This window comes from Lysinibacillus sp. FW12, assembly GCF_050817245.1.
Lineage (GTDB): Bacteria > Bacillota > Bacilli > Bacillales_A > Planococcaceae > Lysinibacillus > Lysinibacillus irui.
The window spans coordinates 3,458,234-3,573,576 of the sequence record NZ_CP139094.1 but is presented as its reverse complement, the minus strand read 5'-3'; the positions used below and the strand labels follow the sequence as shown (position 1 = coordinate 3,573,576).

The following is a 115,343-nucleotide window of genomic DNA, read 5'->3' as shown; positions in this document are numbered from 1 at the left end:
TTGACCATCAAAATGTATGGCAGCGTACGAAATTAGCACTTGTTGCTGTTTCTTCGTCTAAAGAAGCAGCTGAACGCGAAATTAATCACGCGCTCCACTATTTAGAGTCAAATCCGTCATGGGAACAGCTTAATGTGTGGCGAGATTATTTATAAGTAGTAATAGGTAGTTGTCCAAGCTTACGAAAGCATGGTACACACAACTATCTGTACATCGAAATAGAGGTGACAAATATGTCTCTACGTTCAAACCGTGTTGCTGAGCAAATGAAAAAGGAGCTCGGTGATATTCTTGGTCGTAAAATAAAAGATCCGCGTGTTGGTTTTGTTACGGTTACAGGTGTTGAAGTAACAGGTGATTTACAGCAAGCGACAATTTATATTACATCTTTAGGCAATGAACGTGAACGAGAGGACACGCTTAAAGCGTTAGTAAAAGCTTCGGGCTTTATTCGCTCTGAAATCGGGTCACGCATTCGTTTACGACGTACACCAGAATTAATCTTCGAATTTGATTCATCGATTGAATATGGTAACCGTATTGATACATTGCTAAGAGATTTACACAAAGAATAAGTTGAAAAAGTCTGCCACATGCATGTTTATGCAGGCAGACTTTTTATCTTCATACTGTAAAAAATGATAGCAGTGAGGATGCACTGCGAAATGAATGAAGGCAATTGGGAGGAGCTATATGAACGGTATTTTACCGCTTTGGAAAGAAAGAGGCATGACAAGCCATGATTGTGTCTTTAAATTACGCAAAATTTTGCGGACAAAAAAAGTTGGACATACAGGTACACTGGATCCAGGTGTTGAAGGTGTGCTACCAATTTGTATTGGTCAAGCAACTCGAATTGCAGAATATTTAACTGATGCAGGAAAGACCTATGAAGCTATCATATCGATAGGTCGTACAACGACAACGGAAGATGCTGAAGGCGAAACGGTTGAACAAGATCAGACAGTGAAAACATTTTCTCGTAAGCAATTACTAGAGGTTCTAGCTTCATTAACAGGTGTTATTGAACAAACACCACCCATGTTTTCAGCAGTAAAAGTAAATGGGAAGCGCCTCTATGAATATGCTCGAAAAGGCGAAACGGTTGAAAGACCAACTCGTCAAGTAACCATTTATGATTTAGAGCTTCTTGACGAGGTAGAACTATATAAGGGACAAGAAATAACATTTCCTGTCCGAATCGCGTGTAGTAAAGGGACTTATATTCGTACATTAGCTGTGCAAATTGGTGAAGCGCTAGGCTATCCAGCACATATGAAGGAGCTTGTAAGAACGGCCTCTGGTACCTTTACACGTGACAACTGTTTTACATTAGCACAAGTTGCAGAGCTAATGGATGCAGAGCAAGTAACTACCTGTATTTTACCTGTCGAGTATGCATTAGCAGACTATCCATATATTGAGATTACTGCCGCCAATGAAAAAGAAATTTTCAATGGACAAGTGCTTCCAGCAGATGCATTATTAAAGAGTCATGATAAAATTGTGTTTGGAATCAATGGAAAGGCAGTTGCGGTTTATCAGGCTCACCCTACGAAGGATGGTTTGATGAAGCCACACAAGATGTTTCCGACGATAGAGTAGGAGGATTTTTCAATGGAGGTCATTCATTTAAAATACCCACATCAATTACAGCAACGAGAAAGCATGCAGGCATATTCACTAGCGCTTGGTTTTTTCGATGGTGTACATAGAGGGCATCAAGCAGTGATCAAGGCAGCTAAGGAAGAGGGGGACAAACGTCAAATTCCAACTGCAGTGATGACATTCGATCCACATCCTTCATTAGTCCTTGGTGGACGGAACGAAAAAGTGTTTTATATTACACTCTTACAACAGAAATTACAACTGTTTGAGGAACAGGGTGTGGATAAAGTGTTTGTTGTCCATTTCACATCAGATTTTGCCAAGCTTTCACCAGCAGCGTTTATTGATACATTTATTCGTGGATTAAATATTCAACATGTGACAGCTGGCTTTGATTATTCGTTTGGAGCATTTGGTAAAGGAACAATGGACGATATGCGTGCACTAAGTAATGGTGAGTATGGTGTAACAGTTGTTGAGAAGAAAACAGACGATATTGAGAAAATTAGCTCTACCCGTATTCGTAAGCTATTACAAGAGGGCGATATGGAAGAGGCAACAAAGCTATTAGGGAGACCATTTGAAATCAATGGGATAGTTGTACATGGTGATAAACGAGGTCGTACAATCGGATTCCCTACAGCGAATGTCCAAGCATTAGAAGGAACCTTTATTCCAGCAAGTGGTGTCTATGCTGTCCGTTTACTAGTGCAAAATAACTGGTATGATGGGGTCTGCAATGTGGGCTACAAACCAACTTTCAAAGATCCGAATGATAAGCAATTATCAATTGAAGTTCATATTTTAAACTTTGATAAAAATATCTATGGTGAGGAAGTACATGTAGCTTGGTATAAACGGATTCGAAGCGAACGAAAATTTGATGGTATTGAGGCGTTGAAGACACAAATCGAAAAAGATAAACAAGAAGCAATTCGCTACTTTAACGACTTGGAAGGCTAACTTCATCATTGTCTTCACATCCTTCAGGTCTACGTTTTGCTTGCTTGACTAACTGATTTATGGTAACATTCATAAGTGCATAAATGCTTAACCTTAGCTCGGTATTTCGATGACTCCAACGTTTACTGTGCTAATGGGGATTAATTATAATTTAGGAGGTCCATACAAATGGCTATTACAAAAGAACGCAAAAACGAAATTATCGCTGAGTACCGTACTCACGAAAGTGACACTGGTTCACCAGAAGTACAAGTTGCAGTATTAACAGAGGAAATCAACGCTCTAAATGCTCACTTACGTACACACAAAAAAGATTTCCACTCTGAGCGTGGTCTTCTTAAAATGGTAGGTCGTCGTCGTCACTTATTAAAATATCTTCGTGAAACTGACGTACAACGTTACCGTGAACTAATCAACCGTTTAGGCTTACGTCGCTAATTAAAGGCGGAAGTATTCCTGTATTAAACTGTAGACAAACCTATGTTTGTCTACAGTTTTTTTATGTTTCTAAGCAGTGGTTATCCTAGGTTTTGTTCATTAGAGAGCCATAACTTTTTATTACACAACAATGACTGATCAATATAAAAATACTATTCTCAATTATAAGAGAGACTATTAGTCAGACATGCCCAGTAAAAGATAGTTTTTCGGGGCTTGCATTTCCATTGTTCACTCAAGCCATTGCTTAAACTTTACTACATACGGAACTTTCTTTATACTAGTAAGATGTTGTATGTTAAGCACCATGTTATAATAAAGCTATTGTTAAAACTTGCACTAGAAAAAATAATGTTTGATAACAGTTACTTCCATTTACATACATTACTTTTCGTCAAGAAGGAATCAATATAAAAAAATCCATATACCAAAATGCTTTTTCAATTAAATATAGAAATAAATCTTAAATAAATTGGCAATAACTGAATTTAAATGTATGATTATTTCATGAAATATTATTTAGCATAGAACAAGCATTTTTGGTACACTTACTATTAGTACATACAGACGAAGTAAGTGTTTTTATAATAGAGAGGGGTTCATTGAATGAACGAAAAGAAAGTCTATTCCTACGAATGGGCTGGCCGTCCACTTGTAATTGAAGTCGGACAGTTAGCAAAACAAGCAAACGGAGCCGTACTAGTACGCTATGGCGATACTTCTGTACTTGCTACAGCAACAATGTCTAAATCACCTAAACCACTTGATTTCTTCCCACTAACAGTTAACTATGAAGAGCGTCTATATGCTGCAGGTAAAATTCCTGGCGGCTTTATTAAACGTGAAGGACGTCCATCTGAAAAAGCGATTTTAGCAAGCCGTTTAATCGACCGTCCAATTCGTCCGATGTTCCCAGATGGTTTCCGTAACGAGGTACAAGTCATTTCTATGGTTATGTCAAACGATCCTGATTGTACTTCAGAGATGGCAGCAATGGTTGGTTCATCATTAGCTTTAGCTATTTCAGATATTCCATTTGATGGGCCAATAGCTGGTGTACAAGTAGGTTATATTGATGGAGAATTCATCGTAAACCCGACAGTAGAACAATCGAATCATTCGACAATTCATTTATCTGTTGCAGGGAACAAAGATGCCATCAACATGGTTGAAGCAGGGGCACTTGAAGTTCCAGAAGAAATTATGTTAGAAGCAATTATGTTCGGTCATGAAGAAATCAAAAAAATCATTGCTTTCCAAGAGCAAATTGTGGCGGAAGTAGGTAAAGAAAAATTACCTGTGACACTATTTGAAATTGATGAGGCGATTCAAGCCGACATAAAAGCAGCTTGTGAGACGGATATGCATGATGCTATTCAAACTGCGGAGAAACATGCACGTGATGAGGCGATTCAAGCTGTAAAAGATCGTATTATCGCTTCTTATGAAGAACAAGAAGCCGATGATGAAACAATGAAACAAGTTTATACAATTTTAGATAAAATGGTTAAAGATGAAGTTCGTCGTCAAATTACGGAAGATAAGATTCGTCCAGATGGTCGTAAGCTAGATGAAATTCGACCACTTTCTTCTGAAACAGGCTTATTACAACGTACACATGGTTCTGGTCTGTTTACACGTGGACAAACACAAGCACTATCTATTTGTACACTAGGCGCACTAGGTGATGTACAAATTATTGACGGTTTAGGTGTTGAAGAATCGAAACGCTTTATGCACCATTATAACTTCCCACAATTTTCTGTAGGGGAAACTGGCCCAATCCGTGGACCAGGCCGTCGTGAAATTGGTCATGGTGCGTTAGGTGAACGTGCGTTAGAGGCAGTTATTCCAGATGAATCAGAATTCCCATATACAATTCGTTGTGTATCAGAAGTACTTGAATCGAACGGATCTACTTCTCAAGCATCTATCTGTGCATCAACATTAGCGATGATGGATGCAGGTGTTCCATTAAAAGCACCAGTGGCAGGTATTGCTATGGGTCTTATTAAAAAAGGTGAACACTATTCAATTTTAACGGATATTCAAGGAATGGAAGACCATCTAGGAGATATGGACTTTAAAGTTGCTGGTACAGCTAAAGGTGTAACAGCTTTACAAATGGACATTAAAATCGATGGTTTATCTCGCAATATTTTAGAAGAAGCACTGACACAAGCTAAGGTTGGTCGTATGCATATTCTAGAATCAATGCTAGCAACACTTTCAGAACCACGTGAAAAGTTATCTGAATTTGCACCAAAAATTGTTATTGTGAAAATTAATCCAGATAAAATTCGCGATGTAATTGGACCTGGTGGTAAACAAATTAACAAAATTATTGAAGAGACAGGCGTTAAGATTGATACGGAACAAGATGGTACAATCTATATTTCTTCTGCTGATGAAGAAATGAATGCTCGTGCAAAACAAATAATTGAAGATATCGTACGTGAAGCAAAAGTAGGGGAATACTACTTAGCAACAGTGAAGCGTATTGAAAAATTCGGTGCATTTTGTGAAATTTTCCCAGGGAAAGATGGTTTACTTCACATTTCCGAAATTCAAGAGGAACGTACGAAGCAAGTAGAGGATGTCTTAAAACTTGGTGATCAATTACTTGTTAAAGTGATTGAAATCGACAAGCAAGGTCGTGTGAATTTATCTCGTAAAGTTGTGATTCAAGAGGAAAAAGAACGCGCTGAACAAGAAAAATAAAAATGATCAAAGGGCTGCGTATGATTGCGCAGCCTTTTTAGATAGTAACAAAAAGAATGTTAGGAATTATACAATAGAGAAATTAAGAATTGGGGGAGATTTTTTGGTTCAAGTACATACATGTCAAAATGGTGTTCGTATTGTATCTGAGCAGATTGATCATGTTCGATCAGTTGCATTAGGTATTTTTGTGAATGCAGGTTCCCGCTATGAACTACCTGAAGAGAATGGTATTACACATTTTATTGAGCATATGTTGTTTAAAGGAACAGCTACTCGCTCAGCTCGTCAAATTGCGGAAGAATTTGATCGAATTGGAGGAGAGCTAAATGCCTTCACGTCTAAAGAAAATACATGTTACTATGCAAAAGTTTTAGATCATCATGCCGAGCTCGCTGTCACAATACTTGCTGATATGTTTTTTAATTCTACGTTTGCAGAGGAAGAATTAGAAAAAGAACGACAAGTGGTGTTAGAAGAAATATTAATGAGCGAAGATGCTCCTGATGATGATGTACATGAAAAGCTATGGAGTGTCATGTATCCGAATGACGCACTTGGTCGTCCAATACTTGGTACTGCAGCTACGTTAAAGACATTTACAGCAGAAACAATTCGACAATATATGGCCAAACATTATGGTCCAGAGTCTGTTGTAATTTCTATTGCAGGAAATATTTCTCCGCAGCTTTTACAAAAGATTGAAGATTTATTTGGACTATATCAGCCTTCACCACATGCTGTAGCGCCTGTGCTAACAAATCCTCCATTTTATCCGGGAGAGATTACAAAAATACGCGATACAGAGCAAGCCCATCTAGCCATTTCTTATCCAGCAATCGGTGTAAAAGATCCAGATATGTATAGCTTTATTGCTCTGAACAATATTATTGGAGGCAATATGAGTTCTCGTCTGTTTCAGGAGGTACGTGAAGAACGCGGGTTAGCTTATTCTATTTTTTCTTATCAATCCTGTTATGCAGATGTTGGTGCTTTTACGATTTATGGTAGTACAAGCCGTCAACAATTAGCACAGCTCCAACATACGATTGATGCCACGTTACTGGATATTGTTGCAGGCGGTGTTACGGAGGAGGAGCTTGATAATGCGAAAGAGCAACTGAAAGGGAGCTTTGTTCTTGGATTAGAGGGGACGGGTGCTCGTATGAATCGCAATGGAACGAGTGAACTTGTCCATCGGAAGCATCGAACTGTAGACGATGTTCTTGCCTCGATAGATGCTGTATCGATGGAGTCGATAGATCGTCTAATTGCTAAAATATTAAAAGCAGAACCAGCTATTTCGATTATCGGTCCTAGTGAATAAAGTCAACAAAATTAACTAATTGTAAGAGGAGAACTTTGATTATTTTCGAAGTTCTCCTTTTTCGTGTTTTCCTCTTTATCAATTAGGTGTTGTAATTCTCAATTAGCTTTGATAGTATAAATGATATTGAAAATCATTTTCAATTAAAAAGTTGATTGGAGGATATATAGGTGAAAAAATGGCTTATCGCTAGTACCTTTGTGATTTCATTAACACTAGTTGGCTGTGTAGAGCAGGAAGATAAAAATATCGACATAGAGGTGAAGAAAGAAGAAACACAGCAACAAGAAACAGCTAATACAGCTAAAGTACAAAAAGCCAAGATTCAGGATGGGGTAGATGAAGAAGCCTTTCAAAAAGCATTAGCAAGCTTCCCAACGACCATACCAGAAAACATAGTAACCACTTCGGTTCCATTAACAGAAATGTTACATCTCCTAGGAATTACACCTGTAGGGGTACCAACATCGACCAATCCTATACCAACAGATTTTGATTCGATTACAAAAATAGGCTCACCTATGTCACCTGACTTAGAGGTCATCTCGAGCTTACAATCGGATTTAATAATTGGAGCTTCCTCCCTACAAAGCTCGCTCGATCAGGCACTTCAAGGAATGAATTTGCCGACAGCTTATTTACCGACAGATTCGTATGAGGACTTAAAATTGAGCTTTAAAGTGCTAGGTACGTACTTTGCTAAAGAAGAAAAAATGAATGACGTTTTACAAAGAATCGTAGCAAAGGAAAAAGAGTTAGAAGCTCAAGCACAAGGCAAAGAATTACCTTCCGTAATGCTTGTAATCGGTATATCGGATTCCTTTATGGTAATGAACGACAAATCCTATTTAGGAAGCTTAGTGGAACGATTAGGGGCAGACAATATTGCGAAATCTGTGTTAAAAGCAGATTCAACTTATTCACCTATGAATCTTGAAGATATTATTGTGGCTGACCCAGACATTGTTTTTGTGTTAGCATCGGGTGACCACGGGGCAAATGAAGATAAATTTAAACAAGAAATTGAAAAAAATAGCGCTTGGCAACAATTATCAGCCTATAAAAATAATAAAATCTATGTACTTGATTACAGCACATTCGGTGTAACATCTATTACGAATGTAGAAACAGCACTGACAACAATTGCAGATTATTTCTATAAATAAGTTCGTGAGGTAAAGGTATGATTCATACAACAAGAAGTCGCATGATTATAATTACAACCTTTGTGGTTACGATAGTAGTGGCAATCATTGCGGTCGGGTTAGGTAGTGTTCATATTTCCGTTCCTAATATTTTAACTACCCTTCTCAATGGACATGATCAGGAAGGTGTATATACAACAATAATTTGGGATATCCGATTACCTCGAGTGTTATTGGCTTTAATTATTGGTGCAAGTATTGCCATTTCGGGTGCCTTATTGCAGGCAGTTATGGGCAATCCGTTAGCAGATCCTGGATTAACAGGGGTAACAAGCGGGGCAGCAGCCTTTGTATTACTCATCCTTTTAGCAAATCCAGAGTTGACACACTTCATTCCTTTAGCTGCATTTGTGGGCGGATTGATTGCGGCTGCAATTGTTTATGCTCTCGCTTGGAGACGGACAGGCATTACACCCATCACTATTATTTTATCGGGGGTAGCCGTGAACGCTTTATGCGGCGGAGTCATTGGATTTTTATCGATTCTTTATAGTGATCGTTTGCCATCAGCTGTGCAATGGATGAATGGTAGTCTCGCTGCAAAAGGGAATGTATCACTACATATGATTTATTTGTATGCCATCATAGGTTGGGTACTATCCATTTTTGCGATTCGCAAAGCCAATATCATTCGTTTAGGTGATCAGGTGGCGACCAATTTAGGAGAAAGTGTAACGCGTATTCGTATTATGTTATCTATTTTAGCTGTTTTTCTAGCAGCTATTTCAGTCGCTGCAGTTGGTATGATTAGTTTTGTTGGATTAATCGTACCGCATATGGCTAGATTACTCGTTGGCTCAGATTATAAGTATATGTTGCCGATGAGTATGGCCTTGGGGGCGATTGTCTTATTGATTGCCGATACTGGCGGGCGGACATTATTTGCACCTCTTGATATTCCAGCAGGTATTTTAATGGCCGTCATTGGTGGACCTTACTTCTTATACTTAATGAGAAAGAAGGCGTTTTAATGTTAAAGATTGAACAGTTATCTATCAGCTATGAACAAAAGGAAGTTGTCCATGACTTTTCTTTTGATGTGAAAAAAGGCGAAATCCTATCCATCATTGGACCGAATGGCTCTGGCAAATCAACGATATTAAAGGCCCTTGCAAGGATGCAGCCGTACCAGACAGGAACTATTTTGTTTGATGGGGAAAATATGCGTCGATTATCCTCAAAACAAATTGCTCGAAAAATGTGTATGCTTAGTCAACAAAATCAAGCCCCAACTGATATATCTGTCAAAAATTTAGTGGCCTATGGTCGTTATCCACATAAAAAGTGGTTTGAGCGTCTCAATGCAGAGGATGAGAACATTATTGATTGGGCATTAGAAAAAACTGGTCTTTCACATTATAAAGAAAAGCCCATTGCTGCCTTGTCTGGGGGAGAAGCACAGCGCGCATGGATTGCCATGGCTTTAGCGCAACGGCCCGAAGTTTTATTATTAGATGAGCCCACGACATTCTTAGATATTGCGCATCAGCATGAAGTGCTAGAATTAGTGCGAGAGCTGAATCGTGACATGGGCATGACCGTTGTGATGGTACTCCATGATTTAAACCAAGCCTCTAGCTACAGTGATCAAATAGTGGTGGTAAAGGATGGAAAAAGAGCTCATATGGGTACACCAGATGAAGTCATGACAGAGCGGATGATTCAACAAATCTATCGGATGGAAGCGGAAATTCAATATGTTTCATGGGATGGTGCTCCAAGAATTCAATTAAAAAATACGGTCAAAGCTTAGGAGGAAAATACATGCCAAAAGCAATCGATTTGGAACAAGTTAAACAGGATTATGAGGCATTTATTCAAAATAAAAAAAATTGTGTGTTAAGCTTCGTGGATGGAGAAGGCAGGCCTTTTAGTAGTACAGCCCCTTTTGTACGACTAAATGGAAAATTTTATATTTATATTAGTCGGATTGCAGAGCATTACCAGCTAATGGAGAAGTCAGAAGTAGTCGATTTAATTTGTGTAGCGGATGAAGCAGTAACAGCTAATCCTTTTGCCACAGAGCGAGCACGCTGGCAATGTCAGCCTAAAAATTTGGGCAATGAAGGGCATGAGAAAGTATTTGCAGCCTTTGATCAACTATTTAATGCAAAAATGATGGCAATGTTACGTTCACTTGATTTCTCATTATTTGAGTTAACGCCAGTAGCTGGGCGGTATGTCGTAGGATTTGGCAAAGCCTTTACGATTGATATTGCCAATGACAAATTGATACATGTTGTCATTGATAAAAAATAGGTTGCCAATAAAGGCAGCCTATTTTTCAATGAATAGTTAGCAAATTTCTCTTGTCGTATATATAAATGAAGACATTTATGGAACGTAAGAACGCTAATGAGGATGCTAACAATTGTTGGGAGCACTAAGGTGAATAAGTTTCCAGCTACTAATGATAAATAGTAATGAACAACAAAGTTTAGCAGAATAATCAGCAAGGTAGTTGTAAGCATTCTGATAGTTCGCATTCCCTCCTTTTCTTGAAGCTGCTGAATATAAAATTGACTACAGATGAGAAAATAAGCACTGCTTATATAAGCGAAATACATAGCAAAATGCTCCAAAAAATCTGTAGAAGCTTCAGGTTGAGAGAAATAGATTGGTGCAACGAAAAGTAAGAGCAGAGTAATAAGGCCATAGCAATAAAGGAAATCAGACTGCAATTGCGCCTTTTTTGACAGAGGTAGGCTATTGACAAACACTTCCCAGTTTACTTGTCGATCTCCTCTGTATAAATTTTCAACAAGTGTGGCCGAAATGACGACGATCACCAAACCAATGGAAGGGCTATCCACGAAGGAGAAGTGAACAAAATTAAGGAGTAGACATAAGGCCATTGCAAAAATGAGAGACCATTTTTGTACGACAAATCTTTGTAACAATAATGCCCGCATAGAACCCCTCCCTAAAACTCTTTCCTTTTATAAATGGCTGTAGAAATTAACGAGGATAGCCAAAGTATTAATAATCCGGCAAATGGTGTTACAAACATAAACTGTTTAAGATTTAAAAAAGTGAAGGGTATATTGGGTAGATACTCTTTAAACATCCCTAACAAGAAGCCTGGGATAAAACAAAGCGCAATCAAAACCATTTTTCCTTTAATGGAGCCAAATTTAATATAAATAGGTAATAATACAGCTAACAGACAGAGAGCCAATGTCACAATCATATTAAATGTTAGGAAAAAATCTGTGGTGATACCTTGATCGGTAAAATAATTGATAAGAAATATAATGGGCAGTGCAATAATAAGACCAATGATCATAAGCAATACACTCAGTATATATTTACTAAGAACAATATCCCCTTTAGAAATAGGTAGGGTATTGGCATACTTATCCCAGCTACTTTGCTCATCGTAGGTAAGAGCAGTTATAGCTTGAATCGTTACAATAAAGACAATAACAGCCAGCAGCATTGAGCTTTGCTGCATAAAGATCGCCATCACAAGAAGAAATAGAACAACGTATGCCTGGGATCTCAATTGACGTTGAATAGTCATTAAATCTTTTACTATAAGACCTATCATATTTAAACACTACCTTTCACAAAAAATAGCATGATATCCTCTATAGAAGGTTTTTCGAGTCGGAAAGCCTCGTTTACTTCATGTTTCAGAACGAGGGCTTCAATTCCGAATGCTCCATTTCGTTTTTTTATAATGGCATGCTCTGGCAATACGCTTACTTCCTCACTACTCCCTTTGAAAATGCCGTAATCATATAATAGAGCGTCTTTACTTTCACTCAATAAAATTTCACCATTATGGATGAGCGTAATATAGTCAGCAATTTTTTCTAAATCGCTTGTAATATGAGAAGAAAATAAAATGCTATGTGTTTCATCCTGCATAAATGCTAAAAATAAATCTAAAATTTCATCCCTAATAATAGGATCTAGTCCACTTGTTGGTTCGTCTAAAATCAATAATTTTGGATGATGTGACAAGGCTAATGCAATCGACAGCTTCATCCTCATTCCTCGTGATAGTTCCTTGATCTTCTTCCTCTTTGGTACGTTAAATTGAGTCAATCGTTCAAAGTAATAGCTAGAATCCCACGTTTGAAATACCTTTTTCATAATCTTGTCGAGCTGCGTCGCATTTAGCGTCTCAGGTACATGTAAATCGTCAAACACTACACCGATGTCGTTTTTTATCGATAGCTCATGTTCGACATGATCCTGACCAAAAAGCAATATTTCGCCATATTCTTTTTTTAATAAATTCAGCATGCATTTAATGGTAGTTGATTTTCCTGCCCCATTTTCACCGACAAAGCCCATTACCGTTCCTTGAGGGACTGAAAAGCTTACATCTTTAAGGGAAAAGCCTTCAAAAATCTTATGTAGACCATGAAGTTCAATGGCATTCATTTAAATTTCCTCCTCTAACAGTAAAGATATTAATTCTTGCATTTCTTCTTTAGAAAGACCAGCTGTTTTCGCTGCTCTTACCGCCCTCTGCAAATGTTCCTCCACCTGACGTAGTAACTCCTCGCGTAAAAAATCTTGATTACGTTCGGTGACAAAGCTTCCTTTTCCAGCGACTGTTTCAATGAAGCCATCTCGCTCTAAATCGGCATATGCTCGTTTGGTCGTCATCACACTTATTTTTAAATCCTTTGCTAGGGCACGAATAGATGGTAGTGCATCACCTGCTTGAAATTTATTCGCTAGAATGGCCTCTTTGAGTTGTGTGGTGATTTGCTCATAAATAGGCTTATCACTAGCATTACTTAAATGAATATGCACAAATCCTCACCTCTTATAACTGTATATATACACTATATACAGTAGGTGATAAAAATGCAACATATTCCTACTTTTGGTAGGGGGCACGATTTGCAAAAACTCGGCATATATTGAGGTAACGGCTCAAGGAGGGAGATGAGGCATGCTACTATCTGAGATGGTGGATAAAGAATTAATTCAAATTGAGGGTGGCGTACATTTTGGCATTTTAGCACATACAGAATGCCTATTGGATGTGCAAACAGGAAAAATACATGGATTTGAGATTGTGAAAGATAAATTACCATTCCAAAAAAAGAAGATGAAAGTTAGTGAAATGATACCTTGGCATGAAATTATATTAATTGGAGAAGATCGGATTTTATTTAATAAGACATCTACAGTACAATCAGAATATTTACAGTGAGGTGAGCTTTTGGAAAACGAAAAATGGCTTGTTATCGGTGAGGACTCGAGATTAAAGGAATTAGCGACAATGCTAAGAAGTCCATCGAGAACAGTGTTTTATAAAAGAACGACAGTTTGGAACGAAGAGTTAAATAAACTTGTTTTAGAATTCCAACCAAATAAAATTATCCTACCTATTCTTCCGTTGAAAATAGAAGTTGAGCAACTATATGGCATATCACAAGTTAAATTTTATACAGGTCGATTAACGATGCATTGGAAGCAATTGCTGGAGAAAAATGAATCCATTTGTTATTTACAACAAGAATCGTTTATTTGGCAAAATGCTCGGTTAACAGCGGAGGGATTTATCGCCACGTTCTACGGACTCGAGCAAAAATGTATTTACGGACAAAATTTTACGATCGCAGGCTTCGGTCGTATCGCCAAAATGCTCGCCTCTTTACTTGTTAAAATGGGTGCGAATGTTCATATTGTGGCACGTTCAGTTGTACAAGTGAGTGAAGCAAAAGCATATGGTTATAAAGCTACAAATTTAGATGACCGTCAATGGTCTATTACGGATAGCATTTTTATAAATACAATTCCAGCAAAATGGATTACAGAGTCATTTATCGAGCATGTTCCAGCAGTTTTATATGATTTAGCCTCAGAGCCAGGCTGTTTAGATATAGATGCTGATCAATTACAAACGTATGTACTATTGCCATCATTGCCTGGGAAATACTTTGCACATGACGCAGCTACAATATTGTGCAAGGCAATAGAGGAGGAAGAAAATTGTTAACGGGGAAACGAATTGGCCTAGGTATTACTGCTTCGCATTGTACTTATGAAGATGTAGTGCCTAAAATTCAAAATTTTATTGATGTTGGGGCTACAGTTATTCCTATCATTACCCACTCCGTTTTACATGCGGCTACCCGCTTTGGGACAGGGGAAGAGTGGATTGCAAAAATAGAAGCATTAACGGGTGAAAAGGTTATTTCTTCTATAAAAGAGGCGGAGCCATTTGGACCATCCAATCCTTTAGATGCAATGGTCATTGCGCCAATGACAGGCAATAGCATTAGTAAATTTGCTAATGCAGCAACAGATAGTCCTGTATTAATGGCAGCGAAGGCAACTTTACGTAATGGGTCTCCTGTAGTATTAGGTATTTCAACCAACGATGCACTTGGCTTAAATGGTATCAATATTATGAAGTTGTTAAATGCTAAAAACATCTATTTTATTCCATTTGGTCAAGATTCCCCTCATTCCAAACCGAATTCTTTAATTGCTGATTTTGATCAAATGGTGGATACTGTTCATGCAGCAATTACGCAGAAAAAGCAATTACAACCGCTGTTGATACAATATTTCAAATAAATCATATATTACACACAATTTTCAGTATTTTTGTGATACAATAGCACACATTATGAAACATGTATTCAAGGAGAGATGACAGATGACAAAGCAGTTAACGGTTGCAGTTGTTGGGGCAACAGGGGCAGTTGGTTCGAAAATGATGGAGCAGTTAATTAAACGTAAATTCCCAATTGGGAACATTAAATTTCTTGCTTCTGCTCGTTCAGCAGGAAAATCAATCGAATTTAATGGTCAAACATATACAATTGAAGAAGCGACACCTGAAGCTTTTGAAGGCGTCAATGTCGCTTTATTCTCAGCTGGTGGGTCAGTATCAGCTGTGCTTGCACCTGAAGCTGCTAAGCGTGGTGCAGTAGTAATTGATAATACGAGCCATTTCCGTATGGATCCAGAGGTACCGCTTGTCGTTCCTGAAGTGAATCGTGGCGACTTAGCGAAGCATAAAGGGATTATTGCGAATCCAAACTGCTCAACAATTCAAATGGTAGCTGCACTTGAACCAATTCGTAATGCATTTGGTTTAACGAAAGTAATTGTTTCAACTTATCAAGCAGTATCAGGTGCAGGTATTTCTGCTATTGAAGAATTAAAGGCACAAAGCGCAAACTGGGAAGCAGGTAAAGATGTAGAAGCAACTATTTTACCGTCTGGTAGTGATAAACGTCATTACCCAATCGCTCGTAATGTCATTCCACAAATTGATAAATTTACAGATAATGGATTTACATACGAAGAAATGAAGATGATTAATGAGACCAAAAAAATTATGCATGCACCAGAGCTAAAAGTAGCTGCTACTTGTGTTCGTGTGCCAGTTGTTTCAGGTCACTCTGAATCAGTTTATATTGAGGTAGAGAAAGAAGCGTCAATTCAAGAAATTTTCGACGTATTACGCAATGCACCAGGTGTGATATTACAAGATGATATTGCAACACAAACTTACCCAATGCCTATTTATGCAGAAGGGGAAGACGCTACTTTTGTAGGACGTATCCGTCAAGATTTAGACAATAGCAAAGGATTCCATCTATGGATCGTTTCTGACAATTTATTAAAAGGCGCCGCATTAAACTCTATCCAAATTGCAGAAGCAATGCTTGAGGATAACTTACTATAAGAGGGGTGTAAGGATGAATTTAGGTCGAATTGGAACGGCAATGATTACGCCGTTCAAAGATGATGGCACGATTAATTATCCAGAACTAGAACGTATTATTAATCATTTGATAGATAACGGTACAGATTGTATAGTTGCTTGTGGTACGACTTCTGAAAACCCAACGATGTCAACGGAGGAGAAAATTGAAGTTGTGCGCTTTACAGTAGAGAAAGTAGCTGGTCGTGTACCCGTTATTGCCGGCACAGGGGATAATGAAACGGCATACTCTATCGCAATGACTCATAAAGCAGAAGAAAATGGAGCCGATGGCATCATGCTAGTAGCTCCATACTATAATAAGCCAAATCAACGTGGGATTTTTGCCCACTTTGAAACAATTGCTAAACAAACGAGTCTACCTGTTATGCTCTATAATGTCCCAGGGCGTACTGGTGTCAATGTTGCCTATGAAACTTCTGTTGCGTTAAGCAAGATTCCAAACATAGCTTGGATTAAAGAAGCGAGTGGTAATTTAGATCAAATGGGTGATATTATCGAGAATGTTGACCCAGAAGATGATTTCTTAGTTTATAGTGGAGATGATGGCTTAACATTACCTCTAATGGCAATTGGCGGGGCAGGCGTTATTTCCGTAGCAGCTCACGTTGTAGGCAATGATATGCAATTAATGATTAAAGCGTTTGAAGAAGGAAATCATAAGCTAGCAGCCAAAATTCACCGAGCATTATTACCTTTAGTACGTGCGCTGTTCGCTCAACCAAATCCTTCGCCTATTAAATATGCGATGACAAAATTAGGTTTTGATACACTCAATGTACGTCTACCAATGATGGAAATGACAGATCAAGAGAAAGCTAACTTCGACAGAATTTGGGATACGTATCAAGAAAAAGCGAAAAGTTTTAGATAAAAAGCACCGAGGCTGAGATTCTTTCAGCCTCGTTTTTGTATGCTAGAAAAAAGATGAAAGACCCCTCAATCCATTACTTCTCATCCTCAAAAATACTAATATGACTATCATGATACAAGTTATCCAATATCTGCTGATCCCTCTCCTAGTAATAAGCAAATAAAAGAAAATCTATTTCCAACGTGAAACATGTATTTTTAATTTGTGCAAAAGCTTTGCAAACCGTATAATAAATGTTAAGTGGTTGCTGTTCGGGATATTTTTTAGGAGGAAATAAATTGACAAAAAAGAAAAATGAATTAATTCGTATCATCCCTCTTGGGGGGGTAGGCGAAATTGGGAAAGCAATGTACGTAGTAGAAATTGATGAAGAGCTATTTGTAGTGGATAGCGGCTTAATGTTCCCAGAAGATGAGATGCTAGGCATAGATATCGTGATTCCTGACATTACGTACTTAGAAGAAAATAAAGAGCGTGTGAAAGGTATTTTCTTAACACATGGTCATGAAGATGCGATCGGTTCTATTGCCTATGTTTTACAAAAAATAAAGGCACCTGTGTACGGATCAAAATTAACAATTGCATTAGCAAAGGAACATTTAAAAGAATTACCTGCACCACATCAGGTGAAATTTTTTGAAGTAACAAATCGAAGTCGTATGAATTTCAATTCAACGTATGTAACATTCTTCCACACAACACATAGTATTCCCGATTCGTTAGGGGTGGTGTTCCATACATCTGAAGGCGCGATTGTTCATACAGGAGAGTTTAAATTCGATCAGTCAGCAACAGGTAAATTCAAACCTGATTTAGCAAAAATGGCACAATTAGGAGAAGACGGTGTCTTTATTCTCTTATCTGAATCGTGCGAAGCTGAACGACCAGGATATACGACATCGGAGATTGTGATTGAAGAACAATTATCAAAAACATTCCACTCAGCACCAGGTCGTATTTTAGTAGCTGTTTATGCATCGAATTTTATTCGTATTCAACAAGTTTTTGCCCAAGCCCAAAAATCATTCCGTAAAGTTGTGATTGTTGGTAAACCATTGGAAAAGGCTGTTGATTTAGGCGTACAGCTAGGTTATTTAACAGTTGAAGAAGATACAATTATTCCGATTTCAGAAATGCAAAAATATCAAGATGATGAAATTATCATTATTGCAACAGGTAATAGAGGAGAGCCTCTAGATGCATTAGAGAAAATCGTACGCAAGCACCATCGTGATATTAAAATTAAGCAAGGGGATACAGTGCTAATCACATTTACACCTTCTCCTGGCATGGAAGTACAAATGGCTAATACGATGAACTCTATGTCCAAAGCAGGCGCTGAAATTTTGACTTCTAGCAAAAATGTTCATGTATCAGGACATGGTAGTCAGGAAGATTTAAAGCTTATGCTGAATTTGATGCAGCCAAAGTATTTTGTCCCTGTACAAGGCGAGTACCGCATGCTAATTGCTCACTCGAAGTTAGCGCAACAGCTTGGTATGCAAAAATCACAAATTTTTATCGCTGATAAAGGGGATATTGTAGAGTATAAAAATAATAAAATGCGCATGAGTGGTCGTGTACAAGCTGGTAACGTCTTAATTGACGGTATTGGTGTAGGCGATGTAGGGAATATTGTTCTTCGTGATCGTAAATTATTATCACAAGATGGTATTTTCATTGTGGTTGTGACATTAAACCGCGCACAAAAGAAAATTGCCTCTGGCCCAGAGATTTTATCGCGAGGCTTTGTATATGTACGAGAATCAGAGGAATTAATGATTGAGGCATCTGACATTGCGAAAAACGTCATTGAAAAATATGTTGGTAAAGATACATTTGAATGGACGAATATTAAACAAGAAATTCGAGATACACTAAATACGTATTTATTCCAAAAAACAAAACGTCGCCCAATGATTATTCCAATTATTATGGAGTACTAATTGAACAAGCTTATCGTCAATGCTTTGAGGAAAAAGTAAAAGAAAAAGGATTTTCTCCCAATTGCGGTGGAAAATCCTTTTTTTGAAATAGTCAAGTTCTACTTGTGATGATTCGCTACATATATAAAATGGATTGCAAAAGAAGGTGAAAATAGATGGCAGTTAGTAAAAGAAAGAAAGGAACTAAAAGTAAAGCGACAACTGAAAAAAAAGACATGCATCCGCTTATGTATGAAATTTTAGGACTGCTTTTAATTGCCTTAGCAGTCATTATGATTTTTGAATTCGGTATGATTGGGCGGATTTTACAAACAATCGCCATGTTTCTTTTAGGTAATTTACATTTTGCTGTTCCATTTATGCTTATATTTGTTGCGTTGTTAATGATGATTGGTCGTAAAAAAATCGGTTTGAAGGATCGATTAATACTCGGCATGGTACTCATTATTATGAGCTTAACCATTTTTAGCCATGGCATATTATTTGAGCAATTATCGAAATCAGGTGGTCTTTTATCTGATTCTGTTCTTCGTGAATCGTGGCGCATATTGATCAATACAGAAGGTATTATTCATCGTAGCAATGCTCTAGGCGGTGGGATGATTGGTGCCCTATTATTTAGCGGCCTCCACGTGTTATTTGAAGCATCAGGGGCAAAAGTCGTTGCTTGGGTTATTTTCTTTATAGGGTTAATTTTAGTCACAGGTAAGGCATTGGTACCTTATTTAGCTGAAAAAATGCCAGGTCTATTTGGCAAATGGAAAAAGAAACACCGTGATAAGAAAAAAAATACACCGAAAAAGCCTAGCAATCGTCGCTCTAGAGTAGAAAGTGGAGATGAGGTAGCAGCAGTTAATCAAATGACAGATGTGTCAGAACAAGAGGAGGAAATACCTCATGAGCCGATTATCTCTGCTTTTACGCAAAATGTCTCACAGGAAAGAGCTGTATTTGATACGCCAACGATGGTGGAAAATGAACTAGAAGAAGCAACGGATGATGTCCATATTCAAGGCACTGATACTGTAGAAAATGCAGATTATCAGCTCCCATCCTATAATCTATTACAATTACCACCTCAACATGACCAAAGCGGTGAATATTCGGTGATTCAAGCTAATGCTAAAAAGCTAGAACAAACATTACAAAGCTTTGGTGTAAAAGCAAAGGTGACACAAGTCCATTTGGGACCAGCTGTCACGAAATATGAAATTTTACCAGATATAGGTGTGAAAGTAAGCAAAATTGTCAATCTGCAAGATGATCTTGCGCTAGCACTTGCCGCTAAAGATATTCGTATGGAAGCTCCTATCCCTGGGAAATCAGCGATTGGTATTGAAGTGCCAAATAGTGAGGTAGCCATTGTGACACTTCGTGAGGTATTGGAATCGAAGGATGGTGCTAAGCCTGATGCATTGTTACAAGTAGCGTTTGGTCGTGACATTACAGGACAAGCGGTTCTAGCAGAGCTCAATAAAATGCCACATTTACTTGTAGCTGGTTCAACAGGTAGCGGGAAAAGTGTCTGCATAAATGGCATAGTTGTATCCATACTAATGCGTACAAAACCACATGAAGTGAAGCTCATGATGATTGACCCAAAAATGGTGGAGTTAAATGTTTATAATGGTATTCCTCATTTATTGGCGCCTGTCGTGACAGATGCACGAAAAGCCTCGCAAGCACTAAAAAAAGTGGTATCTGAAATGGAACGCCGTTATGACTTGTTTTCTCATACAGGTACACGAAATATTGAGGGCTATAATGCTCATGTACAAAAGGTTAATGAGCAAACAGAAGAAAAGCATCCAAAGCTACCGTATATCGTTGTCATTGTGGATGAGTTAGCGGATTTGATGATGGTTGCATCAAGTGATGTAGAGGATTCAATTACACGTTTAGCGCAAATGGCACGTGCTGCAGGGATTCATTTAATAATTGCGACACAAAGACCGAGTGTAGATGTCTTAACAGGCGTCATAAAGGCAAATATACCTTCAAGAATTGCATTTGCAGTTTCTTCAGCAATTGATTCAAGAACCATTTTAGACATGGGTGGGGCTGAACGCCTACTTGGTCGTGGTGATATGCTATTTTTACCTGCCGGGGCTTCGAAACCAAAAAGGGTGCAGGGTGCTTTTTTATCAGATCAAGAGGTTGAAGCTGTTGTGAATTTTGTTATAGAACAGCAAAAGGCACAGTATCAGGAGGAGATGATTCCTACTGAAGAAGAAACCATTTTAGAGGAAACGGATGAATTATATGATGAAGCTGTCCAATTAGTTGTCAGTATGCAAACAGCATCAGTATCTATGCTACAACGTCGCTTCCGAATTGGCTATTCAAGGGCAGCACGTATTGTCGATCAAATGGAACAACGCGGGATTGTAGGGCCTCCAGAGGGTAGTAAACCGCGTCAAGTACTTGTTCACCAGTACGATAACTAACCAAAAAATTGGACAAAAATAACTGTGTTTCACTGTATTTTTGTCCAAATATTTGCAATAAAAATGAAGAAAGAATGAATTCTATAACAGATTTTCTTTAAAACTGTTTATTTCATTCTGCAAAAATGTTATATTTATGAACGATTAGTAGGAATGTTGTACATCAGATGTCTGATCTCTGATTTTGGTGGTGATATATGTGACTATTAAAGCAGATCATCGTCATCTCTATCTTCAAGTAATCGATCGTTTAAAATCTGACATTGAGGCTGGTATTTTTAAAGAAAATGAAAAGCTTCCGTCAGAATTTGAATTATCGAAATCACTAGGAGTCAGTCGAGCAACACTTAGAGAAGCACTTCGACTGTTGGAAGAGGAAAATGTGATTGTGCGCCGACATGGGGTTGGGACTTTTGTCAATCCTAAGCCGTTGTTTACATCAGGCATCGAGCATTTATCGAGCATTTCTTCAATGATCGAGGCAGCGGGTATGGAGCCAGGTTCGCGGTTTTTAAAAGCGACTGAGCACGTACCTTCTGAGGAAGATTTAAAACGCTTCCAATGTGATGGCGAAGATAAAATACTCACGATTGAACGTGTCAGAACAGCGGATGGCGAACCAGTAGTATACTGCATAGACAGGCTACCTGCAAGCTTCCTGCCTACTGACTTTGTCGAAAAAAAAGAAGTTTCACTTTTCTCTGCTCTTGAGCAATCTGGCAAAATTCATGTAGCCTACGCTGTTACATATATTGATCCAGTAGGATATCATGAACAAGCCTCACCGATCTTAAATTGTGGACGTGAAACAGCTCTTTTAGTGTTAAAGCAGTTGCATTACGATGAGCATGATCAAGTAGTGCTCTATTCAAAAAATTATTTCCGAGCTGATAAATTCAGCTTCCATGTAGTTCGTAAACGGGTGTAGAACATTTCTAAATTTTTTCCTGCTAATTACAATACCTTTGGGGGGTTAATTAAATGAAAAAACGTAAATTTGGTTTAGTATTAACATCAGTATTAGCGGCAAGTGCTATTTTAGGTGCTTGTGGTGCGAAAGACGACGAAAAACCTGCAAAAGACAATGACAATGCTTCAGGCGGTGACAAAACTGAAGAAGCTTTCTCAGTAGCAATGGTTACTGACGTAGGTGGCGTTGATGACAAATCATTCAACCAATCTGCATGGGAAGGTGTTCAAGCTTACGGAAAAGAACATGGTCTTAAAAAAGGCGATGGTGGTTTTGACTACCTACAATCAGCATCAGACGCTGACTATGAAACTAACTTAAACAACTTAATTCGCCGTGACTTTAACTTAGTATATGGTATCGGCTTCATGATGGCTGATGCAATTGATGCAGTCGCTTCTGAAAATCCAGATAACCACTTTGCATTAATCGATGCAGAAGTAAAAGCTGACAATGTAGTTAACGTTTTATTCAAAGAGCAAGAAGGTGCTTTCTTAGCAGGTGTTGCTGCAGCAAAAACGTCTAAAACAGGTAAAATCGGCTTCGTAGGTGGCGTTGATATTCCAGTTATTAACCGTTTCCACGCTGGTTTCGTTGAAGGGGCTAAAGCAGTAAACCCTGATATCGACATTCAAGTAAAATACACTGGTGCATTTGATAAAGCAGATCTTGGTAAAATTACAGCGAACAGCATGTACTCTTCAGGTGTTGATGTAATCTTCCACGCTGCTGGTGCAACTGGTAACGGTGTATTCTCTGAAGCAAAAGAGCGTAAAGCTAAAGATCCTAATGCTGATGTATGGGTAATCGGGGTAGATGCTGACCAATACGAAGAAGGTAAAGTAGACGATAAAACAAACGTAACATTAACTTCTATGTTAAAAGGTGTTAATACAGCAGTAGTAGATATTTCAAACAGAGCAAAAAATGGTGATTTCCCAGGTGGAGAAACACTTGTTTACGGTTTAGCTGAAGATGGCGTTAAACTTGCAGATTCTCGTGGTGCAATTTCAGAAGATGTACAAAAAGTAATTGATGAATATAAAGAGAAAATTGCTAAGGGTGAAATCAAAGTTCCAGAAAAAGTGGAAAAATAATTCATCTTTTGATCATCATAAGGGACTTTTTAGAAGGACCTTATGATGATTTTTCAATCTATCGTTATATTTAGATTATTTGCAATACTCTATTTAACAAGATTTATATGAACCTTTAGAGGTAGACATGATAATTTACTAGTTTAGGTTTTAAGTTAATAGAAGAAAGGTTTCTAACGATGACCTTTCCTGTATTAATTTAGCAAAACATCTACCTCTATGGGTGAAATTAAATATAGCCTCTGGTAGAAATCTAAATACTGGACGTATGGCTTATCTGTACCATCAATCATGTAGCAGCAGATACTATACGCTAAGGCAAAAAGACTTAATAATAGTGCCTATTAAGGGAGTGACAATTTTGGAATATGTGATTGAAATGCTAGGAATCCGTAAAGAGTTCGGTAATTTCGTGGCGAATAATAACATCACCCTCCAACTGAAACAAGGCGAAATCCATGCATTGCTAGGAGAAAATGGTGCAGGTAAATCGACTTTGATGAACGTCCTTTTTGGTTTGTATCAACCAGAGGGTGGCGAAATTCGCGTTCGTGGGAAGGCTGTAAAAATTACAAACCCGAATATTGCCAATGATTTGGGAATTGGTATGGTGCATCAGCACTTTATGTTAGTGGAAAATTTTACGGTAACAGAAAACATCATTTTAGGCACTGAGCCTACTAAAATGGGGATTGTTAACATAAAAGATGCGGCTAAGAAAGTACAAGCACTTTCTGAAAAATATGGATTGGATGTTGATCCATATGCCAAAATCGAAGACATTACAGTTGGTATGCAACAACGTGTTGAAATTTTAAAAACTTTGTATCGTGGTGCTGAAATTTTAATTTTTGATGAGCCAACTGCTTCATTAACACCACAGGAAATTACTGAGTTAATTCAAATTATGCGTCGACTTATTGCAGAAGGTAAATCGATTATTTTAATTACCCATAAGCTTAAAGAAATTATGGAAGTTTCGGATCGTGTGACAATTATCCGTAAAGGTGAAGGCATTGGTACTGTTGTAACCGCTGCCACAAATCCTGATCAATTGGCTGAAATGATGGTTGGGCGTCAAGTTGAATTTAAAACAGAAAAAATTGATGCCAACCCAACAGATGAAGTACTGTCGATTAACAACTTGGTTGTAACGGATTACCGAAACATCGACAAAGTCAAAGGATTAAACTTAAATGTTCGCAAAGGTGAAATCGTCGGTATTGCTGGTATTGATGGTAACGGTCAATCTGAATTAATTGAGGCCATTACGGGTCTTCGTAAAATCAAAAGTGGGACAGTTAAGTTAAATGGCAAAGAAATTACCAACATGAAGCCTCGTAAAATTACAGAGGAAGGTGTTGGACATATCCCACAAGACCGTCATAAGCATGGCTTAGTGTTAGATTTCCCTATTGGTCATAATATTGCTCTACAAACATATTACCAATCTCCAATAGCGAAGGGCTTTGTTATGGACTATAAAAAAGTGTCTGAGAAAGCTCGCCAAATCATTAAAGAGTATGATGTACGTACTGGTAATGGTGAAATGACACCAGCTCGTGCTTTATCTGGTGGTAACCAACAAAAAGCTATTATTGGTCGTGAAATTGACCGTAATCCAGATTTATTGATTGCCGCTCTACCAACGCGTGGACTCGACGTTGGGGCTATTGAATTCATTCACTCTCGTCTTATTGAGCAACGTGATAAAGGAAAAGCGGTTCTATTAATCTCATTTGAATTAGATGAGGTTATGAATGTTTCGGATCGTATTGCCGTAATTTATGATGGACAAATTGTGGATGAGCTAAATCCTAAAGAAACTACAGAGCAAGAGCTAGGCTTACTAATGGCTGGACAAAGTAAAAAAAATAATAAGCATGATGCGAAGGAGGGGAACGACTAATGTCAAATCGTGTCATTAATTTACTCGTTCCTATCATCTCTATCATTATCGGTTTAATTGTAGGGGCTATCGTGATGGTAGTCAGTGGCTATGACCCTGTAGAAGGTTATATCGCTCTTTGGACAGGTATTTTTGGAGATTCATATTCGATTGGGAACACAATTCGACAAATCACACCCTATATTTTGGCAGGTCTTGCAGTAGCGTTTGCTTTCCGCACAGGGTTGTTCAATATCGGTGTTGAAGGTCAGCTTATTTTAGGTTGGCTGGCAGCTGCTTGGGTAGGTTATGCATTTGAACTACCTAAATTCATTCATTTACCATTGGCATTGCTTGCTGCAGCTGCAGCTGGTGCATTTTGGGCCTTTATTGCAGGTTTCTTAAAAGCGAAATTTAAAGTTCATGAAGTTATTGCGACAATTATGCTGAACTATACTGCGCTTTATATTGCCAACGCAGCGATCAAAAAATTGTCCGATGGCAGCTTTAAAACAGAACGTATTCATGAATCCGCTTCACTGCGTTCTCCGTTTTTAAGAGAGCTTACAGACAATTCAAGTCTTCACTATGGGATCATTGTTGCACTTTTAATGGTGGTTGTGATGTGGTTCATCTTGGAAAAAACTACACGTGGCTATGAACTAAAAGCAGTAGGCTTTAACAAAAATGCTGCTGATTATGCAGGTATGAGCGTCAATAAAAATATTATTCTAGCAATGACGATTTCAGGTATGTTTGCAGGTCTTGGTGGTGCGATGGAAGCTTTAGGTACATTCCAAAACGCATCCATTAAACCAGGCTTTACAGGGATCGGTTTTGACGGTATCGCCGTTGCCCTACTTGGTGCGAATACACCACTTGGGGTAGTGTTTGGGGCTTCACTTTTCGGTTCATTGAAATATGGTGCACTAAATATGCCAAATGCTGCAGGTATTCCAGAAGAAATCGTATCTATTATCATTGCGTTGATTATCTTCTTCGTTGCATCAGGCTATATTATTCGAGTAGGCTTACAAAAGCTGAGCAAGAAAAAGGAGGGACAATAACATGAGCTTTTTAGAAATGTTATATTTCATCATCCCTTCAGCGATTCTTTATGCAACACCTTTGATTTTTACAGCCATCGGTGGGGTATTCTCTGAACGCTCTGGTGTTGTCAACATCGGGCTAGAAGGCTTAATGATTGTTGGTGCATTTGTTGGTATTTTTGTCAATTTAGAATTCGCTTCGTCATTAGGAGGAGCAACAGTTTGGGTAGCAATGCTAGCAGCTGTTGTGATCGGGGCAGTGTTCTCACTTTTCCATGCCGTTGCTTCTATTTCTTTCCGTGCCGATCAAACAGTATCAGGGGTAGCAATTAACTTACTAGGCTTAGCCGCGACAGTTTTCTTAGTAAAAATGATTTATGATAAAGGTCAAACAGATATGATTGACCAACCAATACGTCGTTTTGGTATTCGTTATTTAGAGGATATTCCTTTCTTTGGTCGTTTATTGTTCCATGATGTTTATAGCACATCTATTTTAGCGTTTGTTGTAGCAATTGGCGCATGGTTTATCATTTATAAAACGCCATTTGGATTGCGCTTACGAGCTGTTGGTGAACATCCAATGGCAGCAGATACTATGGGGATTAACGTAAATAAAATGCGTTACATTGCCGTAATGATTTCTGGGGCTCTAGGTGGCCTTGGCGGTGCAGTTTATGCACAAACAATTACACATGACTTCTCACATGCAACAATTGCTGGTCAAGGTTTCATGGCCATTGCCGCTATGATTTTCGGGAAATGGCATCCAATGGGTGCACTAGGTGCAGCATTATTCTTCGGTTTAGCGCAAACATTAAGTATTGCAGGGAACCAAATTCCATTTATCGAGAATGTGCCAGCCGTTTATCTGCAAATTTTACCATATGTCCTAACAATCCTTGCTTTAGCAGGCTTTATTGGTAAAGCAAATGCACCAAAGGCAAGTGGCCAACCTTATATTAAAGGTAAACGCTAAGAAAAATGAATTATCAGAGACTGAGCGATCGTTGCTCAGTCTTTTTTTATATGCAATTGGTGTAATTATTAATTTTTCCCATACATACTTTGGATTCCTTTTGCAATTATAGACAATAGACATGTATAGTATGTGTAGTACATCGTTATATTAAGAAGGATAGGAGGGTTTTTATATGTTTAAAACAATACCTTTTGCAAAAGGTGTCAATTTGCATATCCGACAAACAACCCAATTTAAAACTGTAAATTTTTCAATAAAATGGAGAAGAGCATTAACGGCTAAAAGTGCATCAGAACGTACAGTGTTAACCAATGTACTGCAGCACAGTAATGCTAAATATAAGACAACTGCTGCATTTCGTAGCTTTTTAGATGACTTGTACGGCACTGTTTTATATTTTGATACATCGAAGCGAGGGAATGAGCATACGGTGCTACTAAATGTAGAGACTGTAAATGACCATTATCTTGCGAATACAAGTGTGTTAAACGACGTACTTGGTTTATTGCACACGGCTATTTTTGAGCCTAATTTAGAAAATGCTGCCTTTAAGGAATCAATTGTTGAACGTGAAAAGAAAACAGTTATTCAGCGTATTGAATCTATATTTGACGATAAATCCCGCTTTGCTCAGTTCCGTTTACAACAAATTTTAAGACCAAATGAGCCTGCATCGATTTCAGCAAATGGTAGTGTAGAGGAAATTCAAAAAATTACACCGGCTTCCTTATATGAGGCGTATCAATCCATGCTAGCTAACGATAAAATTGATATTTATGTTGCTGGTGATATTAATGAAGAGGAAGTCGTAGCAAAATTAAAAAAGGCGCTACCATTTAAAGATCGCACACCTGAAGAAGTTCCGGCAGTACTTCCCCAAAAACACCCTGACAATGATTATGTTAGAGAACAGCATGAAATGAAGCAAGGTAAGCTCCATATTGGCTTTAGCACGCCAGTAAGATTTGGTGATGCGGACTTTGCTAAAATGCAAATTTTTAATGGCATTTTTGGTGGCTATCCACATGCTAAATTGTTTATGAATGTTCGTGAAAAAGAGAGCCTTGCTTATTATGCATCAAGTTCATACGCATCGCATTACGGTCTCGTTTTTGTTGTCTCTGGTATCGAGCCTAAAAATGAAGAAAAAGCTCTAACGCTAATTAAAGAGCAACTTGCTGTCATGCAGGCTGGAGATATTACTGATTTAGAGCTGGAGCAAACAAAAGCTATGCTGACGAATCAGCTTAAAGAGTCGCTAGATTCTGCTCGTGGACAAATCGAAATTTTTGATCAATATAAAGACTTACCTGAGGAATTCTCTGTTGAAACTTGGGCAAATAAGTGGAAAGCTGTAACAAAGGAAGATGTTGTTGCAATGGCAAAGCAAGTGCAGCTTGAAGCAGTTTATTTCTTATGTGGAAAGGAGCAAGCGGCACAATGAAAACAATTGAATTTAAACAATTAGATGAAACACTTTATTATGAAAAGCTAGACAATGGCTTAGATGTTTATATTTTGCCAAAAAAAGGCTTTTCCAAAACATTTGTTACATTTACAACAAAATACGGCTCTGTTGATCGTACGTTTGTGCCCATTGGTGAAACGGAAAGTATCACTGTGCCAGATGGCATTGCTCACTTTTTAGAGCATAAAATGTTTGAAAAAGAAGATGGGGATGTTTTCCAAAAGTTTAGTGAGTACGGCGCTTCGGCTAATGCCTTTACATCGTTCACACGTACGGCTTATTTATTTTCTTCTACTGACAATATTTATAAAAGTACAGAAACTTTATTAAATTTTGTACAAGAGCCATATTTCACTGAAGCTACTGTCAACAAAGAAAAAGGAATTATTGGGCAAGAAATTACCATGTATGATGATCAGCCCGATTGGCGTTTATACTTTGGTACGATTGAAAATATGTATCATCATCATCCAGTGAAAATAGATATTGCAGGTACAATTGAATCGATTGATGGTATTACAGCTGAGCATCTATATACATGTTACAACACATTTTATCATCCATCTAATATGCTGTTATTTGTTATTGGCGCTGTGGATCCAGAGCAAATGATGACTTTTATTCGTGACAATCAAGGTAAAAAAGAGTTTCCGGAGCCTACGCCGATTCAACGTTTCTTCGATAAAGAACCAACAGAGGTTGCAATTAAAGAACGTACATTAAATATGGATGTTCAAAAGCCAAAAGTATATGTCGGTTTGAAAGCAAAAGAAACTAATTTATCAGGTCAGGAAATGTTAAAACATGAGCTATCTGTGCAAATTGCGCTTGAGCTTATTTTCGGACGCACATCAAGTTTTTATGAACGTGTCTATGAAGAAGGATTAATCGATGAAACCTATGCATTTGATTTTACTTTAGAAAATGGTTTTGGCTTTGCCATGATTGGTTCTGATTCAACAGAGCCAGATGGGTTATCAAAGGCAATTAAGGAAGAACTAGCAAAGTATGATGGAAATGCACACTTTGAAAGTGCTGATTTGGACCGTATCAAACGTAAAAAAATTGGATTCTTCTTACGTGCGCTTAATTCAATTGAATTTATTGCAAACCAATTTACACGCTATTCCTTTAATGACATGAATTTATTTGATGTTGTACCAGTACTAGAGACATTAACAGTTGAGGATTTAAAGAAAGCATTTGCTTCTATTCAAGGTGAATCTCAACAAACTGTTTTTAAAATTTTACCAAGCAAGCAGGGAGCACAGTGAAAAAATTTGCCCTTGTTTTAGGTGCATCAGGTGAGATTGGTCGTGCTATTTGTCAAAGCTTAGCTGAAGACGGTTGGTCCATCTATGTGCATTATTCACAAAATAAGAATGCGGCACAGAGTTTATGTGATTCGCTTACTACATCTTTCCCTGCACAAGAGTTTATGCTTGTTCAGGGGGATTTTTCAACCATAAAAGGAGCAGAAATGGTCGCAGCACAAATTTTTAATGTGCAGGCCATTGTCTTTGCTAATGGACAAGCCCATTATTCATTGCTTGAAGATACATCAGTGGAGGATATGGAAGCCTTATGGCGTGTTCATGTTCAAAATCCAATGCGTTTGACTGCTTTACTTTCTAAAAAGCTGCGACAACATGATGTAAGCTATGTACTATTTATTGGTTCAATTTGGGGAGAGGCTGGCTCAGCGGGTGAAGCACTTTATGCTACGGTTAAAGGTGCCCAGCATGCTTTTGTTAAATCCTATGCGAAAGAGGCAGCACTATCTCAAATTCGTGTAAATGCCATCGCTCCTGGTTTTATCAATACGTCAATGAACAGCCATTTAAGTCAAGTGGAGCTAGACTATATTTTAGAGGATATTCCTTTAGGCACCATCGGACAAACTACGGATGTAGCTGAAATGGTTCGTTTTTATTTGTCTGGTAAAGCTGATTATGTCACAGGACAAATCATAAGATTAAATGGTGGTTGGTACATATAATATTCTCTTCTGCACATACTACAAATGTAAAGGAGGAGGAACATATGACCATTTTAGAAAACTGGCAAAAATGGACATCGTTTTTAGGGCAAAACGTTATGCAAGCTGAATCAAGCGGCATGCCAAAGAAAATGATTCAAACGGCTGCTGTCCAAATTGGTGAGTATTTGGCGACAAATGTCGACCCTAAGAACGAACAAGAGCGAGTGCTGTCGGATTTATGGGGCGTTGCCTCTGAAGATGAGAAGCATGCATTAGCGAATTGTGTCATTAAACTTGTACAAAATAAGCATGTGCAGTAAATAAAAGAGGAGAGCCTATCTCCTCTTTTTTCTATATAAAAAAGCTATTTATCGTTGAAAATGAGAACGTATGTAAGCCTAATCTGCGAACACCAAAAAAAATTAGTAAATAACGTCGTAATTCCATGTATTCTAACTTTCCATTACATAAAAAATCAGCTATGATGGAACTTATAAAGGATTTTTTACGTTAACTAATAGGAAGGGAACGAGTGTGTTGAGCGATTGGTACTTTGAATATGAAATTCAGGTGAATCGCCCTGGATTATTAGGAGATATTGCTTCACTTTTAGGGATGCTTCGTGTCAATATTATTTCAATAAATGGTGTCGACGAGGATCGACGTGGTATGTTAGTGCATACAGACAATGATGAGGCGATTGAACGATTTCGTACAATCGTTTCGACAATGGAACATATTAACGTAACCAAATTTCGACAACCAAAACTTCGTGACCGTCTAGCTATTAGGCATGGTCGCTATATTCCTCGAGATGCAGACGAAAAAAACACTTTCCACTTCGTAAGAGACGAACTTGGTATTTTAGTCGATTTTATGGCGGAACTCTTTAAAAAAGAAGGACATAAGCTAATTGGTATACGTGGCATGCCACGTGTTGGGAAAACCGAATCCATTGTAGCTGCAAGTGTCTGTGCCAATAAAAAGTGGATTTTTTTATCGTCTACAATGATTAAACAAACAGTTCGAAATAAGCTTGTGGGTGATGAATTTAGTCGTAACAATATTTTTATTCTAGATGGTATTGTGACTCGACGTTCAACTGATGAGCGACATCTGCAATTAGTGCGTGAAATGATGAATATGCCATGTATTAAAGTTGTAGAGCATCCAGATATGTTCGTTCAGCATTCTGAATATAAAATAGAGGATTTTGATTATATTATTGAACTGCGTCATCACACAGATGAAGAAATTACCTATGAGATAATGGAAAAAAATCACATGTCCGAATCCGATTCATTTGGAGGATTTAATTTTTAATTTGATGTTAAAGTAGGTGTTATTAGTGGCAGAATTAGGTACTCGACTAAAAGAGGCGAGACTGTCTAAAGGCTACAGCTTAGACGATTTACAAGAAATAACGAAAATTCAAAAGCGTTATTTAGTAGGAATTGAAGAAGGCAATTATTCTATTATGCCTGGTTCGTTTTATGTACGAGCTTTTATTAAACAATATGCAGAAGCGGTTGGTTTGGACGCTGAAGAAATTTTAGAGACATATAAAAATGAACTGCCAAGCACTCCAAATGATCAATTAAGTCAATCTATGTCGAATAGTCCTAGCAGAAGAAAGGTATCGAAAGGCCCTTCCAACAAAATGATGGAGGCAATGCCAAAAATCATTGTTGCTTTATTTATTGTTGTTATCATTGTAGCTATATGGATACTATGGCAATCAAAAAACAGTTCAGGGACAAGCGAAGAAGTAAATCCAACTCCTGAGATGGAATATGATACAAATGTTAAGCCAATTGATAGTGAAAAAGATAAAAAAGACAAAGAAAATAAAGATGCACAAAAAAATGATAAAGAAGATACAAACTCTACAGATGAAACACCAATTGATGAAGATCAAACAGATCAAACTGAAGAGATGAAACAAACAATTTCTGCGGGTACTATTGAGACAGATGGAGCGACAACTTCTTATACGTTAACAGGTACAAAGACTATGAAAATTAAAGTCGAAGTATCAGGTCCTACTTTTGTTGGTATTCGTGACCAACAACAACAAGAATTATTAACAGATACACGTGTCTATAATGCTGGTGAAGTAATTGAATATGACGCTACAGCGCAAAATTATGTACGTATCCGTCTTGGTAATTCAACGCAGGCTAAAATCTATATTAATGACGAACCTCTAACGTATGCACAACAAATTGTAACGCAAAATATCGTCATCAATTTCAATAAAGAACAGTAGTCATCATCTGATGGCTACTTTCTTTCATCATGAAAGGTGTTAGAAAAATGAATATTCCAAATAAAATTACCATCTCTCGAATCTTGCTTATTCCATTCTTTGTCATTGTTATGATGTTTGATTTCGGCTGGGGAACATTGACGTTATTTGGTGCAGAGATGCCAATCCATCATTTTATAGGTGCACTTATTTTTATCTTTGCTTCAACAACTGATTGGGTGGATGGTTATTATGCACGTAAGTATAATCTTGTGACAACGTTTGGGAAATTTTTAGATCCCTTAGCTGACAAATTACTTGTCTCAGCAGCCTTTATTTTAATGGTAGAACTTGATATGGCGCCTGCCTGGATCATTATCATTATTATTAGCCGTGAATTTGCAGTAACTGGCTTACGTCTAATTTTGGCAGGTGGAGGAGAAGTTGTAGCTGCTAATCAGCTCGGTAAAATAAAAACTTGGGCACAAATTGTAGCGATTGCTGCTGCTCTTTTACACAATACAATCTTTACACTAATTGGTATTCCATTTGATATGATCATGCTTTATATTGCATTGTTCTTTACGCTTTGGTCTGGGTGGGATTATTTCTATCTAAACAGACGTGTTTTACTTGAGTCTAAATAAGAAAGGTCTTGTGAATCATGAATGCTGAAATTCTTGCAGTTGGCTCTGAGTTATTATTAGGTCAAATTACGAATACAAATGCGAGATTTATCTCAAGTCAGTTATCAGAGCTTGGTATAAACGTTTTTTATCACACAGTAGTTGGAGATAATGCGCAACGGTTAGAACAAGCTATTGAAGTGGCGGAGTCTCGTGCTGATCTCATTATTTTTTCGGGAGGGCTTGGACCTACGAAGGATGATTTAACGAAGGAAACGATTGCACGTCACCTCGGTGTTTCTCTTGAATTTGACGAAGTGGCATTAACGTATATTGAGCAATTTTTTGCCAAACGAGGACGTCCAATGACGGAGAATAATCGTAAACAGGCATTAATTTTAGCTGGTAGTGAAGTGCTAGCCAATCACCATGGCATGGCTCCTGGTATGATTTTAACAAAGAATGATCGTACCTATATTTTACTTCCAGGACCTCCAAAAGAGCTAGAACCAATGTTTCAATTTGAGGCCAAACCTAAGCTAGCAGCGATGCTGAATGATGGAGGGATCATTGCATCTCATGTCATGCGTTTTTATGGCATTGGTGAGGCCGAGCTCGAAGTACGTGTTCAAAGTATATTAGATGCACAAACAAATCCAACGGTTGCTCCACTTGCTTCTGATGGAGAGGTAACATTGCGCGTGACAGCTAAAGCAGCAACAGAGCAACAAGCTCAACAGTTAATTGCTGCAAAAGTTGCAGAGATACAGGCACTAGTTGGAGAGTATCAATATGGTGTAGATGATGATTCACTTGCATCTAAAACAGTTGAAATGTTACTTGATAATAAGCTAACAATTGCAGCTGCAGAAAGTTTAACAGCTGGGTTATTTCAATCTGAACTTGCTGAAATTCCCGGAGTAGGCAATGCACTTATCGGAGGCATTGTTACGTATGCAGCAGATGCGAAAGTAAAACAGCTTGGTATTTCACAAGAATTAATTGATACACATGGTGTTGTCAGCAGCGAGTGTGCAGCGGCAATGGCGAGTGCTGTACGTGAAAAGTTTTCAACGAATATTGGCATTGGTCTTACGGGCGAAGCAGGCCCTACTGCGCATGATCACCAACCTGTAGGTACGGTTTGGATAGGTATTGCCATTGAGGATGAGGAGCCACTTACATATTTACTTCATTTATCTGGCATGCGCAATACGAATCGACTTCGTGCAGTGAAATTTACATGCCATTATTTAATGCAGTTATTAGAAGAGCGTGGATATACAAAACGATATAGATAGAGTAAAAAATAGGAATTTGGGTAGAGGAAAACTATCCAAATTTTTATTTTGAAGAAAAATCGAATAAATGTTCGCTTTTTTCTTGCGTGTTTTCTCAAAAACAAGTATAGTAGAGATAGACAAAAACAGTGAACAGTTTTCGAAGGAGGAAAATGAATGAGTGATCGTAAAGCAGCCTTAGAACAGGCTCTAAAGCAAATTGAAAAGAATTTTGGTAAAGGTTCTATCATGAAACTCGGCGAAAAAACCGATTTAGAAATTGCGACATCTTCAAGTGGTTCGTTAGCACTTGATGCAGCATTAGGAGTAGGCGGATATCCACGTGGACGTATTATTGAAGTATACGGCCCAGAATCATCTGGTAAAACAACAGTTGCGCTTCATGCCATTGCGGAAGTTCAAGCAAAAGGTGGACAAGCTGCATTTATCGATGCAGAGCATGCATTAGATCCAGTTTATGCGCAAAAATTAGGCGTCGATATTGACGAGCTATTACTTTCACAGCCAGATACAGGGGAGCAAGCACTTGAAATTGCAGAAGCATTAGTGCGTAGTGGTGCTATTGATATTATCGTTATTGACTCCGTTGCTGCCTTAGTACCAAAAGCTGAAATTGAAGGGGATATGGGTGATTCTCATGTCGGCCTACAAGCACGTTTAATGTCTCAGGCATTACGTAAACTTTCAGGTGCGATTAATAAATCAAAAACGATTGCTATTTTCATTAACCAAGTTCGTGAAAAAATTGGTGTCATGTTCGGAAACCCTGAAACAACACCAGGTGGACGAGCTCTTAAATTCTATAGCTCTGTCCGTTTAGAAGTGCGTCGAGCAGAAGCTATTAAACAAGGTAATGATATTGTTGGTAACCGTACAAAAATTAAAATTGTTAAAAATAAAGTAGCGCCGCCTTTCCGTACTGCTGAAGTGGATATTATGTATGGTGAAGGTATTTCTAAAGAAGGCGAAACAGTTGATTTAGGTGTAGAATTAGATATTGTCCAAAAAAGTGGTTCTTGGTATGCATATGGTGATGAACGTCTAGGTCAAGGTCGAGAAAATGCTAAACAATATTTAAAAGAAAATGTTGCTGTTATGGAAGACATCGCAAATAAAATTCGAGCTTCTTATGGTATTGCAGCTTCTTCTTACACAATTGCTGCTCATGATGAAGAAGAGATGGATGAAGAATTGATGTTACTTCTTGAAGAAGAATAATAAACGATTGCATTGTTCCCATTTTTTGAGGGAACAATGCTTTTTTTTGTCTATATTCTTAAACTTTTACCCATAATAAGAGTAATGCCGTCTATCTCAAGGTGTTATTTCTTATGTACTGTTTTTATATTAATTGTATTTAAGATGAAATTTTTTCTAGTGTAAAAGTAATAGGGTGAAAAATAACCGAATGGATAGGACTTACTTTTTTTGGCTGAAGGGCGAACAGACGCCCGACTATCCTTGACAGAGCTTAAGGCTAGCTATACAATTAAATATGTATAATTTCTGAATTATGACTTTAAATAGGCAGTACATTTTATCTTCATTTACCTAGTGTTTTCTAGTGAAATGGACATCACACATTTAGAATATTGTTGAGATTTTCCCTTTCATATAGATGTCTAAACACCTACTAAATGAAGCTAGAGCCTTTGGCTAATAGAACGGATTTTGTGTAAATTCAATCAAAATCTGGCGCAATTTCGCCAAGGCGCGATAGATGTATGCGCCGACTGAAACAGTAATACCCAAATAGCAAGAGGAGGTGTTCATATGGATGGAATTACTATCATCTCCGCTTTGCTTGGACTCATCGTTGGTGCCGCTGTTAGCTATATCTACATGAAAAAAGTGAATGACTCAAAAATCACTGGTGCTAAACATGTTGCTGAAACAATCGTTGAAGAAGGAAAACGAGAAGCGGAGGCAATGAAGAAAGAAGCACTACTTGAAGCCAAAGATGAAACTCACAAATTTCGTACTGAAGCCGAAAATGACATTCGTGAACGTCGTTTAGAACTTCAAAAACAAGAGAACCGTTTATTGCAAAGAGAAGAGAATCTTGATCGCAAGGATGATGCTCTAAATAAGAGAGAAGCAGGCTTAGAGCGTAAAGAACAAGCTCTAGCTGAAAGACAACAGCATATTGAACAGATGGAGAGCAAAGTGGACGAGCTCGTAGCACTACAAAAAACAGAGCTAGAACGTATTTCTGCTTTAACTAGAGATGAAGCTAAAACAGTTATCCTAAATGAAGTAGAAAAAGAGTTAGCGACTGATATTGCTGTGATGACGAAGGAAGCTGAAACACGTGCGAAAGAAGACTCAGATAAAAAAGCACGTGAAATTTTATCATTAGCATTACAACGCTTTGCGGCAGATCATGTAGCAGAAACAACTGTATCTGTTGTGAACTTGCCAAATGATGAAATGAAAGGTCGTATTATTGGTCGTGAAGGCCGTAATATCCGCACATTGGAAACATTAACAGGGATTGATTTAATTATTGATGATACTCCTGAAGCGGTTATATTATCAGGCTTTGATCCAATTCGTCGTGAAACGGCTCGACTTGCACTTGAAAAACTTGTACAGGATGGTCGCATCCACCCAGCTCGCATTGAGGAAATGGTGGAGAAAGCTCGACGTGAAGTGGATGAACAAATCCGCGAAACAGGTGAGCAAACTACATTTGAAATTGGCATTCATAATTTACATCCAGATTTAATGAAAATTTTAGGCCGTATGAAATATCGTACAAGCTATGGACAAAACGTCCTAAAACATTCAATTGAAGTCGCACATTTAGCAGGATTACTTGCTGCTGAACTTGGTGAAGATGTAGCGTTAGCTCGTCGTGCAGGCTTATTACATGATATTGGGAAAGCAATTGACCATGAAGTTGAAGGTAGCCACGTCGAAATCGGTGTGGAACTAGCAACGAAATATAAGGAACATCCGGTTGTTATCAACAGTATTGCTTCGCATCATGGTGATACTGAAGCAACATCTGTTATTGCGGTATTAGTTGCAGCGGCTGATGCATTATCAGCAGCTCGCCCAGGTGCACGTAGTGAAACACTTGAAAACTATATCCGCAGACTTGAAAAGTTAGAGGAAATTTCAGAAAGCTATGATGGTGTAGAAAAATCTTTTGCTATTCAAGCTGGACGTGAAATTCGTATTATTGTACAACCTGAAAAAATTGATGATTTAGCATCTCATCGTCTTGCACGAGATATCCGTAAACGTATTGAGGAAGAGTTAGATTATCCAGGTCATATTAAAGTAACAGTCATTCGCGAAACACGTGCTGTGGAGTATGCGAAATAATATTGAATGTTAGAGGTTTCTTTAGATTATTATCTAGAGAGCCTCTTTTTTAGTAGAGGTAGAGTCATGTTTGAGGAGCATCCATCATAAAAAAGAACAAGGCTAGGTTTTGATTAACGATGAAAGATGTGATAATCATGATCGATATCCATGCACATATCTTATATGATGTGGATGATGGACCAAAAAATGAGATGGATTCCTTGGAAATGCTAAGGCAAGCTGCTAAAGAGGGGATTACAGAGATTATTTGTACATCCCATGCTAGACACCCACAATATCATGTCACTTATAGAAAAGTGGTAGAGCAAGTAAATGATTTACAACAATTATTACATCATCATCAAATTCCAATTACACTCCATACAGGCCACGAAATTCGCTTACATGATAATCTCCCAACATTACTACAACAACAGCAACTTCATCCATTAGCACAGTCAAAATATATCTTATTAGAACTTCCTTCGAGCACTATTCCGGCTTATACGATAGAGATGATAAGGAGCTTAAAAACATTTGGCTATATACCAATCTTAGCTCATCCAGAACGAAATTTTGCCATTAAAGAAAACCCAAAGAAACTAGAGGCCCTTATTCAACAGGGAGTATTGACACAATTGACAACAGGTAGTTTAACAGGATTATATGGAAAGGACATACAACGTTTATCCCTCGCTTTAGTGAGAGCAAATTACATTCATACGATTGGCTCAGACGCACATGATTTACAAAAAAGAAGTTTCTTCTTTCAATCAGCACTCCACTATCTGGAGAAAAAGAAAGAAATAGATACAATCACTCGCCTCTTAGATAATAATGCAAGAGTTTTAGCGAACAAGCCTATTTTGCCACTTGAGTTAGATGATATGGCTATAAAGAAACGATGGCTTATATTTTAAACGTCTTTGTTAGAATTGAGCGTGAAAAAAGATGCAATTGCTCTATACATTACTGTTTAGCATACTTGTTTTTATGAGCCTGATGCAGCCTGTCGCTGGTATTTTCCATAAGTTATCCTTATTAATCAGCCTGTTAATCATACTCGTCTCTTTTTTCATCCATAAAAAAATATTCATTCACAATGTACAAGCTAGTGTTTTTTTTAGTATGTATACTTTTTTTTGTGTGATATCAGCAGGGGTGAATCAGGATATGGTTCTCCTGAAAAACAGTCTACAATTAATGTGCATGTTCATAGCAGTTTCAATTTTTTTTAATGATCTTGTCAAAGAACAGGTGATAGAAATTGTTTTGAATAGTGTTTTAATCGCCTATATACCATTTTTAGCTTTATGTTTTCAGCAAGCAAATTATATGTTTTCAGCTTTTTCAGGTGTATTTGAGAACCCGAATACGATGGGGTTTTCAATGATTGGTTTAATGATCGTTGTACTCATGAGATTGTATAAGGTGGCAATGCAGATGCTACATGGACAACAACAGGTAAACTACATATGGTCTTTTATTCTTTATATGACCATTTATATATTTACTTTGTATGTCATCTTGCTATCAAATGCCCGCACTTCCTTGTTAACGGTTTCTATTGCCACAGTTGTTGTATTTTTTTGTATTGTCAAAAGCATGAACAAAACCTTTTTACCACTCTTAAAATTGATTTTACTCTTTGTAGGTGCAGGTTTAGTGTTGGTGATAGTGATGATCAAATTGGACATAATGCAAGAGGCTGTACAAAGTATTTTATCGAAAATGGAAAAAAAGTCGACGAACATAACAGATGGTCGTCTTGAAATTTGGCATTATGTTATTGAGCATTTTCGTTTCTGGGGACACGGTGTTGAATCACTGTGGTCGATAGGTGTTGCTCATGCACATAATACATTCGTAAATATTTTACAAGAAACAGGATTGATGGCATTGATTAGCTATTGTTTGTTTTTATTGGCAATCGTCAAAGGATATCGTCATATGAATAAACAAGCAATCGTATTTATGGGCTTAGTAATGGTAGCCGCTCTAGGGGTTTCTACATTTGAAATACTATATTTTAATATGCTTCATATACTTGTATTTGTTGTGAGTGGCACTATTTATAATAAGGGCAAAATCACAATTACATCTGAATAACCAATAGGCTTGTTTAATATACTTTATTAGCATTGCGCACATTTGCCAATTAGGAGGGGATCCATTTTGAATGAAGAAATGACAATACAAAGTCTAGTAAAAGTAATGTTAAAACGTTGGCTCCTTATCCTAATGTTCACTATTCTATCAATAGGCGTTGCTTTATTGATTAGTTACTTTATTCAAACACCCATTTATGAAGCGGAAACCCAAATATTGGTCAATCAAAAAAGCTATGAAAATCAGCAACTAGTAGGGGCACAGAATGTTGATACGGATCTTCGGTTAATTAATACGTACAATGTCATTATCAAAAGCCCTGTTATTTTAGCGAAGGTTATTGAAGTGCTAGTACTTGATACGACGCCAGAGAAATTAATGAGGCAAATTGAGGTTTCGAGCGCCAATAACTCCCAAGTAGTGAACATTCGAGTACAAGATGAGAATAGTGAGAGGGCAGTAAAAATAGCTAATACGATTGCAGAAATATTTAAAGAGGAAATCCCTGTATTAATGCATGTAGACAATATTAATATTCTTTTTGTAGCACAAAATAGTGAGCATCCAGTACCTGTTAAGCCAAATAAACTGTTAAATCTTATCATAGCAGCCATCACAGGTTTCAGTTTGGCGATGGTGCTTGCATATTTTTTAGAAAAAATTGATAGGACTATTAAAACAGAACAAGATATTGAGGTTTTATCATTACCAGTGATTGGGGTTGTCAGTAATATAGAAATGCCTACTAGAAAAAAATCCGGAAACAGGGGGTCATCGTAATATTTTCCAAAAGAAAAACAAAAAAATCAACAATGGCTCGCAAGCTGATTACCGTTTCTGATATGACATCCATTCCTTCTGAGCAATATCGTACGATCCGGGCAAATATTAAATTCTCACAACCTAATCAAGATGTTAGAACCATTTTAGTAACCTCATCTATCGCTGGTGAAGGAAAATCTACAAATGCAGCAAATATCGGTGTCGTATTTGCGCAAGAGGGTAAAAATGTTCTCATTGTAGATGCAGATATGCGTAAACCAACTTTACATCATACATTCTATCTTGACAATATTTTGGGACTATCCTCTGTGTTATCACGTCAATCTACACTACAGGAAGTTATTCAAGAAACCTTTGTTGAAGGAGTGGAAATCATTTCGAGTGGAGCCATTCCGCCAAATCCTACAGAGTTGTTAGCTTCTGAAACGATGACCTCGTTTTTAGCTGAAGTGAAAGATCTATACGATATCATTATATTGGATGCACCACCATTACTCTTTTTATCGGATGCACAAATTTTATCAAATAAATGTGATGGCACCCTGTTAATCGTCAACACAGGGGTGGTTGGGAAAGCAGCTGTTATAAAATCAAAATCCATCTTAACGGTTTCCAAAGCCAATATTTTAGGGGTTATCTTGAATAATTATAAGATAAAAGGTAGTACGTACGAGTATTATTACGGAAAAGAATAAGGGTGAGAATGTAGCTTTGAAAAAAATCCTGCATATTATTCCAACAACAGATTATGGTGGTATTACCACGATGATTGTAGACATCTTATTGAATACAAACAGATCATTATATCATTTTGATTTTGTGTCGTTTAATAAAGGGCCATACCATGATATTTTCTTACAACAAGATGCAAAGATATTTTATGAGGAATATATTACGCAGCAAGGTCCTCTCTCGTATATAAAAAATATTTATCGAATAATTAAACAACATCAATATGATGCCGTTCATGATCATACAGGCTATCGAGCAGTCTTTACATTACTGGCAGCTCGTTTAGCAGGTGTTCAGTGCCGTGTACTACACAGTCATACGAATGTTGCAGAAGAGTGGAATCATCCAGTCATGTTAACCATGTTGAAGAAACTAAGTGTTTTCAATGCGACACAATTGGTAGCCTGTAGTAAAAAAGCAGGAGAATTTTGTTTTCATAAAAAACCTTTTGAAATAATAGCGAATCCGATCGATAGCACCAAAATTGAACGCATATCAAATGAAGAGAAGCGGAGTTTGAGGAAGAAATTAAAAATCCAAGATGGCGAGTTAGTATTAGGACATATTGGGCGTTTTGTTCAAGTTAAGAACCATTCTTTTTTAATTGAACTTGCTAGCAATTTAAAACAACAAGGTGTTCCTTTTAAATTATTTTTGATAGGGGATGGCCCCTTAGAACAGGAAGTTCGCGATCTCGTAAAAGCAAAAAACGTAGAGGACTGTGTTCTGTTTTTAGGGCAGCGTGCTGATATCATTAAACTACTACAACTTTTCGATAAATTTATTTTACCATCTCATTTTGAAGGGTTTGGAATTGTTCTGTTGGAAGCTCAAGTTTGTGGTACACCATCCATTGTTTCTTCGACTTTACCAAGGGAAGTAGACCTTGATATTGGTTTACTACATTATCTAGATCTACAGGGCGATATAGATTGTTGGCTACAACAAATTGCTAAGAAGAATGTCAAATTGGATGAACATATTATCCAAAACAGTATAATCAATAAAGGACTGAATGTAGAAAATGTTACGAGCCAATTATGCGCTCTCTACATGTAACGAATTTAAGTTAAAGGATGAGACTATCCAAAAGAAAATTAAAATTACTCATATCATTACGACTATTGGACTTGGGGGAGCCGAAGCAATGCTTTATCGTCTTTTGCAAAATATGGATCGGAATGTGTATGAGCTAGAAGTCATCTGTTTAACAGAGATGGGGACATACGGTAAGTTAATTGAGCAGCAATTACATATTAAGGTATCTATATGTGATATGCGTAGTAATAGTATAAGGGCTGTTCTGGACTGTTATCGATTATGTCGAGGTAGCGACATTATTCAAACTTGGATGTATCATGCGAATTTACTAGGGTATATTTTATCCATTTTGCTCAAAAAGAAATTAATTTGGGGTATTCACCATAGTAATTTAAACAAACAGGAGAATAAACGCAGGACAATTTTTATTGCCAAGCTTTGTGCAAGATTGTCGAAACGTGTGGATGCCATTATTTCGTGTGGGCCAAAGGTAAAGGAAATCCACGAAGCGATTGGCTACAAAGGGAAGCAACACCACGTTATTGTTAATGGAATTAACACAGACGAATATATGCCGAGTAAAAAAAGATACTATTATATGGAACAATTTGGTATAAAAAACCAACCAATCTTGTTGCATGTTGGGAGATGGGATCCCTTAAAGGATTATGAAAATTTGATTGCTAGTTTAAAATGGTTACGTCAGCTTCGACAAGACTTTTATTTATTTTTAGTTGGCTATGAGATCGATACCTTTAATAAGGAATTAATGCTAATGATTGAGGAAGCACAGTTGCAACAGGTAACATTCTTATTAGGTAGTAGAGAGGATGTCCCACAATTAATGGCTGCGGCTGATTTATTTGTTTTATCATCAGTGGGAGAGGGGCTACCTAATGTGCTAGTGGAGGCACTGGCTAGTGGAACCTGCTGCGTGACAACGAATGTTGGCGATTGTGAATATTTGGTGGGGGATTATGGAGAAGTAGTGTCAGCCAAGGATCCAAAGGCTTTAGCAATGGCAATAAATAAGGCATTAAACTACAGTTCACAGCAATATGCAGAAAGAGCGAGCCACGGTCGTGACCATGCTTTAGCAAATTATCAAATTAAACAAGTCGTTGCGCAATACCATGCATTATATCCTGCGATACTTGATGAAAAGTCATCCTAACTAGTAGAAAGGTGTGCTCATGAAAGAAATTAAGATTGGAGCCATTCTTTCGTATTTGACAATAGGTTGTACAATGATTTCTTCTCTTATTTTCACACCTATTTTGATCGCGCTCCTTGGTCAGAAAGAATACGGTTTATATTCCTTAATGATAGTAATTGTAGGGTATTTATCTATTTTAGATTTAGGGTTAGGCAATGCCATTATACGCTATATTGCTAGAAATAGAGCCGCAGCGGATAAAACGTTAGAAGCATCTTTAAATGGATTTTTTCTAAGATTATTTATTGGTATTGGCTGTCTTTCATTATTGATAGGATTTTTTCTATTTTCACACGTGGATCATATTTTTGGTCAAAGTTTATCAAAGGAACAATTAGAAAAGGCCAAGATCATGGGCTATATAATGACCATTAGTTTGGCGATGCAGTTTCCCTTAGGCGTCTTTACTTCCATTCTACAAGCATATGAAAAATTTATTTTTATTAAATTGACAACATTATTACAGGTGATTATACAGCCTCTGACAATGTTGTTTTTTTTGTTACAGGGGACAAATTCGGTGACATTAATAGCTATTATCGCTATTTATAACATTCTTTTTTTAGCATTAGATGCTATTTATTGTACTAAGGTGCTTTCTATCAAATTTACTTTTACCATAAAAAATACAGCACTAATAAAAGAAATTTTCGTCTATTCATTTTTTATTTTTATAACAGTCATTGTGGATAAAATTTATTGGCAAACTGATCAAGTTCTATTAGGAATATTGAAGGGAACTGCGGATGTTGCCATTTATGCAGTGGCGGTTCAAATTGTTTTGATATTTATGTCACTTGCTTTAGCCATTAGTGGATTATTTTTACCTCGTATTTCGATGCTTGTGACAAAGGAAAATGGATTAGAAGAGATTAATCAACTCTTCATTAAAGTTGGAGCGATACAATGTTTAGTCGTTGGTTATATATTGGGTGGCTTTTTTCTTTTTGGTCAAGAATTTTTATTACTGTGGTTAGGGAAAGATTTTATCGACATATATGCGATCGTTCTCATTATTATGGTGCCTTTTAGTATTGATCTCATTCAAAACTTGGGGCTTAATGTATTAAAAGCCAAAAACCTTTTTAAATTTAGAACTGTTTTACTAATTAGTGTTGCAGTCGCCAATGTTTTTATATCAATACCAGCTATCTATTTTTATGGAAAAATCGGTACAGCAATGATTACGGCTTGTTCATTATTTATAGGGAATGTAGTGATCATGAACATCTATTACCATAAAAAAATTGGATTAGATATATTCGGATTTTGGAGAAAGGTTGGTAGACTAGTTATCGCTTTTAGCTTGGCCATTTGTATAGGTAAGTTATTATGGGAATTAACAAAACCTCAAATTAGTTGGCTTTCTATTTTGCTTTATATTTTCTATTATACAGTTCTGGTAGCAGGCAGTCTTTTTTGGGTTGCTTTAAAGAAGGAACAAAGAAAAGAGTGGATAGAGTTTTTCCGTAAAGGAGGCGCGAAGTTATGGCGTCCAAAATCTTAGTGAGTGTCATTGTGCCTGTCTACAATGCTGAGAAATACTTGGAGAAATGTCTAACGAGCATATGCCATCAAACATTAAGAGATATTGAAATTATTATGATTAATGATGGCAGTCAGGACCAATCATTATCTATTTTGCAAAATTTCGCTGATCTTGATAAGCGTATTACCGTTTTGGATTTGGAAAATAGCGGTGTAAGTAAGGCGAGAAATATAGGGATTGACCATGCGAATGGACAATTTATCACCTTTGTGGATGCGGATGATTGGCTAGAGGTAACCATGCTGGAGGAACTGTATCAAGCATGTAGGCTAACAGGCTCCAACATTGCAAAATGCGATTTATACTGGCAGGAAGCGGAAGGAAGTAGGCAATTACACTATCCATCCAACACCTATTGTACTTTTAGTGCAATAGAGTGTTTAAATAAATTATTTACAGAAATAGGGGAAAGTCATTTTGGTTTTGCAAGCTGCAAATTGTATGAAAAATCTTTTTTAGATATGCATAGGCTTCGTTTTGATGAAGCGATGAGTTTCGCTGAAGATACTGTTTTTTTAACGAGAGCCGTCCTAAAAAACCAGTCTATCTGCTATGTACCAAGACAACTTTATTATTATAATGTGAACAACGAAAGCTCTTTAACTAAGAAAGCAATGGTTAATTTACGGAATAATTATGATGTCTTGTATAAAAAGCTCTTAATGGAATTACTGCGTGCAGAGGTTTATGCGGAAGTGAAAAATAGCTTTTTGAATTACCAGTTTGAGGGGTTACTAGTTATTCTTCATCAAAGCGCAACGAAACAACAAATGAAGTATGAGATGCAATCCTTTTTAAAGGCTTATCCAGACATACTAAAAGTTAAGTTAATTAATCGCAATATGAAACAGTTTGTTTTTTTAAAACTAATGAAAATGAATTGGTTTAGCCTATCTTCAACACTGATCTATTTGAATGTAAAAAAGCCTAAAGTTATATAGCATTGTAAGATCCGATATTTTATTTTGCGTAATCATTGTCCTCGCGTTACAATGAATGATGGTATGATAGGTGCGAATGAATGTCTCTAAAATCCTATAGAGACGGAATGAAAGAAAGAGTGGTTAAAAAATGAAAGTTTTATTTATTGGCGATATTGTTGGATCAATTGGGCGAGATGCGGTGGAGAAATATTTACCTCGCTTAAAAAAGAAATTTAATCCAGATGTTGTAATCGCAAATGGTGAAAATGCTGCGGCAGGACGTGGGATTACGCGTAATATTTATAATAGCCTATTACAGATAGGTGTAGATGTCATTACAATGGGCAATCATACATGGGATAATAAAGATATATTTGATTTTATTGATGATGCAGACTATTTAATTCGACCAGCCAATTTTTCAAATGAGGCACCTGGTAAAGGAATGGTGCAAATTTCGAAAAATGGCGTGACATTATCTGTCATTAATTTACATGGTCGTGTATTTTTGCCTCCTCATGAAGACCCATTTGCAATGGCGGAACAATTGATTGAGGAAGCACGTCAAACATCACCACTTGTTTTTGTAGATTTTCATGCGGAGGCGACGAGTGAAAAGATCGCCCTTGGCTGGCACTTAGATGGAAAGGCTTCAGCGGTTGTTGGGACACATACTCATGTACAGACAGCAGATGCAAGAATTTACCCGAACGGTACAGCCTATATTACGGATGTTGGTATGACAGGTCCTTATGATGAAATTTTAGGCATGACAAAGGAGAGCGTCATCTATAAATTCCAAACTAATATGCCTTCACGTTTTGAAGTGCCAAAGAAAGGGCGAGAGGTATTAAGTGGATTCTTTGTAGATATTGATGATCGAACAGGGAAAGCTACTGCATGTGAACGTATTTATATAAATGAAGATTATCCGTTTCAAGGATAAAATAAGTCGAAGTTTGTTGGTTTACAACTCTTTTAGTGGGATACAGGATTCTTAGTCTATTTCCTTCTTGCGGAGCATAAAATGTGCTACGGACAATAACTTGAGGTCCAAAAAAGGGGGACATGAGTTGTTGAGCGTAAACACTATTCGCGAAACGGGGAGGAATAATTGTGGATTCATTAAAAGTATCGTCACGCTCTAATCCAAATTCAGTTGCAGGTGCATTAGTCGCGGTAATCAGAGAAAAAGGGCAAGCAGAAATGCAAGCAGTTGGGGCAGGTGCACTTAACCAAGCCGTGAAAGCAGTGGCCATTGCACGCGGATTTGTAGCGCCAAGTGGCACAGATTTGATTTGCGCGCCGGCGTTTGCCGATATTTTAATTGCTGGTGAAGAACGTACAGCCTTGAAGCTGCTAGTGGAAAAACGTATTCGATAAAATTGTAATGAAGTAAAATGCCTTGTCACATAATAATGTGGCGAGGCATTTTTTCATGTTCTACATATGATACATGTCACTTGAAAAAGAGGCTTGATTTTGCTTAGATTTGAAAATTACAACTTTATGAACAGGATTTTCAGTCAAAGGTCTGATTTTCGCCTAAATCGTTGAGAAACAATAGTGCAGACGGTTTCTTCGTGTTAAACTTATGAAGGAAAAATAATAGTACACATTGGATTTAAGGAGTTGTTGACATGTTACATCAGCTTTCATGGAAAGTCGGTGGGCAACAGGGTGAAGGGATTGAGAGTACAGGTGAGATTTTCTCAATGGCAATGAATCGTCTGGGTTATTTCCTATACGGTTATCGTCACTTCTCTTCTCGAATTAAAGGTGGCCATACGAATAATAAAATTACAGTTCGTCCAACAGAAGTACGTGCAATTGCGGATGATTTAGATATTTTAGTGGCATTCGATCAAGAAACAATCGATGTCAATTATAAAGAGCTTACAGAGAACGGTGTTATTTTAGCAGATGCGAAATTTGATCCTGTTAAACCAGAAGATTCAAAGGCACCTTTATTTGCTGTACCATTCACTGAAATCGCAGCAGAACTTGGTACTTCGTTAATGAAAAATATGGTGGCAATAGGATCTACCGCGTCATTACTAAATTTAGAGGATGCCGTGTTCCAAAATGTTGTTGATGATATTTTTGGTAAGAAGGGCGAAGAGGTCGTTCAAAAAAATATGGAAGCCATTACACGTGGTCGCCAAATTATGAATGAGCTTTTAGGTGATCGTGTAGGTGAATGGGAGCTTGCACCTGCAGATGGTAAACGTCGTATGTTTATGATTGGGAACGACGCTGTGGCGCTTGGTGCATTAGCTGCTGGGACACGCTTTATGGCTGCATATCCAATTACGCCAGCTTCTGAAATTATGGAATACTTGATTAAAAAATTACCGAAATTCGGCGGGACAGTCATCCAAACGGAAGATGAGATTGCTGCAGCTACGATGGCTATTGGTGCTAACTTTGGTGGTGTACGTTCCTTTACTGCTTCTGCAGGTCCTGGTCTTTCATTAATGATGGAAGCAATAGGTCTTTCAGGTATGACAGAGCAACCATTAGTAGTAGTCGATACACAACGTGGAGGTCCTTCAACGGGATTACCAACAAAGCAAGAGCAATCAGACCTAATGGCTATGCTTTACGGAACACATGGTGAAATTCCTAAAGTAGTCATCGCACCTTCTACTATGGAGGAAGCATTCTTTGATACAATCCAAGCATTTAATATTGCAGAGGAACTACAATTACCAGTCATCTTAATGACTGATTTACAATTGTCACTAGGGAAACAATCTGTAGAACCGTTCGATTACAATAAAATCGAAATTCGTCGAGGGAAAATAGTTACAGACGAATTGGAAGAAGCGGCAGATAAAGCCTACTTCAAACGCTATGAAGATACAGAAGATGGCATTTCACCTCGTGTATTACCAGGTAAATTACATGGTATTCACCACGTTACGGGTGTTGAACATGATGAAACAGGTAAGCCATCTGAAGCAACGGGTAATCGCCAAACGCAAATGGATAAACGTTTCCGTAAGTTAGCTAAATTAAAATTTGATAACCCAGTATATGTCAATGCGCCACATGAGGAAGCTGAGATTTTATTAGTAGGCTTTAACTCAACAAGGGGTGCTATTGAAGAAGTGCAAGAACGATTAAATGCGCAAGGAATGAAGGTAAATCATGCACATATTCGCTTAATTCACCCATTCCCATCTGCGGAAATGGCTCCTCTTGTAGCAAAAGCGAAAAAAGTGATTGTTGTCGAAAATAACTATACTGGTCAATTAGCTAATATTATGAAGATGAATATTGGTGGTCATGAGAAGATTGCAACAATTACTAAATACAATGGTACACCATTCTTGCCAGGTGAATTAGAAAATCGTGTGAAGGAGTTGACTCGCTAATGGCAACATTTAAGGATTTTCGTAATACAGTGAAGCCAAATTGGTGCCCAGGTTGTGGAGACTTCTCCGTACAAGCAGCTATTCAACGTGCTGCTGCAAATGTCGGCATTGAACCAAATGAACTGGCTGTCATTTCTGGAATTGGTTGTTCAGGTCGTATCTCAGGCTATATTAATTCTTATGGATTCCATGGTATCCATGGCCGTGCACTTCCAATTGCACAAGGATTAAAAATGGCCAATCGTGATTTACATGTCATCGCTTCAGGTGGTGATGGTGATGGATTTGCTATCGGTATGGGGCATACAATTCATGCGATCCGCCGTAATATCGATATTACTTATATTGTAATGGATAACCAAATCTATGGCTTAACAAAAGGTCAAACATCTCCACGTTCTGCTGCCGGATTTATTACGAAATCTACACCAGGTGGAGCGATTGAGCCATCATTAAAACCGTTAGAGGTAGCATTAACAAGTGGTGCTACATTTGTGGCACAAGGTTTCTCTACAGATATTAAAGAATTAACAGCTTTAATTGAAGCTGGTATTAACCATAAAGGCTTCTCATTTATCAATGTCTTCTCACCTTGTGTAACGTACAACAAAGTGAACACATATGATTGGTTTAAAGAAAACTTAACAAAACTAGCAGATGTGGAAGGCTATGATCACTCAGATCGTGGAATGGCGATGCGTACAGTAATGGAACATGAGGGCTTAGTAACAGGTATTATTTATCATGATACAGAAACAACATCGTATCAGCAAAAAGTACCTGGCTACTCTGAGTTACCATTAACAGATATCGATATCAAAATGAGTGAAAATGATTTTAATGAATTAGTAAAAGAGTTTATGTAAAATATACAGGCAAAGCATTTGGAATGATGTCATTTCCAAATGCTTTTTTGTTTCGCTATTTATAAAACTGAATTTGGAATCCTTATAAAATCCTTATATTTATTTTTTATACTAAGGTCATCGAAAGGATGATGACTACTTATGAAAGAATTGATTTTGAAAACGGAAAATCTTTATAAAGCTTTTAAAGGTCAAACAATTGTGGACAATTTATCTTTAGAAATCCAACGAAATACCGTTTATGGTTTGCTCGGACCTAACGGAGCAGGGAAGTCAACAACATTAAAGATGATTACTGGCATGCTACAGCCTAATGCAGGGGAAATCATTTTTAATGGGCGTCCATGGACACGAAATGATTTACAAGACATCGGTGTCTTAATTGAAACCCCCCTCTATATGAAAATTTAACAGCAAAAGAAAATTTAAAAGTTCGAACGGTAGCGTTAGGTCTACCGCAAAGTCGTATTGAAGAAGTATTAGAAATTGTAGATTTAACAAATACGGGAAAGAAACGGGCTGGCCAGTTTTCCTTAGGTATGAAACAAAGATTGGGAATAGCCATTGCGCTGTTAAACAAACCAAAGCTATTAATTTTAGATGAACCGACGAATGGGCTAGATCCAATTGGAATTCAAGATCTACGGAAGCTTATTCGCTCATTTCCTGCCCAGGGCATCACAGTTATATTATCTAGTCATATACTGTCTGAGGTGGAACAAGTCGTTGATGACATTGGCATTATTGCTGATGGCAAATTGGGCTATCAGGGAATGGCACCACAGGGACAGGAATTAGAATCTTTATTTATGCAGGTTGTGTCTGCTAATAGAAAGGCAGGCCATTAACATGATAGCAATTATAAAAGCAGAACAATTAAAATGGAAGCGATCTTTTATCCCAAAATTACTTTGGCTTACGCCCATTATGACATTACTTTTAAGTGCCGTACTTATGGGTGGGACTTTCTTTCAAACAGGTGCTTATAACTGGTGGTACTCCATGCTTTTGCCAGGAGCTTTGACGATCTGCTGTGCTTTAGTGGTGGAAAAAGATAAAAAAATGAAATATCATAGTTTACTTGCATTACCACTTGACCTGAAAAAAATCTGGCTTGGAAAAATACTTGCAACAAGTTTATGGTTACTACTAATTACGATTATTTTCTTTATAGGGATCACAGCAGGAGGTTTGCTTTTCAATCATAGTTTACCTCTAACAAGTAGTTTACTGAGTGCTCTCATCATTTTTCTTACGTTTTTGTGGCAAATTCCTTTATGTCTTTTCTTAGCAGCTAAATTAGGCACCTATTTAGCTATTTTGATAAATTTAGTAGCTAATATCATTGGGATTGTTGCTTTTGCAGACGGGGATTTGTGGTATTCTTATCCATTTGCAATTGGAGCACGTTTATTATGTTCAACACTTGGCATATTACCAAATGGTTTGCCAGTTCCAGAAGGAAGCCCATTATTCAATAATAGTGTTATACTTCCAGGCTTACTAATTACCTTAGCTTTATTTATAATGATTAGCTTACTGACTGCAAAGTGGTTTCAAAATAGGGAGGCGAAATAGCTGATGGTCATGTTACGATTATTAAGAGCAGAATGTCTTAAAACAAAAAGAACACCTTTTTTACTCACACATCTACTGGTCCCCCTCATTATTTCAGGGATCTTTTTAGCCTACTACACTTATTCACCATGGGATTTTCAAGGAAAGGTAACAGCATATTTTCAGGGATTAGCGTGTGGTTTACCTATTATTATAGGATTGGTGTGTGCTATGGCATCTGAACAGGAGGCAAACGCAGGTCATTTTCAGGTAATGCTGGCTACAACGAACAGAAAAATAATGACATACATGGCTAAACTGTTACTGTTATTGCTCTATAGCCTTGGAGCTATTTTTCTTTCTATAGCAATTTTTAGTATAGGCGTTATAGAACTATTACATGAAGTACATTTTGATTATTCATTTTATAGTATGGCTGCATGTATTCTGTTCGGCAGTCATGTCATTTTATATATATTACATTTATTTGTTAGTCTCCAATTTGGAAAAGGAGCTTCAATTGGACTTGGTATAGTAGAAGCTCTTTTGGTTGCTTTACTGCTTACAGGCTTAGGAGATAGTATTTGGCCATTTTTACCTTATGGATGGAGCGGGCACTTCATTTCCTTATGGATCATAAAGTCTGTAGGAATGGATATAGCATTGCTCGAGGCTAGCTTGCGTCATGGTATCATAGCTTGTATAGGAGGCATATTAGTGACCTTTATACTGTCGTGTCTATGGTTTTGGAAATGGGAAGGCAGAGCATCAGAACATTAGGAATGGATTTGAGGGTTAGTTATGGCGAATATATTAGTAGTTGATGATGAGGAAGATATTTTAATGTTGATTAAAAATTCACTTCGAACAGATGATCATTTAGTAACAATTGTATCCGAACCAACAGAAGTTGCTAAGCTAGATCTAGGTATCTTCGATTTAATTTTGCTCGATGTGATGATGCCTGCTATTGATGGCTTTACACTATGCGGACAAATTCGCCATGCAGTGGATTGTCCGATTCTTTTTCTTACTGCTAAATCGCTAGAGGAAGATGTTATGTATGGTCTTGGATTAGGTGCAGATGATTATTTAACCAAACCCTTTGGCATTGGGGAGCTACGTGCAAGGGTCAATGCCCATATTCGACGTGAAAGAAGAGAGAAACGGAGCATTCTTTATATCGATAATGTGCATTTTAATCTTTCAGGTAAAGAGCTTTTTGTTCATAATGAGCGAGTCATGCTAACTAAAAGTGAGTATGAGATATGTGAATTTTTAGCACGTAATCGGGGACAAGTTTTTTCAAAAGAACAAATATACGAAACGATTTTTGGATTTGATGGCAAAAGTGATAGTACGGCGATAACAGAACATATTAAAAATATCCGCTCAAAGCTACATACTTTTGACATAGATGTCATTAACACGGTTTGGGGGATTGGATATAAATGGAGTCAATAAAACCGAGGAAAGGAACACGTCTTCATACATTTTTCCTTAGGTATTTATTATTTCTTTGCATAGGGATTATTTTATTAGTGGCACTGCTAATGGGTCTATTTATGTTTGCCTTTTCGGCTAATATCATTTTGCCAGCAAATTATGCAGAAACTCAGATTACTAAGGTGAAAGATCATATTGCTTCAAGCAGTTTAGTTACAGACAATATGATTCCTGATCTTGTAGACTACGCTGTTATATCCAATCAAGGGAAATATCTTTCTGGCAATTTAACAGAAAAAGAGGCTCTCCATGCTTTTCATTTGCAGCAAAAGGGGGAGAGGCAGAGTAGCTCTAGGTTTTATACATTTATTGAACGAGAACAGGAAGTGTGTATTCTACGCTATAGTTTAGTTCCCGAGTATCGCTCCACTATTATAAGAAAGTACTTACCCAACCCTCAACTAACAGTGTTACTGTTATTTATTTTAGGAGTAATTTTGCAGGCAACAGTGCTTGCAGTTCATTTCGGCAGAAGGCTTAAACGGAAAATGTCGGGCTTACAAGTGGCCATTGAAAAAATCCAAAATCAAAATTTGGATTTTCATTTAAAACCTTCTGGTATTAGAGAAATAGATGATATTGCACTCTCTTTTGAGCAAATGAAGGAAGCATTAAATCGTTCATTAACACAACAATGGGAGGCAGAGAGGTCGCGAAGAGAACAAATTTCTGCACTTGCCCATGATTTGAAAACACCTCTTACCATTATTCGGGGAAATGCGGAGCTTTTACAAGATACTGTTCAAGATGATATACAAAAAGAATATAATCGTTATATATTAAAAAATACCATTGAAATAGAAAAATTCACAAAGCAATTAATGGACATATCGAAGATGGAACAACATGTTGTGAATGCAAAAACAAATGTAGAATTAGATTCCTTTGTTCATAAGATAGAACAACAAATGAAGGCTCTTGCTTTGGAAAAAAGACTCGAAGTAGATGTAGTGAAAGATAAATTGCCTGCTGTTTTGATGATAGAGGAGGAACTCTTTTATCGGGCTCTTTTAAATGTGATTGTTAATGCTGTTGAACATACACCCAATAATAGCAAAGTCACTTTATCGGTTGCTGGAGAATTAAACTTTGTTCATTTTACTGTGACAGATAGTGGTCCAGGTTTTTCATCGAAAGATTTAAAAGAAGCAACCAAGCAATTTTATCGAGGGGATCCAAGTAGGAATTCTGCAAAACATCATGGGATGGGGCTTTACATTGTAGAATCGATTATTCAAAAACATGGTGGAACATTGACGCTAGCTAATAGTTCGATAACGGGTGGAGGAAAAGTGACAATCACAATTCCAACGTCAGGGTTGTAAATCATACTTGTCCGCAAAGACCAGGCTTCCGCGTGTATTCCATCTAAGCCTCTGTTAAATCATTAAGAGCTCCCCAAAAAAAGCAGAGGCCAGTACAGGCAATGTTTGTCTAAACAATGCTACAATAAAAGAAAAAAAAGAGGCGATGACCGTGAATAACGTCATTGATTTTATTGCAAAGAAAAAGGAACGTGAAGAAAGAAAGCGTGCACAGGATTTAGAACTTTATGTAGCCACACAGTGCAATTTTCAGCAGCCTGAAAAAATAGATGCTCTTGTAAATGATAAATTGATTGAAGTAAAGGATCATACATTATTTCTGGGCTTTTTATCCATTCTAAAGGATGAGCAAATCGAGCCACTCGCTATTTTTCAGGATGTTTTTACGTTAGAGCCTTCTCAATTTGAGCTGTCATACAATATGAGATGGTGGTCAGTTGTGCAGCTAGCATTTACATTTTTAACAATTCTAAAGGAACATGAGCCGCATACATATGCAGATTTCTTAGGTCTCTCCAACTAATCAACACAATAAATATTTCATCCCTGTCGTTACATTCGAGTAAGGAATTATTTCGGCTACCTGACATAGTCTGAAATTGTATGTGATTTTACTTTTCAATACGTCCAATTTTGTGTAAGCTTGGTAATTTTTCAGTTTTTCATCGTACTGTTCTTATTAAATTAGAAAAGAATGGTGGGTTCCATGAAAAAATTAGGTTTACTTAGAATATTGGCATTTATAGTTATAGTGCTAATACTTTTTTCAAATGGGGTACAAGCCCATGATTTTCTTATTTTATTGTTTGCTGTTTTCTTTGTAGGTGTTCCATGGTACCAATTTTTTAAAAGGTAAAATGAATTAGAGCTTAACACATATAGTCGACTTAAAAATTTCTATATTCATTTCTATTCTGTTCAATGCTTAATATTTTGATTGCTGTCGAAACCATAAATTTATCTAAAAAACTCACACATTTTGATTATTTTCCTCAAAATGTGTGGGTTTTATTTATTATAAGGAAATTAAAGCAGGAGAACTGGTTTTATAAATGGATTTTGCTATTTTAAATTTAAAGATTTTTATAATTTCTCAATAATTTTTACTAAATATTTTAATGCACTCCATACTTGCTTAATGTTTGTTTTATACCATTACGTTTGTAAGCAAATAAAAATAAACAAAAACAAATGGAGGTCCAACACATGGCAATTCAAAAGTGGTGGAAAAAAGGTCTAATTGGTGCATTAACAATTTCCATGTTAGCAGCTTGTTCTGACAGTTCATCTAGTGCAAATGAGGTAAGCAAAGATTTATCGCTTGAGGAAATTACGGAGAAAGCGAAGGAAGAGGGTACTGTTAATTCCGTTGGTATGCCAGATACATGGGCGAACTGGGTGGAAACTTGGGAAGAGCTTGGAGCCGAATATAGCATAAAGCACAAAGATACGGATATGTCGAGTGCTGAAGAGTTAGCGAAATTTGAAGCAGAGAAGGATGATGCTACAGCAGATATTGGCGATGTTGGCATCGCTTTTGGTCCAATCGCTAAGGACAAGGGCTTAACCTTACCATATAAAACTTCGTACTGGGATGAAATACCTGATTGGGCTAAGGACGATGAAGGACACTGGATTGTCGGTTATACGGGGACCATTTCATTTTTAACAGATAAAAATAATGTGAAGAATCCTCCAACTTCCTGGGAGGATCTGAAAAATGGAGATTACACAGTTAGTATTGGGGATGCCTTAACGGCAAATCAAGCTCAGTTTGCTATTTTAGCTGCGGCAATGGCATTTGGGGGAGATGAATCGAATATCCAGCCTGGCATTGATTTTTTTGCTGAGTTAGCAAAACAAGGTCGATTACAAGGAGATCCATCCGTAGCAAATTTAGAAAAAGGAGAAATTGATGTCGCCATCTTATGGGATTTTAATGCCTTAGGGTATCGTCATCAAATTGATGAAGAACGTTTCGATGTAGTGATCCCATCGGAAGGATCTGTTACTTCTGGCTATGCAACGATTATTAATAAGTATGCAAAAAATCCACATGCTGCCATGCTTGCTCGCGAATATATTTTATCCGATGCTGGTCAAGAGAATTTAGCAAAGGGCTATGCACGCCCAATTCGAGAAAAGGTAGAGTTACCACAGGATGTAAGGGATCTACTATTACCAGCAGATATGTATACGAATGCTCAACCAGTAAAAGATCAAAAGAAATGGGAAGAAACAACAAAGCAAATTCCTCAATACTATCAAGAGCAGGTGTTAATCTATGCAAAATAACAAAGTGGTACTCATTGTGATCGATGCGCTACGTTTTGATACGGCCTGTACACATATGGGATTCTTGCACCATCTAGTCGAACGTAAGGTGGCCGCTCGCTATAAAATTTGCTCAGAGGTGCCATCCTTATCAAGACCTTTATATGAGACGATCTTAACAGGGACACCCCCCATTGTTCATGGAGTTACAAGCAATATGACCGTACGTATATCGAATCAAAAAAGTGTCTTTCATGTCGCAAAGGAACATGGTTTGTCCACTGCAGCCTCTGCTTATTATTGGGTAAGTGAGCTATACAATAGAGCGCCATTTAGCCATATGGAGGATAGATTACAGCTTGATAAACAGTTACCTATTGAAAATGGTTTGTTCTATTTCGAGGATCATTATCCTGATAGTCATGTATTTGCTGATGCAGCATGGTTAATGGATCAAAAGCAGCCTGATTTTCTTTATATCCATCCAATGAATGTTGATGATGATGGTCATAAATTTACGGCAGATTCCGCACAATATCGCAATCGAGTTTTAGCCATGGATGCATTACTTTCCTTATTTATTCCTAAGTGTATGGCACAAGGCTATGAGGTCATCGTTACGGCTGATCATGGTATGACAAGTGATGGCAACCATGGCGGTACTACCCATGAGGATCGACATGTCCCGCTGTTTGTCATTTCTGATTTTGTAAAGGCTGGTATTAAAGAAGGGATTATTTCGCAATTACAAATTGCACCATTATGCTGTCATTTATTAGCTATTGAGCCTGCTGAAGGTATGGTACCACTCCTACTAGAAGGTGTGTTTACAGCAAAAGAAGTTTAAACAATAATAGTCGCTCCACTTTAACAGGAGCGGCTATTATCCCCCTAAGCCGCAAGTAATTTATAGAAAGAAGTGATTGTGTTGATATCGAAGCGGCAATCCATTGCCTGGCTTTCGCCTTTTCTTGTCTTACTATTATTGTTTTTCTTTGTTCCGTTATTTTATATGCTCATAACAAGCTTTCAAAATAGTGAAGGCTTTACGTTGATGCAATATGAAGCCATTTTTACGAATGACTATATTTTACAAGGTTTTAAAAATAGTATTACATTATCCATTATCTCTGCCTTGATTGCGCTAATTGTCACATTGTTCGCGGTCTATGCCATGATGAAATTTTCTGAACCAGTAAGGGAGAAAATTTTAATTTTATCAAATTTAACTTCGAATTTTTCGGGTATTCCGCTTGCATTTGCTTTTATCGTTTTACTCGGAAATAGCGGGCTATTTACCCTATTATTTGAAAAATGGGATATCGATGTACTATCGTCCTTCTCTCTTTATAGTTGGGGTGGTTTATTATTAATCTACATTTACTTTCAGCTTCCGTTATCACTCATGCTGTTATATCCCATTTATGATGGGATTCAGCAACATTGGAAGGAAGCCGCTGCCTTACTAGGCGCATCTAGTTGGCAGTTTTGGATGAAGATTGGTCTACCTATTATGCTACCAGGTATTGTTGGAACATTTAGTGTGTTGTTCGCCAATGCGATGGGTGCGTATGCTTCTGCCTATGCACTAACAAGCAGTAATTATAACCTCGTTGCGATTCGTATTGGTTCATTAATAAAAGGGGATATCTTTGCTCAACCAGAGCTAGCAAGTGCGATAGCGGTCATTCTCGCTGTAACAATGGTCACTGCTATGCTAATTAGTGAGTGGAGCATCTCAAAAACAAGGAGGAAACTTAAATGAAAAAGCAAGGCTTGGCCGATTTATTTTTCCTCCTGTTAGTGGGGTATTTACTATTACCTGTGCTAGCAACCATGCTCTATGCCTTTGCGTCAAAATGGAACAAAACTATACTACCAGAGGGATTGACATTAAAATGGCTTTCTACGTTGTTTCAAGACACTGATTTTATTCAGGCATTTGGACGTTCTGTACTATTAGCCAGTGGCGCTGTAAGTATTGCACTCCTTGTCATTGTGCCAGCCATTTTCGTCATTGTTCTATACTTTCCTACATACGAAAAATGGATACAAATGGCAGTGGTTATGGTCTATTCTTTCCCAGGAATTATTTTAGCAGTAGGGCTTATTCGTGTTTATAGCCAATTTGGTATACCGATGATTTTTGTTGTTTTAGGAGCCTATGTTGTTGGGATTCTCCCTTATATCTATCAAGGAACACGAAATAGTTTACGAAATATAGATGCTAGGCAGCTACTTGATGCAGCCCAATTACTTGGCGCTTCTAAAAAGCAAGCATTTACAAAAGTTTTATTGCCTACTGTTTATCCAGGTTTATTTGCAGGGGCATTGTTATCCTTCTCTGTCTTATTTGGTGAATTTGTCTTGATTAATCTTGTGGTTGGTTCTCGCTTTGAAACAGTTCAGATTTACTTAATGAAAAAGCTTAGCACAAGTGGACATATTGCTAGTGCAATTGTTTTCATTTATATCGTGCTGATGGGTCTATTAACTTTTGTCATTGCGATAGTAACGAAAAGAACGAAAGGTGCTACAAATCTATGAGTTATCTTGTTATTGAAGGACTTCATAAAAAATATGGGCAATCAGCCGTTTTAACAAATATTACTATGGAAATTAAAAAGGGTGAATTCATTACATTGTTAGGGCCAAGTGGCTGTGGGAAGAGTACCATTTTACGAATTGTCGCAGGCTTAACAGACGCAACTAAAGGTAAGATTTCTATTGAAGGAAAAGATTTGACTGGTGTGCAACCGAAGGATCGTCAAGTGGGCATGGTCTTTCAATCCTATGCGCTCTTTCCAAATATGACTGTGCAAGAAAATGTTGCCTTTGGTTTACGTATGCAAAAAGTTGCTGCTGCTGAAATGGACAAACGAGTTCAAGAAATACTAGCACTTGTCCATTTAAGTGAAAAAGCCCATGCCTACCCAAAAGAATTATCTGGTGGGCAACAGCAGCGTGTTGCTCTTGCACGAGCCTTAATTGTTCGTCCCAAAGTACTTCTCTTAGATGAGCCGCTTAGTGCGCTAGATGCGCAAATTCGCAAGAAGCTGCAAGCTGACTTAAGAACAATTCAACGAAAACTCAATATGACGATGATTTTAGTCACGCATGATCAGGAGGAGGCAATGGCTGTTTCAGACCGAATATTCGTGATGAATCATGGTAACATAGCCCAAAGTGGTACACCGACAGAGATTTATACAAGACCGACTAATGAATTTATTGCTGGCTTTATAGGGCATTACAATATCTTTACTCGCAAGTCATTAGAGAAGATGCTTGGAGAATCTTTAGGAGACCAATCCACCAAATTTGCCATTCGACCAGAAGCCCTGCATCTTGAAAAAAGAGAGGGGGATTTATGTCTATCGGGGATAGCGAAGCAATCATTAATGAGTGGCAATATTATTCGAACTACATTTGATGGAGAAACCACATTTACAATGGAACAACTCCATCAACAAGGGTATTCGCTTGAAATGGGCAAATCCTATACGTGTTATGTCGCAAAAGAAGATGTGATTGCCCTATTATGACGTACGCAAAACTTGAGAGATTTGAATTTATTTTAAAACAATTAGATATAGAGGGTAAAATAATCGTTGCAAATATTGCCGATGCCCTTCAAGTGGCACCAGAAACAATTCGCCGTGATTTTGATGAATTAGAGCAGCAGCATTTACTAACAAGGGTTCATGGTGGAGCTATTAAATACACCAACGTTCGAAATGAGCCTGCTTTTTTACGCAAGCTACAAATGCAAAAAGAAGCAAAGCGCCAAATTGCTCGTATAGCTGCCAAACGCATTTGCGATGGCGATACCATTGCAGTTGATACAGGGACAACAACAGTTCATATGGCCGATTTCTTACTAGCTGTCGATGATATAACTGTTGTAACCAACTCGATCGCGGCAGCTATTCAATTTAATTTAGCCATTGAAGAGCGACGTATGACGGGCAAGGTCATATTACTAGGAGGTACGACAAATCCTAAACAATCTTCAGTCGCGGGTGCTATGACATTAGAAATGCTAGATAATATGAATTTTGATAAAGCCTTCTTATCTTGTGGTGGTATTAGTGATGGCATTGTTTATGATTACGATTTAGATGAATCTCTAGTTTCTAAAAAGATGCTCAAGCATAGCAAATTGAGTTATTTATTAGCCGATGCATCTAAGATGAATGGGAAATCATTTTTTCAAATCTGTCATCTAGAAGATTGTACAGAAATTCTGTGTGAAAGCACTTGTCCAATAGAATGGCAGGATTATGAGGAAAAATGGACGGTATGTAATGGAGGGAATAGCGGATGACAATAGATTATCATGTGCATTTAGAAGAAGGACCTTATTCATTTCGCTGGCTAGAGCGTACATCACAAGCATTAGATTTTTTCCATCAACATGATGCGATAGATAAAGGTTCGAAGGCACATATGACCGATCAACTACAGCGACTAGCAAAGCGAGTACAAGGTGGCTGTTATAGCGAGGAGTGGTTAGATTTATATCTTGAACAAGCAAAAAAGCTTGGCTTACGTGAAGTAGGCATTGTGGATCATTTATATCGTTTTCAAGAAACGCGTGCCTATTTCGAGCGCTTTATGCGGCTGGATGATAGTGAAATAGGTCAAATCCAGCGATATTGGCTAGAACGTGTTATGACAGAAAATATAACTGATTTTGTTAGTACCATCCAGCAGGCAAAGGAGAAATGGCGCCAACAGGGCATCGCTTTAAGGCTTGGTATTGAGGCTGATTATTTTGTCGGCGGGGAGGAAGAATTAACGGCCTTGCTAAATGATTATCCTTGGGATTATGTCATCGGTTCTGTCCATTTTGTTGATGGCTGGGGCTTTGATAATCCTCAAACACAATATCTTTTTGAGCAAATGGATCAATCTGCTTTACAACAAAGTTACGAGGAATTTTTTACAACGGTTGAGAACATGATTCTTTCCAATATGTTTGATTTTGTTGCCCATCTTGACAATTTTAAAGTGTTTAATTATCAAGTGGAGAATCATGAATTTAATGAGGCTTGGTATAAACGTATTGCTCAAGCGCTTACGTCAACGCAAACTGCTACTGAAATTAATGCTGGGCTGTATTATCGTTATCCTGTAAAGGAAATGTGTCCTGGCCCTCATTTTTTACAAACCCTACTGAACCATGGAGTTGCTTTTACAGTGTCCTCTGACGCCCATTTTCCTGATGATTTAGGTAAATATACATTTGCCAATACAGAATTGCTAAGGAGTTACGGTGTTCAATCGGTGGTCGCCTTTGAGCAACGGGTCAAAAAATGGCTAGATTTATAGTGAGAGTAAAAGGCACTTAAGTTTCAGAGTGCCTTTTAATTGTGTTACATAAGTACAATGGAGCTTGCATACAAATGATTAAATTCAATTTAATATGTGAGGCGAGTCAAATTGACATTCATAAATGAACAACCCTTTTTGCCTATTATTATCCAATCTGGTCAGCATGCCTATGGAGTAGCCCGCTCCTTTTATGAAGCCTATCGTATCAAAAGTCTTGTTATTGAGCCTGCTGTAAAGGATAGAAATATTCGTACGCTCCTATTAGGCGGCTCACAAGGCGTTGCCACACAAAATAGCAGTATATTGGAGTTTCAATATGTAGAGAACTTAGATGAGCCTGCCTACTTTGTACAAGCTTTAATCGGAGTAGCACTGCAGTATCAACAGAAGAAATTGATTTTAATCGTTTGTGACTGCTATTACGCAGAGCTTATCATTGAAAATAAAGTACAGCTTGAAAAATATTTTATTTTACCTTATATTGATCAAACTTTGCTTAAGAGGGTGCAAACGAAGGGAAAATTTTATCAGCTTTGTGATCAGTATCAATTAAACTATCCCCAAACCATCATTGTAACTAAACAGCACCTACCGGGTAAACTCCCTTTCCAGTATCCAGTTATTATTAAACCCTCTAATCCAGTGGCCTATACGAATTGTTCTTTTCCAGAAAAGAAAAAAATTTTTTTGTGCAGGATGCCGCTGAGATGCAGCATATTATTCAATCTATTTATCGTTCTAGCTATCAAGATGCCTTGATAGTACAAGAATTTATTCCAGGCGATGATTCTTCTATCCGTGTACTAGATGTTTTTGTAGGAAGAGATCACAAAGTCAAATTAATGTGTATCAGCACCAAGCTGCTTGAAGATCCATCCCCACAGAATAAAGGTATTTCTTTAGCTGTTATGACTGATTACGATGAACAGCTAATGGAGTCCATCCGGCACTTTTTAGAGGACATAGGCTATAGCGGTTTTGCTAATTTCGATATGAAATATGATGCCAAAGTCGGAGTATACAAGCTATTTGAAATGAATTTACGTGCAGGGGCTTCAAGTCACTATGTGACAGCAAGCGGTTATAATTTAATGCAGTATATGGTGGATGAGTATTTACTTGGCATACATCATGAACGAACGTATGTCCAGACAAAGCATATATGGTCACTCCTTCCACCGAAAACTTTATTAAAATACATGCGGAATGAAAAATTAAAAATAGAAGCAAAGCGTTTAATGAAAGAAGGACGATATACGGATGCATTGCTTTATAAAAAAGATGTAAATATCAAGCGATGGATCAAGCTGAAATTGTATAATCGATACTTACATGTAAAGTATCACAAGTACTTTCATGAAAGTGATTGATTAAATAAGTGAATAACAGGATTGAACGTCTAAACTGCAGGATAGCACTTAAAATTTAAAAGATATAATGGATAGATACTTCCAACTTGCTGTAATTAAGTCGAATCCCCGACATTTGAGGCGCAAACCTTGTAGGAAGTATCAACTATTCAGTATAATAGTAAAATGGAAATTCAAGTGCATGGATTTCGTTTGAAAGGAGTTACCTGATTGCGATGAATGAGGAACAACGCTTAGCTAATCAACAGGTCAATCAACCAAAAAAAGAAGACAAGCCTGAAAAGGATTATAGTAAATATTTTGAGAGGGTCTTTACAGCTCCTTCCTTAAAAGATGCTAAAAAACGTGGCAAAGAAGATGTTAAATACCATAAGGATTTCAGCATTGCCGAGGAATTTGCAGGCATGGGTAAAGATCGTACTTTTTACATTCGTACTTATGGCTGCCAAATGAATGAGCATGATACAGAAGTAATGGCCGGGATTTTTATGCAGCTTGGCTACACACCAACAGAGGCGATTGAAGAGGCTGACGTTGTCTTACTGAATACATGTGCTATTCGTGAAAATGCAGAAAATAAAGTATTTGGAGAACTAGGTTTCCTACTAAAATATAAACGTAAAAACCCAGAAATGCTGATTGGGGTTTGTGGCTGTATGTCGCAAGAGGAATCGGTTGTCAACAAAATTTTAAGAAGCTATCCACACGTCGATATGGTATTTGGTACGCACAATATTCATCGTTTACCAAACATACTTAAAGAAGCCTATATGTCGAAGGAAATGGTTGTAGAGGTTTGGTCAAAAGAAGGCGATGTCATTGAAAATCTGCCGAAAAAGCGACTTGGTTCTATTAAAGCTTGGGTTAATATTATGTACGGTTGCGATAAATTCTGTACGTATTGTATCGTTCCCTACACACGTGGTAAAGAACGTAGTCGACGTCCAGAAGAAATCATTGCTGAAGTTCGTGATTTAGCGGCTGCAGGCTATAAAGAAATTATGCTTCTGGGGCAAAATGTCAACGCTTACGGGAAAGATTTTGAAGATATCGATTATCGCCTCGGTGATTTGATGGATGAATTAAGAAAGATCGATATCCCACGTATCCGTTTTACAACAAGTCATCCGCGTGATTTCGATGACCATTTAATCGAAGTGCTTGCAAAACGCGGGAACTTAGTGGAACATATTCATTTACCTGTACAATCTGGCTCTAATGAAGTTCTAAAAATTATGGCTCGTAAATATACACGTGAGCATTTCCTTGGATTAGTAGACAAAATTAAAGCCGCAATACCTGAAGTTACCTTAACGACAGATATTATTGTTGGCTACCCAAATGAAACAGAGGAGCAATTCGAGGAAACATTGTCGTTATATCGTGAAGTGGGCTTTGAGGCAGCATTTACGTATATTTATTCTCCTCGTGAGGGAACACCAGCGGCTAAAATGATTGACAATGTACCCGAAGAGGTCAAAAAAGAGCGCCTTCAACGTTTAAATGAAGTAGTGGGTGAATACTCTCGCAAAGCATTGGAACGATTAAAAGGTGAGATAGTCGAAGTTCTAGTTGAAGGTACAAGTAAAAAACGCGATGATGTCTTAGCTGGCTATACGCGAAAAAATCGTCTGGTTAACTTTAAAGCGCCAGCTGAAGTAATTGGTCAATTAGTAAAAGTTAAAATAATAGAGGCTACCTCTTATTCGCTTACTGGTGAATTTGTAGAAGTCGTAAAAAATGAAAAGGTGGAAGCGTAAATGACACAAGTCTTATATACAAAAGAAGATTTAATTAAAAAATCACATGAAATTGCACATATGATTGCGAATACGCCAGAGGTTGAATTCTTTAAAAAGGCAGAGGCACAAATTAATGAAAATCAACAAGTACGTGAACGTATTGCAAGTTTAAAAAGCTTACAAAAACAAGCTGTTAATTTCCAACACTTAGGAAAAGAAAAAGCATTGAAAATGATTGAAGATAAAATCGCTAAAATTGAAGAAGAAATTAATGACATCCCAGTTGTGCAACAATTTAAAGAATCACAAGGCGATGTGAACGATTTATTGCAACTTGTTTCGAATACAATTGCTAATAATGTAACAAATGAAATTATTCGCTCAACAGGTGGCGATGTACTTCGCGGTGAAACAGGTTCATACGTAGAAAACTCTCAGCCAGGTAGCTGTTCTTAAAAAATCATAGAAATGAAAGCTCGAATGACAGCATTCGAGCTTTTTTATGTCTTCTTCTATAGAAGGACTCTATCCTATAGTAGACATCTCATGGAAAAGAATCTTGCCGAACCATTACATTCTCTAAAAATATATGTTCACCCAATGGGCGCTACCTGCATATGATGGAGTGAAAAGAGTCGAAGGAGGAATTGCGCTGAAACGTTTACGACAAATCGTGACGAAAGCAGTAGTTGCCAAAGGGAAGAAGAGAACGGAAGAACGTGTCACATTATCACCAACAAATAAACCGACAAGTATTTTAGGATGCTGGGTTATCAATCATACGTGCTCTGCAAAAAGAGTCGGGAAATTTGTTGAAGTAACAGGGAAATTTGATGTCAATGTATGGTATGCGTATAGTAACCATTCGAAGACAGCTGTGTTTTCCGAAACAGTTCACTATAAAGACAAAGTGAAGCTTCACTACCGAGAAGGCGAGATTAGCGTTGGTGAGGATGTTCGAGTACGGGTGTTACAAGAACCAAATTGTATTGAAGCGGTCATCTCTCCATGTGGTACAAAGTTTGAAATTGTAGTAGAACGTGAAGTAGTAGTTGAAGTAATGGGTGAAACAACAATTTGTATTAGTGTCCATCCATTAGACTATGAGGAAGATTGGAACTTTAATGATGAAAGCTCATCATCATCGTCATCAAGCTCAAGCTCAAGTTCAAGTTCATCTTCGAGCTCTGATGGTGAAGGTAGGTATGTGTTAGAGTCTTCATCGTTTCCTGATGAACGACCAAGATAAATCTAGAAAACATCATTTTTTGATACATGCGGAACGCTAGCATCTTAAAAAAGGTGAATCAAGCGTTTCGCATGTATCTTTTGTTATAATAAAAATATCTATTAGGCAAGAGCGAGGTAAATATTTATATGACAACATATACACCAATGATGCAACAGTATCTACAGGTTAAAGAAGATTACAAAGATGCCTTTTTATTTTTTAGATTAGGCGACTTTTATGAAATGTTTTTTGAGGATGCCATTAATGCCTCACAAATTTTAGAAATTACATTAACGAGCCGAGATGCAGGGGCAAAAGAGCGAATACCCATGTGTGGGGTGCCTCATCACTCGGCTAAAAATTATATTGAAACACTTGTACAAAAAGGGTATAAAGTGGCGATTTGTGAACAAACAGAAGATCCAAAGCAAGCAAAAGGTGTGGTAAAACGGGAGGTCGTTCAATTGATCACACCAGGTACCATTATGGAAGGTAAGGCGCTTGACGGTAAATCTAACCATTTTATTGGAGCAGCAGAGCAATTGGATGACACAACTTTTGGCTATGCTTATTTAGATTTATCAACAGGCGAAGCAGTTGCTTCTTCTATAGAAGGCGATGGAAAAGCTCTTTTAATGCAAATGCAAGCTTACGGCATTCGGGAGCTTATTGTGACTGATAGTTTACAACTATTGTTAGCAGAGCATGCCGTCAATGCGGGAATTGTGCTTTCAGTTGAAACTAATGAAATGCCGATCGATCAAGCAGCAAGCTATTTAGAAGCGGTCCCACAACCATTACAAATTGCATGTCTGCGTTTGTTAGCTTATATTGACCAAACACAAATGCGTTCCTTATCACATATTCAAGCATTCACATTTAATGAAATAAAAAATTATTTACGAATTGATTCTAGTTCTAAACGAAATTTAGAGCTGATTCAATCGATTCGTGGCGGAGACCAGAAAGGGACACTTTTATGGCTGCTTGATGATACTGTAACGGCGATGGGTGGGCGTAAATTAAAGCAATGGCTTCATCAACCACTTGCCACTCGATCAGCTATAGAAGCAAGATTAGAGATTGTAACCGATTTATTGGAAGCATATTTTGTGCGAACAGAGCTGCAAACAGCCTTAAAACAAGTATATGATTTAGAACGCTTGGCCGGTCGTGTTGCTTTTGGTAATGTGGGTGGACGTGATTTAGCTCAATTGCGTGATTCACTACGCCAGGTACCAACCATCCAGCAACAATTGCTGGATGCAGACAAGGAAACGCTTCACCGATTGGGTCTAGCACTCGATACATGTACAGATGTTGAGGCACTGTTAGCAAAGGCAATCACAGATAATCCGCCTATTACCATTAAAGAAGGAGACGTCATCCGTGATGGCTTTAATGAACGACTAGATGAGCTTCGCTATGCTGCTCGTAATGGCAAGGATTGGATTGCTCAGCTTGAACAAGAAGAGCGGATGAAAACGGGTATTAAGAATTTAAAAATAGGCTATAATCGAATTTTTGGTTACTATATTGAAATTACAAAATCCAATATCCATTTAGCGGATTTAACTCGCTATGAGCGTAAACAAACACTAGCTAATGCAGAGCGCTATATTACCCAGGAGCTAAAAGAAAAAGAAGCGTTAATTTTAAATGCAGAGGAAGAAAGCTTAACTTTAGAGTACAATCTGTTTGTGGAAATTCGAGATGCATTAAAAGCATATATTCCCCGTGTCCAAGCACTCGCAGCAAGCATTAGCGAGCTAGATGTTTTACTAAGCTTTGCAAGTGTTTCAGAAAAGTATCGTTTTACGAAACCAGAATTTCATGGTGGACGTGCCTTAGAAATTATCGAAGGCAGACATCCCGTTGTTGAAAAAATGTTAAATAAACAAATGTATGTACCAAATGATTGTGTGTTAGAAGAGCAGAACAATATGATGCTCATTACAGGGCCAAATATGTCTGGTAAAAGTACCTACATGCGTCAAGTTGCCTTGATTGTTGTGATGGCGCAAATGGGCTGCTATGTACCTGCTGAAAAAGCGAAGCTACCGATTACCGATCAAATTTTTACTCGAATTGGGGCGGCTGATGATTTAGCAGCAGGACAATCCACATTTATGGTCGAGATGCTTGAATCCCAGCATGCCATTATGCACGCAACGAAAAATAGCCTGATGCTATTTGATGAAATTGGGCGTGGAACATCGACGTATGATGGTATGAGTTTGGCCCAGTCAATGATGGAATATATTCATGACAAAATCGGAGCCAATACGTTATTTTCTACGCATTATCATGAGTTAACAGCACTTGAAAAGGATTTACCTCGTTTACAAAATGTACATGTCTCAGCCACAGAAAAAAATGGGACGGTTGTCTTTTTGCATAAGGTAAAAAAAGGAGCTGCTGATAAATCCTACGGTATTCATGTGGCGCAGCTTGCGCAATTACCAGAGGAAATTTTAGCGAGGGCACGTGTATTGCTAGAGAATTTTGAAGCAGGTAAAGAAGTAGTAGCCGAAAAACAGGAAATAGCCGAACAACCCGTGCAAATGTCCTTATTTGCTGAGGAGGAATCAATTTTGCCAGCTGAGGCAGAGGTGCTAAAAAAATTAGAAAAAGTAAATATTTTAGGAACTTCACCAATGCAGGCAATGAATATTTTATATGAACTACAGCAAGAGCTTATTAACGCCAAAAAATAAAGGAGTGATTCGTTAGTGGGAAACATACAAATTATGGACGAGTGGCTATCCAATAAAATCGCAGCAGGAGAAGTGGTAGAAAGGCCAGCTTCTGTTGTCAAAGAGTTAGTTGAAAATGCTATTGATGCTGGAAGTACGTCCATTGATGTGTTTTTACTAGAAGCGGGTCTTACTTCTATTCAGGTAATTGATAATGGTGGCGGTATGGATGAGGAGGATGCCTTAATGTCATTCTCTCGCCATGCTACTAGTAAAATTCATCAGGAACATGATTTATTCCGCATTCGTACATTGGGGTTCCGTGGAGAAGCATTGGCATCGATTGCTTCTGTTTCTAAAATGACATTAATTACATCGAATGGGGAATCTGGAACACATTTAGAGCTTGAAGGGGGACATATTCTAACACATAAGCCTGGTCCCTTACGTAAAGGAACAGATTTAACGGTTTCACAGCTCTTCTTTAACACACCCGCTCGCTTAAAATATATGAAAACTATTCAAACTGAACTAGGGCATACAATAGACTTGATGAATCGCCTCGCGCTTAGTAATCCTCAAATTGCGTTCAGATTACTGCATAATGGTCAACAATTATTGCAAACAAATGGTCGAGGAGATGTGCAACAAGTTCTTGCTGCTATCTATGGTATACATAATGCCAAGAAAATGGTGTCGTTCCAGGGAGAGTCACATGACTATCGAATTTTTGGCTTTGTAACCTTGCCAGAGGTAACACGTGCATCTAAAAATTATATGTCCTTATTTGTTAATGGTCGCTGGGTTAAGCATTATTTAGTACAAAAAGCAATTGTAGATGCTTACCATACGTATTTACCTATCGAGCGTTTTCCAATCGTTGTCCTCTATATTGAAGGTGATCCATATTTAACAGATGTCAATGTGCATCCTGCGAAGCATCAGATTCGTTTAAGTAAAGAGCCAGAGCTTTTGAAATTAATAGAAGAAACCATTCGAGAAAAAATTCGCAGTGTTATTCGCGTTCCACAAATGGAGAAGAAGGAAAAAAGCGTCAAACCTGTGACGGAGCAATTAAATATTTGGAAACCTGCGCCCAAGATAGATGTTGAGAAGATGAATGCAATCGTAGAAAAACTGTACGATGTACAAACTATTCAAGAAAATAATCAACAGTCAGTTGAGCCAGAGCCTATTCCTGATGTTGTGGGGGATAAGGATAATTGGCAGCCAGCCCCTCAAATAGAGACTAATGAGGTTGAAGAGGTAAGCATTGTAGAACAACAAGAAGTATTAGAGGATGAGCCAACGAAAGAACCGTTTCCCGAACTGGAAGTAGTAGGACAAATCCATGGCACATACATTGTTGCACAAATGGAGGATGGTTTTTATTTAATTGATCAGCATGCTGCACAAGAACGGATTAAATATGAGTTTTTCCGCGAAAAGGTTGGTCAGGTCAATCCACATGAACGTCAGGCATTACTGCTCCCACTAACATTCCACTATGCTGCCGATGAGGCACTTATTTTACGAGAACATAAGCAAGAGTTAGAAGCTGTAGGTGTATTTTTAGAGGAATTTGGACAGTCATCTTTTGTTGTCCGTGAGCACCCAAGTTGGTTCCCACAGGGGGAGGAACAGGAAATCATCGAGGATTTAATTGAACAAGTGCTGACAACGAAAAAGGCTGATGTCAAAAAGTTACGTGAAGCAGCAGCCATCATGATGAGCTGTAAAAAATCGATTAAAGCCAATCATTTTCTAACAAAAGAACAAATGGAAACATTGCTGCGAGATTTACGCAATGCAGATAATCCATTTACATGCCCACATGGACGTCCAGTGCTTATTCACTTTACATCGTATGAAGTGGAAAAAAATGTTCAAACGGGTAATGTAGTAAGAAGGGGGAATAGGAATGGGCGAATTTATTTTAGCGATTGATCAAGGAACGACAAGTTCAAGAGCCATTTTATTTAATAAAAAGGGTGAAATTGTTCATGTAGCACAAAAAGAATTTCAACAAATTTTCCCGAAGGCTGGGTGGGTAGAGCATAATGCAAATGAGATTTGGGGTTCTATCTTATCTGTTATCGCCGCTGTATTAACTGAAAGTGGACATGAAGCAAGTGAAGTCCATGCAATTGGCATTACCAATCAGCGGGAAACAACGGTTGTCTGGGATAAACAATCAGGTCAGCCAATTTACAACGCTATTGTCTGGCAATCACGCCAAACACAGGATATTGTGAATACGTTAAAAGAACAAGGACATGAAGAAGTATTTCAGCAAAAAACAGGATTACGTTTAGATGCTTATTTTTCAGCCACAAAAATAAAATGGATTTTAGACAATGTGGAGGGTGCACGTGAACTCGCTGACAATGGAGACTTGCTATTTGGAACGATTGATTCTTGGATTGTTTGGCGATTATCAAAGGGAAAGGCCCATATTACGGATTATTCAAATGCAGCACGAACAATGCTTTATAATATTCATAAATTGCAATGGGATGAGGAACTTTGCAAGCTGTTAGATATCCCTATGTCCATGCTCCCTGAAGTGAAAAATTCATCAGAAATTTACACAGAAACTGCTCCAAGTATTTTCTTTGGTGAAAAAATTCCAATTGCTGGTATTGCGGGTGATCAACAGGCAGCTCTATTTGGGCAAACTTGTTTTACCAAAGGAATGGCCAAAAACACGTACGGCACAGGCTGTTTTATGTTAGTAAATACGGGACAGCAGGCGGTAACATCTGAGAATGGATTATTGACAACCATTGCATGGGGAATAGATGGGAAAGTGACTTACGCATTAGAGGGTAGTGTTTTTGTAGCTGGGTCAGCTATCCAATGGCTACGGGATGGACTACGAATGATACGCACCGCCGAAGATTCTGAAACCTATGCTACAAAAGTAGATGATACGGACGGTGTCTACGTTGTACCCGCCTTTGTGGGACTAGGTACTCCTTATTGGGATACAGATGCTCGTGGTGCCATTTTTGGCTTAACACGAGGAACGTCTAAAGAACATTTTATCAGGGCAACACTTGAATCACTAGCTTATCAAACGAAGGATGTACTAGATGCGATGGAGGAAGCGGCTGGCACACCAATTGAAGTGCTGCGTGTAGATGGTGGGGCCGTCAAAAATCAATTTTTAATGCAGTTCCAAAGTGATATTTTACAGCTCCATGTAGAGCTAGCAAAGCTCAATGAATCAACAGCACTAGGCGCGGCCTATTTAGCAGGGCTTGCTACTAGCTTCTGGCCAAACCAAGAGGCTTTATCGGCATTATGGATGAGTGGTCAAACCTACCAACCACAAATGGATGAAGAACAAGCCACAGCTCTTTACACAGGCTGGCAAAAGGCTGTAGAAGCTACACGAATTTTTAAATCATAGCTATTGGGGGAAAAAAAGTATGTTTTCATATGAGCATCGTCCAAAAATTTTATATTATCTTGAGCACTATAGCTTTGACGTATTAGTCATTGGTGGAGGGATAACAGGTGCAGGTATTGCATTAGATGCTGCATCGAGAGGACTTTCAGTTGCATTAATAGAAATGCAGGATTTTTCAGCCGGTACCTCTAGCCGTTCAACAAAACTTATTCACGGCGGTTTACGTTATTTAAAGCAATTTGATGTGGGTGTCGTAGCAGAAGTGGGACGTGAGCGTGAGATTGTGTATGATAATGCGGTTCATGTAACAACGCCTGAAAAAATGCTCCTACCTTTATATAAAAAGGGCTCGCTCGGTCCTTTGACAACATCTCTAGCATTAAAGGTATATGACAGATTAGCAGGTGTAAAAAAACATGAACGAAGAACGATGTTAAACGCTCAAGAAACACTAGCATTAGAGCCATTACTCAATCAAGATGGACTTGTTGGTGGCGGCTATTATGTTGAATATCGAACGGATGATGCGCGTCTGACGATTGAGGTATTAAAGAAGGCTGCTGAATATGGTGCATTGTGTCTTAATTATGCAGAAATGAAGGAATTTATTTACGAAAAGAAAAAGCTTGTTGGCATTAAGGTGGAGGATCATTTAACGGGGAGAATACTCGATGTTCATGCTGCACAAATTGTCAATGCTACAGGGCCTTGGGTAGATGAAGTGCGACAAAAAGATAAAGTAGCTGATAACAAGCAATTACGATTAACAAAGGGTGTTCATATTGTCCTAAAACAAAAGGACTTTCCACTGAAGCAAGCTGTTTATTTTGATATTGCCGATGGGCGTATGGCCTTTGCCATTCCACGAGATGGCAAAACCTATGTAGGGACAACTGATACTGTCTTTGAAGGTGATCCTGTACATCCTATTGCAACCCAGCAAGATGTGGATTATTTAATTGATGCAGCTAAACGTGTTTTTCCAACAGCTACAATTACTAGAGAAACAATTGAATCCACTTGGGCAGGAGTACGGCCACTAATTTATGAAAAAGGAAAGGACCCTTCTGAAATTTCAAGAAAAGATGAAATTTGGACGGCACCAAGTGGTTTAATGACGATTGCAGGTGGAAAACTCACAGGTTATCGTCAAATGGCAGAGACAATTGTAGATAAAATTGTTAAGGTTCGTCGTTATAAGCATGCGAGTGAATGTTTAACTCGTGAGCTATCACTCTCGGGTGCAAAGGGAATCAACGCTATTAATTTCCCTGACTATATAGCCTATAAAGCACGAGAAGGTGTCCAATATGGCTTGAATTATGATGAAGCCAAACAGCTTGTACAAAAGTATGGTACGAATGTTGATGCGTTATTTGATCGTGTGAAATATTTACATGAACATGGCAGTACAATGCCTTTAGCCTTACATGCCATGCTATTGTATGGCATTGAAGCAGAAATGGTCTATACACCGAGCGACTTCTTTATTCGTCGTACTGGCTTGTTATACTTTGATATTGAAGCAGTGAAGCTCTATAAGCAACAAGTGGTTCAAGTAATGCAACAACACTTGAATTATACGGAAGAACAAAAAAATACTTATATAGCTGAATTAGATCAAGCTATCATGGATGCGACAAATTTTGTAAATGAAGGGGAGTAAGGGATGGAGCGTTATATTCAAATGTCGGATGATCAATTTGTCTTCACGCGAACATTGGAGCCATCAACGCCATGCATTGGTCATATACACATTTTGCATGGTATGGCAGAGCACAGTGGTCGTTATGTAACATTTGCCAAAACACTCAATGCATTTGGCTATGCTGTAACGATGCACGATCATCGTGGACATGGTGAAACGGCCGCTTATAATGGCACATTAGGCTTCTTTGCTGAAGAAAACGGCTTTGAACGGGTTGTAAAAGATGCCCATGAAGTGATAATGCAATTACATGCACCGTTTGCAGATGTCCCATTCATTCTATTTGGTCACAGTATGGGTTCATTCATTACACGGCGTTATATTCAACTATACGGAGAGCAAGTTGATAAAGTAATTCTTTGTGGTACCGGAAATGTTACAGCTTTGCATGCAGTGGGAAATATTGTCGCTAAAGCATTAGCGAAGGGACTTGGTAAAGAGTCGGAAAGTAATTTGTTAAATCAGCTGAGCTTTGGTAGCTTTAATAAACAGTTTCCGAATCCAAAAACTGCCTATGACTGGCTATGCTCAGTACAGCAAGAAGTCCAAAAGTATATTGATGATCCCTATTGTGGCTTTATTCCGACCAATCAATTTTTCGTTGATTTAACGACGGGCTTAACAACACTAAATCGTAAAAAAGAATTAGCGAAGGTAAGACAAGATCTTCCTATCCTCTTGATTAGTGGTAGTAAGGATCCCGTAGGTGAACAGGGGCTAGGGGTTTACGCAGTTGCTGAACAATTAACTGCGGTAGGTGTAAAAGATGTAACGGTTTATTTATTTGAGGATAAGCGGCATGAAATTTTAAATGAAGACAATCAAGAAGAAGTCTTTCAAGTTATATTACGGTGGTTAAAAAAATATGATACAAACTAGATTACAGCAGGCAGAGGTCGTAGCTATTGTGGGACCAACTGCTTCTGGGAAAACAGCTTTAAGTATTGAACTTGCAAAAAAATATAATGGTGAAATCATAAATGGTGACTCCATGCAAGTTTATAAAGGACTGGATATAGGGACTGCTAAAATTACGGAAGAAGAGATGGAGGGTATCCCACATCACCTACTAAGCTTTTTAGAGCCGACAGAATCTTTTTCAGTGGCAGATTATCAAAAACTAGTGCGAGCCAAAATTGCAGAAATCCAATCTCGACATAAGTTACCCATTATAGTAGGTGGCTCGGGCTTATATGTACAAGCTGTCTTATATGATTTTCAATTTACTGATGAAAAAGTCGATGAGGCTGCACGTAAAGCCTATTATGATGAATTAGCAAAGCTTGGTCCAGAGGCAATGCACGATAAGTTAAAACAACTAGACCCTCAAACGGCTGAAACGATTCATCCAAACAATACTCGACGTGTGATTAGGGCATTGGAAATGTTAGAATTAAGCGGTGTATCCAAAGCTGCAGAAGCACAAAATCGAGGTGAAGTGCCTCTATACAAGCATGTCATTTTAGGGCTAGGTCAAAATATGTCACGTGAAGTGCTGTATGACCGCATTAACCATCGTGTTGATTTGATGATGGAAAAAGGTCTTTTAGAAGAGGTTAAAGGATTATGGCAGCAAAATATTCGAGGTGTTCAGTCCATACAAGCGATTGGTTATAAGGAACTATATGATTATTTGGATGGCAAATGTTCCCTTGAGGAAGCGATAGACAGTTTAAAACAAAATTCTCGCCGCTATGCAAAAAGACAGCTTACCTATTTCCGCAATAAAATGGATGTCTATTTTATGACGACAGATGAGCAATTATAAAAGTTGACATATTTTCTTGCTAATTAAAGAAATATTTCTAAAAATTACTAATTGATAAATTGGTAGAACGTGCTACTATAGGAATGAAGAGGTAGAAAGTTAGTAGGGAGGCTATTTGATGAAATCAATCAACTTGCAAGATACGTTTTTGAACCAACTACGTAAAAACAGTGTTTTTGTAACTGTATTTCTGTTAAATGGATTTCAGTTAAAAGGGACTGTGAAATCATATGATAATTTTACAGTTTTATTATTAGATGCTGAAAATAAACAGCACCTAATCTACAAGCACGCCATTTCTACATTCGTTCCAGCTAAACAAATAGATTTTTTAGAGACAGAAGCATAAAAAGATAGTATTAAACAGTTAGTGTTCTCCACACTGGCTGTTTTTTTTTCTTCAGGCTATAATGATAGAGGAAATTGATATTTGGAGGACGAGTTTTATGAAATCGATGGAAACAACGCAATTATTAGATCTATTGGATGCCAATGAAGACCTATATATTATTGACGTTCGAGAAGACGAAGAAGTAGCGCATGGCATGATTCCTGGCGCTCAGCATATTGCCCTTGGGACAATCCCAGAGCGTTTAGATGAATTAGATGTAGAAAAGCCGTATATTGTTGTATGTAAGGCTGGTGCTCGTTCTGCGAATGCTTGCGCCTATTTAGAAGCTCAAGGATTTGATGTAACAAATCTTGAAGGCGGCATGCTTGCATATGATGGAGAACTAGAATTTAAATAATGTGATACGTAAAAAGAAAGAGTGCCTACTCTTTCTTTTTTTAGGTCTATTCTTTTAATGAATTCATAATGTAACCAAAGTTTTCTGCAAAATTGTTATAAAGATTCACATTTTTTTGTCCTTTAATCTTTGCAGCATAACTGGCAAAGTTCAAACCAGCCCCGTAAACTTGTAGTGCACCATTCGCAAGATCCCCCTTTTGGAGAAGCTCAATACCATCCTTTAAAAAATTGTCACTTTCATCAAAGTGACACTCCGTAATGTATTTATGTCCGCTATGAAATAATTTTAAATTTTTTATAATTGTATGTGCTGTTTCTTCGCTAATAGATGCGTCGATGTCCATTAATAACTGATTAATTGGTTTTACGAGCTGGGCATACGGGCTATCATGAGTTTCACATGTTTCAGCAATGGCGTTTCTTAATTCTTTTGCATTCATCGTATCTTCTCCTTTTTCATCATTTAGATTATTGAATAATTTACCTCATTTTTTCAAAGACAAACTCTCCTGAATTTTCAGAAATATGTTATGATAACATGTAATGAAGGAGGGATTTTGTATGTTTCGATCAATAGCACCCCCAACAATGTCTTTACAGTAGAATCTACTGTTTAGGCATCCGATAACTGATTGCTCATTCTTATTAGATTCTACTGTATAGGCTCAAACTATATGCGTAGAAAGTAGGAATTTTTAATGAGCGGGAAATTAGCATTTGTATTATCTATGGTTATTTTTGGTGCTGTCGGTGTTTTTGCAAGGTATATTCCTTTAGCTTCTAGTGAGATTGCCTTTTGGATGAGTGGCATTGGTGCTTGTTTTTTACTAGTAATTTTTATTTATAAAAAGGAAAGCTTTGCAAGAAGCGCTATTGTCCTGAATAAATGGCCGTTATTAATTTCAAGTGTTGCTTTATGTGGAAATTGGATATTTTTATTTCAGGCGTATAAGGAAACGACCATTGCTAATGCTGCCCTAAGTTATTATTTTGCACCCGTATTGGTCATCTGTTTATCGCCTATTATTTTAAAAGAAAAGCTAGTTGCAAGAAAAATAGTATATGTTGTTGTAGCACTTATCGGTCTTTTTTTGATAGTGCAAAGTCAGAACGCAGAAAATAGTGGACACTTAATTGGTATTGTCTATGGTCTGATTGCGGCATGCTTTTACACCCTACTAACATTTACAAATAAAAATATTCGCGGGTTAAAGGAACCACATAATACGATTATCCAACTCTGTTTAGCTGCATTTTTCCTCAGCCTCTATATTGTAGGAACGACGGGTTTTCAGGTGATGCAAATAAATTTTGCTTCTATTCTATTACTCATCGTATTGGGCATTGTCCATGCAGGTATAGGATTTTATTTATTCTTTTTAGGCATGTCACAGCTAAAAGGTCAAAGTATAGCTATTCTTAGCTATATTGATCCACTGACATCATTAGTGATCTCCACGATGATTATTGGAGAAAAAATGACGCTGCTACAACTAATAGGAGCCATTCTCCTATTAGGCTCCACATTACAAAGTGAAATTGAAAAAGTGTAAAAGGGTTTGACAGGAAGAATAAGCTGTCGTAGATTTAAAGTAATTTAATAAAAGCATTAGGTGCCCAAAGGGGAGAATAGGGAATAAAGTGAAAATCTTTAGCGGACCCGCCACTGTATAAGGGAGTTCTATAGTAAATACCACTAGCGCGTTGCTGGGAAGGTGCTATGGAATGCTGAACTTGAGCCAGGAGACCTGCCTATTTGCTTTAAAAGGTATGGATGATGGAAAAGTCTGTAGTTTATTTGTTGTGACGATAAACTACAGGCTTTTTCTTTTTGTCTTAAAAGGAAAGGAGAAATTATCATGCAATTACTACAAAACACGTTACAAAACATCCAAGGTGCTGACATGAAAACGAGGGAGCAAGCAAGAAAGCGTATAGATGCTCTCTGTAAGCCCCCTGGTAGTTTAGGAAAACTAGAGTCCATTGCTGTGCAGCTTTCTGGGATAACTGGACAATTATATCCGCTCGTTGATAAAAAGGTCATTATTATCTGTGCTGCTGATCACGGTGTTTGTGAAGAAGGTGTAACCACGAATCCACAAGATGTTACGGTCTTTCAAACATTAAATTTCCCTCAAGGTGGTACAGGTGTTTGCGCGATTGCAAACATTACCAATGCCAAGGTGGTCACAGTAGATGTAGGGGTGAAAGAAGAGATTCCACACGGTGCAGGTGTCATCATCAATAAAATTAAGTACGGTACAGACAATATGGCAAAAGGACCTGCCATGTCTAAAGAGGAAGCCATTCAAGCAATTGAAGTAGGAATTCATGTGGCGACAGAGGAAATAGCAAAAGGGGCTAATGTACTTGGCACAGGTGAAATGGGCATTGGTAATACAACACCTAGTGCTGCTATTTTAGCTGTATTGACTGGATGTGATCCAATTGAAGTAACAGGGTTTGGGGCAGGTGTAGGCAATGGTGGCATTGCTCATAAAGCAGCGGTTATTAAAAAAGCTATTGAGGTCAATCAACCAGACCCTCAAGACGGTTTAGATGTATTAGCTAAAGTCGGGGGCTTAGAGATAGGGGCCATGACTGGTATCATACTAGGGGCAGCTGTCCATCGTAAGCCGGTTGTGATTGATGGTTTTATTTCAACTATTGCCGCACTTATCGCATATAAGCTTGAACCGAAAGTAAAAGATTATATTATCCCTTCCCATGCTTCAGAGGAACCGGGTGCTAAAATTGCCGCAGCGTTACTCGGCATTGAACCAATGCTACATATGAACATGCGCTTAGGAGAAGGCTCTGGTGCCGCCTTAGCTTTTCCCATTTTAGATGCAGCCTGCTCCATGATGAACAATATGGTGACGTTAGAGGAAGCGATGCAACTATTAGCTAAATAAAAAAGGAATAAGCCTGTATAGTTGCAATACTATTTGGGCTTATTCCCCATTCATTATGCTCGATTTAGCTTACGTAAAGGCAAACGCCATTTCATCATATAGGAAAGAATGCGTAACACTGTGATGATGGCGAATAAAATATAAAGGAAGATGTCTCCTGTAAACACTTCAAATCCAATAATTAGCCCTGCAAGTGCAGCCCAAACACCATACACCTCATCTCGTAGAACTAATGGTTTACGTCTAGCCAATAAATCACGCACAATGCCGCCACCCGAACCAGTTAAGACAGCAGCTACTATCACAGCACTAATAGGCATATCTAGTTTAACGGCATACAACGCACCTTGAATTGCAAATGCTGATAAGCCAATCGCATCTGTGAAGTTACCCCAACGATGCCAATGCTGAATCAAATGATGAGGGAAAATAAAAAATATAGTAATCGCTGCTAACGCAATTTGAAACATCATATCCTGCCCCCATAAGGTCGTGACAGGTAGTCCGATAAGTAAATTTCGAATAGCCCCCCCGCCAAAAGCAGTTACAATTCCGAGTATATAGACACCGAATAAATCGTATTCTTCTTCCATGGCAATAATTGCCCCAGAAATAGCAAAGGCAATTGTTCCGATAATACTAAAAACCTCCCAAGCCATTCCTTTCACCCCTTCTATTAATAAATAAACTTCTTTTTATGTTAAAAGACTTTTCTTGTAACAAAATCTATGGATTTATGAGCCAAATTCAGTCATTAAACACGCTTCTTGAAACAAGTCCGCACATTAGCTTAGCGTAAAATGCGCTTAGAAACAATAGGCAAGTTTTGCAGGTACACATACAAATTGTTAAGATGATAATGAAATAAAGAAAAAGATCTGTCATGAGCGTTGATATACCAGTAGTTGATTAGCAAATTCTAGAGAGAGTTAGTTCAATTTAGATCATAAAAATCTTACTGATTGAAATGCGGGACAACGGTGAAATGGAGAAGAAAAGAATGACGTTTACATCTAACTTATCAGTACAAACGCTATCATTAGCAGCACAAATAGAGGAGCGAGTTCGACCTTATCATGCAAAGGTCGAAGAAATGGCATTTTATAATCAACAGAAGGTGCTAGCAGCTTTCAGAAAGCATCAAGTAAGTGATTATCATTTACATCCATCAAACGGCTATGGCTATGATGATGAGGGACGCGATAATCTAGAGCGTGTTTATGCGGAAGTATTCGGTGCAGAGGCTGCCATTGTACGACCACAAATCATTTCCGGAACACATGCGATCACGCTTAGTCTATTCGGTGTACTTCGTCCTGGTGATGAGCTGCTTTATATTTCTGGTCAGCCATATGATACATTGCAATCTATTGTCGATGGTGGTGACAAAGATACAGGCTCCTTGAAAGATTATCAAATCGGCTATCGCCATGTCGATTTACTGAATAACCAAGCAATTGATTGGACAGGTGTGGAAGCGGCTATTACTCCGCAAACTAAAATGATTGCAATTCAACGATCTAAAGGTTACGCGACACGACCTTCCTTTACGATTGCAGAAATTGCGGAAATGTGCGCAAAGATTCGTCAATTGGCCCCACAAGCGGTCATTTTTGTAGATAATTGCTATGGCGAGTTCGTAGAAGCACAGGAGCCTACAGAGGTTGGGGCTGATTTAATGGCCGGCTCACTGATAAAAAATCCTGGTGGTGGTTTAGCTAAAATTGGTGGCTATATTGCTGGCCGTGCCGATTTGGTGGAGAAATGTGCCTATCGCATGACATCTCCGGGTATTGGGGCAGAGGCGGGGGCTACATTAAATACGCTAGGAGATTTTTATCAAGGATTCTTCCTAGCACCCCATGTTGTATCACAAGCATTAAAAGGGGCAATCTTTACGGCAGCCATGCTAGAGGAAATCGGGATGAATACGTCTCCAAGCTATAAGGCGAATCGCACGGATTTAATTCAATCTGTTTCATTCCAAACGGCACAGCAAATGATTGCCTTTTGTCGTGAAATACAAGCCAATTCCCCAATAAATGCCCATTATGCACCAGAACCAGCCTATATGCCCGGCTATGAAGATGATGTCATCATGGCTGCGGGAACATTCATCCAAGGCTCTAGTATTGAATTGACAGCAGATGGTCCAATACGTCCGCCGTTTACAGCTTTTATACAGGGTGGACTGACATATGAACATGTGAAGTTTGCTATTTGCAGTGCTGTTCAAGCTATTCAAAAATAATCATGTGGAAATTAAAAATTTGAACAGTTTTTTACAATTTTCTAGCACTTTAAAAAAAATAACATTGTCATGTTAGGAAACCTCACATGGTTGGTTGACAGTGAAAAAATTTCGTTATATGATAAGCGGGTATTGGAGGAGGACTTAAATGAGTCGTGAAATTAGACGAACTATGCCGTTATTATCGATGAGTATTGTGATGCAATTAACTGAACTTTCGGCACGACAAATTCGTTATTATGAAGAACACCATTTAATTGAGCCGCACCGAACAGAAGGCAACCGTCGAATGTTCTCACTAAATGACGTCGACACATTGCTTGAGGTTAAAGACTACTTAGAACAGGGTATGAATATGGCAAAGATTAAAAAAATATTTGCTAAAAAGCAAAATCCTGTTGCTACAATTGATGAGCAAGATTTAAGTGATTCAGAATTACGCCAAATCATGCGAGAAGAAATGCGACAAGCACAGCGCATGCAAAAATCATCCATCCGACGTGGGGATTTATCTCGATTCTATTAATTAATAGGGTAGGGTAAACATAAAAGCTAGACAAATTATAGGAGTGTGGAAAACTGTGGGTAAATACACAAAAGAGGACATTAAACGTCTCATCGAAGAAAAAAACGTAAGCTTTATTCGTTTACAATTTACAGATATTCTTGGCACAATTAAAAATGTTGAGATTCCTGTAAGTCAATTAGACAAAGCACTAGAAAATAAAATGATGTTTGATGGCTCATCTATTGAAGGTTTCGTTCGAATCGAAGAATCTGATATGTATTTATATCCTGACCTCGATACTTTCGTAGTATTCCCTTGGACTTCTGAAAAAGGGAAAGTAGCACGTTTTATCTGTGATGTTTACACTGCGAAAGGCGAACCATTTGCTGGTGACCCACGAAATAACCTAAAACGTATTCTTAAAAAAATGGAAGACATGGGCTTTTCAAGCTTCAATTTAGGGCCTGAGCCAGAGTTCTTCTTATTCAAATTAGATGCAAAAGGCGAGCCAACGTTAGAAGTAAATGACCATGGTGGTTACTTCGATTTAGCTCCAACAGATCTTGGTGAAAACTGCCGTCGTGATATTGTATTAGAGCTAGAAGAAATGGGCTTTGAAATTGAAGCCTCTCACCATGAGGTAGCTCCAGGACAACACGAAATTGACTTTAAATATGCTGATGCTGTTACTGCATGTGATAACATCCAAACATTCAAATTAGTAGTGAAAACAATCGCTCGTAAACATGGCTTACATGCTACGTTTATGCCAAAACCACTATTTGGTGAAGCGGGCTCTGGTATGCACTTTAACGTATCACTATTTAAAGGCAAAGAAAATGCATTCTATGATGAATCGACTGAATTAGGACTTTCTGAAACAGCTATGCAATTTATGGCGGGTGTTCTTGCACACGTACAAGGCTTCACAGCTGTGACAAACCCAACAGTTAACTCTTATAAACGTCTAGTACCTGGTTATGAAGCACCATGTTATGTAGCATGGTCTGCACAAAACCGTTCACCACTCATTCGTATCCCATCAGCACGTGGGCTTTCAACTCGTGTAGAGGTACGTTCAGTGGACCCTTCAGCAAACCCATATTTAGCGATGGCCGTTATTTTAGAAGCAGGTCTTGAAGGTATTCGTCAAAGCTTAACACCACCTGCAGCTATTAATCGCAACATCTATGTAATGACAGAAGAAGAGCGTCAAGCAAATGGTATTGAAAACCTACCTGCAGCATTAGATGATGCTTTAACATTACTTGCAAAAGATAAAGTAGCACAAGCAGCATTAGGCGAGCATATTTATGCAAACTTTAAAGAAGCAAAAGAAATCGAGTTCGATATGTACCGTACAACAGTCCATCAATGGGAACGCGATCAATATTTAAAAATGTATTAATCATAAAAGATAAACCGAGTGGCTTATGAGGTCACTCGGTTTTTTTCGTCTAAATTTCTGTGTACGGTTAGACAGTTTTTTATTAATAACCCATATGTTTATGATGGTGTGGCATATGGCAAGGGTTAGGCGGCATACCGCACATTGTATGTGTTTCACAGCATTCATTAACGACAGATTCTGTGCATGGGAAATAGTATTGATGATCAATCATATGTTTGTTCACTGTTGTTACATGTGCTGGTTGTACGTGTGGAACAACTGTATGGATATAATTTGTGCGTACATATTGCTCTGGTGGTAAAAATTGTGGTGGATCAAATTGCGTTGGCATTGTTTGTGGCGGACAGCAGTGTGGACCTTTCGCCGGATGGCGTCTTCGTTGAAACATGTTATAACCTCCTGTTTTGATAAGTTGTAGTTCATTATTAAGATATGAGATATATGTCGATAGGGTCTATTTATTTGCCTATTAATGCATAGGTAAATCTAACAAGTAGCTAATTTGGTAGAAATTATAAAATCAACTTGCCTACATCTAGGAGTGAAATAAAAGTATCAAGATGAAGGATTTAACCTTTTTCTTTACTGTCAAAACTAATACATCAATGTCCTGAATTTTTTATTTAAAATAAATTTTGATGAAAAGAGTACGTTTTTTGAAAAAATAGATATTGTCATTAAAACAGTCGTACAGTATACTCTTTAATTGATAATGATTATCGTTATTAATTAAATCTTAGGAGGATATGTATGCCAAAATTATCGCTACAAAGGAAAGACTTTTTTATATTTTTTACACTGCTATTTAGCTTTGCGCTCTTATTAGTTGGATGTGGGGAGTCAACATCGAACTCCAGCAGTTCACAAGAAAATGACAAAGCAGAAATAAGTAACACGGAATCCTCTAGTCGAGAGATTAAACATGCAATGGGCACTACCACAATTAAAGGAACACCTACAAAAATCGTTACCCTTTACCAAGGGGCTACAGATGTGGCAGTAGCGTTGGGCATTAAGCCAGTTGGGGTAGTAGAATCTTGGGCTGAAGCACCTATTTATAATTACTTAAAAAATGATCTTGATGGTGTTGCAATTGTTGGACAAGAAACTCAGCCAAATCTTGAAGAAATTGCAAAGCTTAAACCAGATTTAATCATTGCTTCTAAAGTCCGTCATGAGGAAATTTATGATCAGTTATCTCAGATTGCACCAACAGTTGCTCATGAAACGGTTTTCGATTTCAAAGGGACAGCTGAAATGATGGGGCAAGCAATGAATCAAGAAGAAAAAGTTAAAGAGGTATTAGGGGATTGGGATACTCGAGTGGCTGATTTCCAAACAAAAATTCAAGAAAAGCTGGGCGATAAATGGCCATTCCATGTATCTGTTGTTAACTTCAGAGCAGACCATGCACGAATATATGTAACTGGGTATGCGGGCTCTATTTTAGCAGAGCTTGGCTTTCAAGGCCCTAAAAATTTAACAGATGATTCATTGGAAATCGTGAAACTAACAGACAAAGAAAGCATTACACAAATGAATGCTGATGTTATTTATATGTTTATGGAAAATGATGAAGCAGTCAAAAAGGTTTATGAAGAGTGGACAAATCATCCACTATGGAAAGAGCTTGATGCTGTAAAGGCAAATCAGGTTTATCAAGTAGATGAAATAAATTGGAATCTAGCTGGTGGGATTATTAGTGCTAATTTAATGTTAGATGATATTTATGACAAATTTGAATTAGAAAAATAGTGAAGGAGATAAGGGCTGTTTAAGGTGTTGGAGAATGCTTGAACAACAGCCCCTCTCCTGTAGTGTTAGAGATTTCGAAAACTACAACCCTATTCATAAGATAAAATGTGGATCAGAAAGTTGGCATAAAAATGAGAATTATTCTTTCTAGTACTTCGATGAAACAAACAGGCTTATTCATCAGTTGTATGTTTCTTTTGCTGGCATTTATCATTAGCATAGCCATTGGTCAAACTCCCATTCCTTTCTCGTCAATCTACGATGCCATGTTTCATTTTGATGCTGCTGATAAGGAGCATGTTATTATTCGAACATCTAGATTTACAAGAGCTGTAATCGCTACAGTAGTTGGCGCAAGCCTTGCTATAGCAGGGGCATTAATGCGAGCATTAACAAGAAATCCTTTAGCAGCTCCTGATATTTTAGGAATCAATGCAGGAGCCATATTTTTTATTGTCAGTGCCATTACTCTTTTTTCCATTCAATCTTTAATGAGCTATATGTGGATTGCCTTTTTAGGGGCGGGCATTGCGGGAGCAATGGTGTTTTTCTTAGGTTCATTAGGTAGGGATGGTTTAACACCAATTAAAATAGTATTAGCTGGTGCAGCGATTACAGCTCTATTTGTCTCGTTTACGCAAGGGCTTTTAGTAATTGATGAACAGGGTTTACAAAGCGTCCTTTTTTGGTTAGCGGGGTCTGTGTCAGGACGTAGCATTGAAATGCTTGTACCTGTATTACCTTTTATTTTAATAGTAACAATCGTGGCGATATTAATGGGGCGTTCTATCAATATTTTACAATCTGGTGATGATATTGCAAAAGGTTTAGGTCAACGAACAATGATCACGAAAATTACTCTAGGCATCATCATTATCATACTTGCAGGTAGTTCAGTTGCTGTAGCAGGTTCAATCGGTTTTATTGGATTGATTGTCCCTCATATTGCCATCAATCTTGTTGGTACAGATTATCGTTGGATTATTCCGTATAGTGCAATATTAGGAGCGATATTGCTGCTGTTAGCTGATATGGCAGCTAGATATGTTATGATGCCGTTAGAACTGCCAATTGGTGTAATGACTGCCTTAATCGGAGCTCCTTTCTTTATTTATATTGCACGAAAGGGGTTAGCGAAAAATGTCTAATTATATGTCGGTTCGAACGAAATCTAATCGCATATCTTTTCAAATTGCCAAAAGAACTTGTTGGGTGTTACTTCTGCTAAGTTTATTAGTAGGCATCATATCAGTCCTTGCTCTATCTGCGGGTAGTGAGTTTATCCATCCATTCACAGTGGTGAAAGAACTATTCGGCTATGGTAATAGGGATTATGATTTTGTCTTACATACATTAAGGCTCCCGCGTGTGTTGATGGCATTGTTAGTTGGTGCTGCGCTAGGTGTTGCCGGGTTACTATTACAAGGAATTATCCGCAATCCACTTGCGGCTCCAGATATTATCGGAATAACGAGTGGAGCATCCATGGGTGCAATTATCTTTATCGTGTATTATATGGGGACAGTCAGCATTCAATTTTTACCGTTAGCTGCTATATTAGGTGCTGCTATAATCTCCTTTATCATCTATCTTCTCTCGTGGAGAAAAGGCGTAACACCTATTCGCATGGTCCTCATTGGGATTGGTATTTCTGCTTTAGCAAAGGCAGTTGTGACCATGTTACTTGTTATGAGTGAGGTGGCAGCGACAACGAAGGCCTATTTATGGCTAACAGGTAGTTTATATGGGGCGAATATGCAGGATGTGTATTTACTCTTACCGTGGGTGGCCATTTTATTGCCATTAACATTTATGTTGGCAAGAACGGTGAATGTAAAGGAACTGGGAGACGAAATGGCAATAGGGCTAGGGGTCAAAGTGCAAAGGTATCGTTTACTTTTTTTACTTATTAGTGTGATGCTAGCCGGTTCAGCAGTCGCTTTTGCTGGTGGAATTGCCTTTGTAGGATTAGTAGCTCCTCATATTAGTAGAATGCTTGTGGGGCGATCCTTTGCTGGATTAATTCCGGTGACAGCTATTATTGGTGGCATTATTGTTATCGTAGCCGATATTGTGGCACGAACAGCCTTTTTACCAAAGGACTTACCAACAGGTGTATTTACAGCTGCAATTGGCGCACCTTTCTTTATATATTTACTATTTAGAACGCGCAATCAATAAATTAATATAGAAGAATAGGAAAGCGGAGAAGAAGGTGACAGGAATATGAGAAATGTCTTAGAAGCACGAGATTTAAATGTTAGTTATGGAGATAATCTTATTTTGGAGGATTTGAATCTTCAAATACCTAAAGGGAAAATAACGGTACTGGTAGGTGCCAACGGTTGTGGAAAATCCACGCTACTTCGAACGTTTGCACGACTTCAAAAAGCGAAGTCAGGTGACATATTATTAGAAGATGATCAACTACATGCCATTTCTACCAAAGAAGTGGCAAAACGTTTAGCTATTTTACCACAGGGTCCTGTTGCGCCTGAAGGATTAACCGTCCAACAATTGATTAAGCAAGGTCGCTATCCCCATCAAAGCTGGTTAAAGCAATGGTCTACTGAGGATGAAAAAATTGTGGAGAATGCACTTACGGTTACACAGATGACTAAATTTGCTGATCGACCAGTGGATGCATTATCTGGCGGTCAACGGCAACGTGTGTGGATTGCCATGACATTGGCTCAAAATACAGATCTTATTTTACTAGATGAGCCCACAACTTATTTAGATATGGCTCATCAAGTAGAAATTTTAGATTTACTATTTGATTTAAATGAAAATGAAGGCCGTACTGTTGTCATGGTGTTACATGATTTAAATTTAGCATGTCGCTATGCCCATCATATTGTTGCTGTGCGTGATAAACAAATTTATGCGCAAGGTAAACCTGAGGAAGTGGTAACAGCCGAGATGGTACAGGCTGTCTTTCGTATGGACTGTACCATAATAAAAGATCCGTTATTTAGTACGCCATTATGTGTCCCTCATGGTAAAGGACGATCAGTGAATGAGGAGATTTTAGAGGAGGTAGGGATCAGTTGAGTGTAAAACTGTCAGCTGAAGAAATAGCCATACTTGTAAGAGATTATCGATTGACGAAGGAACCCATTATAAATTCAAACTACTCTTTATGCGCTCAAGAATTATTGAATACTAAACAAGCTTTAAAATATTTACAAAAAATTGCACCTTTCTTCCAATCTCCATCTATTCTCGTTACAGCATCGCTATTTGCTAAGCGCTACAGTGTTTTAACTATGGCTTCAGCGTTTTATGCGATGTCGAGATTTGATAAAGGTATACCTGTTCATATCGACAATATCTGGATAGAAGCAGAAAATAATGCAAAGCCGTGGCTTCCCAAAATTCGATTAATCGATAGCACGGTCTCAGAGCCTATACTAGACCGTAATCAATGGCGTGATGAGGTTCTTAGAGGAATTTTTGCGGACAATCTTGCGAAAGTATGGCAATCTTTAACAATTATAACGAAGATTCCAAAAACAATCTTGTGGGAAAACACCGCAATTTATGTCAATTGGTTATATGAAACAAAATTAAAAGAAGATGCCAGCGAGCAAGAGCTAGCACGTATCCAAGAAGATTATCATTACATAGTAAAGCAAGCGCCAGGTATCCTTTTTGGTGAAAGAAAAAATCCTTTGACCCACTATTGTGGACCTAAAGTGACAATTGAGGAATCCGAGCATCCAGTTCGACTGAGAAAAACGTGCTGCTTCTACTATCAAACCTCTGATGAAACAAAAGACTTTTGCATCTCCTGTCCTAAAATAAAAAGACCATAATAATCCCAAAGTGAGTGAATAGACAACTTATCATTGTATAGTTGTCTATTCACTTATTTTATCTTCAGCCCCATTCTTTTTTTCATTAATCTAGAATGAAGTTTATTTTAGAATATATTATTATATAAATATAACAAAACAATAATTACATGTATAAATATTCAGAAAATTGTAAGGTTGAACCAAACATATTGTAGCGTTTACAATAGTTTTATAACACAATTATGTTATAAAAACATGAATGAAGTAAGTCTTTTTCTGGCTAAAACTCAAAACTTCAAAGTTTTTATAATAGTTCTATAACAGAGGGAGGAAAGAGGTATTGAATGAAAACGGCATATCCTAGCTCGTAGAACGTGGCAACAATCAAAGGGGAGGAAAGTAATATAGTTAATTATTAACACTATATGTATTGTTGGTATGTATTAAAATAGTTACAGGTAATTTTGTTTGGTATGAATGTTATAGTAGCAAATTTCTATATGACTAGCTAAAAATACATAATGATCAAGCTTTCTTGCGTAAAAAGAGAAATGGGGTTTTATAAAAAAATGAAAAAATATTCTAGTTCTACATATTTCTATTTTATTATTCCTTCTTTAATCGGTATTTTCTTATTCATGACACCGGTATTAACTGAAGAGGGGTGGAAAGTACCAATAGCAATATTAGCAAATATTCTTGCGGGGATTGTGGCTCCAGTTATTAGTTACTTTACGATCTTAATGTTTGCAATTTCAGCATTTGGAGCACTTATTGCTAAATTTATTCCTCGAAAAAATGCGAAAGAGCCTAGTATTTTAGATACATTGTTTTATGTAAACTGGTTTTGGACGATAACACGATTTATCGGATTAATTTTTGCTTCCATGGTTGTCTTTAATTTTGGACCGTCTGCGATCAACAATGAAAATACTGGTGGACTACTAATGGATCCAAATGGTGGACTTGTGACGTTCCTATTTACCATTTTTTTATTTGCTGGATTCCTCTTACCTTTTTTAACAAATTTCGGTTTACTTGAATTTTTCGGCACAATGATGGTAAGAATCATGCGACCCCTATTTAAGAGTCCTGGTCGTTCTTCAATCGATGCTCTTACATCATGGGTTGGTGATGGTACGATTGGTGTGTTAATGACTAGTAAGCAATATGAGATGGGGAACTACACGAAGAAAGAAGCAGCTATTATTGCGACAAGTTTCTCGGTTGTATCTATCACATTCTGTATCGTTGTATTGGATACTGTGCACCTGGCACGCTATTTTATTCCTTATTATTTAACAGTTGTGCTTTGTGGGATTGTGTTAGCCATTATTATGCCAAGAATTTATCCACTTGCTAAGAAGGAAGATACATATATAGATGGTACGCCAGTAGACTATTCGCGTGAAAAATTGCCAGAAGGCTATAATTCTGTCTCACATGGTCTAGAAAACGCTCTAGCTGTTGCCCATGCAAACCGAGATCCACGTCAATTTTTAAAAGATGGATCTAGAAATGTCATTGATTTATGGATTGGAGTTGCTCCGATTGTAATGGCTTTCGGAACAATTGCCTTAATGCTTGCCGAATTTACAAGCATCTTTGTGATTTTAGGGAAGCCATTTGAGCCAATTTTAACAGTACTCGGTTTACCTGAAGCAGCAGAAGCGGCTCAAACGATGGTTGTAGGCTTTGCCGATATGTTCCTACCTTCAATTTTAGGAGCAGGAATCGAATCGGATGTTACTAGATTTGTTATTGCAGTGGTATCTGTTTCACAGCTGATTTATATGTCAGAAGTGGGTGGCCTTATTCTGGGTACAAAAATTCCATTGAAATTCTTCGATTTAGTTGTTTTATTTATCCTGCGTACACTGATCACTCTACCAATTGCAGCATTGATTGGTCACTTACTCTTCTAAATAAGGAAAAGGAAGTTTAATAGATCACCATTTTAAGATAAGAATCATTAATCTATAACAATTTTGAATAAAAATCCTGTGTTTATATGCAGGGTTTTTTCTTATTCCATAATCGAGCCATATTGTCGAAGAAGATTCTTTAATGAAGAAGATGAAAATTTCATTGACAATAAAGAAGGATGTTTTATACTGACTTGGTTGAAAGGCTATCTGGAATACAGAGTCGACGGAATACGAGGAGGACTTGTAAAATGAAAAACAAACTCGGGAATTTACTTCCCGAGTTTGTTTTTACTTATTGGCAACAATGACCAATTTACCTGTATCCAGTTCCTTTTCGAATTGAGCAGCTTCCGATTCACTTAATCCGACAGAAGCTAACTCGTTGCGGAGTTCATCTCCACGGGAATTCACCAGGTTCTTCATAGTAGTCAGGAACCCTTGCTCGCCAATACCAGCTTCTTCTGTCCCGAGTGCTTCGTTAATATCATCTTCACGTTCTTCATAGTGCGCAAAGATGTAAATGTTATCTCGAAGATATCCTTGTGCTTCTAATTTCTCCACTTCTTGTTTCGCCTGTACTACGTTTTCTACTGTCAATTTGACTGTCATTATTTATCCCTCCTATATATGTTCACGTTCAATCTATTCCACTAAATTGAATGAATAAAACATCTTTTTAGTTTTAATTATGTTAGAGTGGCATTAACAACTAATGGAATACTAATGAACAACTCGAAAACATTGTAAGTTGTTATTCTATAATTGGGCACTATTCTGGTAACAAGGAAAGTGCCTTTTTGATTAATTAGAGTTCGAAACTATCACTATTTTTTAGGTTGTTGAAAATCCTTGTATGAAAAAATCTTTCATTGAACTAATAGAAAGGTGGGAGAGTGAAAGACACATGTTATCCGAAGCATGGAAAAGGTATCAACAGGATAAAAAAAATCGAGGGAGATTCATCGCTTACATTAAAAACATATTGTTTTCAATAACCGTTATTAATCATATGCGTTGATACTATGTCGTAATTGATGCGGATGTATACTTTTTATACCAGCCCGATTTGAGATGCGCTTGATAATATATCTTAAATTATCAATGCTCATTTGCCTTTCGGTCTTCTGTCCGTAATAAACAAACAAGGTGCGCCAAATGATGTCTTTTAAAGTTTACTGTGTCATGAAAAGAGTGAGACTACAAAGATATACGCTAAGCAGAGCGGAAAGCTAAGACAGGATTTTTACAGTAGATACTTTTAAAATTAAATAAATTTAACTTTAATACAATAAGACACTCATGTAGAAATGGGTGTTTTTTGTAATAGAGCCAATTTCTTTAGTAAGAAAAGAAGCTTACTTCATCTAAGGAATAAGCTCGGATTTAGTTACCTGAACAATATATTTACCTAGAATTTTGAAAATAAATAATATATATTCGTTCTGAATAATAAGATTTTGTTGTCAATAATAAAATTGTATAAAATTCTTTTAGTATACTATTAATATAGTGATGAGAAAATTTAAAACCTTGGTACAGGCATTCGTTGCTGTATCAAGGTTTTATTTTATATAGGAGAATGACATTATTACCCAAAAGAGTAAAAAGTATTAGAGGATAGTAAGCATAAGGTTTTGCGTGATGATTATATAATAATTCAAATCACTTAATTAACAGTCTATTATAATGTTAAATTTTTACTTTTTAATTAATTCTTTTAACTAAAAAAATGAAATTGTATGTGCGAATTATATTAATAGGTAAATAATTCCTACAACCTATTAATTTTATTTTAAGATAAAACGATAATCATTATGAATATAGTGGAAAATGAAGTGACTAATGGTAAAACCTAAAGTGATATTAATCTCGGAAGATATTCTAAATCCAAAAAACCTTGAAAGGGGGGATATTGTTTTTTAATAAAAAATTTCTATTTAGAAGGGGGAGTTACTTAGTTTGATTGTAAATATTACAACTACATAGGAGGAGAATAATGGGGCGTAGCATATATTGTTCTAGGAAACTTAGCATATTCCTAATTTTCGTATTACTATTTCAAAGTCTGTCTTCTTCAATTATTTCTGTAGCTAGTGCAGAGGAGTTAATTGGTAACTATGAGGAGAATTTGTATTTTACTGAAAAAGGCCAAAACGAGAAAATACAAGAGTTTAAAGTAGAAAGTCAATTGTTTTCTTTTGACTTAGTATTACAAGATGGGCAGGATACAGAATCGGTATTACAGCTGCCAGAAGGTCTTTCCTTTAATTTAGATAATCCTTTGCAAGAGGGACTAACTTATGATGATAATACAAGAACTGTGAAAGTAGATTGGACAAAGTTAAACGATTTTGAACAGAAGAAACGAGCGTCATTATCATTTACAAGTAATCTATCAAGTAGTGTAGATTTACAAGCAAAAACGGAGCGTAATAGTCAAACTTATTACTCACAGCCATTAAAACTTGTATTCGTGCCTTCTGAAGTTGAAACAACAACTGAGCAAACATCAAATGAAAATACAACTGCGGAAGAAATGATAGAAGAGATTCCAAAAGAAGAAAACACAGTAGAACAAGCTCAGACAGAAGAATTAACAGAGGAAAATGTAGAGACAAAAGAAGGCACTGATGAAACAACGAGTGAAACAAATTCTGTTCCCTCAGAAAAGCCTACTCTACAACCTGAAAGTTTAGCTAATATACAAGCAATAGGAGATACGTTTTCAAGCCAAGTACCAGTATATTCTTTTGATGGACAAAGTGAAATTACAGTATTTAATAAAATTGGGCTTTATCATCTCCAAGCTATAGGTGGTAGTAACGTTTATGGTTATGATGTTTCAAATGATCCAAAAATAAAAGGCAGATATATCGATGCTGATAATGATTCATCAACCTTTAGCAGTAGTTCAATGGAGTATGTTCCTAATGGAGAAGTTGTATCTGCTTATCTTTATATTTCCCCGGATAATATAAAAAGTTCAACAGATACACAGCCTACCTTTATCGAAGGCCCAAAAGGTGGAAAAATTTTTTTTGATAATAGTATTGAAGGCGTATACGATATAACAGACTTTGTGAAACAAGAAGGCGCTGGTCATTACTGGGGGAAAAACTTATGGTTACAGAACCCATTGTCTATTCCATGGGGTAATGATGCATTAGCAAACTGGGATGTCGTCTTTGTTGAAAAAAATGAGAGTTTGCCACCAATGATGACAAAATTGAATTATTATAATGGTATTCACACTGGTACACATCCAGACTTTACTGCTACTTTGTCAGATCAACCTTTTTCAACAAAGCAAGAAGGTAGTTTAAAGGGAAGCATGGTGGCCAGTGTATATGGTGGAAATCAAAATATAGACAATGATCAATATAGAGTTATTGCCTATAAAGATAACCAAGTTGTTAATGATTCATACATGAGCGACAGTGCTAGAGATGGTAATAACTTTTGGAATGGAAGTATTACGAAAAATGGTCAAAATATAGGAGGTAGAAATCCTGATAGGAGTCCTGCTAATACAGATATATTTAACTTTGATTTTACCGATTCTCCATATTTCCCAGCAGGGATAGATCGGATAGATCAAATGTTTACAGCAAAACCTATAAATGCGATGGGAAGCACAGATGGGTACGCTCCACATTTTTGGGGTGTAGCATTAGAAGTGATTCCTACTAAATTAGAAATTAGCAAGAATGTTAAAAATAAAGAGACAGGCAAGACAAATTATGAAGTTGGTGACACTGTTGTATATTCGATTATTGCCAAAAATTCAGTAAGCGAAACAGTGGCGAAAAATGTAATTATTGAAGATGTGGTGCCAGAAGGGTTAGAAGTTGTCCAAGGAACTTTACAAGCAAGTCATAATATAGTTCCTGAATATAACAACGGGAAAATCACTGCAAACTTCGGCAATGTATCTGATACAGACGAGCGTATTATTACGTTTGAGGCAAAAATTTTGGATAACCAAGTGGGCAATACGATAAAGAATATTGCAAGTGTGAAAAGTGACGGGTTAGATCCAATAGATGCAAAAACAGAGTTCAAAGTGGACTCAAATGTTCCGACTGAACCACCAACAAATTTGCCAGATGCTTGTGCTGCAGATGGCAGTCAACTGACATATAAGTTTGATAGCTTCTCAAATGAAAACTTAAGTCAGTTTTCCGTAAATGGTGTTGCAGAAGTACCAGAAGGTGAGAGTTTTCTAAGATTAACACCATCGGCTATAGGTGTAGCTGGAGGGGTTTTTAACAAAACGCCGCTTAATCTAAAAAACAATTATTCGTTTAGTACAGCCTTCTCATTTAGAATGAGTGATCCATATATACCGGGTGACGGGATAACCTTCACGGTCCAAGCTAAAGATTCTAGTTCGTTAACTGCTGGAGGCGGGATAGGATATCAAGGCATTCAACCTAGTTTTACTGTTAAGTATGACACTTATCATAACGTGGATTATGGCGATCCTTCTGCTAATTACATTGGAATCGCGCAAAATGGGGAGATAATAAATCAGGCTGGTTGGTATACCGATTTGAATCAGTATAATGCAAGTAACGGAACCAATTTTGTTTTATCTAACGAATCCCTATATTATACATGGATTGACTATGATGGATTAACGAAGAATGTCCAAGTTTATCTAAGTACTTCTTCAGATAGAGCAAGTGCTAAAAAAGTGTTAGATGTCAATGACATAGATCTTGGAACAATATTTAATGGTAAACCTATATATGCCGGTTTTACCGCTGCAACAGGGTCAGCTTATGAAAATCATGATATTTATAGCTGGTATTTCGTAGGTGACGCAGCTCCCATAGGAGCGGCATGTGTCTCAGCTACAAAGTCTGTCAGCCCTATAGGCGACGTATTTGTAGGAGATGAGTTAACCTATGAAGTAAATGTAAAAAACAATGGCGGAGGTATCGCATCTAGTGTGGTATTTGAAGACGCCATCCCAGAAGGTACAGAATATGTACCAGGTTCGTTAAAGATTATCAACGGCCCAGACAAAAGTGATTTGACAGATGCCGATGACAGCGACAAAGGTTATTTTGATGGGAATAAGGTAATTGTTAAGTTAGGTGACTTGCCTATCATTAGTACTTTGCCAGACGGTATTACTGTTCAATTTAAAGTAAAAGCGCTAGTAAGTGGTGCTGCAGGTACAACGGTAGTGAATAAAGCGCAAGTTAACTATAAGAATAAATTAACAAATAAAGATGAGACAACAAATTCCAATGAAGTATCTACGTTAATTAATCAAAAGGGTCCAGTCCTACAATCTGAAAAAGTTGCAGTGCTAAAAGAAAAAGCCGCTGGTAATACCGATGCGGCAAATCCAGAAGTTGGAGATACATTACTGTATACGATTTATACCCAAAATACTATTTCTAATAGTATGATTAAAAATTTAGTTATTTCAGATGCTATACCAAAAGGGCTTGAATACCAACCAGGTAGCATAAAGCTAGATGGTGTATCAGTAACAGATGAACAAGATACAGATAAAGGCCATTTTGTAGATGGGGTTATTACAGGACAATTTGGTGATATTACGGATATAGATTGGCATGTATTAACGTTTGAAGTAAAAGTCCAAGCGGGTCAAGCAGGATTGGATATTAAAAATGTAGCGACAGTGACAGGCGATAATATTCCAACCCCAGATAAACCGGAAGAGGTAGTCAATGTTTATCCACGTGGCGCACAATTAGCGTCGGAGAAATCATCGACTATTAAAGAAAAGGCTTCAGGAAATACAGATAAGGATCACCCAGAGGTGGGCGATACGCTCCTGTATACAATCAAAACTCAAAATACGTTAACAGATAGTCTAGTTAAAAACTTAGTCATCTCGGATGTGATACCAAAAGGACTTGAGTACCAATCAGGTAGCTTAAAAGTAGATGGCGTAGCAGTAACGGATGAACAAGATACAGACAAAGGCCATTATGCCAACGGCACTGTAACCGGCCAATTCGGTGATATTACGGATACAAGCTGGCATGTATTAACGTTTGAAGTAAAAGTCCAAGCGGGTCAAGCAGGATTGGATATTAAAAATGTAGCGACAGTGACAGGCGATAATATTCCAACCCCAGATAAACCGGAAGAGGTAGTCAATGTTTATCCACGTGGCGCACAACTAGCGTCGGAGAAATCATCGACTATTAAAGAAAAGGCTTCAGGAAAAACAGATAAGGATCACCCAGAGGTTGGAGATACGCTTCTGTATACAATCAAAACGCAAAATACGTTAACAGATAGTCTAGTTAAAAACTTAGTCATCTCGGATGCGATACCAAAAGGGCTTGAGTACCAACCAGGTAGCTTAAAAGTAGATGGCGTAGCAGTAACGGATGAACAAGATACAGACAAAGGCCATTATGCCAACGGCACTGTAACCGGCCAATTCGGTGATATTACGGATACAAGCTGGCATGTATTAACGTTTGAAGTAAAAGTCCAAGCGGGTCAAGCAGGATTGGATATTAAAAATGTAGCGACAGTGACAGGCGATAATATTCCAACCCCAGATAAACCGGAAGAGGTAGTCAATGTTTATCCACGTGGCGCACAACTAGCGTCGGAGAAATCATCGACTATTAAAGAAAAGGCTTCAGGAAAAACAGATAAGGATCACCCAGAGGTTGGAGATACGCTTCTGTATACAATCAAAACGCAAAATACGTTAACAGATAGTCTAGTTAAAAACTTAGTCATCTCGGATGCGATACCAAAAGGGCTTGAGTACCAACCAGGTAGCTTAAAAGTAGATGGCGTAGCAGTAACAGATGAACAAGATACAGACAAAGGTCATTATGCCAGCGGCACTGTAACCGGCCAATTCGGTGATATTACGGATACAAACTGGCATGAACTAACGTTTGAAGTAAAAGTCCAAGCGGGTCAAGCAGGATTGGATATTAAAAATGTAGCGACAGTTACAGGCGATAATATTCCAACCCCAGATAAACCGGAAGAGGTAGTCAATGTTTATCCACGTGGCGCACAATTAGCGTCGGAGAAATCATCGACTATTAAAGAAAAGGCTTCAGGAAATACAGATAAGGATCACCTAGAAGTGGGCGATACGCTCCTGTATACAATCAAAACGCAAAATACGTTAACAGATAGTCTAGTTAAAAACTTAGTCATCTCGGATGCGATACCAAAAGGGCTTGAGTACCAACCAGGTAGCTTAAAAGTAGATGGCGTAGCAGTAACAGATGAACAAGATACAGATAAAGGCCATTTTATAAATGGGGTTATTACAGGACAATTCGGTGATATTACGGATACAAGCTGGCATGTATTAACGTTTGAAGTAAAAGTCCAAGCGGGTCAAGCAGGATTGGATATTAAAAATGTAGCGACAGTTACAGGCGATAATATTCCAACCCCAGATAAACCGGAAGAGGTAGTCAATGTTTATCCACGTGGCGCACAACTAGCGTCGGAGAAATCATCGACTATTAAAGAAAAGGCTTCAGGAAATACAGATAAGGGTCACCCAGAAGTGGGAGATACGCTTCTGTATACAATTAAAACGCAAAATACGTTAACAGATAGTCTAGTTAAAAACTTAGTTATCTCGGATGTGATACCAAAAGGACTTGAGTACCAACCAGGTAGCTTAAAAGTAGATGGAGTAGCAGTAACAGATGAACAAGATACAGATAAAGGCCATTTTATAAATGGGGTTATTACAGGACAATTCGGTGATATTACGGATACAAGCTGGCATGAACTAACATTTGAAGTAAAAGTCCAAGCGGGTCAAGCAGGATTGGATATTAAAAATGTAGCGACAGTGACAGGCGATAATATTCCAACCCCAGATAAACCGGAAGAGGTAGTCAATGTTTATCCACGTGGCGCACAACTAGCGTCGGAGAAATCATCGACTATTAAAGAAAAGGCTTCAGGAAATACAGATAAGGATCACCCAGAGGTGGGCGATACGCTCCTGTATACAATCAAAACGCAAAATACGTTAACAGATAGTCTAGTTAAAAACTTAGTCATCTCGGATGTGATACCAAAAGGACTTGAGTACCAACCAGGTAGCTTAAAAGTAGATGGAGTAGCAGTAACAGATGAACAAGATACAGATAAAGGCCATTTTATAAATGGGGTTATTACAGGACAATTCGGTGATATTACGGATACAAGCTGGCATGTATTAACGTTTGAAGTAAAAGTCCAAGCGGGTCAAGCAGGATTGGATATTAAAAATGTAGCGACAGTTACAGGCGATAATATTCCAACCCCAGATAAACCGGAAGAGGTAGTCAATGTTTATCCACGTGGCGCACAATTAGCGTCGGAGAAATCATCGACTATTAAAGAAAAGGCTTCAGGAAATACAGATAAGGATCACCCAGAGGTGGGCGATACGCTCCTGTATACAATCAAAACGCAAAATACGTTAACAGATAGTCTAGTTAAAAACTTAGTCATCTCGGATGTGATACCAAAAGGACTTGAGTACCAATCAGGTAGCTTAAAAGTAGATGGCGTAGCAGTAACGGATGAACAAGATACAGACAAAGGCCATTATGCCAACGGCACTGTAACCGGCCAATTCGGTGATATTACAGATACAAACTGGCATGAACTAACATTTGAAGTAAAAGTCCAAGCGGGTCAAGCAGGATTGGATATTAAAAATGTAGCGACAGTGACAGGCGATAATATTCCAACCCCAGATAAACCAGAAGAGGTAGTCAATGTCTATCCACGTAATCCAATTTTGGAATCTAGTAAAACTGCTGTGAATGCACAAACAGGAAAGAACAATTTTGAAGTTGGAGACACGATAGTTTATACAATTAAATCACGTAATAAAGTATCTGAAAGTATCATTAAAAACTTTACGATTACAGACAAGCTTCCTACAGGCATACAATATGTAGAAGATAGTATTAAAGTTAGTCATAATGGTAAAGGTTCATTCAGTAATGGCGCTGTAATCGCGGAATTTGGTGATGTGAAAGATACGGAATGGTATACAGTCTCATTTGAAGCTAAAATCTTGTCGGGACAATCCGGCGAGGAAATCAAAAATATTGCTGCTGTTGGTGGAGACAATATTGATGATCCGGATAAGCCAAGTACGGATATCCAAGTTTTACCGGTTGATATAAAGTTAACTAAAGAAGTAGATAAAGCAAAAGCAAATATAGGTAATCTTATAACCTATACAATTGAAGCTAAAAACGAAGAAAAAATTGAATCTTGGAATGGTACAATCAAAGATAAACTACCTGCTCATGTTGAGCTAGTTCCAGGGTCTACTATTTTAAATGGCAAAGAATTAATGGATACTGATGTTTGGAAAAATGGTGAGTTAATTATTCAACCTGTCGTATTAAAAGCGGGGGAAACAGCTACTATTAAGTTCAGAGTAAAAGTGTTACCAAGTGCTTTAAATGCAACAATAGAGAACATAGCAATTGCATATGACTCAAAAAATAATGAAATTACAACACCTCCAGCTAAAACAGAAGTGGTTCAGGTAGTTCCGGATGGCAATACTAATACAGACGGTAATACTGGTACGGATGGTAATACTGGTACGGATGGTAATACTGATACGGATGGTAATACTGGTACGGATGGTAATACTGGTACGGGTGGTAATACTGGTACGGGTGGTAATACTGGTACAGATGGTAATACTAATACAGACGGTAATACTGGTACAGATGGTAATACTAATACAGACGGTAATACTGATACGGATGGTAATACTAATACAGAGGATAATACTGGTACGGATAGTAATACCAATACAGACGGCAATATTGGTATGAATGGCAGTTCTAATACAGACAGTAATACTAGTAAAGATGCTAATAGTATTGATAGTAATACAAATGAAAGTAATATTACCCCAGAAGACTATACGAAAAAAGAGAAACAGCAAATATTGCCTCAAACAGGTGAAAAGCAGACAGGTTTTATGAACCTTATCGGTATTCTCTTGGTTGGATTTGCACTTTTTGGTCTTTTGAATAGAAAAAGAGTTTAGAAAAGATATTTATTAATTAACCAACAACAGCACTTGGAAATGTATCCGAAATTGGATAGTTTAAGGTGCTGTTGTTTTATTTTGAAAAATTACATTTTACTAGCGTTTTATCAGATATTGTTAAAAGAAAACTGAGGATGTTATTGTTAGCTTTAAACGTTTTTTATTCTTTTATTCAATAATAGTTATTCAGAATCAACATACCGGTTGAGAATATTTTACCATGCACTACACTTACACTTTCTACGTATTTTTCTATTAAATTGTCTAAAAAGTTCTCTTTTATCAACGATCGCTCCTGGAATTTATTTGTAAATATTTTTTGAAAAAAGTAGTAGCCGTTAAATAATGTAATATGGTATTATAGCTATATACCAATATTTTACATAGGAGTTGATATAATGTTAAAAAGGTTAATTTTATCATTATTACTATTGCTATCAGTAGTTGGTGCAGCTTTTACAATTGATTCAAAAATAGCTGCAGCAGAAGAAGTAAATTCAGAAGAAGAAGTAAATTCAGAAGAAGAAGTAAATTCAGAAGAGGTTACACCTTATTTTATTAATGATTTCCGATATAGAAAGGTAAATGTTAAAACATACAATGAATGGTCGGGCTATAAAAGAGCTTCTGATAATATAACAACAGGCAAAGGAGGCGGTTCTATTACAGCAACCAAAAGTGTCACTTTTGGAACAGAAGTATCTGGAGAAATAGATGGACTAGGTATATCAACATCAAAATCTATCACAAGTGCAATTGGATATACATTAAATGCTGACCCTAATACAACCGTTTATATGGGGTATAGAGTATATTATAAAGTGGAATCGGGTACTAGAGAGTATTATGATTTAGTAACTGGAAAAGTATTAAGAAGTAATAGTTATACTGTTAAGGTTCCACAATATGGTGAGTTTAAATTAATAAATGCTAAGTAAACAATTAACTGAAACAAGACTAGCTAATATAGTTAGTCTTGTTTCATTTTTTTAGAAAAGAAGTATCCTAATTTTGATAGTGAATATAATAAAAAAATAATCATTAAATTCCTGGATATTACATATCCATCAATTGCTAAATCGTAACCCTTTGGTATTAAAATATTACTGTTAAACAGAATATATATTGTAGATAAAATAGGAATAAGAATACATAAAAGTCCTAATAATTTATATTTGCTATCCATAGTTATCTTCACCTACTCAATTATTTTATTCATATTATTTTAACATTTTTCTTTACATTTTAAAATTGTAATTTTAGTTATTATTTAACAGGAGTTTTATGTTTAGCCTATTTCTTGAGGGGCGTTACTCTAAAAAGGTTTAAAATTTTAAAATGCTCGTTTTAAGCTAACGGGGCCGTATGCTGAATTTCCGCTCCAGTCGCGACAATTGTAAAAAGTAGTGATGGAGAGTCTAGAACAAAATGCGTCTTTTTTAGATTTTCCACTCTTTAGATGAAGTATGTAAAACTTTTTATTTTATTCCCTTTGTAAGCAATATAGGGTTTTAAAACAAAATCAATGGAAACCTGGAATATAAAAGCCTTGGCCCAATACCTGGTTAATGTTATGCACGGAATTACAGTGACCACTGTAACTGCGGATCGTGAAATGCTGGACAATATTGTGCGCAATTCACTTTACTTTCTGCCGTGAGCACAAGAGAATACAATAGAAGGAGCTATACGTTTATGTACAGCTCTTTTTGGTGTTTATAAAGATAGTGTCGTTTACTTAGTAATCGGCAAGAACGTTATAATAATTTGTTTATTACACTTAATTTTTATTGGATTTCTTTCCATAAAGACAACGCGTTGATCCAATTTGGATCTCCGTATCCTTGATAGCTTTGAACAGCTTCATAATTCTTTCCTTGGTATTCTACCTTATCTCCTTTTGTATACGCCTTAAACGGATTCCATTGTTCATAAGAAGCTCCGAGGTCTTTTGTTGTTACAGTTAAAATTGGACTTTTAATGGATTCATTTCCAGCTGTATCTACAGAAGTTACTGCATACTTATATGTCGTATTTGCTTGGAGATTCTTGTCCATAAATGATGTAGTTTTTGATGTCCCAACAACAGTCATAGGTTCAACTTGTGTCCCTTTATATATAACATAATGGTCAACTGCTACATTATCCTCTGATGCACTCCACATTAAGTCTACACTAGAAGATGTTACTCCCATTGAGTGTAGTGCAGTCGGTTGCGTTGGTGTTTCTGTATCTGGAACAGTGTGCATTGTCTCTACAACTGTCGATTCGCTTTCATTAGAAACATTTCCAGCAGCATCTACTGCTTTTACTGTATATGTATATTTAGTACTCGCTTTTAAATTTTTATCTGTGAATGATGTTCCTGGTACCACGCCAACTACTTTACCATCTCGTAATACCTGATATTCTTTTACACCCACATTGTCTGTAGAGGGATTCCATTTTAGTTCAGCACTGTTAGAAGTAACTTTTGTTGTAAGTAATCCATTTGGTTGAGTTGGAGCTTCTTTATCTACGTCTCCATTATTCACCAAATTAACATCAATTGCACTATAGAAGGCATTTGAAGTATCAGCTACATCCCAAACAGCTAGAATAATGTGGTACCCACTACGATCAGTTGGGACGTTAATTGTATGAGTTAAATTATTCGATGCGGCAGAACCATTATGTTCAACAGTACCAATCAGTTCAAGATCAGCACGAGATAATGGTTTATTAGGATTCCAACCACTTTTTGTAATATAATAATGCCATTTACTTGTTAAATGAGGGGCAGTATATTTCCATGTAAAAGTATTTAATCCTCCTGTAATCGTATTCTTAAACCAACGATCTGCAGTTTGTTGATCAAGGATACCACCAAATAGGCCCCCAGCAGATGCGATTTTACCATCAGCAGGTCCACTTTGTGGAAATCCTTTAGGTGCCTCTAGACTTTGTGGCTCGTACATAACGTTTCCACACATTAAGTTAAGTGCCCCATAATTTTGAGTACATAAAGCAGCTCTGCTAGCAGGTTTTTCAACAAACCCATGAGCATATGCATTTGGCGCCATTGAAACACCTATGATTCCAGCTGCTAAAATGGTAGCACTTAATCCTTTTTTGCTTAATTTTGTGAATTTAGTATTCATATAACTAGTCTCCTTTTGTTGGTATTAGAAAGCAACTAGTATGATAGCAATATATTAATAATTATTCAAAGTCTGTATATATAGTTAAATTGTAATGGTCGATAAAAACAATTTGTTTCAATATGGTTAGTTATATAGTCCTCAATCGAATATTTATCTTATTTTTTGGACTTATTTTCTATTAAAAATAACATATTATTTTATAAAAATCTTTAATTCTATTAAAATTTGTCAATTTCCGTACAGTTACTCTTCTCATCCATGTAATGACATAAAAAAAGTAGTTAGATTGAAACGAAACACTCAAATATTGCAACATGAAGTATCTAGCTAAAGCTCCTTTTGTTCAAAAATAGACTAAGAAGCAATATTGTAATAATTGGTGAAATTGTAGTAACTTAATTTAAATAACGGGAAGAACCCGCTTCAAGAAACCATTATGACATGGGCTTTTAAACATGGCATGGTATTTGAAGCGGGTTCTTTTTATTTATTGAAAAGAAAAGATTCGAAGGGAAGATAACTAATGTATTGAGTGCTTTGCATCAATACATACGATTATAATTTAACATGTCCATAAACATGAAAAATGCAAGGAAAGAGAATAATTTATTGATAATCAGCCAAATTTTTATTATTGTCTGCCAGTATTTATATTTTGTTATCGCTTCAGTTGAATTTTTATATCCCATTTTTAATTATCAGCATTCTCATAGGTATTATATAATGCAATCTAAAAAATATAATAATAATAAAAAGAATTCATTTATTGTGGAGTCTTTTTATTATGTCTGAGTAATCTGGTTTATCACTCACTAAGACTAAGAATGGAAATCTAAGATTGGAAATGAATAATTTTAAACTAAGGTAGGAGTTAACCTACCTTAGTCGGGCGGACAAAATAACAGGAAAATGATCGAACTTTTTTTAAAAAATCTTATACTTAATCTAAAAAGAGTAACTAACTACATTTTATCAATCATTTTTTAAAATGTAATTTTTGATAAGGAATGAGGGATATTTTTTAATCAATCTTTATAAAGCTACAAAAAGTTATAATCTAGTTTTAAATTGTATGTAGTATTCATTACGCTTCGTTTCCATCTTTCTTTTATTCCTTCAAAATTCCTTATGGCTTGAACTTACAATTTATAAGGAATATATTTCAAACTTTATTTGTCATATACAATTTTATAAAAAAGATTGATCATTTATAACAAAGCTCGATTATTTAAAACAAAGATTAACATTTATAATATAGTTTGATTAAAATTCCTTTGTTGATATGCAGGATTTTTTTGTTCAACTATCGGGCCAGATTGTTGAAGATAGAGCAATGAATATTATGGCTAAAGAGAGAAAGAGTTTAAGAAGGAAATATTCACACATTCGCTGAAATATTATATAGATATGGGACATTAAATAAATCGGGTTTCAAATGACGAACCCCCTAGGAGATGATCAGAGATGGAAATACGGGTGAATCAAATTGAATTGAATGGACTCACTTTTCAATATCGTGAGAGTGGGGAACCTTCTGCACCACCGGTGGTTGCACTTCACGCACTGGGAAAAAGTGCTGAATCATGGGATCAAGTAGCTACTGTATTAGGAGAAAAATATCGATTTTTAGCTTTAGATCAACGGGGTCATGGTGGTAGTGCAAGAACTAGTTCATATACTTTTGAACGAATGTGCGATGACTTGCTTCATTTTGCGAATGCAATGAATTTAGAAAGGTTTACGCTAATAGGTCATTCCATGGGGGGAACAGTATCATATATTTTTTCGGAAACATTTCCTTCAAGGATAGAACGGTTGATTGTTGAAGACACTCCTCCTCCTCCAGTTCCTGATAGGCCCTTTGTAATTCCTTCCAAACCATCTGAACCCCTCTCATTTGATTGGCAGGTTGTACCTTCGATTCTAGGGCAACTTAATGAGCCCAATCCCGAATGGTGGACACGTCTTACTGACATAAACATGCCGACTCTTATTATAGGTGGTGGGAGTACCAGTCATGTTCCTCAAAACAAATTGCAGGAGGTTTCTGAGCTTATTCCAAATTGCAATTTTATAACGGTAGAGGATGCTGGACACTTTGTGCATGATGCTAATTTACAAGCATTCTTAGCGGCTGTAAAAGCTTTTCTTAATTCCTAAGTTTCCAAATTTAACCTTTGCCTTCATTCTTTTTAAACAAACGGGCGCTTTTCTGAAATAGGAAAGCGTCTTTCTTCATGGAAAGGGCCAGATTGTTGAGCAACATGAATAAATATTTATAATGCAATCGCGATTGTGAAGGCTTAAACTTAAACTAACGAAACAGGTTAATTCAACAAATATAAAACAAAGGTTAGGGAAAAAATGAAGACAAACGAAGAAGTAGCTTGGAGAATAATAAAAAACACTTTTGCTTATTTAAAGTACCTCACCCTTTCCAAAGAAGAAAAGACTGAAGTTAATATAAGTTTAGTTCAAGAAAAATATTGGTTCCAAGAATTAGTGATTGCTCAACCATCTATACTTAAATTGATAGAAGGAGATAAAGAAATCAGGCAATATTTTTCATCGAGAAAGATGGTTAGAAAATTGCTCAGGGATAAAGAGGAACGGCAGCGTTTTAAAGGGCTATTAAACGATAAATTAAACTAAGTGATATTCAACAATCGGGCGCTTTCCTGGAAAAATGGAAAGTGCCTTTTAGATTAATTAGAGATCAAAACTATCACTATTAGGAGCTTTTGTAACAGGAACAGCAGAGTTTGTTGTTTCTGGAATTTTAGAACTGATTTCTTTTGAATTAGATGTTTCAATTTCAATAGCTGGCCAGTTGATTACGATTTATTCTTTATCTTATGCCATTGGAGCTTTGATTTTGGTCATACTAACGTCTAAATTGAACCGTAAAAAAGTGCTTTTATATGCTATCTCTATATTTATTCTAGGAAATCTAGTTGCATTTTTTAGCTATAATTTTGTCTTTCTTATGTTATCCAGAGTCATTATGGCGATGAGTGGAGGATTATACATTGTAGTTGCCACCAATTATGCTGCGCAAATTGCAGTTCCAGAAAAAAGAGGTAGTGCTATGGCAACAGTCATTACTGGTTTCACTGTTTCATTAGTACTTGGAGTGCCTATCGGTACATTTTTAGCTGGACATTTTGATTGGCACTATAATTTCTTAATCATTGCGTTTGGCACATTTTTTTTATTGATAGGACTTTACAAATTATTACCATATATAGAAGGGAACCAACCGTTGCCATTTAAACAACAGGTGCAAATTATTAAAGATAAACGAGTCGTTACAGGTTTAATGACAACGATCTTTTGGATATTAGGATATACTATGGTGTTTGCCTACATTGCTCCATTATTAAGTCATACTGCTGGCTTTTCTATTGAAATGACAAGTATCGCTTTATTTATTTTAGGCACTTTTGCTTTTATTGGTTCACGCTTTGGAGGATATGCGGTAGACAGATGGGGACCTAATCGAACAATATCATTAAGTTTATGTGTTCATATCATCTCTTTATTTGTACTAACATTTACACAGTATAGGGCAGTGGGTGTATTTGTCACACTAGCTTTTTGGGGAATAGCAACTTGGACAACGACACCAGCAAAGCAGTTTTATCTGATTTCACTAAAACCACAATCCTCTGAAACAGTTCTCAGTTTTAATACCGCCTTAATGAATGTGGGAATGATGCTGGGCTCTGTATTAGGAGGAATCATTATTCAATATACTAATATAGAAAATTTAAGCTGGATTGGTGGATTATTCGTTATACTCGCATTTATTTTTATCAGATGTTCTTTCTACCTAAATAAAAAAATTATGAAGCACCATCGACTTTAATGAATTAAAAAGTAATTTCTAAACTCAACTGCCTTGATATTCAGTTGGGTTTTTATTTTTTTAATACTCTTCGAATTTGGCATTTTATAAAAAATCTTGTTGAGGTTATGGAAGGGGAAATCATCACCCACATTTGAGTTGAGAAGGGAGGGGAAATGCATGTTAGAACGAACGTACCTAATGGCAAGTTCGCTGTGCATTTTAATGCCTTTTGTAAACGAGTATTGAAGAAGATAACAAGGAACTTTTATTAGAGTATGACTAATGAGTATAGGATTTAATAAACATCTTAGTTATTACATTAAAGGGCCATATTGTGGAATATAAATTTCAATAAAATGGTTATTTATGTTATAGTTTACATTAGATAGCGGAGTAACTTACTTACACTAACGGAGCAGGTTAGTTTAACCAGCAGGTTATTTTTTGAATGGCGAAGAAGTACTATATTAAAAGAAGATGGAAATATATCGAAGAAGGAATAATATTATACATATGGTGGGTGATAGTAAATGACTTTCTTATATTTAATTGTTGGATACTGTTCTTTATATTTAGTAATTTGGTTACATGAAGTTGGACATGGGATCGTATATGCAAAATATAAATGCAAAGACAATCCTTTTAAAGTTTATGTTCCATTCTATTTATTCTTCTCAACACCCCAGCCTGTTGATGAAATAAAGGCACAAACTCTAGATAGTAAAAAGTACTTTAATGTTGGCATGGCGGGCATAATAGTGAATCTGCTTTTTGGTATTCCTATATCCTTCCTTATGCTAACGAACGAGTTTAATAACTCTATTTTAGTATTCTTTTTTTATTCATTTGCTTTATTTCATTTAGTGGAAGCTGCAAGTTACTTGACAATTAGCAATGTTTTTCTTGCAAGTGATATGATAACTGTTCAAAACTACAAACCAAAATTAAGAATACCCTTATTTTTAATGGGGATATTCATAGTTGTTCTAATCGTTTTCATGCTGTTCAAAAGTCCAGATAGTTGGAAACTGGGATACATCATTTCAATAATAATCATGATTCTAAGCATGGGATTAGGAAGAGCCATCTTTAGCCGAAGAGCACGGGCTGCGTAGGCACTCTTTTTTCTTATTGCACTACGGGTGCTTTTGTCAAGTGGAGCAAAGTCTTTTAAGACATTGCTCCTTTTACATTTAAAAGTACTTCTGATAATACTCTTTCCTTAGCCTCTCGCTTAATTGAGCGTAGATTATAGATGTTTCGCTTTTCTCATACCCAATAAGACTTTGTATGACTTCTATGGAACTAATTAAACAAACCAGAAGTACAATTCCTAAAATGAATTGATTTTTTCTTGTTCAACTAACTGGCGCTTTACTTTAGCAAAGGGAAAACACCTTAATCGAATTATTATTGGGTATGGCCATCTAAAAAAAGAAGAAATAAAAGAGGGCGTAAGGAGATTACATCAAGCAATTTATAATACCAAAATCTTTAAGTAAGCCGGTTAATCCTTATTGAAAAGGAAAACCGGCTTTTTTAATCTAGAAATTGGTTTAATACGTTTTCCGTGTTTTTCTACAGTACCCTACTACAGAATTGCGCCCGATTGCTGAATATCAAGTCGGTGATTTGATTTTTGCTTCTTGCCCGTTTTATTGATGATGGTTATTTGGAACGACATATTTCGAAGATGAAGAAGATTTATAAAAGTCGAAGAAACTTCCTTATCCATTGTTTAAGCTGATTTAAAGAAGGCGTATGAAGATCCGAAAACCATTTTAGACTGCGGCATTTTTCAATAAGATGTGAAGGTAGAATTAAATATCCCATTCTAAGAGCAGGTGATAAGATTTTACTAAACGAACCAATATATAACACACGTTCCGGTTCCAATCCTTGTAATGAACTTACAGGTGGGCCTTCATATCTGAACTCACTGTCATAATCATCTTCAACAAGATAACAATTTGTTTTTCTCGAGTAATTAATCAATTGAATCCGTCGTTGAATTGGCAACGTTCCTCCTAACGGAAACTGGTGGGACGGAGTAACAAAGATGAATCTTGGAATATTATTTAATGGCAGCAAAGATGTCTTCATTCCATATTCGTCAACAGGTATAGGGTAAAGAAGAGCGCCTGAAGTTTTAAATATAGTTTGAATATCATTGGTGATTGGATCTTCCATTATCACTGTATCATCCGGCGATAAAAGTAATTTTGAGACAAGTGTCAGAGCTTGAGTTGCACCAGAAGTAATCACAATTTGTTCTGGATGACAATCAACACCCCTAGTTTTAAGTAAATAGCGCGATAAAACCTGCCTTAATTCCTGTCGTCCTTCAGGGAGGTCATACCCAAACGTAGAAGGTGATGCTTCATTCCATGTGCTGTGAGATAATTTCGCCCATGTCTTCCTTGGAAATAAATCCAGTGAAGGTATCCCTGAACGAAAGTTGATGATGTGATCTTCATTGTTTTCATCTTCACTCCAATGAAATAAAGGCGCCTTTTTATGTTGTTCTAAAAAAGCTCCTTCAGCAACAAATGTTCCAGCACCCCTTTTTGCAACTAAAAACCCTTCAGCCAATAATTGATCATACGCTTCCAAAATCACATTCCTGGACACATTCAACTCAGAAGATAGTTCACGTGTCGACGGTAGTTTTTCTTCTGATTGTAAGTCCCCGTTTAAAATTTGTTCTCGTATTTGCAGATAAACTTGTCTAAATAAAGGTATATCTAACGACCGGTCAATGGGTATCCAAAGCATATTTACATTTTCCCCTTTAATAAATAAAAGTGGTACCATCAAAAAAGATGTTAAGTGGTGCTAATATAAACCATTTTACCATGATAAAGTGGATTCAAATAGTAAAAAGGAGATGTATAAAAATGATGAAAACCCCAGAAGTTCAAGTCGCTCAAGCACTTAAATCGGTTGCACGAAATGAACATATTAAATCCTATATTCAACAATCCAATGAACTCTATCCATTATTATTGAAAGCTGCCAAACGGTTTGTTACAGGAGAAAATAAACAAGAAGGAATCGAGATAGCAAATGAGCTGATCTCAAAAGGTTATTTTATTTCACTTGAATACATAGGGGAAAATATAACAGATTTAAAAAAATGCATAAAAGCCAAAGATGAGTTTTTGAATCTCATAGAAGAAATGGGTTCTATGTCTATTAAGCAAACTGTTTCGCTTGATCTCTCACATATTGGATTATCTGTGAATCCAGAAACAGCTTATATTCATTTGCTTCAGATAGCCAAGAAAGCAAATATGTACGGAATTACACTTATGATAAGTATGGAGGAATTATCGAAAACGAATGACATTCTCGATGTCTATAAAAAAGCATCTGAGCAGTACCCAAATGTGGGGATAACTATACAGGCACACTTATATCGATCTAACAATGATATCCAGGAACTCATTCGTTATCCTGGGAAAATACGAGTTGTCAAAGGGGCTTATCAAGAATCTGCCGAAGTTGCTATGTCTAGATCGAAGGAATTGAATAACTGTTATCTTAAACTTGTAGAACAATTAATAGAAGCTAACCACCCAGTTTCTATAGCTACACATGATGAAACTCTTATTCAAGAAATTGTACACCGTCAATATCTTAATCATCCCAATGTAGAAATAGAAATGCTCTACGGAATACGTCCAGATTTGTTAAGTAATTTAAAAAGCAAAGAGTATAACTTTAAAGTATACTTGACTTACGGAAAAGAGTGGTACTTGTATTTATGTCATCGAATAGCTGAAAATCCGGAAAATCTATATCGTGCAGTAACAGATATGATCAATCAATCTTTACCAGAGAGTAGTAGATCATATTGAACAACCATTTAACCCTAAATTTTTGAAAATATATAGTCCAATTTTTTCACAAAAACAGAGGTATATGATGTTGAATCACAATAAAGATGTTACATGATGTATTTTATGTTTAAAATGAATTTTTCTTATTCCATTAAAGGGCGCGATTTAAGAGTAGAATCGCACTCTTTTTGCTTTTAAGGGCCAGATTCTTGAACAACTTTGATAAAAAATAATCAAACTTCTTATAAAACCGAAAGTTCACTAAGCTACATAAGAATCCATTTTGATCTATCTTTTTTTCAAAATAGATTAATTAATTTGCAATAAAATGCAGATTAATTAAAGATTTTTAATAAGGCTTTTTTCAAGCTTAATTAATGGAGCTGTTAATTTTTTACTTAATCTTTATCTTTTAAGTAATTATTGTGAAGATATGCTAGAAATACACGAGCAGAAGATGATAGATATTCTTCATTAAGCCAAGCTAGTCCTATTTGCCGCTTTATGGTACAAGATGAGAGCCGTATTCTTTTAACAGAATCATGAGGTGCTTCATCATATTGAGGTAAAATCGCAATCCCCAAGCCGGATGATACAAAACTAATAATCGTTGGAATATCTTCCCCTTCAAAAGAGGTATGTGGTATAAAGCCCTCTTTTAGAAAATACTTTTCAATTAAGCTATACATACTAAGATGTTTTTTAAATCCAATAAATGTTTCATCTTTCAATTCTGATAATGCAATTTCAGAACAATTAGCTAATCCATGATTAAGTGGTACGTATAAGAAAAACTCCTGTTCCAGAATCGGTAGCCATTGAAGTGAACTAGTTTTGTCAGTAGCGTTAATTAAACAAATATCTATATCTCTATTTAGTAACTTTTCAATATTCCCATTAATATTTTCTTGCACTAAGTTAATTTTTATATAAGGATATTTTTGACGAAATCCTTTAAGGATAGACGGCAAAATGGACATGCCTAATGTTTGTATAAAGCCAATATTGATAGTCCCATAGTCTGGATTTTCCATTCGCTTAATTTCATCCATTCCTGTGTTGATCTCTAACAGAGATTTTTCGACATGGGTTAAAAATGTCTTTCCGTACTTATTTAATTTGATATTTCGTCCAACACGGTCAAACAAATTTACGCCAAGCTCTTGTTCTAATTTTTTTATCGCTCTACTAAGTGCAGGTTGAGATAATAGCAATTCTTTTGAAGAAAGATGGAAATTTTCTGTCCTTGCAACAGATTGAAAATAGATTAAGTATTGCCACTCCATTTAACTCACTCCTAATAATTGATAACAAAAAAACATTATTATAATAAAAATTCTATCTTAGAAGTTATTGTATAACAAGTTTATAGTTATGTATAGGAGATGATATTCAATGATTGAAGGTAGAGTTGAAAAAAATAAAACGATTCAGTGGTGTATGTTTTTAGGCAGTATTGTAACATTTGCAATTCTTTATAGTCCACAAACTTTAATCCAATTATTTAGTAATACATATGGAATTTCATCAACATTAGCAAGTTTACCAGTATCAATTGCTACATTTACATTAGCTGTTACAATGCTTTTTGTTGCTGTTTTTTCTGATGCATATGGACGAAAGCAAATTATGGTTTGGTCGCTATTATTGGCATCAATTTTAAATATATTATTAGCGTTTAGTTCCAACTTTTATATTTTAGTTGGTATACGATTAATTCAGGGAATTGTGCTAGGTGGTTTTCCAGCACTAGCCATGACTTATTTAAGTGAAGAGATTAAAGGAAATGAATTGGGAAGAATTATGGGAATCTACGTTGCTGGTTCTGCATTTGGAGCATTTTTGGGTCGAATTGTAGTTAGTTCGATTTCAGATTTTATTTCTTGGCAAGCTGCAGTAGTAACTATGGGACTACTTAGTTTAATAATGGCGTTTTACTTTATGAAAAAATTGCCAAATTCTAGCAATTTCGAACGGCGTACTCTATCATTCGCAAATTGGTGTATTGGTATGAAAATTGCACTTTTTAATAAAAAATTAATCCTAGTCTATGGAATGGGCTTTTTATTTTTAGGTGTATATGTTGCTTTATTTAATTACATTAGTTTTCCATTATCAAATGAACCGTTCAATATGAGTCAAACACTAATTGGCTTTTTATTTATATTTCAACTAACAGGCACTTGGGGTTCTTATTTGTTTGGACGTTTATCTGAAAAATATCAACGTGCACCATTAATTCTGCTAGCGTTAGTACTTGCATTAGTTGGTTCGTTTTTAACATTATCTAGTCATTTAATTGTAATTATGTTGGGTTTAATGCTCTTTGCTGCTGGCTTTTTGGCGGGTCATAGTTTAGCAAGTGGATGGGTTGGCGTAATTGTTGAATCACATTGGAGGGCCTATGCTTCTTCTCTATACTTATTGTTTTACTAC

General features: G+C 37.1%; 95 protein-coding genes, 7 pseudogenes and 1 riboswitch (2 of these 103 running past the window's edge). Of the genes and pseudogenes, 90 read left to right on the top strand and 12 right to left on the bottom strand.

Features of this window, described 5'->3' with window-relative positions:
- The 11 genes from SJW71_RS18530 to SJW71_RS18480 all read left to right on the top strand — a co-directional run.
- Nucleotides 1–155, top strand: partial view of a DUF503 domain-containing protein gene (locus SJW71_RS18530; protein WP_008178987.1) — the 3' portion only. Its footprint begins 124 nt before the window's first position; only the last 155 of its 279 coding nucleotides appear in the window; its start codon lies beyond the left edge, outside the window; the stop codon is at nucleotides 153–155.
- A 78-nt stretch (nucleotides 156–233) separates the two neighbouring features.
- Nucleotides 234–575 carry a 30S ribosome-binding factor RbfA gene (gene rbfA, locus SJW71_RS18525; RefSeq protein WP_274796009.1) on the top strand — a complete coding sequence of 114 codons (342 nt, stop codon included), beginning with the start codon at nucleotides 234–236 and terminating at the stop codon, nucleotides 573–575.
- 118 nt (nucleotides 576–693) lie between these two features.
- Nucleotides 694–1,605: a tRNA pseudouridine(55) synthase TruB gene (gene truB, locus SJW71_RS18520; RefSeq protein WP_431811331.1), complete on the top strand. Its 912-nt coding sequence runs from the start codon at nucleotides 694–696 to the stop codon at nucleotides 1,603–1,605.
- 12 nt (nucleotides 1,606–1,617) lie between these two features.
- Entirely contained in the window at nucleotides 1,618–2,571 is a 954-nt protein-coding gene (ribF, locus tag SJW71_RS18515; RefSeq protein ID WP_322605959.1) for a riboflavin biosynthesis protein RibF, read from the top strand.
- A gap of 168 nt (nucleotides 2,572–2,739) precedes the next feature.
- Nucleotides 2,740–3,009: a 30S ribosomal protein S15 gene (rpsO, locus tag SJW71_RS18510; protein WP_036121378.1), complete on the top strand. Its 270-nt coding sequence runs from the start codon at nucleotides 2,740–2,742 to the stop codon at nucleotides 3,007–3,009.
- A gap of 606 nt (nucleotides 3,010–3,615) precedes the next feature.
- Entirely contained in the window at nucleotides 3,616–5,730 is a 2,115-nt protein-coding gene (gene pnp, locus SJW71_RS18505) for a polyribonucleotide nucleotidyltransferase (RefSeq protein ID WP_274796015.1), read from the top strand.
- 103 nt (nucleotides 5,731–5,833) lie between these two features.
- Complete coding sequence (locus SJW71_RS18500) at nucleotides 5,834–7,057, top strand: M16 family metallopeptidase (protein ID WP_341385727.1); 1,224 nt, start codon at nucleotides 5,834–5,836, stop codon at nucleotides 7,055–7,057.
- 170 nt (nucleotides 7,058–7,227) lie between these two features.
- A complete protein-coding gene (locus tag SJW71_RS18495) occupies nucleotides 7,228–8,223 on the top strand; it encodes an ABC transporter substrate-binding protein (RefSeq protein ID WP_431811330.1) in 996 nt (331 codons plus the stop codon).
- Nucleotides 8,224–8,240: 17 nt separating this feature from the next.
- A complete protein-coding gene (locus SJW71_RS18490; protein WP_341385729.1) occupies nucleotides 8,241–9,233 on the top strand; it encodes a FecCD family ABC transporter permease in 993 nt (330 codons plus the stop codon).
- Nucleotides 9,233–10,015, top strand: coding sequence for an ABC transporter ATP-binding protein (locus SJW71_RS18485; protein ID WP_312505212.1), 783 nt, complete (start codon nucleotides 9,233–9,235; stop codon nucleotides 10,013–10,015). Before SJW71_RS18490 ends, SJW71_RS18485 begins: the two co-directional genes overlap by 1 nt.
- Before the next feature lie 11 nt (nucleotides 10,016–10,026).
- The gene (locus SJW71_RS18480) at nucleotides 10,027–10,521 is read left to right on the top strand and encodes a pyridoxamine 5'-phosphate oxidase family protein (RefSeq protein WP_412926801.1); all 495 of its coding nucleotides are present in this window, start codon (nucleotides 10,027–10,029) and stop codon (nucleotides 10,519–10,521) included.
- An 83-nt stretch (nucleotides 10,522–10,604) separates the two neighbouring features.
- Here SJW71_RS18480 and SJW71_RS18475 read toward each other — a convergent pair.
- From SJW71_RS18475 to SJW71_RS18460, 4 genes and pseudogenes are all read right to left on the bottom strand, one after another.
- Nucleotides 10,605–11,174 (bottom strand): annotated as a pseudogene (locus SJW71_RS18475) (ABC-2 transporter permease); the annotation flags it as partial.
- Nucleotides 11,175–11,185: 11 nt separating this feature from the next.
- The gene (locus SJW71_RS18470; protein ID WP_322605957.1) at nucleotides 11,186–11,812 is read right to left on the bottom strand and encodes an ABC-2 transporter permease; all 627 of its coding nucleotides are present in this window, start codon (nucleotides 11,810–11,812) and stop codon (nucleotides 11,186–11,188) included.
- A 2-nt stretch (nucleotides 11,813–11,814) separates the two neighbouring features.
- Entirely contained in the window at nucleotides 11,815–12,657 is an 843-nt protein-coding gene (locus tag SJW71_RS18465) for an ABC transporter ATP-binding protein (RefSeq protein ID WP_341385734.1), read from the bottom strand.
- Nucleotides 12,658–13,035, bottom strand: a complete 378-nt coding sequence (locus SJW71_RS18460; protein WP_274796025.1) for a GntR family transcriptional regulator — start codon at nucleotides 13,033–13,035, stop codon at nucleotides 12,658–12,660.
- 142 nt (nucleotides 13,036–13,177) lie between these two features.
- On the opposite strand from SJW71_RS18460, the gene SJW71_RS18455 reads away from it, so the two are divergent.
- The 59 genes and pseudogenes from SJW71_RS18455 (at nucleotide 13,178) to SJW71_RS18165 (ending at nucleotide 77,442) form a co-directional block, all read left to right on the top strand.
- Complete coding sequence (locus tag SJW71_RS18455) at nucleotides 13,178–13,441, top strand: hypothetical protein (protein WP_004224966.1); 264 nt, start codon at nucleotides 13,178–13,180, stop codon at nucleotides 13,439–13,441.
- 9 nt (nucleotides 13,442–13,450) lie between these two features.
- Entirely contained in the window at nucleotides 13,451–14,230 is a 780-nt protein-coding gene (locus SJW71_RS18450; RefSeq protein ID WP_274796026.1) for an NAD(P)-dependent oxidoreductase, read from the top strand.
- Nucleotides 14,224–14,814: a dipicolinate synthase subunit B gene (locus SJW71_RS18445; protein ID WP_274796027.1), complete on the top strand. Its 591-nt coding sequence runs from the start codon at nucleotides 14,224–14,226 to the stop codon at nucleotides 14,812–14,814. The genes SJW71_RS18450 and SJW71_RS18445 overlap by 7 nt, the downstream gene beginning before the upstream one ends.
- Nucleotides 14,815–14,896: 82 nt before the next feature.
- Nucleotides 14,897–15,934 carry an aspartate-semialdehyde dehydrogenase gene (locus SJW71_RS18440; protein ID WP_274796028.1) on the top strand — a complete coding sequence of 346 codons (1,038 nt, stop codon included), beginning with the start codon at nucleotides 14,897–14,899 and terminating at the stop codon, nucleotides 15,932–15,934.
- 13 nt (nucleotides 15,935–15,947) lie between these two features.
- Nucleotides 15,948–16,847, top strand: a complete 900-nt coding sequence (gene dapA / locus SJW71_RS18435) for a 4-hydroxy-tetrahydrodipicolinate synthase (protein ID WP_274796029.1) — start codon at nucleotides 15,948–15,950, stop codon at nucleotides 16,845–16,847.
- Nucleotides 16,848–17,125: 278 nt separating this feature from the next.
- Nucleotides 17,126–18,793, top strand: coding sequence for a ribonuclease J (locus tag SJW71_RS18430; RefSeq protein WP_274796030.1), 1,668 nt, complete (start codon nucleotides 17,126–17,128; stop codon nucleotides 18,791–18,793).
- A 155-nt stretch (nucleotides 18,794–18,948) separates the two neighbouring features.
- A complete protein-coding gene (locus tag SJW71_RS18425; protein WP_274796031.1) occupies nucleotides 18,949–21,240 on the top strand; it encodes an FtsK/SpoIIIE family DNA translocase in 2,292 nt (763 codons plus the stop codon).
- Nucleotides 21,241–21,439: 199 nt separating this feature from the next.
- Nucleotides 21,440–22,168, top strand: a complete 729-nt coding sequence (locus SJW71_RS18420; RefSeq protein WP_274796032.1) for a GntR family transcriptional regulator — start codon at nucleotides 21,440–21,442, stop codon at nucleotides 22,166–22,168.
- A gap of 53 nt (nucleotides 22,169–22,221) precedes the next feature.
- Complete coding sequence (locus SJW71_RS18415; protein ID WP_274796033.1) at nucleotides 22,222–23,307, top strand: BMP family lipoprotein; 1,086 nt, start codon at nucleotides 22,222–22,224, stop codon at nucleotides 23,305–23,307.
- A 361-nt stretch (nucleotides 23,308–23,668) separates the two neighbouring features.
- Nucleotides 23,669–25,216, top strand: a complete 1,548-nt coding sequence (locus SJW71_RS18410; RefSeq protein WP_274796034.1) for an ABC transporter ATP-binding protein — start codon at nucleotides 23,669–23,671, stop codon at nucleotides 25,214–25,216.
- Entirely contained in the window at nucleotides 25,216–26,262 is a 1,047-nt protein-coding gene (locus tag SJW71_RS18405) for an ABC transporter permease (RefSeq protein WP_322605952.1), read from the top strand. The genes SJW71_RS18410 and SJW71_RS18405 overlap by 1 nt, the downstream gene beginning before the upstream one ends.
- Before the next feature lies 1 nt (nucleotide 26,263).
- Nucleotides 26,264–27,223, top strand: coding sequence for an ABC transporter permease (locus SJW71_RS18400; RefSeq protein WP_274796036.1), 960 nt, complete (start codon nucleotides 26,264–26,266; stop codon nucleotides 27,221–27,223).
- Nucleotides 27,224–27,398: 175 nt separating this feature from the next.
- Nucleotides 27,399–28,670 carry an EF-P 5-aminopentanol modification-associated protein YfmF gene (gene yfmF / locus SJW71_RS18395; protein WP_407133082.1) on the top strand — a complete coding sequence of 424 codons (1,272 nt, stop codon included), beginning with the start codon at nucleotides 27,399–27,401 and terminating at the stop codon, nucleotides 28,668–28,670.
- Nucleotides 28,667–29,968 carry an EF-P 5-aminopentanol modification-associated protein YfmH gene (gene yfmH, locus SJW71_RS18390; protein ID WP_274796038.1) on the top strand — a complete coding sequence of 434 codons (1,302 nt, stop codon included), beginning with the start codon at nucleotides 28,667–28,669 and terminating at the stop codon, nucleotides 29,966–29,968. Before yfmF ends, yfmH begins: the two co-directional genes overlap by 4 nt.
- Entirely contained in the window at nucleotides 29,965–30,693 is a 729-nt protein-coding gene (gene ymfI, locus SJW71_RS18385; RefSeq protein WP_274796039.1) for an elongation factor P 5-aminopentanone reductase, read from the top strand. Before yfmH ends, ymfI begins: the two co-directional genes overlap by 4 nt.
- A 44-nt stretch (nucleotides 30,694–30,737) precedes the next feature.
- Entirely contained in the window at nucleotides 30,738–30,995 is a 258-nt protein-coding gene (locus SJW71_RS18380; protein WP_004224939.1) for a DUF3243 domain-containing protein, read from the top strand.
- A 217-nt stretch (nucleotides 30,996–31,212) separates the two neighbouring features.
- Nucleotides 31,213–31,998: a DUF3388 domain-containing protein gene (locus tag SJW71_RS18375; protein WP_274797280.1), complete on the top strand. Its 786-nt coding sequence runs from the start codon at nucleotides 31,213–31,215 to the stop codon at nucleotides 31,996–31,998.
- Nucleotides 31,999–32,014: 16 nt separating this feature from the next.
- The gene (locus SJW71_RS18370) at nucleotides 32,015–32,944 is read left to right on the top strand and encodes a helix-turn-helix domain-containing protein (protein ID WP_274796040.1); all 930 of its coding nucleotides are present in this window, start codon (nucleotides 32,015–32,017) and stop codon (nucleotides 32,942–32,944) included.
- 47 nt (nucleotides 32,945–32,991) lie between these two features.
- Nucleotides 32,992–33,570 (top strand): CDP-diacylglycerol--glycerol-3-phosphate 3-phosphatidyltransferase, encoded by a 579-nt coding sequence (gene pgsA / locus SJW71_RS18365; protein WP_274796041.1) that lies wholly within the window; start codon nucleotides 32,992–32,994, stop codon nucleotides 33,568–33,570.
- Nucleotides 33,571–33,587: 17 nt separating this feature from the next.
- On the top strand, nucleotides 33,588–34,850 hold the full coding sequence (locus SJW71_RS18360; RefSeq protein WP_274796042.1) for a competence/damage-inducible protein A: 1,263 nt from the start codon (nucleotides 33,588–33,590) through the stop codon (nucleotides 34,848–34,850).
- Nucleotides 34,851–35,006: 156 nt separating this feature from the next.
- Entirely contained in the window at nucleotides 35,007–36,068 is a 1,062-nt protein-coding gene (gene recA, locus SJW71_RS18355; RefSeq protein ID WP_274796044.1) for a recombinase RecA, read from the top strand.
- A gap of 555 nt (nucleotides 36,069–36,623) precedes the next feature.
- Nucleotides 36,624–38,183: a ribonuclease Y gene (gene rny / locus SJW71_RS18350; RefSeq protein WP_274796045.1), complete on the top strand. Its 1,560-nt coding sequence runs from the start codon at nucleotides 36,624–36,626 to the stop codon at nucleotides 38,181–38,183.
- Nucleotides 38,184–38,302: 119 nt separating this feature from the next.
- A complete protein-coding gene (locus SJW71_RS18345; protein ID WP_407133088.1) occupies nucleotides 38,303–39,085 on the top strand; it encodes a tyrosine-protein phosphatase in 783 nt (260 codons plus the stop codon).
- A 352-nt stretch (nucleotides 39,086–39,437) separates the two neighbouring features.
- Nucleotides 39,438–40,274 (top strand): O-antigen ligase family protein, encoded by an 837-nt coding sequence (locus tag SJW71_RS18340; protein ID WP_431811329.1) that lies wholly within the window; start codon nucleotides 39,438–39,440, stop codon nucleotides 40,272–40,274.
- 66 nt (nucleotides 40,275–40,340) lie between these two features.
- Nucleotides 40,341–41,054, top strand: coding sequence for a YveK family protein (locus SJW71_RS18335; RefSeq protein ID WP_431811328.1), 714 nt, complete (start codon nucleotides 40,341–40,343; stop codon nucleotides 41,052–41,054).
- Nucleotides 41,054–41,752, top strand: coding sequence for a CpsD/CapB family tyrosine-protein kinase (locus SJW71_RS18330; protein ID WP_431812223.1), 699 nt, complete (start codon nucleotides 41,054–41,056; stop codon nucleotides 41,750–41,752). Before SJW71_RS18335 ends, SJW71_RS18330 begins: the two co-directional genes overlap by 1 nt.
- A gap of 16 nt (nucleotides 41,753–41,768) precedes the next feature.
- Nucleotides 41,769–42,848, top strand: a complete 1,080-nt coding sequence (locus tag SJW71_RS18325; RefSeq protein ID WP_431811327.1) for a glycosyltransferase — start codon at nucleotides 41,769–41,771, stop codon at nucleotides 42,846–42,848.
- Nucleotides 42,814–44,004, top strand: coding sequence for a glycosyltransferase (locus SJW71_RS18320; protein ID WP_431811326.1), 1,191 nt, complete (start codon nucleotides 42,814–42,816; stop codon nucleotides 44,002–44,004). Before SJW71_RS18325 ends, SJW71_RS18320 begins: the two co-directional genes overlap by 35 nt.
- 19 nt (nucleotides 44,005–44,023) lie before the next feature.
- Nucleotides 44,024–45,553, top strand: coding sequence for an oligosaccharide flippase family protein (locus tag SJW71_RS18315; RefSeq protein ID WP_407133095.1), 1,530 nt, complete (start codon nucleotides 44,024–44,026; stop codon nucleotides 45,551–45,553).
- Nucleotides 45,535–46,536 carry a glycosyltransferase family 2 protein gene (locus SJW71_RS18310; RefSeq protein ID WP_322605945.1) on the top strand — a complete coding sequence of 334 codons (1,002 nt, stop codon included), beginning with the start codon at nucleotides 45,535–45,537 and terminating at the stop codon, nucleotides 46,534–46,536. The genes SJW71_RS18315 and SJW71_RS18310 overlap by 19 nt, the downstream gene beginning before the upstream one ends.
- Nucleotides 46,537–46,666: 130 nt before the next feature.
- Nucleotides 46,667–47,464 (top strand): TIGR00282 family metallophosphoesterase, encoded by a 798-nt coding sequence (locus SJW71_RS18305; RefSeq protein WP_274796053.1) that lies wholly within the window; start codon nucleotides 46,667–46,669, stop codon nucleotides 47,462–47,464.
- Between the two features lie 170 nt (nucleotides 47,465–47,634).
- The gene (locus SJW71_RS18300) at nucleotides 47,635–47,901 is read left to right on the top strand and encodes a stage V sporulation protein S (RefSeq protein ID WP_004224903.1); all 267 of its coding nucleotides are present in this window, start codon (nucleotides 47,635–47,637) and stop codon (nucleotides 47,899–47,901) included.
- 257 nt (nucleotides 47,902–48,158) lie between these two features.
- Nucleotides 48,159–49,898, top strand: coding sequence for a 2-oxoacid:acceptor oxidoreductase subunit alpha (locus SJW71_RS18295; RefSeq protein WP_274796054.1), 1,740 nt, complete (start codon nucleotides 48,159–48,161; stop codon nucleotides 49,896–49,898).
- Nucleotides 49,898–50,764 (top strand): 2-oxoacid:ferredoxin oxidoreductase subunit beta, encoded by an 867-nt coding sequence (locus tag SJW71_RS18290; protein ID WP_274796055.1) that lies wholly within the window; start codon nucleotides 49,898–49,900, stop codon nucleotides 50,762–50,764. The genes SJW71_RS18295 and SJW71_RS18290 overlap by 1 nt, the downstream gene beginning before the upstream one ends.
- A gap of 141 nt (nucleotides 50,765–50,905) precedes the next feature.
- Nucleotides 50,906–51,612: pseudogene (locus SJW71_RS18285) on the top strand (lantibiotic protection ABC transporter ATP-binding protein).
- A 1-nt stretch (nucleotide 51,613) separates the two neighbouring features.
- Nucleotides 51,614–52,342, top strand: a complete 729-nt coding sequence (locus tag SJW71_RS18280) for a lantibiotic immunity ABC transporter MutE/EpiE family permease subunit (RefSeq protein WP_431811325.1) — start codon at nucleotides 51,614–51,616, stop codon at nucleotides 52,340–52,342.
- Nucleotides 52,343–52,345: 3 nt separating this feature from the next.
- Nucleotides 52,346–53,101 (top strand): lantibiotic immunity ABC transporter MutG family permease subunit, encoded by a 756-nt coding sequence (locus SJW71_RS18275; RefSeq protein WP_431811324.1) that lies wholly within the window; start codon nucleotides 52,346–52,348, stop codon nucleotides 53,099–53,101.
- Between the two features lie 21 nt (nucleotides 53,102–53,122).
- Complete coding sequence (locus tag SJW71_RS18270) at nucleotides 53,123–53,785, top strand: response regulator transcription factor (RefSeq protein WP_274796059.1); 663 nt, start codon at nucleotides 53,123–53,125, stop codon at nucleotides 53,783–53,785.
- On the top strand, nucleotides 53,773–55,152 hold the full coding sequence (locus SJW71_RS18265) for a sensor histidine kinase (protein WP_412926790.1): 1,380 nt from the start codon (nucleotides 53,773–53,775) through the stop codon (nucleotides 55,150–55,152). The genes SJW71_RS18270 and SJW71_RS18265 overlap by 13 nt, the downstream gene beginning before the upstream one ends.
- A gap of 145 nt (nucleotides 55,153–55,297) precedes the next feature.
- Nucleotides 55,298–55,675: a 2-oxoglutarate ferredoxin oxidoreductase subunit beta gene (locus SJW71_RS18260; protein WP_412926789.1), complete on the top strand. Its 378-nt coding sequence runs from the start codon at nucleotides 55,298–55,300 to the stop codon at nucleotides 55,673–55,675.
- Nucleotides 55,676–56,358: 683 nt separating this feature from the next.
- Nucleotides 56,359–57,447, top strand: coding sequence for an ABC transporter substrate-binding protein (locus SJW71_RS18255; RefSeq protein WP_431811323.1), 1,089 nt, complete (start codon nucleotides 56,359–56,361; stop codon nucleotides 57,445–57,447).
- The gene (locus SJW71_RS18250; protein ID WP_274796063.1) at nucleotides 57,437–58,273 is read left to right on the top strand and encodes an alkaline phosphatase family protein; all 837 of its coding nucleotides are present in this window, start codon (nucleotides 57,437–57,439) and stop codon (nucleotides 58,271–58,273) included. The genes SJW71_RS18255 and SJW71_RS18250 overlap by 11 nt, the downstream gene beginning before the upstream one ends.
- A 72-nt stretch (nucleotides 58,274–58,345) precedes the next feature.
- Complete coding sequence (locus SJW71_RS18245) at nucleotides 58,346–59,191, top strand: ABC transporter permease (RefSeq protein ID WP_274796064.1); 846 nt, start codon at nucleotides 58,346–58,348, stop codon at nucleotides 59,189–59,191.
- Nucleotides 59,188–59,973 (top strand): ABC transporter permease, encoded by a 786-nt coding sequence (locus SJW71_RS18240; protein WP_431811322.1) that lies wholly within the window; start codon nucleotides 59,188–59,190, stop codon nucleotides 59,971–59,973. Before SJW71_RS18245 ends, SJW71_RS18240 begins: the two co-directional genes overlap by 4 nt.
- Nucleotides 59,970–60,971, top strand: coding sequence for an ABC transporter ATP-binding protein (locus SJW71_RS18235; protein ID WP_431811321.1), 1,002 nt, complete (start codon nucleotides 59,970–59,972; stop codon nucleotides 60,969–60,971). The genes SJW71_RS18240 and SJW71_RS18235 overlap by 4 nt, the downstream gene beginning before the upstream one ends.
- Nucleotides 60,968–61,753 carry a DeoR/GlpR family DNA-binding transcription regulator gene (locus SJW71_RS18230; protein WP_322605935.1) on the top strand — a complete coding sequence of 262 codons (786 nt, stop codon included), beginning with the start codon at nucleotides 60,968–60,970 and terminating at the stop codon, nucleotides 61,751–61,753. The genes SJW71_RS18235 and SJW71_RS18230 overlap by 4 nt, the downstream gene beginning before the upstream one ends.
- The gene (locus SJW71_RS18225; protein ID WP_407133103.1) at nucleotides 61,750–62,760 is read left to right on the top strand and encodes a histidinol phosphate phosphatase domain-containing protein; all 1,011 of its coding nucleotides are present in this window, start codon (nucleotides 61,750–61,752) and stop codon (nucleotides 62,758–62,760) included. The genes SJW71_RS18230 and SJW71_RS18225 overlap by 4 nt, the downstream gene beginning before the upstream one ends.
- 111 nt (nucleotides 62,761–62,871) lie before the next feature.
- Nucleotides 62,872–64,133: pseudogene (locus SJW71_RS18220) on the top strand (ATP-grasp domain-containing protein).
- Between the two features lie 215 nt (nucleotides 64,134–64,348).
- Complete coding sequence (miaB, locus tag SJW71_RS18215) at nucleotides 64,349–65,893, top strand: tRNA (N6-isopentenyl adenosine(37)-C2)-methylthiotransferase MiaB (protein ID WP_312505265.1); 1,545 nt, start codon at nucleotides 64,349–64,351, stop codon at nucleotides 65,891–65,893.
- The gene (locus tag SJW71_RS18210) at nucleotides 65,894–66,331 is read left to right on the top strand and encodes a RicAFT regulatory complex protein RicA family protein (protein WP_274796071.1); all 438 of its coding nucleotides are present in this window, start codon (nucleotides 65,894–65,896) and stop codon (nucleotides 66,329–66,331) included.
- Nucleotides 66,332–66,464: 133 nt separating this feature from the next.
- Nucleotides 66,465–67,124: an outer spore coat protein CotE gene (gene cotE, locus SJW71_RS18205; protein WP_274796072.1), complete on the top strand. Its 660-nt coding sequence runs from the start codon at nucleotides 66,465–66,467 to the stop codon at nucleotides 67,122–67,124.
- A 128-nt stretch (nucleotides 67,125–67,252) separates the two neighbouring features.
- A complete protein-coding gene (gene mutS, locus SJW71_RS18200) occupies nucleotides 67,253–69,823 on the top strand; it encodes a DNA mismatch repair protein MutS (RefSeq protein WP_274796073.1) in 2,571 nt (856 codons plus the stop codon).
- A gap of 15 nt (nucleotides 69,824–69,838) precedes the next feature.
- Nucleotides 69,839–71,749 carry a DNA mismatch repair endonuclease MutL gene (gene mutL / locus SJW71_RS18195; RefSeq protein ID WP_431811320.1) on the top strand — a complete coding sequence of 637 codons (1,911 nt, stop codon included), beginning with the start codon at nucleotides 69,839–69,841 and terminating at the stop codon, nucleotides 71,747–71,749.
- Entirely contained in the window at nucleotides 71,724–73,217 is a 1,494-nt protein-coding gene (gene glpK / locus SJW71_RS18190; protein WP_407133111.1) for a glycerol kinase GlpK, read from the top strand. Before mutL ends, glpK begins: the two co-directional genes overlap by 26 nt.
- A 19-nt stretch (nucleotides 73,218–73,236) precedes the next feature.
- A complete protein-coding gene (locus SJW71_RS18185; RefSeq protein ID WP_312505270.1) occupies nucleotides 73,237–74,883 on the top strand; it encodes a glycerol-3-phosphate dehydrogenase/oxidase in 1,647 nt (548 codons plus the stop codon).
- A gap of 3 nt (nucleotides 74,884–74,886) precedes the next feature.
- Nucleotides 74,887–75,804: an alpha/beta fold hydrolase gene (locus SJW71_RS18180; protein ID WP_312505272.1), complete on the top strand. Its 918-nt coding sequence runs from the start codon at nucleotides 74,887–74,889 to the stop codon at nucleotides 75,802–75,804.
- Nucleotides 75,791–76,693 carry a tRNA (adenosine(37)-N6)-dimethylallyltransferase MiaA gene (gene miaA / locus SJW71_RS18175; protein ID WP_274796078.1) on the top strand — a complete coding sequence of 301 codons (903 nt, stop codon included), beginning with the start codon at nucleotides 75,791–75,793 and terminating at the stop codon, nucleotides 76,691–76,693. The genes SJW71_RS18180 and miaA overlap by 14 nt, the downstream gene beginning before the upstream one ends.
- 118 nt (nucleotides 76,694–76,811) lie before the next feature.
- A complete protein-coding gene (hfq, locus tag SJW71_RS18170) occupies nucleotides 76,812–77,042 on the top strand; it encodes an RNA chaperone Hfq (protein ID WP_274796079.1) in 231 nt (76 codons plus the stop codon).
- 97 nt (nucleotides 77,043–77,139) lie between these two features.
- Nucleotides 77,140–77,442 carry a rhodanese-like domain-containing protein gene (locus SJW71_RS18165; protein ID WP_274796080.1) on the top strand — a complete coding sequence of 101 codons (303 nt, stop codon included), beginning with the start codon at nucleotides 77,140–77,142 and terminating at the stop codon, nucleotides 77,440–77,442.
- 46 nt (nucleotides 77,443–77,488) lie between these two features.
- Here the strand turns inward: SJW71_RS18165 and SJW71_RS18160 are convergent, their stop codons facing one another.
- A complete protein-coding gene (locus tag SJW71_RS18160) occupies nucleotides 77,489–77,884 on the bottom strand; it encodes a hypothetical protein (RefSeq protein WP_274796081.1) in 396 nt (131 codons plus the stop codon).
- Nucleotides 77,885–78,142: 258 nt separating this feature from the next.
- On the opposite strand from SJW71_RS18160, the gene SJW71_RS18155 reads away from it, so the two are divergent.
- Nucleotides 78,143–78,997: a DMT family transporter gene (locus tag SJW71_RS18155; protein ID WP_274796082.1), complete on the top strand. Its 855-nt coding sequence runs from the start codon at nucleotides 78,143–78,145 to the stop codon at nucleotides 78,995–78,997.
- Between the two features lie 41 nt (nucleotides 78,998–79,038).
- Nucleotides 79,039–79,214, top strand: a riboswitch (cobalamin riboswitch).
- Between the two features lie 89 nt (nucleotides 79,215–79,303).
- Complete coding sequence (gene cobT, locus SJW71_RS18150; RefSeq protein WP_274796083.1) at nucleotides 79,304–80,359, top strand: nicotinate-nucleotide--dimethylbenzimidazole phosphoribosyltransferase; 1,056 nt, start codon at nucleotides 79,304–79,306, stop codon at nucleotides 80,357–80,359.
- 53 nt (nucleotides 80,360–80,412) lie between these two features.
- Here the strand turns inward: cobT and SJW71_RS18145 are convergent, their stop codons facing one another.
- On the bottom strand, nucleotides 80,413–81,018 hold the full coding sequence (locus SJW71_RS18145; protein WP_274796084.1) for a trimeric intracellular cation channel family protein: 606 nt from the start codon (nucleotides 81,016–81,018) through the stop codon (nucleotides 80,413–80,415).
- A 341-nt stretch (nucleotides 81,019–81,359) separates the two neighbouring features.
- On the opposite strand from SJW71_RS18145, the gene SJW71_RS18140 reads away from it, so the two are divergent.
- From SJW71_RS18140 to glnA, 3 genes are all read left to right on the top strand, one after another.
- Complete coding sequence (locus SJW71_RS18140; RefSeq protein WP_274796085.1) at nucleotides 81,360–82,610, top strand: aminotransferase class I/II-fold pyridoxal phosphate-dependent enzyme; 1,251 nt, start codon at nucleotides 81,360–81,362, stop codon at nucleotides 82,608–82,610.
- Between the two features lie 148 nt (nucleotides 82,611–82,758).
- Entirely contained in the window at nucleotides 82,759–83,136 is a 378-nt protein-coding gene (locus tag SJW71_RS18135; RefSeq protein WP_274796087.1) for a MerR family transcriptional regulator, read from the top strand.
- A 55-nt stretch (nucleotides 83,137–83,191) separates the two neighbouring features.
- On the top strand, nucleotides 83,192–84,526 hold the full coding sequence (gene glnA, locus SJW71_RS18130; RefSeq protein ID WP_274796088.1) for a type I glutamate--ammonia ligase: 1,335 nt from the start codon (nucleotides 83,192–83,194) through the stop codon (nucleotides 84,524–84,526).
- 82 nt (nucleotides 84,527–84,608) lie between these two features.
- Here glnA and SJW71_RS18125 read toward each other — a convergent pair whose 3' ends face one another.
- The gene (locus SJW71_RS18125) at nucleotides 84,609–84,917 is read right to left on the bottom strand and encodes a CotD family spore coat protein (protein ID WP_274796089.1); all 309 of its coding nucleotides are present in this window, start codon (nucleotides 84,915–84,917) and stop codon (nucleotides 84,609–84,611) included.
- A gap of 362 nt (nucleotides 84,918–85,279) precedes the next feature.
- Between SJW71_RS18125 and SJW71_RS18120 the strand changes: the two genes are divergently transcribed.
- The 6 genes from SJW71_RS18120 to SJW71_RS18095 all read left to right on the top strand — a co-directional run bounded on the left by SJW71_RS18120 (nucleotide 85,280) and on the right by SJW71_RS18095 (nucleotide 92,009).
- The gene (locus SJW71_RS18120) at nucleotides 85,280–86,284 is read left to right on the top strand and encodes an ABC transporter substrate-binding protein (RefSeq protein ID WP_274796090.1); all 1,005 of its coding nucleotides are present in this window, start codon (nucleotides 85,280–85,282) and stop codon (nucleotides 86,282–86,284) included.
- 131 nt (nucleotides 86,285–86,415) lie between these two features.
- Nucleotides 86,416–87,432: a FecCD family ABC transporter permease gene (locus tag SJW71_RS18115; RefSeq protein WP_312505283.1), complete on the top strand. Its 1,017-nt coding sequence runs from the start codon at nucleotides 86,416–86,418 to the stop codon at nucleotides 87,430–87,432.
- The gene (locus SJW71_RS18110) at nucleotides 87,425–88,465 is read left to right on the top strand and encodes a FecCD family ABC transporter permease (protein ID WP_431811319.1); all 1,041 of its coding nucleotides are present in this window, start codon (nucleotides 87,425–87,427) and stop codon (nucleotides 88,463–88,465) included. The genes SJW71_RS18115 and SJW71_RS18110 overlap by 8 nt, the downstream gene beginning before the upstream one ends.
- Nucleotides 88,466–88,510: 45 nt before the next feature.
- Nucleotides 88,511–89,338: an ABC transporter ATP-binding protein gene (locus tag SJW71_RS18105; protein WP_274796093.1), complete on the top strand. Its 828-nt coding sequence runs from the start codon at nucleotides 88,511–88,513 to the stop codon at nucleotides 89,336–89,338.
- Entirely contained in the window at nucleotides 89,335–90,102 is a 768-nt protein-coding gene (locus SJW71_RS18100; RefSeq protein ID WP_431811318.1) for an IucA/IucC family C-terminal-domain containing protein, read from the top strand. The genes SJW71_RS18105 and SJW71_RS18100 overlap by 4 nt, the downstream gene beginning before the upstream one ends.
- A gap of 551 nt (nucleotides 90,103–90,653) precedes the next feature.
- Nucleotides 90,654–92,009 carry a YjiH family protein gene (locus SJW71_RS18095; RefSeq protein WP_274796097.1) on the top strand — a complete coding sequence of 452 codons (1,356 nt, stop codon included), beginning with the start codon at nucleotides 90,654–90,656 and terminating at the stop codon, nucleotides 92,007–92,009.
- Nucleotides 92,010–92,300: 291 nt separating this feature from the next.
- Here the strand turns inward: SJW71_RS18095 and SJW71_RS18090 are convergent, their stop codons facing one another.
- On the bottom strand, nucleotides 92,301–92,621 hold the full coding sequence (locus SJW71_RS18090; protein ID WP_144787983.1) for a general stress protein: 321 nt from the start codon (nucleotides 92,619–92,621) through the stop codon (nucleotides 92,301–92,303).
- Between the two features lie 385 nt (nucleotides 92,622–93,006).
- Nucleotides 93,007–93,159 (bottom strand): annotated as a pseudogene (locus tag SJW71_RS18085) (tyrosine-type recombinase/integrase); the annotation flags it as partial.
- A gap of 849 nt (nucleotides 93,160–94,008) precedes the next feature.
- Here SJW71_RS18085 and SJW71_RS18080 point away from each other — a divergent pair.
- Entirely contained in the window at nucleotides 94,009–102,069 is an 8,061-nt protein-coding gene (locus tag SJW71_RS18080; RefSeq protein ID WP_431811317.1) for an isopeptide-forming domain-containing fimbrial protein, read from the top strand.
- 401 nt (nucleotides 102,070–102,470) lie between these two features.
- Nucleotides 102,471–103,010, top strand: a complete 540-nt coding sequence (locus tag SJW71_RS18075; RefSeq protein WP_431811316.1) for a hypothetical protein — start codon at nucleotides 102,471–102,473, stop codon at nucleotides 103,008–103,010.
- Nucleotides 103,011–103,859: 849 nt separating this feature from the next.
- Here the strand turns inward: SJW71_RS18075 and SJW71_RS18070 are convergent.
- Nucleotides 103,860–105,212, bottom strand: coding sequence for a lytic polysaccharide monooxygenase (locus tag SJW71_RS18070; protein ID WP_431811315.1), 1,353 nt, complete (start codon nucleotides 105,210–105,212; stop codon nucleotides 103,860–103,862).
- A 1,467-nt stretch (nucleotides 105,213–106,679) separates the two neighbouring features.
- On the opposite strand from SJW71_RS18070, the gene SJW71_RS18065 reads away from it, so the two are divergent.
- The 5 genes and pseudogenes from SJW71_RS18065 to SJW71_RS18045 form a co-directional block, all read left to right on the top strand.
- Complete coding sequence (locus SJW71_RS18065; RefSeq protein ID WP_429978664.1) at nucleotides 106,680–107,375, top strand: alpha/beta fold hydrolase; 696 nt, start codon at nucleotides 106,680–106,682, stop codon at nucleotides 107,373–107,375.
- A gap of 204 nt (nucleotides 107,376–107,579) precedes the next feature.
- Nucleotides 107,580–107,867 (top strand): hypothetical protein, encoded by a 288-nt coding sequence (locus SJW71_RS18060; RefSeq protein WP_312507568.1) that lies wholly within the window; start codon nucleotides 107,580–107,582, stop codon nucleotides 107,865–107,867.
- Nucleotides 107,868–107,937: 70 nt separating this feature from the next.
- A pseudogene (locus SJW71_RS18055) lies at nucleotides 107,938–109,083 on the top strand (MFS transporter); the annotation flags it as partial.
- 512 nt (nucleotides 109,084–109,595) lie between these two features.
- Nucleotides 109,596–110,180, top strand: a complete 585-nt coding sequence (locus SJW71_RS18050) for a hypothetical protein (RefSeq protein WP_431811314.1) — start codon at nucleotides 109,596–109,598, stop codon at nucleotides 110,178–110,180.
- A gap of 524 nt (nucleotides 110,181–110,704) precedes the next feature.
- A pseudogene (locus SJW71_RS18045) lies at nucleotides 110,705–110,806 on the top strand (PLP-dependent aminotransferase family protein); the annotation flags it as partial.
- Here the strand turns inward: SJW71_RS18045 and SJW71_RS18040 are convergent.
- Nucleotides 110,806–111,840 (bottom strand): annotated as a pseudogene (locus SJW71_RS18040) (PLP-dependent aminotransferase family protein); the annotation flags it as partial. The pseudogenes SJW71_RS18045 and SJW71_RS18040 sit on opposite strands and share 1 nt — an antisense overlap.
- 125 nt (nucleotides 111,841–111,965) lie before the next feature.
- Here SJW71_RS18040 and SJW71_RS18035 point away from each other — a divergent pair.
- A complete protein-coding gene (locus SJW71_RS18035; protein WP_431812222.1) occupies nucleotides 111,966–112,925 on the top strand; it encodes a proline dehydrogenase family protein in 960 nt (319 codons plus the stop codon).
- 380 nt (nucleotides 112,926–113,305) lie between these two features.
- On the opposite strand, the gene SJW71_RS18030 is transcribed toward SJW71_RS18035, so the two are convergent.
- The gene (locus tag SJW71_RS18030) at nucleotides 113,306–114,193 is read right to left on the bottom strand and encodes a LysR family transcriptional regulator (RefSeq protein WP_431811313.1); all 888 of its coding nucleotides are present in this window, start codon (nucleotides 114,191–114,193) and stop codon (nucleotides 113,306–113,308) included.
- A gap of 109 nt (nucleotides 114,194–114,302) precedes the next feature.
- Between SJW71_RS18030 and SJW71_RS18025 the strand changes: the two genes are divergently transcribed.
- A protein-coding gene (locus tag SJW71_RS18025; RefSeq protein ID WP_431811312.1) for an MFS transporter crosses the window boundary here: on the top strand, nucleotides 114,303–115,343 show its 5' portion. Its footprint extends 147 nt past the window's final position; 1,041 of the gene's 1,188 nt are visible here — the first part of the coding sequence; its start codon is at nucleotides 114,303–114,305; its stop codon lies beyond the right edge, outside the window.

Excerpts from the sequence above, each read along its gene's own strand:
- rbfA (WP_274796009.1), top strand. The coding sequence starts at position 234 with ATGTCTCTACGTTCAAACCGTGTTGCTGAGCAAATGAAAAAGGAGCTC.
- truB (WP_431811331.1), top strand. The coding sequence starts at position 694 with ATGAACGGTATTTTACCGCTTTGGAAAGAAAGAGGCATGACAAGCCAT.
- ribF (WP_322605959.1), top strand. The coding sequence starts at position 1,618 with ATGGAGGTCATTCATTTAAAATACCCACATCAATTACAGCAACGAGAA.
- rpsO (WP_036121378.1), top strand. The coding sequence starts at position 2,740 with ATGGCTATTACAAAAGAACGCAAAAACGAAATTATCGCTGAGTACCGT.
- pnp (WP_274796015.1), top strand. The coding sequence starts at position 3,616 with ATGAACGAAAAGAAAGTCTATTCCTACGAATGGGCTGGCCGTCCACTT.
- SJW71_RS18490 (WP_341385729.1), top strand. The coding sequence starts at position 8,241 with ATGATTCATACAACAAGAAGTCGCATGATTATAATTACAACCTTTGTG.
- SJW71_RS18485 (WP_312505212.1), top strand. The coding sequence starts at position 9,233 with ATGTTAAAGATTGAACAGTTATCTATCAGCTATGAACAAAAGGAAGTT.
- SJW71_RS18480 (WP_412926801.1), top strand. The coding sequence starts at position 10,027 with ATGCCAAAAGCAATCGATTTGGAACAAGTTAAACAGGATTATGAGGCA.
- SJW71_RS18470 (WP_322605957.1), bottom strand. The coding sequence starts at position 11,812 with ATGATAGGTCTTATAGTAAAAGATTTAATGACTATTCAACGTCAATTG.
- SJW71_RS18465 (WP_341385734.1), bottom strand. The coding sequence starts at position 12,657 with ATGAATGCCATTGAACTTCATGGTCTACATAAGATTTTTGAAGGCTTT.
- SJW71_RS18455 (WP_004224966.1), top strand. The coding sequence starts at position 13,178 with ATGCTACTATCTGAGATGGTGGATAAAGAATTAATTCAAATTGAGGGT.
- SJW71_RS18440 (WP_274796028.1), top strand. The coding sequence starts at position 14,897 with ATGACAAAGCAGTTAACGGTTGCAGTTGTTGGGGCAACAGGGGCAGTT.
- dapA (WP_274796029.1), top strand. The coding sequence starts at position 15,948 with ATGAATTTAGGTCGAATTGGAACGGCAATGATTACGCCGTTCAAAGAT.
- SJW71_RS18425 (WP_274796031.1), top strand. The coding sequence starts at position 18,949 with ATGGCAGTTAGTAAAAGAAAGAAAGGAACTAAAAGTAAAGCGACAACT.
- SJW71_RS18415 (WP_274796033.1), top strand. The coding sequence starts at position 22,222 with ATGAAAAAACGTAAATTTGGTTTAGTATTAACATCAGTATTAGCGGCA.
- SJW71_RS18405 (WP_322605952.1), top strand. The coding sequence starts at position 25,216 with ATGTCAAATCGTGTCATTAATTTACTCGTTCCTATCATCTCTATCATT.
- SJW71_RS18400 (WP_274796036.1), top strand. The coding sequence starts at position 26,264 with ATGAGCTTTTTAGAAATGTTATATTTCATCATCCCTTCAGCGATTCTT.
- yfmF (WP_407133082.1), top strand. The coding sequence starts at position 27,399 with ATGTTTAAAACAATACCTTTTGCAAAAGGTGTCAATTTGCATATCCGA.
- yfmH (WP_274796038.1), top strand. The coding sequence starts at position 28,667 with ATGAAAACAATTGAATTTAAACAATTAGATGAAACACTTTATTATGAA.
- SJW71_RS18380 (WP_004224939.1), top strand. The coding sequence starts at position 30,738 with ATGACCATTTTAGAAAACTGGCAAAAATGGACATCGTTTTTAGGGCAA.
- pgsA (WP_274796041.1), top strand. The coding sequence starts at position 32,992 with ATGAATATTCCAAATAAAATTACCATCTCTCGAATCTTGCTTATTCCA.
- SJW71_RS18360 (WP_274796042.1), top strand. The coding sequence starts at position 33,588 with ATGAATGCTGAAATTCTTGCAGTTGGCTCTGAGTTATTATTAGGTCAA.
- recA (WP_274796044.1), top strand. The coding sequence starts at position 35,007 with ATGAGTGATCGTAAAGCAGCCTTAGAACAGGCTCTAAAGCAAATTGAA.
- rny (WP_274796045.1), top strand. The coding sequence starts at position 36,624 with ATGGATGGAATTACTATCATCTCCGCTTTGCTTGGACTCATCGTTGGT.
- SJW71_RS18345 (WP_407133088.1), top strand. The coding sequence starts at position 38,303 with ATGAAAGATGTGATAATCATGATCGATATCCATGCACATATCTTATAT.
- SJW71_RS18320 (WP_431811326.1), top strand. The coding sequence starts at position 42,814 with ATGTTACGAGCCAATTATGCGCTCTCTACATGTAACGAATTTAAGTTA.
- SJW71_RS18315 (WP_407133095.1), top strand. The coding sequence starts at position 44,024 with ATGAAAGAAATTAAGATTGGAGCCATTCTTTCGTATTTGACAATAGGT.
- SJW71_RS18310 (WP_322605945.1), top strand. The coding sequence starts at position 45,535 with ATGGCGTCCAAAATCTTAGTGAGTGTCATTGTGCCTGTCTACAATGCT.
- SJW71_RS18305 (WP_274796053.1), top strand. The coding sequence starts at position 46,667 with ATGAAAGTTTTATTTATTGGCGATATTGTTGGATCAATTGGGCGAGAT.
- SJW71_RS18295 (WP_274796054.1), top strand. The coding sequence starts at position 48,159 with ATGTTACATCAGCTTTCATGGAAAGTCGGTGGGCAACAGGGTGAAGGG.
- SJW71_RS18290 (WP_274796055.1), top strand. The coding sequence starts at position 49,898 with ATGGCAACATTTAAGGATTTTCGTAATACAGTGAAGCCAAATTGGTGC.
- SJW71_RS18280 (WP_431811325.1), top strand. The coding sequence starts at position 51,614 with ATGATAGCAATTATAAAAGCAGAACAATTAAAATGGAAGCGATCTTTT.
- SJW71_RS18275 (WP_431811324.1), top strand. The coding sequence starts at position 52,346 with ATGGTCATGTTACGATTATTAAGAGCAGAATGTCTTAAAACAAAAAGA.
- SJW71_RS18270 (WP_274796059.1), top strand. The coding sequence starts at position 53,123 with ATGGCGAATATATTAGTAGTTGATGATGAGGAAGATATTTTAATGTTG.
- SJW71_RS18265 (WP_412926790.1), top strand. The coding sequence starts at position 53,773 with ATGGAGTCAATAAAACCGAGGAAAGGAACACGTCTTCATACATTTTTC.
- SJW71_RS18260 (WP_412926789.1), top strand. The coding sequence starts at position 55,298 with ATGACCGTGAATAACGTCATTGATTTTATTGCAAAGAAAAAGGAACGT.
- SJW71_RS18255 (WP_431811323.1), top strand. The coding sequence starts at position 56,359 with ATGGCAATTCAAAAGTGGTGGAAAAAAGGTCTAATTGGTGCATTAACA.
- SJW71_RS18250 (WP_274796063.1), top strand. The coding sequence starts at position 57,437 with ATGCAAAATAACAAAGTGGTACTCATTGTGATCGATGCGCTACGTTTT.
- SJW71_RS18240 (WP_431811322.1), top strand. The coding sequence starts at position 59,188 with ATGAAAAAGCAAGGCTTGGCCGATTTATTTTTCCTCCTGTTAGTGGGG.
- SJW71_RS18235 (WP_431811321.1), top strand. The coding sequence starts at position 59,970 with ATGAGTTATCTTGTTATTGAAGGACTTCATAAAAAATATGGGCAATCA.
- SJW71_RS18230 (WP_322605935.1), top strand. The coding sequence starts at position 60,968 with ATGACGTACGCAAAACTTGAGAGATTTGAATTTATTTTAAAACAATTA.
- SJW71_RS18225 (WP_407133103.1), top strand. The coding sequence starts at position 61,750 with ATGACAATAGATTATCATGTGCATTTAGAAGAAGGACCTTATTCATTT.
- miaB (WP_312505265.1), top strand. The coding sequence starts at position 64,349 with ATGAATGAGGAACAACGCTTAGCTAATCAACAGGTCAATCAACCAAAA.
- SJW71_RS18210 (WP_274796071.1), top strand. The coding sequence starts at position 65,894 with ATGACACAAGTCTTATATACAAAAGAAGATTTAATTAAAAAATCACAT.
- cotE (WP_274796072.1), top strand. The coding sequence starts at position 66,465 with ATGTTCACCCAATGGGCGCTACCTGCATATGATGGAGTGAAAAGAGTC.
- mutS (WP_274796073.1), top strand. The coding sequence starts at position 67,253 with ATGACAACATATACACCAATGATGCAACAGTATCTACAGGTTAAAGAA.
- glpK (WP_407133111.1), top strand. The coding sequence starts at position 71,724 with ATGGGCGAATTTATTTTAGCGATTGATCAAGGAACGACAAGTTCAAGA.
- SJW71_RS18185 (WP_312505270.1), top strand. The coding sequence starts at position 73,237 with ATGTTTTCATATGAGCATCGTCCAAAAATTTTATATTATCTTGAGCAC.
- SJW71_RS18180 (WP_312505272.1), top strand. The coding sequence starts at position 74,887 with ATGGAGCGTTATATTCAAATGTCGGATGATCAATTTGTCTTCACGCGA.
- miaA (WP_274796078.1), top strand. The coding sequence starts at position 75,791 with ATGATACAAACTAGATTACAGCAGGCAGAGGTCGTAGCTATTGTGGGA.
- hfq (WP_274796079.1), top strand. The coding sequence starts at position 76,812 with ATGAAATCAATCAACTTGCAAGATACGTTTTTGAACCAACTACGTAAA.
- SJW71_RS18165 (WP_274796080.1), top strand. The coding sequence starts at position 77,140 with ATGAAATCGATGGAAACAACGCAATTATTAGATCTATTGGATGCCAAT.
- SJW71_RS18160 (WP_274796081.1), bottom strand. The coding sequence starts at position 77,884 with ATGAATGCAAAAGAATTAAGAAACGCCATTGCTGAAACATGTGAAACT.
- SJW71_RS18155 (WP_274796082.1), top strand. The coding sequence starts at position 78,143 with ATGAGCGGGAAATTAGCATTTGTATTATCTATGGTTATTTTTGGTGCT.
- cobT (WP_274796083.1), top strand. The coding sequence starts at position 79,304 with ATGCAATTACTACAAAACACGTTACAAAACATCCAAGGTGCTGACATG.
- SJW71_RS18145 (WP_274796084.1), bottom strand. The coding sequence starts at position 81,018 with ATGGCTTGGGAGGTTTTTAGTATTATCGGAACAATTGCCTTTGCTATT.
- SJW71_RS18140 (WP_274796085.1), top strand. The coding sequence starts at position 81,360 with ATGACGTTTACATCTAACTTATCAGTACAAACGCTATCATTAGCAGCA.
- SJW71_RS18135 (WP_274796087.1), top strand. The coding sequence starts at position 82,759 with ATGAGTCGTGAAATTAGACGAACTATGCCGTTATTATCGATGAGTATT.
- SJW71_RS18125 (WP_274796089.1), bottom strand. The coding sequence starts at position 84,917 with ATGTTTCAACGAAGACGCCATCCGGCGAAAGGTCCACACTGCTGTCCG.
- SJW71_RS18120 (WP_274796090.1), top strand. The coding sequence starts at position 85,280 with ATGCCAAAATTATCGCTACAAAGGAAAGACTTTTTTATATTTTTTACA.
- SJW71_RS18115 (WP_312505283.1), top strand. The coding sequence starts at position 86,416 with ATGAGAATTATTCTTTCTAGTACTTCGATGAAACAAACAGGCTTATTC.
- SJW71_RS18110 (WP_431811319.1), top strand. The coding sequence starts at position 87,425 with ATGTCTAATTATATGTCGGTTCGAACGAAATCTAATCGCATATCTTTT.
- SJW71_RS18105 (WP_274796093.1), top strand. The coding sequence starts at position 88,511 with ATGAGAAATGTCTTAGAAGCACGAGATTTAAATGTTAGTTATGGAGAT.
- SJW71_RS18095 (WP_274796097.1), top strand. The coding sequence starts at position 90,654 with ATGAAAAAATATTCTAGTTCTACATATTTCTATTTTATTATTCCTTCT.
- SJW71_RS18090 (WP_144787983.1), bottom strand. The coding sequence starts at position 92,621 with ATGACAGTCAAATTGACAGTAGAAAACGTAGTACAGGCGAAACAAGAA.
- SJW71_RS18080 (WP_431811317.1), top strand. The coding sequence starts at position 94,009 with ATGGGGCGTAGCATATATTGTTCTAGGAAACTTAGCATATTCCTAATT.
- SJW71_RS18075 (WP_431811316.1), top strand. The coding sequence starts at position 102,471 with ATGTTAAAAAGGTTAATTTTATCATTATTACTATTGCTATCAGTAGTT.
- SJW71_RS18070 (WP_431811315.1), bottom strand. The coding sequence starts at position 105,212 with ATGAATACTAAATTCACAAAATTAAGCAAAAAAGGATTAAGTGCTACC.
- SJW71_RS18065 (WP_429978664.1), top strand. The coding sequence starts at position 106,680 with ATGGAAATACGGGTGAATCAAATTGAATTGAATGGACTCACTTTTCAA.
- SJW71_RS18060 (WP_312507568.1), top strand. The coding sequence starts at position 107,580 with ATGAAGACAAACGAAGAAGTAGCTTGGAGAATAATAAAAAACACTTTT.
- SJW71_RS18050 (WP_431811314.1), top strand. The coding sequence starts at position 109,596 with ATGACTTTCTTATATTTAATTGTTGGATACTGTTCTTTATATTTAGTA.
- SJW71_RS18035 (WP_431812222.1), top strand. The coding sequence starts at position 111,966 with ATGAAAACCCCAGAAGTTCAAGTCGCTCAAGCACTTAAATCGGTTGCA.
- SJW71_RS18030 (WP_431811313.1), bottom strand. The coding sequence starts at position 114,193 with ATGGAGTGGCAATACTTAATCTATTTTCAATCTGTTGCAAGGACAGAA.